This is a genomic window from Bacillus sp. m3-13, from assembly GCF_000175075.1.
In the GTDB taxonomy this organism is placed as follows: domain Bacteria; phylum Bacillota; class Bacilli; order Bacillales; family Bacillaceae_I; genus Sutcliffiella_A; species Sutcliffiella_A horikoshii_C.
The window spans coordinates 115343-230685 of record NZ_ACPC01000009.1; the positions used below are offsets into that span (position 1 = coordinate 115343).

The 115343-nt window shown below is 39.8% G+C and carries 114 protein-coding genes, 7 pseudogenes and 1 riboswitch (2 of these 122 running past the window's edge); of the genes and pseudogenes, 72 read left to right on the forward strand and 49 right to left on the reverse strand.

What is annotated here, in order from left to right:
- The 8 genes and pseudogenes from M313_RS0102760 to M313_RS0102795 form a co-directional block, all read right to left on the reverse strand.
- Positions 1–860, reverse strand: partial view of a LacI family DNA-binding transcriptional regulator gene (locus tag M313_RS0102760; RefSeq protein ID WP_010192232.1) — the 5' portion only. The gene continues 151 nt to the left of window position 1, outside the view; only the first 860 of its 1011 coding nucleotides appear in the window; the start codon lies at positions 858–860; the stop codon falls past the left edge of the window.
- A 168-nt stretch (positions 861–1028) separates the two neighbouring features.
- The gene (locus M313_RS0102765) at positions 1029–3233 is read right to left on the reverse strand and encodes a YhgE/Pip domain-containing protein (RefSeq protein ID WP_010192235.1); all 2205 of its coding nucleotides are present in this window, start codon (positions 3231–3233) and stop codon (positions 1029–1031) included.
- Between the two features lie 73 nt (positions 3234–3306).
- Positions 3307–3880, reverse strand: a pseudogene (locus tag M313_RS22460) (TetR/AcrR family transcriptional regulator).
- A 128-nt stretch (positions 3881–4008) separates the two neighbouring features.
- Positions 4009–5452, reverse strand: a pseudogene (gene hemY, locus M313_RS22465) (protoporphyrinogen oxidase).
- Positions 5453–5477: 25 nt separating this feature from the next.
- Positions 5478–6419, reverse strand: a complete 942-nt coding sequence (gene hemH / locus M313_RS0102780; protein ID WP_010192245.1) for a ferrochelatase — start codon at positions 6417–6419, stop codon at positions 5478–5480.
- 189 nt (positions 6420–6608) lie between these two features.
- Entirely contained in the window at positions 6609–7649 is a 1041-nt protein-coding gene (hemE, locus tag M313_RS0102785) for a uroporphyrinogen decarboxylase (RefSeq protein ID WP_010192246.1), read from the reverse strand.
- 124 nt (positions 7650–7773) lie between these two features.
- The gene (locus M313_RS22470; protein ID WP_010192247.1) at positions 7774–9432 is read right to left on the reverse strand and encodes an ATP-binding protein; all 1659 of its coding nucleotides are present in this window, start codon (positions 9430–9432) and stop codon (positions 7774–7776) included.
- A gap of 67 nt (positions 9433–9499) precedes the next feature.
- Positions 9500–11650: a transglycosylase domain-containing protein gene (locus M313_RS0102795; RefSeq protein WP_392396750.1), complete on the reverse strand. Its 2151-nt coding sequence runs from the start codon at positions 11648–11650 to the stop codon at positions 9500–9502.
- A gap of 208 nt (positions 11651–11858) precedes the next feature.
- Between M313_RS0102795 and M313_RS0102800 the strand changes: the two genes are divergently transcribed.
- On the forward strand, positions 11859–12374 hold the full coding sequence (locus tag M313_RS0102800) for an antibiotic biosynthesis monooxygenase family protein (RefSeq protein ID WP_010192249.1): 516 nt from the start codon (positions 11859–11861) through the stop codon (positions 12372–12374).
- 53 nt (positions 12375–12427) lie between these two features.
- Here M313_RS0102800 and M313_RS0102805 read toward each other — a convergent pair whose 3' ends face one another.
- From M313_RS0102805 to M313_RS22475, 4 genes are all read right to left on the reverse strand, one after another.
- Positions 12428–13072, reverse strand: a complete 645-nt coding sequence (locus tag M313_RS0102805) for a response regulator transcription factor (RefSeq protein ID WP_010192250.1) — start codon at positions 13070–13072, stop codon at positions 12428–12430.
- The gene (locus M313_RS0102810; protein ID WP_010192251.1) at positions 13073–14140 is read right to left on the reverse strand and encodes a sensor histidine kinase; all 1068 of its coding nucleotides are present in this window, start codon (positions 14138–14140) and stop codon (positions 13073–13075) included. It lies immediately after the preceding gene.
- Complete coding sequence (gene liaF / locus M313_RS0102815; protein WP_010192252.1) at positions 14127–14924, reverse strand: cell wall-active antibiotics response protein LiaF; 798 nt, start codon at positions 14922–14924, stop codon at positions 14127–14129. Before liaF ends, M313_RS0102810 begins: the two co-directional genes overlap by 14 nt.
- A gap of 164 nt (positions 14925–15088) precedes the next feature.
- Positions 15089–15766, reverse strand: coding sequence for a phosphatase PAP2 family protein (locus M313_RS22475; protein WP_010192254.1), 678 nt, complete (start codon positions 15764–15766; stop codon positions 15089–15091).
- Between the two features lie 145 nt (positions 15767–15911).
- On the opposite strand from M313_RS22475, the gene M313_RS0102825 reads away from it, so the two are divergent.
- Positions 15912–17117, forward strand: a complete 1206-nt coding sequence (locus M313_RS0102825) for a M20 family metallopeptidase (RefSeq protein ID WP_010192256.1) — start codon at positions 15912–15914, stop codon at positions 17115–17117.
- A 53-nt stretch (positions 17118–17170) separates the two neighbouring features.
- Here M313_RS0102825 and M313_RS0102830 read toward each other — a convergent pair whose 3' ends face one another.
- The 4 genes from M313_RS0102830 to M313_RS0102840 form a co-directional block, all read right to left on the reverse strand.
- Positions 17171–17893: an EcsC family protein gene (locus tag M313_RS0102830; protein ID WP_010192258.1), complete on the reverse strand. Its 723-nt coding sequence runs from the start codon at positions 17891–17893 to the stop codon at positions 17171–17173.
- Between the two features lie 493 nt (positions 17894–18386).
- A complete protein-coding gene (locus M313_RS24445) occupies positions 18387–18839 on the reverse strand; it encodes an ABC transporter permease (protein WP_083800858.1) in 453 nt (150 codons plus the stop codon).
- Positions 18790–19602, reverse strand: a complete 813-nt coding sequence (locus M313_RS22480; protein WP_050780624.1) for an ABC transporter permease — start codon at positions 19600–19602, stop codon at positions 18790–18792. Before M313_RS22480 ends, M313_RS24445 begins: the two co-directional genes overlap by 50 nt.
- Positions 19595–20335: an ABC transporter ATP-binding protein gene (locus M313_RS0102840; RefSeq protein ID WP_010192260.1), complete on the reverse strand. Its 741-nt coding sequence runs from the start codon at positions 20333–20335 to the stop codon at positions 19595–19597. Before M313_RS0102840 ends, M313_RS22480 begins: the two co-directional genes overlap by 8 nt.
- 758 nt (positions 20336–21093) lie before the next feature.
- Between M313_RS0102840 and M313_RS0102845 the strand changes: the two genes are divergently transcribed.
- The gene (locus tag M313_RS0102845; protein ID WP_010192262.1) at positions 21094–21516 is read left to right on the forward strand and encodes an HIT family protein; all 423 of its coding nucleotides are present in this window, start codon (positions 21094–21096) and stop codon (positions 21514–21516) included.
- 44 nt (positions 21517–21560) lie between these two features.
- Here M313_RS0102845 and M313_RS0102850 read toward each other — a convergent pair whose 3' ends face one another.
- On the reverse strand, positions 21561–22439 hold the full coding sequence (locus M313_RS0102850; protein WP_010192265.1) for a hypothetical protein: 879 nt from the start codon (positions 22437–22439) through the stop codon (positions 21561–21563).
- Between the two features lie 103 nt (positions 22440–22542).
- Here M313_RS0102850 and serC point away from each other — a divergent pair, with 103 nt between their 5' ends.
- Both serC and M313_RS0102860 read left to right on the forward strand, forming a co-directional pair.
- On the forward strand, positions 22543–23625 hold the full coding sequence (serC, locus tag M313_RS0102855; protein ID WP_010192267.1) for a 3-phosphoserine/phosphohydroxythreonine transaminase: 1083 nt from the start codon (positions 22543–22545) through the stop codon (positions 23623–23625).
- A 122-nt stretch (positions 23626–23747) separates the two neighbouring features.
- On the forward strand, positions 23748–24272 hold the full coding sequence (locus M313_RS0102860) for a tryptophan transporter (protein WP_010192269.1): 525 nt from the start codon (positions 23748–23750) through the stop codon (positions 24270–24272).
- A gap of 57 nt (positions 24273–24329) precedes the next feature.
- On the opposite strand, the gene yhzF is transcribed toward M313_RS0102860, so the two are convergent.
- Complete coding sequence (gene yhzF, locus M313_RS0102865; protein ID WP_010192270.1) at positions 24330–24521, reverse strand: membrane protein YhzF; 192 nt, start codon at positions 24519–24521, stop codon at positions 24330–24332.
- A gap of 251 nt (positions 24522–24772) precedes the next feature.
- Here yhzF and M313_RS25700 point away from each other — a divergent pair, with 251 nt between their 5' ends.
- The 3 genes from M313_RS25700 to M313_RS0102880 all read left to right on the forward strand — a co-directional run bounded on the left by M313_RS25700 (position 24773) and on the right by M313_RS0102880 (position 25832).
- A complete protein-coding gene (locus tag M313_RS25700; RefSeq protein WP_010192272.1) occupies positions 24773–24916 on the forward strand; it encodes a hypothetical protein in 144 nt (47 codons plus the stop codon).
- Between the two features lie 4 nt (positions 24917–24920).
- Positions 24921–25139 (forward strand): hypothetical protein, encoded by a 219-nt coding sequence (locus M313_RS0102875; RefSeq protein ID WP_010192274.1) that lies wholly within the window; start codon positions 24921–24923, stop codon positions 25137–25139.
- A 93-nt stretch (positions 25140–25232) separates the two neighbouring features.
- On the forward strand, positions 25233–25832 hold the full coding sequence (locus M313_RS0102880; protein ID WP_010192277.1) for an HTH-type transcriptional regulator Hpr: 600 nt from the start codon (positions 25233–25235) through the stop codon (positions 25830–25832).
- On the opposite strand, the gene M313_RS26905 is transcribed toward M313_RS0102880, so the two are convergent.
- Positions 25819–25941 (reverse strand): DUF1878 family protein, encoded by a 123-nt coding sequence (locus M313_RS26905; RefSeq protein WP_503487496.1) that lies wholly within the window; start codon positions 25939–25941, stop codon positions 25819–25821. The two genes, M313_RS0102880 and M313_RS26905, sit on opposite strands and share 14 nt — an antisense overlap.
- Before the next feature lie 43 nt (positions 25942–25984).
- Positions 25985–26149: pseudogene (locus tag M313_RS26910) on the reverse strand (DUF1878 family protein); the annotation flags it as partial.
- Positions 26150–26364: 215 nt separating this feature from the next.
- Here M313_RS26910 and M313_RS0102890 point away from each other — a divergent pair.
- Positions 26365–26919, forward strand: a complete 555-nt coding sequence (locus tag M313_RS0102890) for a DUF3267 domain-containing protein (protein WP_010192280.1) — start codon at positions 26365–26367, stop codon at positions 26917–26919.
- Positions 26920–27069: 150 nt separating this feature from the next.
- Complete coding sequence (locus M313_RS0102895) at positions 27070–27261, forward strand: hypothetical protein (RefSeq protein ID WP_010192281.1); 192 nt, start codon at positions 27070–27072, stop codon at positions 27259–27261.
- 86 nt (positions 27262–27347) lie between these two features.
- Here the strand turns inward: M313_RS0102895 and M313_RS24930 are convergent, their stop codons facing one another.
- Both M313_RS24930 and M313_RS24935 read right to left on the reverse strand, forming a co-directional pair.
- Positions 27348–27434, reverse strand: coding sequence for a YjcZ family sporulation protein (locus tag M313_RS24930; protein WP_082153634.1), 87 nt, complete (start codon positions 27432–27434; stop codon positions 27348–27350).
- A gap of 31 nt (positions 27435–27465) precedes the next feature.
- Positions 27466–27552, reverse strand: a complete 87-nt coding sequence (locus tag M313_RS24935; protein ID WP_063561705.1) for a YjcZ family sporulation protein — start codon at positions 27550–27552, stop codon at positions 27466–27468.
- Between the two features lie 694 nt (positions 27553–28246).
- On the opposite strand from M313_RS24935, the gene M313_RS0102910 reads away from it, so the two are divergent.
- Positions 28247–29059 carry a GNAT family N-acetyltransferase gene (locus M313_RS0102910; RefSeq protein WP_010192283.1) on the forward strand — a complete coding sequence of 271 codons (813 nt, stop codon included), beginning with the start codon at positions 28247–28249 and terminating at the stop codon, positions 29057–29059.
- A gap of 87 nt (positions 29060–29146) precedes the next feature.
- Positions 29147–29887, forward strand: coding sequence for a phosphatase PAP2 family protein (locus M313_RS22490; RefSeq protein WP_010192285.1), 741 nt, complete (start codon positions 29147–29149; stop codon positions 29885–29887).
- 27 nt (positions 29888–29914) lie between these two features.
- Here M313_RS22490 and M313_RS0102920 read toward each other — a convergent pair whose 3' ends face one another.
- Positions 29915–30523, reverse strand: a complete 609-nt coding sequence (locus M313_RS0102920) for a hypothetical protein (protein WP_010192287.1) — start codon at positions 30521–30523, stop codon at positions 29915–29917.
- A 99-nt stretch (positions 30524–30622) separates the two neighbouring features.
- Here M313_RS0102920 and M313_RS0102925 point away from each other — a divergent pair, with 99 nt between their 5' ends.
- The 6 genes from M313_RS0102925 to M313_RS0102950 all read left to right on the forward strand — a co-directional run bounded on the left by M313_RS0102925 (position 30623) and on the right by M313_RS0102950 (position 34509).
- Complete coding sequence (locus M313_RS0102925) at positions 30623–30901, forward strand: hypothetical protein (RefSeq protein ID WP_010192289.1); 279 nt, start codon at positions 30623–30625, stop codon at positions 30899–30901.
- Between the two features lie 77 nt (positions 30902–30978).
- Entirely contained in the window at positions 30979–31191 is a 213-nt protein-coding gene (locus M313_RS0102930) for a hypothetical protein (protein WP_010192291.1), read from the forward strand.
- A gap of 123 nt (positions 31192–31314) precedes the next feature.
- A complete protein-coding gene (locus M313_RS0102935) occupies positions 31315–31542 on the forward strand; it encodes a hypothetical protein (RefSeq protein ID WP_010192293.1) in 228 nt (75 codons plus the stop codon).
- Between the two features lie 266 nt (positions 31543–31808).
- Complete coding sequence (kynU, locus tag M313_RS0102940; protein ID WP_010192295.1) at positions 31809–33080, forward strand: kynureninase; 1272 nt, start codon at positions 31809–31811, stop codon at positions 33078–33080.
- A gap of 12 nt (positions 33081–33092) precedes the next feature.
- Positions 33093–33719, forward strand: coding sequence for an arylformamidase (gene kynB, locus M313_RS0102945; protein ID WP_010192297.1), 627 nt, complete (start codon positions 33093–33095; stop codon positions 33717–33719).
- A 67-nt stretch (positions 33720–33786) separates the two neighbouring features.
- Positions 33787–34509, forward strand: coding sequence for an alpha/beta fold hydrolase (locus M313_RS0102950; protein WP_010192298.1), 723 nt, complete (start codon positions 33787–33789; stop codon positions 34507–34509).
- 31 nt (positions 34510–34540) lie between these two features.
- Here the strand turns inward: M313_RS0102950 and M313_RS0102955 are convergent, their stop codons facing one another.
- The 4 genes from M313_RS0102955 to M313_RS24455 are packed head-to-tail and all read right to left on the reverse strand — an operon-like array spanning position 34541 to position 38225.
- A complete protein-coding gene (locus M313_RS0102955) occupies positions 34541–35677 on the reverse strand; it encodes a Ger(x)C family spore germination protein (RefSeq protein WP_010192299.1) in 1137 nt (378 codons plus the stop codon).
- Positions 35664–36770 carry a GerAB/ArcD/ProY family transporter gene (locus tag M313_RS22495; RefSeq protein ID WP_010192300.1) on the reverse strand — a complete coding sequence of 369 codons (1107 nt, stop codon included), beginning with the start codon at positions 36768–36770 and terminating at the stop codon, positions 35664–35666. Before M313_RS22495 ends, M313_RS0102955 begins: the two co-directional genes overlap by 14 nt.
- A gap of 14 nt (positions 36771–36784) precedes the next feature.
- Positions 36785–37693 (reverse strand): spore germination protein, encoded by a 909-nt coding sequence (locus M313_RS24450; RefSeq protein WP_050780626.1) that lies wholly within the window; start codon positions 37691–37693, stop codon positions 36785–36787.
- Positions 37674–38225, reverse strand: a complete 552-nt coding sequence (locus tag M313_RS24455) for a spore germination protein (RefSeq protein WP_050780627.1) — start codon at positions 38223–38225, stop codon at positions 37674–37676. The genes M313_RS24450 and M313_RS24455 overlap by 20 nt, the downstream gene beginning before the upstream one ends.
- 126 nt (positions 38226–38351) lie before the next feature.
- On the opposite strand from M313_RS24455, the gene M313_RS0102970 reads away from it, so the two are divergent.
- Entirely contained in the window at positions 38352–40643 is a 2292-nt protein-coding gene (locus tag M313_RS0102970) for an ATP-dependent DNA helicase (RefSeq protein ID WP_029326303.1), read from the forward strand.
- A 127-nt stretch (positions 40644–40770) separates the two neighbouring features.
- A complete protein-coding gene (locus M313_RS0102975) occupies positions 40771–40956 on the forward strand; it encodes a hypothetical protein (RefSeq protein ID WP_010192302.1) in 186 nt (61 codons plus the stop codon).
- A gap of 15 nt (positions 40957–40971) precedes the next feature.
- Here the strand turns inward: M313_RS0102975 and M313_RS0102980 are convergent, their stop codons facing one another.
- A complete protein-coding gene (locus tag M313_RS0102980) occupies positions 40972–42108 on the reverse strand; it encodes a mechanosensitive ion channel family protein (RefSeq protein WP_010192303.1) in 1137 nt (378 codons plus the stop codon).
- A gap of 216 nt (positions 42109–42324) precedes the next feature.
- Between M313_RS0102980 and M313_RS25705 the strand changes: the two genes are divergently transcribed.
- The 4 genes from M313_RS25705 (at position 42325) to M313_RS0102995 (ending at position 45375) form a co-directional block, all read left to right on the forward strand.
- Complete coding sequence (locus M313_RS25705; protein WP_010192304.1) at positions 42325–42894, forward strand: ABC transporter permease family protein; 570 nt, start codon at positions 42325–42327, stop codon at positions 42892–42894.
- Entirely contained in the window at positions 42854–43243 is a 390-nt protein-coding gene (locus M313_RS22510; protein ID WP_010192305.1) for an ABC transporter permease subunit, read from the forward strand. The genes M313_RS25705 and M313_RS22510 overlap by 41 nt, the downstream gene beginning before the upstream one ends.
- A 13-nt stretch (positions 43244–43256) precedes the next feature.
- Positions 43257–44147, forward strand: coding sequence for an ABC transporter permease (locus tag M313_RS0102990; protein ID WP_010192306.1), 891 nt, complete (start codon positions 43257–43259; stop codon positions 44145–44147).
- 244 nt (positions 44148–44391) lie between these two features.
- Entirely contained in the window at positions 44392–45375 is a 984-nt protein-coding gene (locus M313_RS0102995; RefSeq protein ID WP_010192308.1) for a YeiH family protein, read from the forward strand.
- Positions 45376–45382: 7 nt separating this feature from the next.
- Here the strand turns inward: M313_RS0102995 and M313_RS0103000 are convergent, their stop codons facing one another.
- The 3 genes from M313_RS0103000 to ku form a co-directional block, all read right to left on the reverse strand.
- Positions 45383–45667, reverse strand: coding sequence for a hypothetical protein (locus M313_RS0103000; protein ID WP_010192310.1), 285 nt, complete (start codon positions 45665–45667; stop codon positions 45383–45385).
- A gap of 64 nt (positions 45668–45731) precedes the next feature.
- Positions 45732–47582 (reverse strand): DNA ligase D, encoded by a 1851-nt coding sequence (locus tag M313_RS0103005; RefSeq protein WP_010192311.1) that lies wholly within the window; start codon positions 47580–47582, stop codon positions 45732–45734.
- A 64-nt stretch (positions 47583–47646) separates the two neighbouring features.
- On the reverse strand, positions 47647–48537 hold the full coding sequence (gene ku, locus M313_RS0103010) for a non-homologous end joining protein Ku (RefSeq protein ID WP_010192313.1): 891 nt from the start codon (positions 48535–48537) through the stop codon (positions 47647–47649).
- Positions 48538–48653: 116 nt separating this feature from the next.
- On the opposite strand from ku, the gene M313_RS0103015 reads away from it, so the two are divergent.
- From M313_RS0103015 to M313_RS0103030, 4 genes and pseudogenes are all read left to right on the forward strand, one after another.
- Positions 48654–49739: an SDR family oxidoreductase gene (locus tag M313_RS0103015; protein WP_010192314.1), complete on the forward strand. Its 1086-nt coding sequence runs from the start codon at positions 48654–48656 to the stop codon at positions 49737–49739.
- A gap of 867 nt (positions 49740–50606) precedes the next feature.
- Positions 50607–51396: pseudogene (sigI, locus tag M313_RS22515) on the forward strand (RNA polymerase sigma factor SigI).
- Positions 51380–51460 carry an anti-sigma factor domain-containing protein gene (locus tag M313_RS26915; RefSeq protein WP_442778096.1) on the forward strand — a complete coding sequence of 27 codons (81 nt, stop codon included), beginning with the start codon at positions 51380–51382 and terminating at the stop codon, positions 51458–51460. The pseudogene sigI and the gene M313_RS26915 overlap by 17 nt, the downstream one beginning before the upstream one ends.
- Positions 51461–51568: 108 nt before the next feature.
- Positions 51569–52507 carry an anti-sigma-I factor RsgI family protein gene (locus M313_RS0103030; protein ID WP_157182403.1) on the forward strand — a complete coding sequence of 313 codons (939 nt, stop codon included), beginning with the start codon at positions 51569–51571 and terminating at the stop codon, positions 52505–52507.
- Positions 52508–52589: 82 nt separating this feature from the next.
- On the opposite strand, the gene M313_RS0103035 is transcribed toward M313_RS0103030, so the two are convergent.
- Positions 52590–52772 (reverse strand): alpha/beta-type small acid-soluble spore protein, encoded by a 183-nt coding sequence (locus M313_RS0103035; protein ID WP_010192324.1) that lies wholly within the window; start codon positions 52770–52772, stop codon positions 52590–52592.
- A 177-nt stretch (positions 52773–52949) separates the two neighbouring features.
- Here M313_RS0103035 and M313_RS0103040 point away from each other — a divergent pair, with 177 nt between their 5' ends.
- Positions 52950–54308, forward strand: a complete 1359-nt coding sequence (locus M313_RS0103040; RefSeq protein WP_010192326.1) for a TrkH family potassium uptake protein — start codon at positions 52950–52952, stop codon at positions 54306–54308.
- A 212-nt stretch (positions 54309–54520) separates the two neighbouring features.
- Here the strand turns inward: M313_RS0103040 and M313_RS0103050 are convergent, their stop codons facing one another.
- Entirely contained in the window at positions 54521–54868 is a 348-nt protein-coding gene (locus tag M313_RS0103050; protein ID WP_010192330.1) for a DUF3905 domain-containing protein, read from the reverse strand.
- 139 nt (positions 54869–55007) lie between these two features.
- Between M313_RS0103050 and ykzP the strand changes: the two genes are divergently transcribed.
- Both ykzP and ykzE read left to right on the forward strand, forming a co-directional pair.
- Positions 55008–55169 (forward strand): protein YkzP, encoded by a 162-nt coding sequence (gene ykzP / locus M313_RS25535; protein ID WP_087942030.1) that lies wholly within the window; start codon positions 55008–55010, stop codon positions 55167–55169.
- 13 nt (positions 55170–55182) lie between these two features.
- Positions 55183–55353: a protein YkzE gene (ykzE, locus tag M313_RS25715; RefSeq protein ID WP_010192338.1), complete on the forward strand. Its 171-nt coding sequence runs from the start codon at positions 55183–55185 to the stop codon at positions 55351–55353.
- Between the two features lie 28 nt (positions 55354–55381).
- Here ykzE and M313_RS0103065 read toward each other — a convergent pair whose 3' ends face one another.
- On the reverse strand, positions 55382–57124 hold the full coding sequence (locus M313_RS0103065) for a B12-binding domain-containing radical SAM protein (protein ID WP_010192339.1): 1743 nt from the start codon (positions 57122–57124) through the stop codon (positions 55382–55384).
- Positions 57125–57513: 389 nt separating this feature from the next.
- Between M313_RS0103065 and M313_RS26920 the strand changes: the two are divergent.
- From M313_RS26920 to M313_RS0103085, 3 genes and pseudogenes are all read left to right on the forward strand, one after another.
- Positions 57514–59666, forward strand: a pseudogene (locus tag M313_RS26920) (PAS domain-containing sensor histidine kinase).
- A gap of 30 nt (positions 59667–59696) precedes the next feature.
- Positions 59697–60185, forward strand: coding sequence for a methylated-DNA--[protein]-cysteine S-methyltransferase (locus tag M313_RS0103075; protein WP_010192344.1), 489 nt, complete (start codon positions 59697–59699; stop codon positions 60183–60185).
- A gap of 323 nt (positions 60186–60508) precedes the next feature.
- Positions 60509–61105: a DUF2087 domain-containing protein gene (locus tag M313_RS0103085; RefSeq protein ID WP_010192346.1), complete on the forward strand. Its 597-nt coding sequence runs from the start codon at positions 60509–60511 to the stop codon at positions 61103–61105.
- 425 nt (positions 61106–61530) lie between these two features.
- Here the strand turns inward: M313_RS0103085 and mtnA are convergent, their stop codons facing one another.
- Together mtnA and mtnK are read right to left on the reverse strand one after the other, a co-directional pair.
- Positions 61531–62580 carry an S-methyl-5-thioribose-1-phosphate isomerase gene (gene mtnA, locus M313_RS0103090; RefSeq protein WP_010192347.1) on the reverse strand — a complete coding sequence of 350 codons (1050 nt, stop codon included), beginning with the start codon at positions 62578–62580 and terminating at the stop codon, positions 61531–61533.
- 3 nt (positions 62581–62583) lie between these two features.
- Complete coding sequence (mtnK, locus tag M313_RS0103095) at positions 62584–63780, reverse strand: S-methyl-5-thioribose kinase (RefSeq protein ID WP_010192348.1); 1197 nt, start codon at positions 63778–63780, stop codon at positions 62584–62586.
- 102 nt (positions 63781–63882) lie between these two features.
- Positions 63883–64042, reverse strand: a riboswitch (SAM riboswitch).
- A gap of 320 nt (positions 64043–64362) precedes the next feature.
- Here mtnK and cspD point away from each other — a divergent pair.
- The gene (gene cspD, locus M313_RS0103100) at positions 64363–64560 is read left to right on the forward strand and encodes a cold-shock protein CspD (RefSeq protein WP_010192350.1); all 198 of its coding nucleotides are present in this window, start codon (positions 64363–64365) and stop codon (positions 64558–64560) included.
- A gap of 901 nt (positions 64561–65461) precedes the next feature.
- Here the strand turns inward: cspD and M313_RS0103110 are convergent.
- The 3 genes from M313_RS0103110 to M313_RS0103120 form a co-directional block, all read right to left on the reverse strand.
- Positions 65462–65917 (reverse strand): DUF2269 family protein, encoded by a 456-nt coding sequence (locus M313_RS0103110; RefSeq protein ID WP_010192355.1) that lies wholly within the window; start codon positions 65915–65917, stop codon positions 65462–65464.
- 76 nt (positions 65918–65993) lie between these two features.
- Positions 65994–67679, reverse strand: coding sequence for an arginine--tRNA ligase (gene argS, locus M313_RS0103115; protein WP_010192357.1), 1686 nt, complete (start codon positions 67677–67679; stop codon positions 65994–65996).
- Between the two features lie 310 nt (positions 67680–67989).
- Positions 67990–68175, reverse strand: coding sequence for an aspartyl-phosphate phosphatase Spo0E family protein (locus M313_RS0103120; protein ID WP_010192359.1), 186 nt, complete (start codon positions 68173–68175; stop codon positions 67990–67992).
- A gap of 349 nt (positions 68176–68524) precedes the next feature.
- Here M313_RS0103120 and M313_RS0103125 point away from each other — a divergent pair, with 349 nt between their 5' ends.
- Positions 68525–68812 carry a hypothetical protein gene (locus M313_RS0103125; RefSeq protein WP_010192361.1) on the forward strand — a complete coding sequence of 96 codons (288 nt, stop codon included), beginning with the start codon at positions 68525–68527 and terminating at the stop codon, positions 68810–68812.
- A gap of 7 nt (positions 68813–68819) precedes the next feature.
- On the opposite strand, the gene M313_RS0103130 is transcribed toward M313_RS0103125, so the two are convergent.
- The 3 genes from M313_RS0103130 to M313_RS24945 all read right to left on the reverse strand — a co-directional run bounded on the left by M313_RS0103130 (position 68820) and on the right by M313_RS24945 (position 70377).
- Positions 68820–69620: an alpha/beta fold hydrolase gene (locus M313_RS0103130; RefSeq protein WP_010192363.1), complete on the reverse strand. Its 801-nt coding sequence runs from the start codon at positions 69618–69620 to the stop codon at positions 68820–68822.
- 4 nt (positions 69621–69624) lie between these two features.
- A complete protein-coding gene (locus M313_RS0103135) occupies positions 69625–70098 on the reverse strand; it encodes a hypothetical protein (protein WP_029326309.1) in 474 nt (157 codons plus the stop codon).
- Between the two features lie 186 nt (positions 70099–70284).
- Complete coding sequence (locus M313_RS24945; protein WP_010192368.1) at positions 70285–70377, reverse strand: YjcZ family sporulation protein; 93 nt, start codon at positions 70375–70377, stop codon at positions 70285–70287.
- 174 nt (positions 70378–70551) lie between these two features.
- On the opposite strand from M313_RS24945, the gene M313_RS0103145 reads away from it, so the two are divergent.
- From M313_RS0103145 to hutG, 12 genes are all read left to right on the forward strand, one after another.
- On the forward strand, positions 70552–71448 hold the full coding sequence (locus M313_RS0103145; RefSeq protein WP_010192370.1) for a manganese catalase family protein: 897 nt from the start codon (positions 70552–70554) through the stop codon (positions 71446–71448).
- 321 nt (positions 71449–71769) lie between these two features.
- Complete coding sequence (locus tag M313_RS0103150) at positions 71770–72795, forward strand: C40 family peptidase (RefSeq protein ID WP_010192372.1); 1026 nt, start codon at positions 71770–71772, stop codon at positions 72793–72795.
- Positions 72796–73631: 836 nt separating this feature from the next.
- Positions 73632–75773 (forward strand): zf-HC2 domain-containing protein, encoded by a 2142-nt coding sequence (locus M313_RS0103160; protein ID WP_010192376.1) that lies wholly within the window; start codon positions 73632–73634, stop codon positions 75771–75773.
- Entirely contained in the window at positions 75773–77827 is a 2055-nt protein-coding gene (locus tag M313_RS24460; protein ID WP_010192377.1) for an RNA polymerase, sigma-24 subunit, ECF subfamily protein, read from the forward strand. Before M313_RS0103160 ends, M313_RS24460 begins: the two co-directional genes overlap by 1 nt.
- Positions 77828–77912: 85 nt before the next feature.
- Positions 77913–78215 (forward strand): ArsR/SmtB family transcription factor, encoded by a 303-nt coding sequence (locus M313_RS0103170; RefSeq protein ID WP_010192379.1) that lies wholly within the window; start codon positions 77913–77915, stop codon positions 78213–78215.
- Positions 78216–78329: 114 nt separating this feature from the next.
- Entirely contained in the window at positions 78330–79115 is a 786-nt protein-coding gene (locus M313_RS0103175) for an SDR family oxidoreductase (protein WP_010192380.1), read from the forward strand.
- A gap of 37 nt (positions 79116–79152) precedes the next feature.
- The gene (locus M313_RS0103180; protein ID WP_157182404.1) at positions 79153–79770 is read left to right on the forward strand and encodes a hypothetical protein; all 618 of its coding nucleotides are present in this window, start codon (positions 79153–79155) and stop codon (positions 79768–79770) included.
- 92 nt (positions 79771–79862) lie between these two features.
- Entirely contained in the window at positions 79863–80303 is a 441-nt protein-coding gene (gene hutP / locus M313_RS0103185) for a histidine utilization transcription antiterminator HutP (RefSeq protein ID WP_010192384.1), read from the forward strand.
- Between the two features lie 135 nt (positions 80304–80438).
- Positions 80439–81938, forward strand: coding sequence for a histidine ammonia-lyase (gene hutH, locus M313_RS0103190; protein WP_029326310.1), 1500 nt, complete (start codon positions 80439–80441; stop codon positions 81936–81938).
- Positions 81939–82058: 120 nt separating this feature from the next.
- Positions 82059–83717, forward strand: a complete 1659-nt coding sequence (hutU, locus tag M313_RS0103195) for a urocanate hydratase (RefSeq protein ID WP_392396749.1) — start codon at positions 82059–82061, stop codon at positions 83715–83717.
- Positions 83718–83720: 3 nt separating this feature from the next.
- On the forward strand, positions 83721–84980 hold the full coding sequence (hutI, locus tag M313_RS0103200; RefSeq protein WP_010192390.1) for an imidazolonepropionase: 1260 nt from the start codon (positions 83721–83723) through the stop codon (positions 84978–84980).
- Positions 84973–85941: a formimidoylglutamase gene (gene hutG, locus M313_RS0103205; protein WP_010192393.1), complete on the forward strand. Its 969-nt coding sequence runs from the start codon at positions 84973–84975 to the stop codon at positions 85939–85941. Before hutI ends, hutG begins: the two co-directional genes overlap by 8 nt.
- Before the next feature lie 47 nt (positions 85942–85988).
- On the opposite strand, the gene M313_RS0103210 is transcribed toward hutG, so the two are convergent.
- A complete protein-coding gene (locus M313_RS0103210; RefSeq protein ID WP_010192395.1) occupies positions 85989–86867 on the reverse strand; it encodes an NAD(P)-dependent oxidoreductase in 879 nt (292 codons plus the stop codon).
- Between the two features lie 283 nt (positions 86868–87150).
- On the opposite strand from M313_RS0103210, the gene M313_RS22535 reads away from it, so the two are divergent.
- The 8 genes from M313_RS22535 to M313_RS0103245 all read left to right on the forward strand — a co-directional run bounded on the left by M313_RS22535 (position 87151) and on the right by M313_RS0103245 (position 96670).
- Entirely contained in the window at positions 87151–88911 is a 1761-nt protein-coding gene (locus M313_RS22535) for a PAS domain S-box protein (protein WP_010192397.1), read from the forward strand.
- On the forward strand, positions 88838–88999 hold the full coding sequence (locus M313_RS26925; protein ID WP_442778097.1) for an ATP-binding protein: 162 nt from the start codon (positions 88838–88840) through the stop codon (positions 88997–88999). Before M313_RS22535 ends, M313_RS26925 begins: the two co-directional genes overlap by 74 nt.
- Before the next feature lie 161 nt (positions 89000–89160).
- Positions 89161–90507, forward strand: a complete 1347-nt coding sequence (locus M313_RS0103220; protein WP_010192402.1) for a sodium-dependent transporter — start codon at positions 89161–89163, stop codon at positions 90505–90507.
- Positions 90508–90768: 261 nt separating this feature from the next.
- On the forward strand, positions 90769–91914 hold the full coding sequence (locus M313_RS0103225) for a S8 family peptidase (RefSeq protein WP_010192403.1): 1146 nt from the start codon (positions 90769–90771) through the stop codon (positions 91912–91914).
- A gap of 96 nt (positions 91915–92010) precedes the next feature.
- Positions 92011–93150 (forward strand): S8 family peptidase, encoded by a 1140-nt coding sequence (locus M313_RS0103230; RefSeq protein ID WP_010192405.1) that lies wholly within the window; start codon positions 92011–92013, stop codon positions 93148–93150.
- Positions 93151–93755: 605 nt separating this feature from the next.
- Entirely contained in the window at positions 93756–94316 is a 561-nt protein-coding gene (locus M313_RS0103235; RefSeq protein WP_326929584.1) for an RNA polymerase sigma factor, read from the forward strand.
- Positions 94288–94626: a hypothetical protein gene (locus M313_RS0103240; protein WP_010192408.1), complete on the forward strand. Its 339-nt coding sequence runs from the start codon at positions 94288–94290 to the stop codon at positions 94624–94626. The genes M313_RS0103235 and M313_RS0103240 overlap by 29 nt, the downstream gene beginning before the upstream one ends.
- Positions 94627–94645: 19 nt before the next feature.
- Complete coding sequence (locus M313_RS0103245; protein WP_162014420.1) at positions 94646–96670, forward strand: carboxypeptidase-like regulatory domain-containing protein; 2025 nt, start codon at positions 94646–94648, stop codon at positions 96668–96670.
- Positions 96671–96725: 55 nt separating this feature from the next.
- Here the strand turns inward: M313_RS0103245 and M313_RS0103250 are convergent, their stop codons facing one another.
- Positions 96726–97880 carry an aminotransferase A gene (locus tag M313_RS0103250; RefSeq protein WP_010192412.1) on the reverse strand — a complete coding sequence of 385 codons (1155 nt, stop codon included), beginning with the start codon at positions 97878–97880 and terminating at the stop codon, positions 96726–96728.
- A gap of 348 nt (positions 97881–98228) precedes the next feature.
- Between M313_RS0103250 and M313_RS0103255 the strand changes: the two genes are divergently transcribed.
- Complete coding sequence (locus M313_RS0103255; RefSeq protein WP_010192413.1) at positions 98229–98450, forward strand: hypothetical protein; 222 nt, start codon at positions 98229–98231, stop codon at positions 98448–98450.
- Positions 98451–98474: 24 nt separating this feature from the next.
- On the opposite strand, the gene M313_RS22540 is transcribed toward M313_RS0103255, so the two are convergent.
- Positions 98475–98711, reverse strand: a complete 237-nt coding sequence (locus M313_RS22540) for an IDEAL domain-containing protein (RefSeq protein ID WP_010192414.1) — start codon at positions 98709–98711, stop codon at positions 98475–98477.
- Between the two features lie 442 nt (positions 98712–99153).
- Between M313_RS22540 and M313_RS22545 the strand changes: the two are divergent.
- A pseudogene (locus M313_RS22545) lies at positions 99154–100450 on the forward strand (NCS2 family permease).
- A 461-nt stretch (positions 100451–100911) separates the two neighbouring features.
- On the opposite strand, the gene M313_RS0103275 reads toward M313_RS22545, so the two are convergent.
- Complete coding sequence (locus tag M313_RS0103275) at positions 100912–101457, reverse strand: PadR family transcriptional regulator (protein ID WP_010192421.1); 546 nt, start codon at positions 101455–101457, stop codon at positions 100912–100914.
- Positions 101458–101864: 407 nt separating this feature from the next.
- Here M313_RS0103275 and M313_RS26265 point away from each other — a divergent pair, with 407 nt between their 5' ends.
- Together M313_RS26265 and M313_RS26270 are read left to right on the forward strand one after the other, a co-directional pair.
- On the forward strand, positions 101865–102122 hold the full coding sequence (locus tag M313_RS26265) for a LytS/YhcK type 5TM receptor domain-containing protein (protein WP_010192423.1): 258 nt from the start codon (positions 101865–101867) through the stop codon (positions 102120–102122).
- A 107-nt stretch (positions 102123–102229) separates the two neighbouring features.
- Positions 102230–103003, forward strand: a complete 774-nt coding sequence (locus M313_RS26270) for an ATP-binding protein (RefSeq protein WP_010192425.1) — start codon at positions 102230–102232, stop codon at positions 103001–103003.
- A gap of 45 nt (positions 103004–103048) precedes the next feature.
- Here the strand turns inward: M313_RS26270 and M313_RS0103290 are convergent, their stop codons facing one another.
- Complete coding sequence (locus M313_RS0103290; RefSeq protein WP_010192426.1) at positions 103049–103471, reverse strand: hypothetical protein; 423 nt, start codon at positions 103469–103471, stop codon at positions 103049–103051.
- Between the two features lie 301 nt (positions 103472–103772).
- On the opposite strand from M313_RS0103290, the gene M313_RS0103300 reads away from it, so the two are divergent.
- From M313_RS0103300 to M313_RS0103325, 6 genes and pseudogenes are all read left to right on the forward strand, one after another.
- Entirely contained in the window at positions 103773–105023 is a 1251-nt protein-coding gene (locus tag M313_RS0103300) for an MFS transporter (protein ID WP_234946538.1), read from the forward strand.
- A 580-nt stretch (positions 105024–105603) separates the two neighbouring features.
- A pseudogene (locus tag M313_RS22555) lies at positions 105604–106051 on the forward strand (redoxin domain-containing protein).
- Positions 106052–106254: 203 nt separating this feature from the next.
- Positions 106255–106548, forward strand: a complete 294-nt coding sequence (locus tag M313_RS22560) for an Hsp20/alpha crystallin family protein (protein WP_010192435.1) — start codon at positions 106255–106257, stop codon at positions 106546–106548.
- 162 nt (positions 106549–106710) lie between these two features.
- Entirely contained in the window at positions 106711–106920 is a 210-nt protein-coding gene (locus M313_RS0103315) for a hypothetical protein (protein ID WP_010192437.1), read from the forward strand.
- A 98-nt stretch (positions 106921–107018) separates the two neighbouring features.
- A complete protein-coding gene (gerPC, locus tag M313_RS0103320) occupies positions 107019–107348 on the forward strand; it encodes a spore germination protein GerPC (protein ID WP_010192438.1) in 330 nt (109 codons plus the stop codon).
- The gene (locus M313_RS0103325; RefSeq protein ID WP_010192439.1) at positions 107345–107644 is read left to right on the forward strand and encodes a hypothetical protein; all 300 of its coding nucleotides are present in this window, start codon (positions 107345–107347) and stop codon (positions 107642–107644) included. The genes gerPC and M313_RS0103325 overlap by 4 nt, the downstream gene beginning before the upstream one ends.
- Here the strand turns inward: M313_RS0103325 and M313_RS0103330 are convergent.
- Both M313_RS0103330 and M313_RS0103335 read right to left on the reverse strand, forming a co-directional pair.
- Entirely contained in the window at positions 107641–107883 is a 243-nt protein-coding gene (locus M313_RS0103330; RefSeq protein WP_010192440.1) for a hypothetical protein, read from the reverse strand. The two genes, M313_RS0103325 and M313_RS0103330, sit on opposite strands and share 4 nt — an antisense overlap.
- A 12-nt stretch (positions 107884–107895) precedes the next feature.
- On the reverse strand, positions 107896–108141 hold the full coding sequence (locus M313_RS0103335; protein WP_010192441.1) for a hypothetical protein: 246 nt from the start codon (positions 108139–108141) through the stop codon (positions 107896–107898).
- 205 nt (positions 108142–108346) lie between these two features.
- Between M313_RS0103335 and M313_RS0103340 the strand changes: the two genes are divergently transcribed.
- From M313_RS0103340 to M313_RS0103370, 6 genes are all read left to right on the forward strand, one after another.
- The gene (locus M313_RS0103340) at positions 108347–109549 is read left to right on the forward strand and encodes a M20 metallopeptidase family protein (protein WP_010192443.1); all 1203 of its coding nucleotides are present in this window, start codon (positions 108347–108349) and stop codon (positions 109547–109549) included.
- 15 nt (positions 109550–109564) lie between these two features.
- Positions 109565–110869 carry an amidohydrolase gene (locus tag M313_RS0103345; protein ID WP_010192445.1) on the forward strand — a complete coding sequence of 435 codons (1305 nt, stop codon included), beginning with the start codon at positions 109565–109567 and terminating at the stop codon, positions 110867–110869.
- A gap of 43 nt (positions 110870–110912) precedes the next feature.
- On the forward strand, positions 110913–112223 hold the full coding sequence (locus tag M313_RS0103350) for a helix-turn-helix domain-containing protein (protein WP_010192447.1): 1311 nt from the start codon (positions 110913–110915) through the stop codon (positions 112221–112223).
- A gap of 153 nt (positions 112224–112376) precedes the next feature.
- The gene (locus M313_RS0103355) at positions 112377–113909 is read left to right on the forward strand and encodes an AbgT family transporter (protein ID WP_010192450.1); all 1533 of its coding nucleotides are present in this window, start codon (positions 112377–112379) and stop codon (positions 113907–113909) included.
- A gap of 99 nt (positions 113910–114008) precedes the next feature.
- Positions 114009–114275, forward strand: coding sequence for an HPr family phosphocarrier protein (locus M313_RS0103360; RefSeq protein ID WP_010192452.1), 267 nt, complete (start codon positions 114009–114011; stop codon positions 114273–114275).
- A gap of 173 nt (positions 114276–114448) precedes the next feature.
- A protein-coding gene (locus tag M313_RS0103370; RefSeq protein WP_010192456.1) for an acyltransferase family protein crosses the window boundary here: on the forward strand, positions 114449–115343 show its 5' portion. Its footprint extends 95 nt past the window's final position; the window shows 895 of its 990 coding nt (coding positions 1–895); it begins with the start codon at positions 114449–114451; its stop codon lies beyond the right edge, outside the window.

Below are 115343 nucleotides of genomic sequence, written 5' to 3' on the forward strand. Positions count from 1 at the left end.
ACGGTTGTGATGGTCGGTTCCACTAGCTCCGTAATAGCCTGATTGTCAAAGCCCACTACTGCAAGATCCTCAGGAATCTTCCAGCCTGAACGCTTTGCCTCTGAAATGATACCCGCTGCCACTTCATCCCCACCTGTGAAAATGGCACTTGGTTTTTCCTTCAACTCCAGAATTTCTTGAAATACCCTTCTCCCATCCTCTATGGTAAAGGCATCACGAAAAGAGAACTCTTCATAAAATTCCACATTGAATTCCGCAAGTGCTTTTTTAAAGCCTGCCTCCCTGCTTTTGGCAACATTGCTTTTATAGCCGCCAGTACAATAGGCAATTTTGCGATGACCAAGTTCCAATAAATGCTTAGTCGATATGTAGCCGCCATATGTCTGATCAAGCCTCACAGACGGTACATCCGCATCTTCTTCAAACTCATTGCACAAAACGATCGGTCCATATTCTAAAAACGGTTCTATTACATTCCAGTCATTTTGTATGGAGGAAAGGATAATCCCGTCCACTTGCTTCGTTTTTAACAAGTTCAAATAATCAAGTTCCTTTTTCTTTGAATACTTTGTCTGACAGATGATGAGCTGGTAGCCGTTTTCGGCCGCAGCCATTTCCATCCGTTCAATCAGTTCACTGAAAAACGGATTCATCACACGAGGTATGAGCAATGCAACCATCTCTGTCTTCTGGCTCCTCAAACTTCTTGCGGATGAATTTGGAACATAACCAAGTTCACTCATTGCATTTGATACAAGTACACGCTTCTTTTCCGATACATACGGGTGGTTATTTATGACACGGGAAACAGTGGTCCTTGATAACCCTGCCAGTTTTGCTACATCTTCTATTGTTGCCACGAGTCTCGCCACCTTAGCTGAAATAATAGGTTAGTAGAATGGTTGAAATCGTTTTCATAACTACTAGTATAAAAGGAAATGTAAGTGTTTTCAATAAAAATTTTACAATTATTCAATTTAAAAATAGGAGACCGCGGTTTTATGCGGCCTCCTAAGCTTAATAATCTATTAACTTAACGCTGATTCTTCAACTGGGGAATGGTATTGCTTTTTAAATTTATAAACAAAGTATCCCCATGTACCTGCAAGCATACTGAACATGAATCCAGCTAATATCCACACATTTTCCCACATGTACCCAAGATCACCGCTCGATATGACTGCTTTGAATCCGGACACTGAATAAGTCATCGGCAATAGTAAATTGAATGGTTGAAGGGCGTTTGGAATTAGTTCTAACGGGAAGGTTCCCGCACTTGTTGTTAATTGTAAAATTAAAATTAGAATGGCAACAAATCGACCTGGATCTCCTAGTGTCGTTACTAAAAACTGAACAAGAGCAATAAAAGTAAAAGAAGTAACTATGCTAAACAAAATAAATAACCACATGCTCTTCACTTCCACACCTAATCCAAAGATCAACACAGCATCAGCTAGTAGTGCTTGCAATATCCCTACAGCTGCGAGAACTGCCACTTTACCTGCGAACCATGCAGTCCCAGAGCGAGGCTCACCAGCCGGATTTCGCATTGGATAAACGATGGATAGCAATAAAGCTCCAACAAACAAACCTAAAGATAAAAAGTAAGGAGCAAAGCCTGTTCCATAGTTAGGAACCCCGTTCTCCACTTCTGATTTAACTTTAACCGGCTCAGACATCATATTAAAGGTTTTGTCAGTCCCCTTAACGTCCCCAGACTTCTCAGAAGCATCTTTCAATTTCCCCTCTAGTTCATCTGTTCCTTCACCAACTTCATACAAACCGGAGGAGATTTTACTTGAACCTTCTGCAAGCTCTTGTGTACCTTGTTGAAATTGTTTGGATCCCCCGTCAAGCTGTTCCATACCAGCTAAGAGCTGATTAGACCCTTCTGCAAGTTTTTTACTGCCTTCATTTGCGTCACCCAATTTCTCACCAAACTGTGTTAGCCCTTGGTTGAATTCAGTTTGGCCATTAAGAAGTTCTGAGGAACCTTCTGAGAGTTGCTTAGATCCATTTGCCAGTTCTGTCAAACCAGTTTGAAAGTTTAAATGGCCATCTGCAAGCTTTCTGCTATTCTCCGCTAAGGAAGAAGTGCCTGCATTCAATTCCAAAGCTCCTTGTTCAAGAGCCATCAGCCCTTGAGAAAATTCGCCACTTCCATTAATCAACTGTTCAAAAGAAGCATTGATTTCTGCTTGCTGTTCTTCACTTGCCTGCTCTATCATTGGTTCAAGTGCTTTTTTCAATTGAATCATTCCTTGATTCAATTGCTCCGCTTTTTCTTGTGCTTGCAAGGCCCCCTCTTCAAGCTTTGAGGTCCCAGCATTTAATTCCTCCGCACCTTCTGCCAAGCCTCCTGCTCCATTCGTGAGTTCTTTTTGAGCAACTTGCAACTGTGACAACCCTTCATTGCTTTTAGCTATACCATCGTTAAGGCTTCCTGCTCCAGCTTGAAGTTGCTCAGATGCTGAGAACAATTTGCCATGACCTTCAAGCAATTGCCCTAAACCATTTGAAAGCTCCTGATTTCCCTCATGGACATCTTTTACACCACCATAAACCTTTCCAACCCCATTTTGGAATACGATCGATTTTTCTGCAGCCTGTTCCAATCCTTTTTTCAGAGCAACAGAACCATCTTGTAACTCATGAACGCCATTGTTCAGTTTGCTAGTCCCATCTGCAGCATCTTTGTATCCGTCGGCCATCTTTTCCAAATTAGCAAACATCGCTTCTGCATAAGTACTTGTCAACTCTTTGGACACTTCTTCTTTTATTTTCTCTACTGCTGTCGATCCAATCTGTGCCGAAAGAAAGTTGTAACTCTCATTTGGAACGAATTTCATTTCCAATGAAGAAGGGTTTTCATCTAAGAGTGTAGTAGCACTATTGGAAAAGTCATCAGGTATTTCAATTACCATATAATACTGCTGTTTTTCCAGTCCTTCATATGCCGCTTCCTTTGATACAAACTCCCATTTAAAACCATCATTCTTCTTCAAATTTTCTTGAAGGTCTTTTCCTATCGTTAATGCCTCCCCTTCATACTCAGCACCTTCATCTAAATTGACCACTGCCACCGGGAGTTCATCTAGTTTTTCGTACGGATCCCAAAAAGCCCACAGGAACATTCCGCTATATAATAACGGAATTAATAGTACCGCAATGACAGGAATGAGGATTTTCTTATTTGTAAGTAATTCCTTCCACTCAACTATTACACTTTTCATTTTTTATTACCTCCATATTACATTATGACCATTTTTGTCATTCAGTCATTTTCATTCAAAAATTTAAGGATCATCAAGTTGATAATCCTTTGATAAAATATAATTCAAATAGATTGGCAATTTCCTCTTTGGACAATGGGGTATGATGCTCTTCCCAATCCACAACTAACGCAACATATAGTTTAAGCATTAAAAAGGCTGTTACTTCCGGGTCACACTTTCTAATTTCCCTTTTTTCAATGGCCTTTTCAATTCTCTCCTTGATAAAAGTAATAATCATTTGCTCTAGACGATTAAGTTCTTGGTTAACTATTTTTGTACCAAGTTCCTTTTCTTCTTGAATCAGTTTGACAGTTAATTGATGTTCATTTCTAAAATCAAGCAAGCTGATAAGGGCCCTGTGAGCATTTTCAAAAAAAGAATTGCTCTGTATTGATGGATTGGTCAGCAACTTCCTGCATTTCTCTTAGAATTCCTGCAACAATTTCACTGAAGAGCTCTTCTTTATTAGAATAAAAGGTATAAATCGTCCCTTTTCCAACGTTTGCAAGCTTGGCGACCTGATCCATGGTGGTAGCTTTATATCCAAATAAAGAGAATGATTTTAAAGCTGCCTCAAGGATGCTTTTGTTTACGATCCATTTGATGGCTCCTTTCAACAAAAATGACTAAATGTCGATATCGGTCAACGAGTTTTATTATAGAGCTAATAAAAAGAAAAATGCAAGAAAAAAAAACGGTTCAGTCGCTTTTATGCTGCAACTGAACCGTTTTTTTATACCTTTATACCTGAGCAACAGGTTTGTTTTTTATTTCTATTTAACACCGCTTTTACAGCTGCTTCACCGGAATCGATACAGTCAGGCAGCCCGACCCCTTCAAAAGAAACTTCCAGCAAGATATACTCCCGGCATCTCTTCTGATAGACGGTCATTCATCTTCTGCAGCATCTTTTTATTGTCCGACAGCATATTGTGGCATTGCTTCTCTCCAACGGGTGACAATTGTAAATTCAGGATCCGCACCGACCTCCATGATTTTTGTTCAGGTCATCAAGTACGACTTTCTTTATTTCCTCATCACTTTGATCAACGATTGCTTCCTCTCCCACTCTACCAACATAACAGCGAAGGATTACTTTCCCTTTTGGTGTGGTATGTGGCCACTTTTTATGGGTCCAGGTACACGCTGTAATCGTATAATCATTGTTTCTCGACACGACAAATCCAGTACCGTCAATGTCTTGTTTTAGTTGCTGATTCATCAAATGCCATCGCAATGGTCGCAACAGAGGTAGAGGACATCTGTTGCAGTGGAGCAAGATAATCCGCTCCAGGAATCAGGCCAGCTGTAGCATGGTGAGGAGTTGAGACGATCACATTATCACATTGGACGGTTTTACCATTACTTAAAGATAGAGAATATTGGTCCTCTGTTTTCTTTATGGAATCAACTTTAACTGCTTTTAAAATAGTCACTTGATCTAGCTTTTCTTCAAGAGCATCCACTAATGTTTGAAGACCGCCGCGCAATGTCTGGAACATGCCTTTTTTCTTTTGGGCAGGTGCAGGCTTTTGTTTTGGCGTTGTTTGTTTCATCCCAAGTATTAAGCTTCGGTACTTTTCTTCCACCTGTTGGAATTGTGGGAAGGTAGCTTGAAGGCTTAAGTTATCGATGTCACCGGCATAAATGCCAGATAGTAACGGTTCAATCAAGTTTTCCACTACTTCATCCCCAAGTCTTCTTCGGAAAAAAGAACCAAGTGACTGGTCTTCCCCACCATTGTTTGAAGCAGGCAGGATAAGGTCTGCTGCTGCACGCATTTTTCCAATCGGGGAAAATAATCCCGTCGTGACAAATGGCGAAAGTTTTGTAGGGATACCCATTACAGCCCCTTCAGGCATAGGATGCAGTTGACCTTTAAGCAGGATGTAAGCTTGACCGGTTGAATTGTGGACTAATTGGTCTTCAAGGCCTACTTCTTTTACCAATCTTCCTGCACTTAGCTTTCTAGCAAGGAAGCTGTCTGGTCCGCGTTCAATAGTATAGCCATCACGTCGTACGGTTTGGATCTTTCCTCCAAGTCGGTTGCTTGCTTCTATCAGGGTAATCTCTATATCAAGGTTTTTCTCTTTTTTTTCCTTTTGAAGATAATAGGCAGCAGCTAGGCCGGTAATGCCTCCACCGATGATGACAACCCTTCTTTTCTCCTCGTTCATGGTTTCATCGCCTTCTTTTCTAGATTTACTGAGATACTTTCTTTAATTGTTCCAATACAACCGTAGCCATTGCATCGATAAATTCAGGTTGTGTATTTGGCATTTCCGGACGGTAGTATTTTGCTCCGATTTCATCTGTGACAATTTTACACTCATAATCATTGTCATATAAGACTTCCAAGTGGTCTGACACAAATCCTACCGGTGTGTATACAAAGGACGTATATCCTTTGTCTTTATGAAGGTCACGGGTGATGTCTTGAACATCAGGCCCTAACCAAGGATCTGGTGTGTTTCCTTCACTTTGCCATGCAATCTCGTAGTTCTTGATTCCTGCAGCTTTTGCAATAAGATCTGCCGTTTCTTGTAGTTGATTTGGATATGGGTCTCCCATTTGAATGATTTTCTCAGGAAGACTGTGTGCGGAAACAATCAGTACTGCTTTTTCACGTTCCTTGTCATCCATTGACCCAAACGTTTCTTTCACTCGATCTACCCAGTACTGGATAAATTTCGGTTCATCATACCAGCTTTCAACAGAAACCATGGATGGGCCACCGATTTTTTCTGCTTCTTCTTGTGCTCGTCCGTTGTATGATTTAACGCTGAAAGTGGAGAAGTGAGGAGCAAGTACAATACTTACCGCTTCTTTGATTCCATCTGCTTTCATTTGCTGAACGGCATCTTCTACGAATGGTTCGATATGTTTTAAGCCAAGGTACACTTTAAATTCGATGTCGTCTTGGATGTTGTTCAGGTGTTCGCCCAGGGCGTTTGCTTGTTGTTCTGTGATGCGTGCAAGTGGAGAGATTCCACCAATGGCATCATATCTGTCGCGCAGGTCTTGCAGCATTTCGTCTGATGGTTTTCTGCCGCGACGGATGTGTGTGTAGTATCTTTCTAGGTCTTCTTCTTTATATGGTGTACCGTATGCCATTACCAACAAGCCCATTGTTTTTTTGGACATATAGTTTACCTCTTTTCTTTTCTGGTCTATTAGAATATTTCATGTACTCCTGTAGATTTTCGTTCCGGATGGTCGCTTATCCAGAGGGCGGTGCTTGAGCCTCCTCGCTGCGCTGTGGGGTCTCAAGTCTACCGCTACCTCCCGCCGGAGTCGACCACCCTGCACTACAATCTACAGGTGAATCAGAACTTATTTATTAGAAGAATAGTCATGTACGAATGTTGCTAAACGTTTTAGTGTGTCTGGGTTTACTTGCGGGAATACTCCGTGGCCAAGGTTGAAGATATAGCCAGGTTGTTGCATTCCTTGGTCAAGTATTGCTTTTGCTTTCTCTTCAATTACTTCCCATGGTGCTAAAAGGATAGCAGGGTCCAAGTTTCCTTGAACAGGTTTTGTGATTCCACGCTCTCTTGCTTCTGAGATCGGCAAGCGCCAGTCAAGACCTACAACGTCAAGCGGAAGGTCGTGCCATTCGTTGGCTAAGTGGCTTGCACCAACACCGAACATAATTAGTGGTACATTTTCTTCTTTTAAAGAAGAGAAGATGCGAGTCATTACTGGTTTAATGAAATAACGGTAGTCTTCTACATTCAATGCTCCAACCCAGCTATCAAAAATTTGAATCGCTTTTGCACCAGCATGGATTTGAGAACGTACATACGTGATAGTCATATCAGCAAGTTTATCCATTAATGCAAACCAAGCTTTTGGTTCTGCATACATGAATGCTTTTGTTTTATTATAGTTTTTAGATGGACCGCCTTCGATCATGTAGGAAGCAAGTGTAAAAGGTGCCCCTGCAAAACCAATTAACGGTACATTCAATTGTTCTTTTGTTAATAGCTTGATTGTATCCAGTACATATGGAACGTCCTGTTCAGGATGGATTTCCCCAAGCTTTTCAACATCTTGCATAGAACGGATTGGGTTATCAATGACAGGTCCAATTCCCGATTTTATCTCCACATCTACACCAATTGCAGGAAGGGGACTCATGATGTCCTTATAAAGAATGGCTGCATCCACGTTATACTGATCAACAGGAAGCTTTGTCACATATGCACAGAGCTCAGGTTGATGGGTAATTTCAAATAGAGAATACTTTTCTTTTATTTTTCTGTATTCCGGTTGAGAACGTCCAGCCTGTCTCATATACCATAATGGGACATGTTCTGTCTTCTCTCCTCTACATGCTCGTAAAAATGTATCGTTAAATGTTGATTGATTCAAAATGATGACCCCTTCCGAATGACTTTTTTCTACTTTTATTTCGTTACACTTCTGTCATGTTACACTATACCTATAAATGTAAGGAAAGTATAGAATGAGGGCATATTGTTCATAAAATAGACGATTATTCCCCCACCTTCACCTTCATATGTGGCAGCAATATCTCCACTGTCGAACCTACCTTCTCCTCGCTCTGTATCGTCAACTGACCACCGTGATTTTCAATAATCTTCATGGAAACCATGAGACCGAGGCCTGTGCCTTGTTCTTTTGTTGTAAAGAATGGTTGTCCCACCTTATTGATTACCTCTTCTGGAATACCATTTCCTTCGTCCTTAATCACAAGGTTCACATAACCGTCCACCACTTGCGTATCAATGGTTATCTTTCCACCGTCTGGCATTGCTTCCATGCCATTTTTTATTAAGTTAATAAGTACTTGTTTAATTTGATTTGGTTCACATTCCAACCATATGTATTCTTCAAAATGAACAACTTCCATGACAACTTGATGGATAAAAGCTTCACTCTCAAGAAAGATACAGACCTCTTGTATGAGCTCTTTTAAATTTTGCCTTTTAATTTTGATAGCCTGTGGTTTTGCAAGCGCCATAAATTCATTTGTAATTTGGTTGATCCGCTCTAATTCCTTATCCATGATGGTGAAAAATTCTTTTTCTCTGCTTTCTTTAGACAGGAGATGAACGAAGCCTTTTAAGACAGTAACAGGGTTTCTAATTTCATGGGCCACTCCTGCTGCAAGTTCACCGATGACAGAAAGCTTTTCCGACTGCATGAGCGCTTCTTCCGTTCTCTTTTTGTCTGTAATGTCCTTCATCAGAAATACAAACGCTATAATTTCTCCCCCGCTATCCTTTACTGGAGTAAGCGTGATGTTTAGGTCTATATGATTTTCTTCCTTTGTTGCCGTAAGCAGTTCAAATGAGAGTTGCTTCTGCTCCTTTAACTTACTGAGAAAAACCCGTAATGAATTGGCAGATGTGAAAGAAAGGAAACTCGTTTCTGTACCGAGTATATCTTTTTCACTCACATGGAACATTTTTTCAAATGAGGCATTTACTTTTAAAATAGTACCATTTAAATCATATACCCCAATGGAATCCGTCGTATTATTGAAATATGCTTCTAAATATTCTTTTGTTGACAGCAGCTCTAAGGAGGTTTGTTTTTCTTTTTTCTCTGCCCTCTCTAACAAGCTTCCTGTCAGCCTGCTCGAAAAGAGAAGAAAGATCGTAACAAATATGGAAAACAGAATAAAATAAATGACATCCACTTTAAGATGATTGGAAAATACAATGTTGCTATAGTCAATATAAAAGAAAGATAAAGTAATGCAGGTCAAGAAACTAGCAATCAATATTGGCAAAATACGATTATATAAAGAGGACATAATTAATGGCATGGATAAAAAATAAAAATTAATGATGTCTTTATCCAGATAGGCAACTACCCAAAAAGGAATAAAGGATGTACATACAGTGACATACATCCCGACCTTTGCAAGCTTAGGACGCAAAACAAAGAAGGCAACTAAAGCACACCCAAATCCTGCAGTGAGTAAAATGGCAGGAATAATCTCCGGAAAAATAAAAAGGTTTGTTAAAATGTCCAAGATTAACAGGGTAACAAATACCACCAACATCAGCTTATTTTTCTGATGAATGATGTGTCTCTGCTCTTGGTTCAATCTTCTCTCATTTATCCAAGCTTCCTTTATATCCGTTGCAAAACGTGCTAAAAATGATCCCAATTGTACATTCATCTCCCGCTTCTCCTCAAACAGTGCATTTCATATTTTCTCTTTATCTTTCTAATCAGGTTGCTTCACCTTATCTAAACGTCGGCTTTAATGCCTTTGTTGGTTTGCCTTCTTTTTTGGTTTGGGTGTTGAATGGAACAACGTAATATTCCGGCACATTGAATATGTTGATATTCTTAACGGAGTATTGATGTTCCCCGGTTACTTCTCCAATTAACTTCTCTTTGTCACCGGAAACGGAATAGATCCTATAGACTATCCGCTCATCCTCCGCTTCACTCCACTCCAAGTCGACTGTAAACAAGCTCAAAGGATGAAATGTCATCGATCCCTTTAATTGAATACTTTCTGGCATAGAAATTGGATTCTCTAAATCAGTTACTCCAACTGGAACGGAAAATTCTCCATTATCAAGACCTGCATCTCGTAATATATCTTTCAACAATCTTGTAGGATACGCGCCTCCTGCTGTTAAATGTTGTTCAGGCGTTGTGGTATCATACCCCATCCACACGGTCCCGATCACATCTTGAGTATACCCGACAAACCAAGTATCTTTGATGGCATTATCTACTCCGGGATAGTTTGTAGTACCAGTCTTTCCGGCAAGCTCACCTTGAATCTCTCCCGCTTGTGCCGAACCGTCCTGCACAACTCCTTCAAGCATTCTTGTCATATTCCACGCTGTTTGCGGACTGAACACTTTCTTTTCGGCTTTCTTGGCCTTGGCGATCACTTCGCCTTTTCTTGTACTGATTTCCTTAATAAAATAAGGTTCCACCATCTTCCCGTTATTGCCAAAGGATCGATAGGCTTTTGTTAGCTCTAAAGGGGTCACCCCTTCTTGCAACCCTCCAAGTGCAATAGCGAGACCGTTATCAGGGATAGCCAGATCTAACTTTTCAAGATAGTTTTTGCTTTTTTTGATTCCCAACTCATTTAATGCCCATACAGCTGGAGCATTCAAAGAATCTTTAATAGCTTCATACATGGTAACTTCATTTTTATATTGATGATGATAGTTTCTTGGCTTGTAAACTTCCTGCCCATCTTTATAAGAAAGCAACTCATCTTTCAGAAGGCTGTAAGGCTCATATTTCCCTTCTTCCAAAGCTGGAGCATAGACAGCCAAAGGTTTGAAGGTAGAACCAGGTTGTCTTTTTATGTTGACCCGGTTGATCCCCTTGGTCACATAATTTCTCCCACCGATAACAGCCACTACGCCACCGTTATGCTGATCCATCATGACAAACGCACCCTCGACCTGATCATTGGTGCCGGGGAAATATTGATCGTCTTGAAAACGTTGAAATGCAGCATCCTGAGCGGCGACATTCATCGGGACCAAAATTTTATAGCCCCCTCTATGCAATTCCTCCGGAGTAAAGCCATATTTGTCTTCAGCTTCTTCCATCACCATATCGATATACGTTAAATAAGCCTGTTTTTCTGGTGATTCCACAACATCCAGGCCCAATGTTTTACCCATTAATCCGACAGCTTCTTCCGCCTCTATATAGCCTTGATCTTCCATAAGGTGCAAGATGAGATCTCGTCTTTTTTTCGCTTCCTCCGGATGATTAATGGGAGAGTATCCGTTAGGCGCCTTAGGAAGTGCTGCCAACAAAGCCCCTTGCTCTACCGTCAAGTCTTCTACATTCTTATTAAAATAAAGTTGTGATGCCGCTTGGACGCCATATGCACCATGCCCAAAATATATTTGATTTAAATACATTTCCAAGATTTCATTCTTCGTGTACCTACGTTCAAGATTTATAGCTATAACAGCTTCTTTTGTTTTTCTGAGCCATGATTTTTCATTAGTCAAGAAAATGTTTTTAGCCAGCTGCTGAGTGAGAGTGCTTCCTCCCTCCACCTTGCTTCTTGCCAGAATATCACGGTAAACGGCTCTTCCAATCGCTCGAACATCAATCCCTCTATGTTCGTAAAAGCGGTTATCTTCTACTGCCACAAACGCCTCTCTGACGTGTGTAGGAATCTTGTTTATCTCTACAATTTCCCTATTTTCAAAAAAAAGCGAGGCTATTTCATTTCCGTTTTCATCCACCATGGTTGTTGTAGAATCCATAATCAATTTCTTTTCATCAATGACATAGTCTCCTAAAAAAATAATAAAGATATAACCTATTAGTCCTATAGAAGCAATACATGCTAAAATAAATGGAAAAAGGAAGTACTTTTTTGACAAGATTGCTTTGATGTTTGGTAGCTTCATTTGGGATAATTTATTTCTCTTAAATCTTTCCAAAGTGGTTTACCTCCTCCTATGTACCGGGAATAATCATCTAGTAAGGTTTAAATTGAAAGGTTATCCACCCTATATTCTACCTTATTCTACATATTTTTTCTCGGGTTTCCCTTATTTTGTAATTATAATGTCGATATTAAACATGAAGGAGAGATAGAAGATGAATTTTTATATGACATTCGGTACCACTGATTATTTAAACGATGTGAAAAATAGTTTGGAAAGTGGAGAAAGCCTGTTGATGTTTGGGGAGGACAATGCGGTTCTTATGCATGAAACGGTTGATCAATCCAGCTTCAAATCAGGAAAGAATTTTGAAGTACTTGATTCCAATGGCGATCTATCAAAAGGGAAGTTTGCCGTATTGAATAATATTCCAGTAACAGATGAAGGACGTCCTGTCTTTGAATATCGTTTCAGCCAAAGAGCAGGATTGATTGAAAATGAACCTGGATTCGCAGCAATCCGCGTACTTCGCCCGGTAGGTTCTGATACTTATGTTATTTTAACACTTTGGGAAGATGTAAAATACTTCAAGCAATGGCAAGAATCCAAAGCTTACGATAAAGCTCATGAAAAACGCGGAACTTCAGAAGGTGTCGATCAGAAACAACAGATTTTCCCCCGCCCTTCCTATGTAACAACTTACTATGCAGAAAAAACTGAACAAGACTAAAACTATAGCACAACAAAACCCGCCCTTCACGAAAGAGCGGGTTTTCTATTGCTTCACTTTTTCTCACGGAGCACTCCATGTCTGTTAGCATAAATCGCCGCTTGCGTTCTGTCAGCAACCTGCAGCTTACCTAAAATATTGCTCACATGCGTTTTCACCGTCTTGATTCCAATAAAAAGTTCCTCACTGATCTCCTGATTCGTCAAACCATCCCCAAGGCACATGAGAACTTCTAATTCCCGGTCTGTTAAATCATCATGCGGCAATTTGGATGGCGACCGGAATCTATTCATCATCTTGCTTGCAACCTTTGGTTCAATGACAGGTTCATTTTGAACAGCTTTTTCAATCGCTTTAATAATATCTTCTGCCCTTGCCGTCTTCAACAGGTAGCTATACGCCCCAGCTTCAATGGCTGGAAAGACCTGTTCATCATCAAAATAGCTGGTTATAATGATGATTTTACAAGCTGGGTGAAATTTTATGATTTCCCTGGTAGCTTCAATCCCCGTACCATTTTCCATCAGTAAGTCCATCAAGATAACATCAGGTTTTTCTTTTTTTGCGAGTTCAATGGCTACCTGTCCGCTAGAACCCTCCCCGACGATTTCTATTCCGGGTTCTGTTATTAAGTAGGCCAATAATCCTTTTCGCACCATATCATGGTCATCGACAACCGCCACTCTAATCCTATCCATTTAGTTTTCCCCCTCTCGTATCGGAATATGGATTTCAATATGAGTTCCTTCCCCTTCTTTAGATCGGATATGGAACTGTCCCCCAATTTCTTCACAACGCTCTCTCATGGTATGAAGACCAAAGGAAGCTTGTTTTTGATGATTTATTTCAAACCCTTTACCGTTGTCACTAATAAATATGTATACATACTGATTTCCCTTTTGATGCATGTCCAACTTAACGATTGTGGCATCAGCATGTCTTAGAATATTGGATATCGCCTCTTGGATAATTCGGAAAAGGTGATCTTCTGTTGCACTAGAAAGAGCCGAAATTTCCTGAATATCTTTTTGAAACTTAATGGGAGTTCGGTCCTCTAACTCTTCCAATAACTTGTTAATCCCAACGCACAGCGTATCATTTGTCAAAGAGACCGGTCTTAAATGAAGAAGCAAGGCTCTCATTTCTCCTTGAGCTTGGGCAGCGATGGATGCGATATCTGTCAGTTGCTTTTTGGCCTCTTGCGGATAGGAGTCAAACATTCGAATGGAAGCCGAAGACATGATGCTTAATGCGAACAGCTGCTGACTTACCGAGTCGTGGAGCTCCCTTGCCAGACGTTGCCTCTCTTCAATAGTTGCAGCATTATGAGCTTTGATTGCCAATTCATTCTTTTCTTCCGCCAGTTTTTGCAACGACCTCACTTGATTCTGAATTTTTATCGCAAGTTGATTGATATCTTCTGCTAATCTACCCAACTCATCTTTTTGCCCAACTGCTATTCTTTCAGAAAATTTCCCTCTACCCAATGTTGCAATGTATGTGGAAATATCCTCCACTCTTTTTTTCATATATCCGCTTTGCTTATAGCCGAAATATAAACTTGTAATGGCCAAAATCACGAACGCCACTACCGTTAACAACATACTCCACTGAACATTGACGACTAAGCCTTCCGGATAGAAAAGGAGAACAACCTGGAGAAACAGGAAAAAAAGGAACGCAGATACAACGGATACCACCATAAAAGAACGAATATACCAAAATCGCAAACTTTCAATTTTTCTCCCCTTATTAGACCCGATCAATTCGAACATCCCCTATTTTCATATCTAGCACAATATTGAGCTTTCTAGAAGCCTCATTGTAATTTTCGGATTCATAGTAAAGTTTGTTCCCTTTCCCTTCTGAAGTGTTCCCCAATATATTCAAGTGCCCAACCTTTACTTTAGCCGACACTTTAATTGGCAGATCTTCCGGAACAAGCATTTTTAAATCCGCGACAACTCCCTTGATTTGGATACATGTTTCTTTGTCTGGTATATAGGCCTTACTAAAGTCAAAATAATAATCGCCAACTACATTCCAAACTGACAATGGCTCTACTGCCCAATTTTGCTTATTCATTTTCATATCGCCGATTGTTATAACACGTTTTGTACTATTTCCTTTCCAATTAACATCTTCATCGGACTCGTCATATGTGTCGAATACATCATTGAACTCCTCATTTTCCTTTGTAAAGCGAATTTTGACTGGCCGCTTATTTACGAACAATTTCATACCAAAGTAAACGATTAAAAGCGGCCACAATTTCCAGAACATATGAAACTGAAATTCGATATAGCCAACACGATCAATTAACAACAAGCCACCAAAAGCAAGGAGAAATAAACTTAAAAAAAGCGCTCGTTTATGAAAAAATAATGTATCTATTAACAATTTCAGCCCGAAAAGTACAATTAGCACCGGATAATAGGTGACAAAATACGCTTTTATTTCCAAGGAAATGACACCTATATTGACAAGCAACAACATAATTCCTATAAAAACAAAGACAATTGCCATGATTTTCTGGTTAAATGTTTTCATCTGATTTCTTAAAGCCCCCCTTCATTTATATTTGACATAGTTTAGATTAAACCCTCTAATATATTTCTATTTTACGTTTTCACTTATTGAAAATCCCCTATCCTCAGCCAGTTTCTTTGTCCGTCTGAAGACTGAAATGTAGATAAAAAAGCAATGAGCCGGAGCTACATTGCTTTCTTCTTTGGACGTAACGATTGAATCCATTCATACAACAATACTCCTAGAATCAAGCATATATATCCTGCTGCATAGCCTGCTAAAACATCGGAAGGATAATGGTAATTTAAAAACACTCTGCTTGTACCAAGAAGCGCGATAAAGATTACCCCAAATATCGCAACCATCATACGCATTCCATTTTGTTTTGTATAGGCCAATGCAAAGTATAATAATAACCCATAGAAAAATAACCCGACCATCGCATGACCACTTGGAAAACTGAGACTTTCCGCTCCTGGGCCTGTCATCGGTCTTTCGCGCCCTGTGAAGTCTTTCAGCCATTTGTTCAGTTCATTGACGATTATGACGCCTCCAACGATTATTCCCATCGCTGCGTAATCTCTTTGTTTCCACCAAATCAGCATGATGGATAGTAACATAATGATAATGACTCCGGTTTTATCCCCAAGCGTCGTAAACAAGTGAAAAAAGCTAATTAGCACATCAACTTCCCATCCATTTACCAAACTGCGAATGGATTCATCAAAACCGATTGTATGTTCATTCATAATTTGTTGAAAGGACCATATAAAAAAGCCACCACATAAAATAAATAGAATCAATCTTCTCCATTTACTAGTTTGTTTTTCTTTGACCAGCCTCTTGCCTAATTCTGCTTCCATGTTTCACGTCTCCTCTTCTTACAACTTCCAATTACTATTTTACTAAATTTATGAAAGTTATGACTATTATTTTTTCGAATAGTCATATAGAATACTATATTAAATAAAAGGATTGAGAATTTATTTTAGAAATGGGGAGAGGCACTTGTTAGATAAGCTGAATGAACTTCTAGAAAGTCGTTACGATGAAATGGTTGAGATTAGACGCTATTTGCACCAATTCCCTGAATTATCTTTTAAAGAATTCCATACGGCCGCTTACATAGCAGAGTTTTATGAAAATCTAGGAATCGCTCACCAAACAAACGTTGGCGGAAACGGTATTGTTGCCAAGATTGCCGGAGCGAAACCAGGGAAAACAATAGCCCTGCGTGCCGATTTCGACGCACTTCCAATTCAGGATGAAAAAGAAGTGACATACAAATCAAAAGTTCCAGGAGTCATGCATGCTTGTGGACATGACGGTCATACCGCGACATTACTTGTACTCGCAAAATGTTTAAATGAACTCAAAGAGGACCTTGAAGGAAATGTCGTTTTGATCCATCAACATGCAGAAGAATATGCACCAGGTGGAGCAGTGGCAATGATCAATGATGGTTGCTTAGAAGGAGTCGATGTCATTTTTGGCACCCATTTATGGGCCGGTACGGAAGTTGGTAAAATTCAATACCGAGTAGGACCTGTGATGGCTGCTGCCGATCGCTTCTCCATTAAAGTCCAAGGTTCCGGTGGCCACGGTGCACAACCGCACAAAACAAAAGATGCTGTTGTCACGGCCTCTCAATTGGTCCTAAACCTTCAACAGATTGTAAGCAGACGCGTAAATCCTGTTGATCCGGCAGTGATATCGGTTGGTACGTTTGTCGCTGAAAACGCCTTTAATATCATTGCAGATTCCGCTTATTTAGAAGGAACAGTGCGAACATTCAATGATGATGTCCGCGATATGATTGAAGCCGAAATAGATGTTGTTGCATCTTCTACATGTGCACTGAACGGTTCTACCTACGAATACAATTTCCACAGAGGGTATCCTGCTGTTGTCAACCATAAAGACGAGACAGAATATCTTGTTAGCGTCGCTGCTGACGTAAAAGAGGTGGAAACTCTGGAAGAAACACCACCCCATATGGGCGGGGAAGATTATTCATACTATTTAAGACACGTGAAGGGAACTTTTTTCTTTACCGGCGCAAAACCTGAAGGGGTAGAAGTGGCATACCCTCACCACCATCCTAAGTTTGATATTAATGAAAAGTCACTACTGATTGCCGCTAAAACACTCGGTGCTGCAACTGTCCTGTATCATCAACATGAAAAAGGGAAACTCATCCCTACTCATCAATAAATGGGTATGAAACCTTAAAAACCGTCAGGCTCTATACTTGAGCCTGACGGTTTTCATATATTGATGCCTTTTTCTTTAAACATTCTTAACCGATAACAGTTTATCGCCGTCGTCCCCAGTTGATCCAGAAAGTTGTAGTTTGCATATGCTCCAACTACCGCTCCAAATCCTGGAATCATCTGCAGCATTTTGATCAAATCAATGTGGTCTCTGTATTCTTGTTGAAATGCCTTCCAATCAAGTTCCTTTGCTTTCTCCTTGTGCTCTTCCCAATTTTCTATATACCTTAACACTTCTTTTCGCCTGGAATCACTTGAGAAGGCCAACTGAAAAATGTATAGGATGAATACTCTCTCTTCATAATTTTTCGTATTGAAACCGTAGATGGCAGCCACTTCAAATAGAAATTTCATTTTAATCGACAAGAGTAAAGGAAAATCCGCCAGACCAAGGAGTATTCCCCCCGCACCTGTGCCTGCCCCCTCCGCTGCCGCTGTCCTTTTATACACATTTAATTTCTCTTGTATCCACTTTTCCTTTTCTTCTAATGTCATGACAACATGTCCTTCGTTCATCTTAGTTGTCATATTGCTCCCTGCTAGTGTCCCTTGGACCATCTTTTTAATGCTCTCTGTCATGATAGTGTGGACTTTCTCTGGTATGATAGCATTCACCTTATTTTGCGCACCCTTAGAAAACCGCTGAAACATCGTGGACTTCTTTGCCACCTGCATTTTCCACCTTCTAGTTTCATCCATTACCTTTTCTTCATACAAAGAAAACACTCCTCACCTTTATCTATCCTTACTTCATATACGAGTTTTAGGTTAAATATGTTTCAACAAAACGAATTTAATTATTTGTGTTACCACCGCTGTTCCTTTCCGCAAATGGCTTCGCTTTCCGCGGGACGGTGCTTTAGCCTCCTCGCTGCGCTGTGGGGTCTCAAGCTACCGTTACTCCCCCGGTGGAGTCTCCACCATTTGCTCCAATCCACAGCTAGAAATAACTAGAACAAAAAATTTATGGTGTTCCGTTAACTCATTTAGAGTTTTTTAAAAAACCTTGGTCAATGGAGTAACCTCGTTGATTGTAGTGGAAGGCGCGTAGACGCCCGCGGGAGGAAGGGACAGGGGAGACCCCGCAGGCGAAGACGAGGAGGCTCCCGGACCGCCCGCAGGCAAGCGAAGCGCCTGGAACGGAAATCAACGGATTATACAATTTCATATCTAAAAAAACACCCAAGCAGCCTTGAGTGTTTTCTACAGGTTATAACGAAGCAATCTTGCGTTTTACCACACCTTGTACATATAAGAAGGCAAAAATGATCCCGCCAACCAACACAACTACTACTTCCACCCATGTCGCTACAAAAACTAATAAAGCAGCAAGGGCAATGGTTTGTGAAATGAGGATAACTGTAATCATTTTAGTAAACGCAAGGATGCGATGCTTTTCTTGAACAGGATAAATCGACAACCAGAGTTTATTGTAGTGATGGCGCCACATCGGAATTAACTGAAAGCCCGTCAAATATAGCACCAGTACAGGCACTAGATATGTCGCATACCCAACAGGAAGTGTCAGAAGCAAAACAGCTCCGATAATCAATAACCTCAGATATAGTCCAAAATAATCGCCCGAACGCAAAAATGTCCGTAAGTATAGATAATCAAATGCTTTGTCTTTCGAGTAAGGATTCCACGACAGAATGACATCCAACCATTTTCTTCTTTTTACTTTTTCCTTTTAGCCCTGGTACATCAACGAAAAGATTGGCTACTCGATAAAAAAGCTGCATCCGTTTGGTTTCGTTTTCTATCAAAAGGTCCCATTTCCAATTCATTTTCTTGGTCGCGTTTTGAAAATAAATCAGCAAAAGCAGCATCATTACCACTACTATACCGATAAACAGCAGACTGGCTTCAGAAAACACGAGATAAAGCAGGCCGAAGTTTAAAGCAAGCCTGACCCACCAATCCACTAGCCTCACCTTTTTATCTGTATAGAAGTTGATGAGCCATGTCATCCACAGGTTCCAGGATTTCATTCCCAATAACAAAAGCAGCACGGATATCAACGTTTGAAGCGTTGCATCTGTCAGTGTAAAGAAAAGCGGAACAGATACACCAAATACTAGTAATAGGAAATAACTTTCTAATAGTATGGAATATAAAAACGACTTTTTGATGTAAGGCTTTAATTTCTCTTCCAATGGAAGTAAAAACACAAGGTCCGGATCCTTAAGAAATGTATGAATGCTCCCCCTTGTCATAAGCAGGGCCAAAACTGTTCCCATGAGTAACGCATACGGAAAATCAGGAGGGACCACCTCTAACCAGTTTTGATAAGCAAGGGCAAGGCCACTTAGCAAAAAAATCATCACGATCACAAGATGGTCATTGAACATATAGCGTAAATATCTTCTCGTATCCTTTATATATTGACTGAATCTGGCTTGCCAGAGCTGATCGACATTAAACATTGCTCTCTTCCTTTGTCAGTTGAATATAGAGGTCATCAAGCGAAGCCCTCGGCATGTTGAACTGTACCCTAAGCTCTTCCAACGTTCCTTTTGCCCGCACTTCCCCTTCATGCAAGATAACGAATGAATCGCAGTATCTTTCTGCTGTCGCGAGGATATGCGTGGACATAAGGATGCCTGCTCCACTCTTTTTCACTTTATCCATCATTTCTAACAAGGAATGGATGGCAAGCGGATCTAAACCGACAAAAGGTTCGTCGACGATATAGAGCTTCGGTTCAATTAGAAAAGCAGCTAAAATCATGACCTTCTGCTTCATTCCTTTTGAAAAATGGGCAGGAAACCATTTGAGACGCTTTTCCATACGAAACTCTTTTAATAACGGGTGCAATCGTTCTTCAAATGTTTCTTTTGATAACCCATACGCCATCGCAGTTAGTTCTAGGTGTTCATACAACGTCAATTCATCATATAAAATTGGGGTTTCAGGAATAAAAGTAAAAGTAGAACGATACTTTGTCGTATCTTCTTGAATGGAAATCCCATTGATTTTAATGAATCCTTTCTTGGGCTCCATCGTTCCGATCACATGCTTAATCGTCGTACTCTTACCCGCACCATTAAGCCCAATCAACCCTACCAACTCGCCAGCCTTCACACCAAACGAAACACCCCTCAACACAGCCTGATTCGTATAACCACCAGTCAACCCACTAATCTCCAATAAACTCACATCAACCTACCCTTTCTGCCAACCATATTATGTATTGAATATAGCTACTACATGGAGGGCGAAAATCCTTTAAGGGTCTGACCCCTTTTCCAAATTTAATCCTCCTGTAACATTAGCGAAATAAAAAAATCATATTTAAATTTTACCATAACATAATTTAAACGAAAGTGCGCATCATATGTAGGGAAGGGGACAGAGGGGCACTTAGACAAGCCTTTGGTTTACTTCTTTGTAGATGAGGTGACTGTCAAAGACAGTGTTGCTTTGTTCTAGATAAGGTTAAACTTTTTCTCTCGTCGTTGTGGGACTTAACCGACTGCAACCACACGATCATCTGTAACGTAACTCCGATTGATAAAGAAATGAGGTGCTTACGGGCGACACTTTACTCTAAAGTCGTAACCTGTGATTGATTCATTCTGAAAATGAGGTGTTCGTTAAAGAGACTTTAAGTCGATAGCCGCGTTACTAAAGTTGTAAAACTCAGTAACAAGGGGATGGTTGTTTTGAACAGGAAAGCTGACAATTAGACACATTTTATAAATCAGATGAGGTGTTTATCAAACACAGTTATTTGAACGTTAAAATGATGTTTGAAGGCTTCTCCTTATTCAGATAGAGAAGCTTGTTGCCTCTCGTCCCTTTCTTCACAAGCAGGAGCTTTTGCTCTTGCTTGTTTATTTTGCCTGCACATCATATTAGGATACTTGTCCAAAACATGGTAAAATAGATAAAACTAAAGTCCAGAGGTGAAACAGATGAGTGATTGCATTTTCTGCAAGATTATTGATGGGGACATCCCTGCTGCCAAGGTTTACGAAGACGAACATGTTCTGGCTTTTCTTGATATCAGCCAGGTAACAAAAGGACATACATTAGTCATTCCGAAAGTACATAAAGAGAACATTTACGAGCTAACACCTGAGATAGCCGAGAACCTTTTTAAAGTGGTTCCAAAGATCGCTAATTCGATTAAAGAGCAGTTTGAACCAATTGGGCTGAACCTTTTAAATAATAATGGAGAAGCTGCCGGTCAATCGGTCTTCCACTATCATCTTCATATTCTCCCTCGCTACGGCAAAGGAGACGGTTTTGGCGCAGTGTGGAAGTCAAATCAGAGTGATTACACCACACAAGATTTGCAAGAGATTGCAACTAAAATTAATCAAGGTATTAAATAACAATCAAAAGACGTGCCCTCCTAAAGGTGCACGTCTTTTTCTATTCAAAACGACCTTTTCATCTCTCCAAGGGACAGGATGGATTCCGCAGCCTTCCAGTCAGGATGATCAAAAGTATAGGTACATTCGGCTTTTAAAAAGTCTTCTACCAAATCACGATAGCTTCTGTCCCATCTTAATAAGTGAATAAATTCTTCCCGTGTTCCTTCATGCTTAACTGCTAGCTTTAACTCGTTTAGCATTTCACTTTGCCATACAGCCTGAAGCGGACTGTGACCGGAAATATCCTTGAATCTGCGCATCTCACCGTTCCATAGTAGGGCGCGTGGCTCATAATAGGCATAGACATTCCCAAAGACTTCTCCAGTGTCCAAACGTACCTTTTTTCCCTCATGGACTCTAAGCTCATATCCTTTTTCAGTGGAATTGATCAACTCCAGCTGTTTTTTATCCATAAACGTCAACCACACCTCTGACACCGCACCTTCCACTGGTGCAATGACTGCAGGCAGTGAACCATAAGGCGCCAAAAATGGTCCATAAACAATATCGGAATCCGTCACCGTAGCTTTTAAGCAAAGCATAAAATCATCTTCTTCTGGGCGCAAACGGAATTTGTATTGTAATTGTGCAATACAAACATTTGAACCATATGCGACAACTGGAACCTTCGAATGAAACCCCTCCTCTTTAAAAAACTCCTCCACTTTTTTTACATGCGTACTTTGAAATGCCAGACTGCCTAGCACATGGTCGACATTAGTAAAGTGAATTAAAAGTTGTTCAACGGGCATCCCTTTTTCCGCCTCGATTCGATGTGCTTTCCCTTTCCAAAATAAAAAAGAAGATGAAGGTCTTGGACCAGGATAAATATCCGGATGATCATATGGACTAACATCAAAAGGCTTATGTTCTTGGTACATGTTAAATTACTCCTAACTTTTTTCGAAATCTTTCATGTATTCTAACACAATCCATGATAGGATATATATTAATATTTTCAGATTACTTTAGGAGGGTAATAGGATGAAGCGTGTATATAATTTTAATGCAGGGCCGGCAGCACTTCCAAAACAAGTGCTGCAACGCGCCCAAGAGGAATTATTGGATTTCCAAGATACTGGTATGTCTGTTATGGAGTTAAGTCACCGGAGTAAAGAATACGAAACGGTCCACCAAAGAGCAGCTACACTTCTACAGGAGCTTTTGCAAATTCCGGATGACTATGACATTCTCTTCATGCAAGGTGGTGCAAGTCTGCAATTCTCAGCCATTCCTTTAAACTTTCTTCCATCAGATAAGATAGCTAATTATTGTCTGTCCGGTTCATGGTCTGAAAAAGCGTTAAAAGAAGCACAAAAAATTGGATCGACTCATATTGCTTCCAAGGCAAAGGAAACAGGGTACTCTACTATACCTTCTCAATTGACACTCTCAACAGATGCAGCTTATTTGCATATTACGAGCAACAACACCATTTTTGGCACACAATGGTGGGAGTTCCCATCCACTCCTACGTACATACCATTAATTGCTGATATGTCGAGTGATATCTTAAGCAGAACAATAAATGTAGAAGATTTCTCCCTTATCTATGCAGGCGCCCAGAAAAACCTTGGTCCGTCTGGTGTTACAGTTGTGATAATAAAGAAGGAACTGTTAGAGCAATGTCCTAGCAATATCCCGACCATGCTGAACTACCAAACACACGCGAAAAATAGATCTCTATACAATACACCTCCAACCTTTTCCATCTATATGCTTTCCCTTGTATTGGAATGGGTGGCAGAACAAGGCGGCGTTGAAGCGATGGAAAGGATTAACAAGGAGAAAGCAGAACTCCTATATGAAACTATTGACCAGAGTGAAGGTTTTTATATTGGCCATGCCGAAAAAAGTGCAAGATCGCACATGAATGTCACATTCAACCTCCCTTCTGACGAGCTTACCTCTAATTTTCTAACTCAGGCAAAAGAGGAAGGTTTTGTAGGTCTTGGAGGTCACAGAATGGTCGGAGGCTGCAGAGCTTCTATTTACAATGCCGTACCATTGGAATCCTGTCAGGCATTAGCGGATTTCATGAAACGATTCCAAGCCAAATATAGGTAAAATCATGCTTTCCTCTTTTCAAAAGGGGGAAACTTTTATATACTAGTATCTATTAATTCGCATTAGACAACGAGTGTACTAATGGAGTTAAAAAGATTAGATTAGTTGAGGAGAGATGAGAAATGAATACAAAGACTTTAGTATCACTAGCTTTATTAGTAGGAATCGGTGCTGTTCTGCACACTGTTGTACCGGGGGTCATTCTCGGTATGAAGCCAGACTTAGCATTAACGATGATGTTTTTAGGTATCATGCTGTTTCCAGAAAAGAAAAATGTATTGTTATTAGGTGTCGTGACAGGATTAATTTCCGCCATGACCACCACTTTTCCAGCCGGTCAGATCCCAAATATCATTGATAAACCGATTACAGCATTTTTGTTCTTCTTCTTGCTTCTTGCATTGAAGAAACTGGACAAACCACTAGTTAAAGCAGGACTTTTAACCGTTATAGGCACCCTCATTTCAGGAGCAATTTTCCTTTTTAGCGCCCTGACACTAGTAGGATTACCAGGCGGAGAATCCTTTGCATTCTTCTTCGTTACAGCCGTATTACCAGCTGTCGCATTGAATGCAACAGTCATGATCATTATCTATCCAATTGTAACGAGCATAGCTAAACGCTCAAATCTAATACCTGCAACATAATTCAGAGGGCAAATTCCGAGTTTGGAATTTGCCCTCTTCTTTTTTTCGATCATTAGTTTAAACAGCCCATGTCATTAATATAGCTAATAAAAACATGACCCCACCAGCACCGCCAATAGTTACAGCCCTCTGTTGCAACACTCTCCTCGGCGGATATACCCCTGCCCGTTGCGCGGCCAAAAAGTAATTTCCACCACCAAACAACATCACGATACTTATGATAAATAACACAGATGTTATAACTGGCACAAAGCCCGCCCCCTTTTTACCATAATTATGCCGTTCCCTCTTTTCTTATGAAACAAGTATACCTAGTTAAAGTTTCGATTAAATATAAACTTGTTATTTGGAAACAATAAGGCATAAGACAGTATCTTCTTAAGAACTCGTCCAGAAAAGTATTCAGCAAAAAAAAAGGATTTTTTTAATAAATGTTGAATTATATAATAATCTTAGGGTATTGAACTATATTTACATAACTTTATAGAGGAGTGATTACTATGAATGGGAAATCATTCATTTACGGAGTTTTAATAGGTGGAACAATTGCCAGTGTCTCCGCTCTGCTTACAACTGCAGAATCTGGAGCATCCAGAAGAGCGAAAATAAAGTCAACTGCTCAATCTATTCAGGCTGACGATTGAAGATTTGAAACAAGAGGCAATTCATATTAAGGACCAAGTAACACAAGCCATGGAAGAGGGAAAAGCAACAGTCGGAAATATTGCAGAAGAGATCAAGGTTTCAGTAGATCTTTGGCAAAATTCAATTAAACCTCATCAAGAATCCATTCAACAAGACATCGCAAACCTGCAGGAAGAATTAGAAAATCTAGAAAAAAAGCTAGCAAAAAACACCGCTGAATAAAAAATTTTAATTTTTTGTAAATTTAGACCTTTATTAATTTTTATTTTATTGTCATAATAGATAGTAATATATTAGAAAAAAGTAGGTGAGTTTGTGAATACACAGAATGGACAGTATTCATTAAAAGAAGCTATGCTCTTCAGCCAACGTGTTGCCCAGCTGAGTAAAGCACTTTGGAAGACCATCGAGAAAGATTGGCAACAATGGATAAAACCATATGACTTAAATATTAACGAGCACCATATTCTATGGATTGCTTATCATTTAAAAGGTGCCAGTATTTCCGAGATTGCCAAGTTTGGAGTAATGCATGTATCCACTGCGTTCAACTTTTCTAAGAAACTGGAAGAGAGAGAACTGCTTCGTTTTTCTAAAAAGGAAAACGATAAGCGAAACACGTATATTGAACTAACGGAAAAAGGCGAACAGATTCTTTTAGAATTGATGGAAACCTATGATCCTAGTAAAAACTCCGTATTCAGCGGGGCTTTGCCGATGCATGACTTATATGGAAAGTTCCCTGAGCTATTGGATATCATGTGCGTGATCCGTAATGTTTACGGGGAAGATTTTATGCAAATATTTGAGCGTTCCTTTAATAATATTGAAGAAGATTTTGTAGAAGTAGACGGGAAGCTTTCCAAAAAAGAGGAAGTGCTTGAAGAAAAAAATGAAAGCGTTACTTCTTCTTAATAAGCTTTTGGAATTCCTCCATCAACGGCACATAATGGCCTTGTGTCCGTAAGGCGGCAATGGTCTCCTCCAAAGGCAGTTCTGGAGGCAGTGCTTGTCTGAATTGTATAAGAAGCGGAGAGAATGTAACAAATCCTTCCGCTTTTTGTTTTTTCCATCTCTTTGCTCAAGTCTTCACATAATTGATATAGAGCCTGCACTTCCCTCCTGCTCAATTTACCTTTTATGATCAAATAATCCCAAGGAAATGTTGAACGGTCCATTTGTTTTATTAAAAGTTCCATGTAGAACTCCAAGGTTGCAAGTCTTTCTTCCACTATACTCAGTCCTCACTGTTGCAAATTCGTATCGCAAGTCTCAAAGGTTTTCCTCACTTTTCTACTTATTTTACAACAATTCCTTACACTTACCAATATTTAGATGGATACATAGAAAAATAAATTACATTCACCTATTGATTTTTTCATTAAAAAAGCTTACATTAATTTAGTAATTTTCATTACGACTAGCAATTACGGTAGGTGACGCAACTATGAACTGTTGGAAATCCATTGATATTTCAAGACAATATGGACTCCATCGTATAACACTTATTTCGTTTATCATCACTTTACTTTCGTTTATTGTATTCTTTCTGTCTTTTAGCTTAATGTTCCATGACACAGCTGTCTCATCTGCCAATTTCGGATGGTTCATCCTTGGCCTTCTGGGAATGTTCACCATGCACAAACTATGTCATGTTCTTCCGCTAATCGCCACAAAAAACCAAGTAAAACTTAAATGGAAATTCAAGTGCTATATGCCTTATATGAAAATAAAAACAAAAAAACCTTTTACAAAAATTCAATCTTATGCTGTTTTACTGGCTCCTTTTGCGATCATTACTTCAGCATGCATCTTTCTTGCACATATTTTCCCAAGCTACTATCATTACTTTTCCATGCTTGCGGCGGTAAATCTTGGACTATGTATTCCAGATTTCCTATATATTAAGCTTATCCAACATGCTCCAAGCAAATGCCAAATTGAAGAATTGGAAAGCGGTTATGATATCTTAATAGTTAATGAGAAAGAAATAGCGTCCTAGAAATTTTTTCATAATTTCAGGATGCTTTTTCATTTTTTTGTAAAAGATTTGGACTATCACAGTATCTTTTTCTCATAAACTTTGGTAAGGTAGAAGGCATAAGTATATATTCCGCAGTTAGTTTAAAGCAAGCCACAAAGGAGGGATCTTATGGCTATCGCATTTCTATTTGTTTGGGTGGCTGTATTTATACTCTTCTACATAAACAAATTAACGAATGCTTTATGCGTTCAGAAGGAAATACCAGAGGATCGTCAGCCGAAAGTTTTCCGAACCATAAATGTACTTATTACCATTCTATTAATTTCTTCTTATGTAGATATCTTGCTAAGCTCCAAATAATAAATCAGCACAAAAAACAACCTTCCATGTAAACATGGAAGGTGTTTTTGTGGAGTAAGGGCATTGCCTAAACTCCAAGGTCTAGCTTAGTATAACCAAGCTGCACCTACGATTACTAACAGGATAAATAATACTACGATTAACGCAAATCCGCCGGAATGTCCACCTGACATTTTAGTTCCTCCTTTTTAATTAAAAATGTATTTAGTACAACCAAGCTGCACCTACGATTACCAACAAGATAAACAATACTACGATTAACGCGAAGCCACCTGCATACGCATTACCCATCTTAGTAACACCTCCTTTATGAGTTGTTACGATATCTTATGCAACAATTTCTTAGGAGGCATAGGCGTTTATCCTGCCTCTAAGGTTTTTTACATGAAATCCTGGGACAACAAAGTGTGTTGATGTTTTCATGATTCCATTTATCATATGTAAAAGGTTAAAAATTGGAATGGACGATTACCCATTTTTTTTAAAAAGCTGCCCTATGAATAATCGCCCTATTCTTTTTAGTAGCTTGGTTAAGCAACGCTGTTCCTTTCCGCAAATGGCTTCGCTTTCCGCGGGACGGTGCCTTGAGCCTCCTCGCTGCGCTGTTGGCCACTGAAAAAGTCTTTGATGTTAGATTATTTTAAGACACCGCTGTTAATTTCCGCAAACGGCTTCGCTTTCCACGGGGCGACCTTGAGCCTCCTCAGGCTACGCCCTGCGGGGTCTCAACATTGTCGCTACTCCCCCGTAGGAGTCTTCGCCTATTGCTCCAATCAACAGCTATAAATTATCCAAAAGATTGGTTACTAGGTTTTTCAGTGGCCTCCTCCGTTGCGGGGTCTCACCTGTCCCTTCCTCCCGCGGGCGTCTCGCGCCTTCCACTCCAATCAACTAGTATAGCATTGAAATTTATCTTCCCTCTTGATAGATTTTTAGGTAAAATATGAGAATATTTTTAAAATATCAAACGGGGAGGGTCAGGATAATGATTAGGAGATTGGCAGAGGCGGATCATGAAAAATGTTTTGATTTTTTAGGTGAACAACCTGCAGAAAATCTGTTTATTATTGGAGACATCGAGGCTTATGGGTATGAAAAAGACTTTCAGAGGCTTTGGGGAGAATTTAATGAAGATGGTGAACTTATAGCGGTTCTTCTTAATTATGAAGAAAATTTTATTCCTTATGCAAAAGGAGCCTTTGATGCTGAAGGTTTTGCAAATATCATGTTGAATGATCCGAAATTTACTATGATGTCAGGTTTAAAGGACGTGACAGCAAGGATTGAACCTTTTGTCATGCACCGGCTAAAAAGGAAAAGACAGACCTATTATGCGAAGTGTACAGCCTTATCAAATGAACTAGCAGCTACTGTTGATACTTCAAAAGTCCTTCAGGCCACTCCACAGGATGCAGAGAGACTTGTCAAATTATTAAATTCGGTTCCGGAGTTCAGTGATTCTATCATTACCGTAGAACGAAAGAAACGTGTGTTAGCGGAAGGGGTTTCTCGCTCCTTCTTCGTGGAGGAAGAAGGGATGATGGTTTCCACTGCCTCGACTACCGCAGAAAATACGGTATCTGCGATGGTAGTGGGTGTGGCAACTCTTGAGAAATTTAAAAAGAAAGGATACGCTACTCAATGCATGGTCAAATTGTGTAATCAACTTCTTCAAGAAGGAAAAGAGCTTTGTTTGTTTTATGACAATCCGAGTGCAGGAGTAATCTATAAGCGGATAGGTTTTCAGGATATCGGATTTTGGATGATGTATTCTTTTCATAGACAAGAGCAAGAGTAGGAACTCCCAACTTTTATTTAACGTTTTACCCAGTCGCTTTAGTGGAATAAGGTAATAGAAAACTTATCACGTAAACGAGGCGATTGGATGAATTTAAAAGAGGAAGCGCGCTATTGGAAGGAACAGATTGATTTTAGTAAGGTATGGGCTCCTGGTCTGCTTATCCTCGCGGGGATAGTTCTCATGATTTCCGCCACGGCTTTGTTCCTTGAATTGGCAGAGGATGTATGGGAACAGGAGAAATTTACATTCGACCATGTCATCATGGATTATTTTCAATCGATAGAAAGCGGAACACTGACTAACATGTTAAGGTTGTTAACGGAAACTGGTTCTGTCTGGTGGATAACCGCTGCGAGTATATTTACGGTGTTATTCCTTTGGTTGAAAAAAAGAGATGTACTCGGCGTGTTGTTTTTCATTCTTTCCATCGGCGGTGGTGGATTATTTATCTTTGGATTGAAATACTTTTTTCAGCGCGAACGGCCAACAATGGCTCCGGAATACGACGGGAATGGATATAGTTTTCCGAGCGGGCATGCGTTGGGTAGTTTTATCTTATACGGTTTCATCATATATTTGATTGGCAGAGAAAAACGCTTCTTTAAAACGAGAATGCTTGCAATTGGACTGTTGGCCACCCTTGTAATCTTAGTAGGTGTTAGCAGGGTCTATCTGCAAGTGCATTATCCAAGTGACATATTGGCAGGCTATGCAGTCGGGTTGATCTGGCTGATATGCTGCATATTTTCAATGGAAATGATGAAGGTTTATCGAGATAAGGATAAGCGGGACCATCTCTCAAATCTTATTTATCATAGAAAATGAAAATGGAACGGTCCCAATTGGGCCGTTCTATTTCATTTGTTCCTCTACTTCTTTATTGAATCTGTCTCTTACTTCATCAACATCAGATGTATCATATTCTTCATGTAACAAAGGTTGGAGTTTCTCCATCACCATAGTTTGTTCGTATAAGTCTCTATCATAATCATGGTTTAATTCTTCAAGGGTCAAACCTAATGCTTCCGCATAGGCTTTATGCTGGGGTACATCACTCTGATCTGGTCCTTCTGCTATCCAATTATCAAGTTCTTCTTCTGTAACGGTCACATTGTATTTATTTTCTGCTACAGACATAAATGTTTCGTAGTACTTCAAATTATACTCTGCCTTCTCCAAGGCCTCCTCTTTGGTGAGGTCTCTTTTATTCATTAACCTCTCATCACCTATTGCACGGATGACCCATTTTTCCAACTTTTTGTCTTCTATTTCCATTTCTTTTGTGCGATCTACGATAAATTCCATAATGAATTTATATTCTTCATATGAAAGCTCACTTCCAGCAAACAATCCGTCCAATGGGCCTGCCTCATTTGCTTCATTTGTCTCTTTTTGTTCCTGACATGCTGTTAACAATGTTAGAGTGCAGACGATAATAAAGATAATACGTTTTTTATTCATCATTTCTCACCTATGGCTTTTTCTTTTATCGTACCAATAAACGGAGAAGAGGGCAAAGCAAAGGGTTAGATAGAGCAAGACAGATTGGGAGTGAGTACTGTGTTAAAATTCATCTCTACTTTTATGCTGGTAGCCATTATTGGTGTTATTGGTTATCATTTTTATGATTATGTCGATGGAGGTTCCTTATTTTCTTCCACGACACTTGCAAGTGTGCAGGAAATAGAGCATCAAGAATTTGAAGATGCGGTTCTATATCAGGAAAACAGAGAAGTTAGCACTTTAGAAGTCTTAGCAGAACAACATAAATATTTAAATGACGTAACTGGTTGGGGAGGGGCGGACACAGTCGATCTCCGCAACTTGAAAAACATCTGACGATTGGAAAGAACTGAAAGCTGCTGTCAATTGGATGAAAAAAGAAAGGCTTTGCCCCATCCAAGGTATGGAATGACATGGAAAATGCCAATGGGCTTATCATGCTTGTGGAAAGAAACGATGACAGAATGGCGTTGAAATACTTACACCGGATTTTTCATGATTTGGATGTTACCCTTAATGAAGTAACAAAAGAAGAAGGCGAAACAAACATCTGGGGTGTAACCCATGCGCTCGGTAACAACCGAGAAATAAGAAGAATAAATAACTACCTAAAAAAGAACTTTTAAGCGGATACTATTTCCGCTTATTTTTTTGCAAAAAATTCAAATAATTTGCTGAAACTTAAAGGGAATTTGTCCGTATCTGTAGAAATAGTAAGTGTTGTGAAAGGAGAGAAGGAGGAATCCGTCGTGAAAATCACAGAATTTATGGGCAATAAAGTATGCACACTGATGATGGAGTCAGAAGGACATAAAGTGAAGATTGAATTTATGTATTCCGAAATGCATCCAGAAATTCTTGACTACAGTTTCCGAATCAATGGTAATCCTTCCTTGCAAACTAGAAATGTTGTAAATGATCTTGCGGAGAAGAAAATGCAGGATTTATTTTATCAATTAACTCAAAATGTCCTCTAGGTGACTCTTTAATAGAGTCTCTTTTTTTTGGAACGTCGCTGTTGATTTCCGCAAAACGGCTTCGCTTTCCGCGGGACGGTGCTTGAGCCTCCTCACTTCGTTGCGGGGTCTCAACCTACCGTTACTCCCCCGCTGGAGTCTTCGCCTTTTGCTCCAATCAACAGCTATACATCACTCTTTCCTTTAAGTTAAAAGTAATAATAAATCATTGTCCCGTTTAACTGAATAGTGAGATAATGTAAGGGATATGCAAAGGGGGATTTGTGATGGCGATTACAGAGGATATGATTGATAGATGGGATGAAGAGGATGGTTTAAAAAAGTATCGGGATGAGTTTTACATAAAAGAAGGTTCCATCTACATGGATGGAAATTCGCTAGGGCTTTTATCTAAAAGGGCAGAGTCTTCCCTTCTAAGCCTATTGGATTCCTGGAAAAACCATGGCATAGATGGTTGGACGAGCGGGGAGGAGCCGTGGTTTTATTTTGCAGAAAAACTTGGAGAATTGAGTGCTCCGCTTGTTGGTGCGAAAAAGGAAGAAGTGATGGTCACGGGTTCTACAACGGGGAATCTTCATCAATTACTTGCAACTTTTTACGAACCAAAAGGAAAACGAACCAAAATTGTAGCAGATGAGTTGAACTTTCCGTCTGATATTTATGCGGTTCAAAGTATTTTGAAACTAAAAGGTTTTAATCCGGATGAGCAGCTTATTAGAGTGAAGAGCAGGGATGGCCATACTATTTGTGAAGAGGATATCATCAACGAGCTAAATGAAGAGGTGGCCATTCTAATCTTGCCAACCGTCCTATATCGCAGCGGTCAGTTGTTTGATATCGAAAAGATTACAAAGGCAGCTCATGAAAAGGGAGTCATCGTTGGGTGGGATGGATGCCACTCTGTTGGTGCCATTCCGCATGAGTTCCACCAATGGGAAGTGGACTTTGCCTATTGGTGCAATTATAAGTACTTAAATGCCGGTCCAGGTGGAGTGGGAGCATTATTTGTCCATGAAAAACACTTTGATAAAACACCTGGGTTAACAGGGTGGTTTGGATCTGACAAGCAAAAGCAATTTGATATGGAACATACGTTTACACCTGCTACTACAAGCGGAGCCTATCAGATTGGAACACCCCATATTTTCAGCATGGCCCCGCTGCTTGGTTCATTAAAGATGTTTGAAGAAATTGGGGTGAAGAAAATCAGGGACAAATCACTCCATCAAACTAGAGTGATGATGGAACTAATACAGCAAGAGTTATCTGGATACGGATTTAAAATGACCAATCCAATGGAGGATGTTTGCCGTGGAGGTCATGTGAGTTTAGAACATCCAGAAGCTGCACGAATTTGTAAATCATTGAAGGAGCTTGGAGTGGTTCCGGATTTCCGTAAGCCGAATATCATCAGGCTAGCTCCTGTTGCTCTGTATTCTACTTATAAAGATGTGTATGAGACCGTACAAATTCTGCGAAATATTATGAATGAAAAACATTATGAAAAATACTCCAATGAACGGGAAGTAGTTGCTTAAGGAGGCAAGACGATGAGAATGTATGATATTTCAAGGCCACTTAGTGAGGATACACCAACTTGGCCGGGGGATACTCCGTTTCACTATCAGGTTAACTGGTCCAAGCAGCATACAGGATCGGTTAATGTCGGCAGCATAAAAATGAGTGTGCATACAGCCACTCATGTAGATGCACCATATCATTTTGATGACAAGGGAAAGCGGTTGGATGAATTGGACCTTTCTGTTTTCAAAGGGCCTGCAGTCGTGGTGGATGTGAGAGGGCATCAAAAAATTGAACGGAAGCATGTAGAAAAGGTTATAGGTCAACATCATGCAAAACGAATTCTCTTTAGAACAGATGCATGGGTGAAGGCAAGAGAGTTCCCTGAACAAATTCCAACACTATCTTTAGAAGTGGTGGAGTTGTTAATGGCAATGGATGTACCTCTAATAGGAGTGGACCTTCCGAGTGTAGATGTCTTAGATAGTAAAGACTTACCTATCCATCATAGCTTGAATCAAGCCAACATTTGCATATTAGAAGGAATTGATTTGCGTGAAATAAACGAAGGAGAATACGAGCTGATTGCCCTACCTTTGAAGATCAAGGGTGCTGATGGGTGTCCAGTGAGAGCAGTACTTATAGAAAATGTTTGATAGAAATTTGCTTTCCATTCTTGGTTTTCATACAATAGACATTAATCTATTATGGTGAGGTACAAAGATGAAAAAATGGCAAAAAACCAGTTTAGTTACCATAGGGATAGTTGTTGGTGTAGCGGCTGCAGCCTGTCTCTTCTTGATTGCAACACCTTATAAATTAATGAATGAAGAAAGTATGGAATCAACAGATGAAGTAATGGTAAAAGAAAATAGTGGTTGGATATCCTTCTTTCCAACGGAAGAGAATGAGGAAGCAGGTATCATCTTTTATCCTGGTGGAAGAGTGGAAGCTGCTGCATATGCTCCATTAGGCAAAATGTTGGCAGAAGAAGGGGTTCCATTTATAATCGCGAAGATGCCTCTGCATCTTGCAGTGCTAAATCCAGATAAAGCGGACAAGATCATTGAGAAGTATGATGATCGAGAATGGGTGATTGCTGGTCATTCTCTCGGGGGGGCAATGGCAGCCAACTATGTGAAAAACAACCCTGATAAGGTCACAGGTCTGATACTGATGGCAGCATATCCTGCAGAAGATGATGATCTAACATCATTCAAAGGTGATGTCATTACTTTTGAAGCCCAGCTTGATGGTGTCATTGATGAGGAAAAATTAACAAAAGCTGATTCCCGTTTGCCATCACAGATGTATACATTCATCATTCAAGGAGGAAATCATTCGCAGTTCGGCGACTATCGTCTTCAAAAAGGAGATAATGAAGCAAGCATCCCAAAAGAGGAACAGTGGGAACGGATCGTACAAGGAATAGTGAGGAGCTTTTAAAGCCCCTCACTATTTTTCTTTACATATGTAACTAATTAATAATTCCTGTGCCTGTTATCTCCACAGTCACATTTGGAACTATTTTGATTGTTGGATACACTTCCCGCCATTTAATATCTTTCCATGTTTTATTGTGATGAATTTTAATTTGCTGACCGATTTTTAATACATCACTATTGGCGTCTTGAATGATCTTAATCACTTCTTCAGACTGTGTGGTTAAATATTGTTCAGCTTTTTCTTCAAGCTCCTTTACTTTTTGTTTACTCACTAAATGATTTTTTGGGTACTCTGCAATAGCACCATTTATTTTTAAATCTATCGTTACTTGTATATCGGTCGGGGTGTCTACAATTGTTTTTATTTTGCTTTTTGCTTTAGAGATACTTAAAGTCATATAACGATTCTGTGGATTTTCCTCTTCTGGATGGACCATCATATTTACTTGCGCAACTTTCGCTTTTTTATTTCCGAGCATAAGTAAAGTAGTAGATTGTTCGGCATCCAGTGTGACCCCGGTATAAGTTCTGTCGCTGATCAATCCCATTCCGACAACTTCAATATCATTCGTTTCAACCTTTTTAATAACAGGCAGGGAGAAGTCTGCACTTGGATCAAACATGGTAGGACAGACAGTTTGGACAGTTTCATTTAAAATAATGGTATTGTTCTCAGCTGTCACCAATAGATCTGAAATGGCTTCTGTTAATAATGTTTCTTTGATTGTCTTCATGTGGATGATATCTTCTGCTTTTCCTTCCACAATGGCAAGCTTTGCACCTAGGGGAGCCTTGGGATCACGATATAAAATATCAAGGATGGAGTAAATATCCTTTTGGGCTAGTTCTTCCCCCATTAAATACACCCTCATTTTGCTTGGTGAAAATTCTCCAGGAATCCGTCTATCTAAATTTAACCTTGTGTCCCTTAGTGTGATTCCCTTACCTTCTACCACTCCAACAGTAGCTTGCCCAGGTTGACCGCCCACACTTAACTTTTCAGATTCACGGATGGCAATATGAGAAATGATTTCATCTCCTTCCCCTGCGTCAAACGCCACTGTAAACACTAATTTCAAGTCTTTTAATAGTCGCTGATCCCAGCAACCTGTCAAAAGTACCAGCGTTAATAATACACAAACTATATTCCAAAGGTTATGACGACTCATGATTTTTCCCCCTCTGCCACTTTTTCTTACCCAAGGCAACCATTAAGAACAATACTGGAAGCAAGAAGACGAAAATAAACACAATATATTGAAATATATTATTGATATCTTCTATTAAAAATTTATTTTGTAAGAAAAAACCTGAAATGAAAATTGGCAGCACAATTACCGGTACAAATGGAGCGTGGGATTGTCTATGAAACAATTCCTTTAAACCCTTGCTTGCTTGATACAAGTAAATGATGAAAGAGTTCGTCATTGGAATTACCCAGATGGACAAGAAAATAAGATCAAGCCTTTCAATCACCTCAAATGAAATAGCCTTTAACATATAGAGCACAGGTTCCGGGACAAGTGTCATCTCTTCAGGGCTGAAAATGATTAAACTCGTAAAAACAAGAAAACTGTAGATGAGCACCGTTGTTATATTAGCAAAGGTAAGTGTTTTGGCTGTTTTTTGTTTGTATTTAATCATAGGGTATATCAATAAAATGAGTTCAAACCCTGTCAGGGCGATTAATACATCCTTAATTGCAAAAAATATATTCTTAAATCCACTCTGACCTATAGGTAAAATGTACGCTATATTTGCATCCCGGTAGACCGTTGCTACAAGCAGGATGAAGAACACAACGACTCCGGTAGATAATCCAAAAAATCTAGCGATGATTAAAATATTGTCTGATGCCAAATAGACAGCAACAATAATGATTAATAAATAGATGATCCAAAAAGGGGTCAGAGGGAGAATCCACTTGTTAATCAATCCTGTTTGTAGAACAGCAACAAGGCCAGCAATCGCTGTGAAATATAGAGTGTATGAGAAAATAAGGAGACTACCTACATACTTCCCGAAAAGATGTCGTAATAATTGAAAAAAGTTCTTCTCAGGAAAGCACCTGGATAATGCTAAAGAAATCATCATCCAGAGTTGAATGACAAAACCTGCCAATAGTGTTGAAATCCACCCATCCCCTTTTGCTGTGCTATGGACAGCAAAAGGTAAGGAAAGTATGCCAACCCCGATTTGGGCCTGGATGATAAGAAAAAACAATTGACCTTGACTGATGCTGACTGCACTGCCCTTTTGCATAGAAAAACTCCTTATTATACCTTCTTTTTCTTCTTTAGTGGCATGGTATCACTTGGTCTCTGCTTTAAAAATGGTAGTGGAACCCTTATTAATGTGTCTTTCATTTCTGTCCATCTTAATGTAGAGAAGGGTGCAAAATAAGGCGTGCCAAAGGACTCAAGCTTACAAAGGTGAATAAGCAGGAACATAAAAAAGAAACTCATTCCGATTAATCCAAACATGGCAGCCATAATCATAAACGGAAAACCCAATAGACGTATGGAAGAGCCCATTTCCGTAATTGGCACGATAAAGGAAGAAATGGCTGTAATTGCAACAACAATAATCATCGTGTTGGATACAAGATTTGCCTCTACTACCGCCGTCCCGATAACCAAACCTCCTACAACCCCGATTGTTTGGGCAATTCTGCTGGGAAGCCTGATCGATGCTTCCCTTAAAATCTCTAAGGTAATTTGCATGCCTAGTGCCTCGATAAGCGGAGGGTACGGAACGTTCTCCAAGGAAGATTTGATAGAGAATACGATTTCCGTCGGCAAAATTTCAAAATGAAAGGATACTATGGCTATGTATAATGCAGGGAGAGCAATTGATATCAAAAATCCCAAAATCCTGAGAAAACGAATAAAGGAACCAAAATACCACCTGCTATTGTAATCATCAGGTGATTGATAAAAGGTAAAAAAAGTGGTTGGAGCAATTAATGCACCAGGGCTGCTCTCCGTCATGATGGCTACCCTTCCATCCATTAAATTGGCAACAGTACGGTCGGCTCTTTCGGTGCTGAGCATGGTGGGGAAAATGGAAGAGTTTTCGCTTACAAATTCCTCAATATAGCCTGGTGACAAAATATAATCGATATAAATTTCTAAAAGTTTTTGTTCTAATAGTGCCACTGTTTTTTTATTTGGCGATATGATCAAGGTAGATTAAGGCAACCTTTGTATGAGAATCATTGCCGATGGAAAAGTATTTTACCTTCAAGTTAGAATTGTGGATGCGTTTTCTAATTAAAGAAATATTAGTAGACAGAGATTCAACAAATCCATCATGTGCTCCACGAATAATGCCTTCCGTCTCAGGTTCTTTCACTTTCCTATCATTTGAAAAGGGTACGTTAAATACATATGCAAGGTCAGAATCCTTGCTAAGAACAATACAACTTCCTTCAAGAAGGCTTTGTGTAATTTCTTTCATACTGTTTGTTTCTTTTACTAGTGGAAGAGGTTGTTTTTCATCCCTGTAATTGATTCTACTTTCTTTAAGGGGGTTTAAAATTCTTTCTTGAACGAGCTTCTTGTCAATGATTGTTTCAATATAAACGATATAAGCTTCCTCATCTTGGAGGTGGAGATACTCCATGATGAAATCCTCAGAATGGACGAACCTCTCTCTTAAATGAAGAAGGTTTTCTTCGAGCTTTGTGGTTAATGTCAGCGGATCGTTTTTCGTCATGGAATTCTTCACCACCTTAAAAAAATCTTTCCATTTACTATATTTTCCTATGACGGTGTAGTAATTATGCATAGTTGAAGAAGTTCTTTTGTTATACTTAAGGGAAAATGAGATTTCAGGGGTTATATGATGAAGAAATTGTCCGTTTCAGTTAGAAAACTTGTAGAATTTGTCATGATGGGCGGAAGCATTGACTCGCGATTTACAGGCTCCAATGTTATGAAAGAGGGCACCAGGACCCATCAACGATTGCAAGCCAGCAGAGGCGAAAATTATGAAAAGGAAGTATATCTTTCCATCGAAATACAAATAGATGACTTTGAGTTGCATATAGAAGGAAGATGTGATGGAGTCTATCGAAATGAAAAGCAAGTCATCATAGAGGAAATAAAAACAACAGCAAGGGACTTGAACTCCGTCACGGAAGAAGATTATAAAACATACTGGGCACAGTTGAAAATGTATGCCTATATTTATTGCCTGAAAAATGGACTAGATCATATAACGGTTCACATGGTATATGCAAAAAGGGAGAACGAGGACGAAAAGACTTTTGAAAAGCATTATGAGTTAAGGGAACTGACTATGTTTGTCGAGGAGATCGCAAAAGAATATCTTAGTTTCCAAAAGCAATTATGGAAGTTGAAACAAGCAAGGATGGAGAGCATTTCCAAACTTAAATTTCCGTATGATTCCTATCGAACCGGACAAAGAGACCTGGCAAAGGCCGTCTATAAAACGATACGTGAAGAAAAGAGAGTATTTGCAAAAGCCGCAACAGGAATCGGTAAAACCATTGCAACTATTTTTCCATCAGTCATCTCCTTGCAGGAGGGAAAACAAGAGAAAATAATGTATCTGACAGCTAAAACAGTCACAAAAATGGTGGCAGAAGATTCATTTAGGCTACTTATTGAAAATGGGTTAGAGATTAAAGTTGTTACAATCACTGCAAAGGAAAAAATCTGTTTTCAAGAAGAGACCATTTGTCAGAAAGAATTCTGTCCTTTTGCAGATGGTTATTATGACCGGCTGAAAGAAGGTATTAAAGATATTCTTGATAACGAGCGGTTGATGGATAGAAAGATCATTGAGTTATATGCAAAGAAACATCAGCTCTGTCCATTTGAGTTTTCGCTTGACCTTGCGATGTTTGCTGATGTAGTGATTTGTGACTATAACTACTTTTTCGATCCAAAAGTGCGGCTTCAACGGTGGGGAGATTTTCATAAGGAGACGATCCTATTAATTGATGAAGCCCATAATCTAGTCGACCGATCTCGGGAGATGTTATCTGCTTCCTTGTCAAAATCAGTTTTCTTACAGGTTTCTAGAGAAATAAAGGGACTGGATCGAGAGGTGTACTTGAAGCTCAAAGCGGTCAATGACACATTGTTGAAATGGAAGAAGGAGTTGCTGAAGACAAACGAGTTTGTGTTTGATGACAAGCCTCCACTACTAATTGAAGTGCTCGAGGAAGCTGTGGAAGCGTGTGAACAGTGGTTATTAAGGAATCCTTCGGGCATGGCACATCAAGAAATATTGGAAGCGTATTTTGCAGGACAAGATTTCTTAAGAATAGCTAAAGTCTATAACGATCTTTATAAAACCATCGTGACAATCTATAAGAGTGAAGTGACGGTTAAGCTTGCTTGTATGGACTCTTCTGCGGCAATTATGGACTCGACAAGCAAGGCGGTTGCCACAGTGTTCTTCTCAGCAACTCTTCATCCGCTAGGCTACTTCCAAACTGTTTTGGGCGGGGAGGAGCATGATTATTATATATCGATTAATACACCATTTCACCAAGACCAGATTAAGGTTTATGCCAAAAACATCTCTACAAAGTATCAAGATAGGCAAAACTCCATTCAACCAATTGCAGAGGCAATCAGGGAGGTGTTTCATTCCGAAAAGGGGAATTTTCTCGTGTTTTTTCCTTCTTATGAGTATTTATCTTTGGTTTTTGAAGCGTATGAGCAGTTCGCTGTGGAAGACTCCATTGAAACTCTTGTACAGCAGCCTGTCATGACAGAAGCAGAACGCGAACAGTTTCTAGATAGATTCAATCCGGACAGGGAAGGGACCTTTCTAGCATTTGCGGTGCTTGGAGGAATTTTCTCTGAAGGAATCGACTTGAAAGGGAACCGTTTGAACGGTGTTGGAATTATTGGGGTAGGCTTGCCCAGACTGTCTCTTGAAAGAAATGTAATGAAGGAGCATTTTCAAAAGCAAGGGCAGAACGGATTTGATTTCGCCTATGTTTATCCAGGTATGAATAAGGTGCAGCAAGCAGGAGGACGGTTAATTCGAAGTGAACAAGATACTGGTTTCCTTCTGCTAGTAGATGATCGTTACTTCTACCCTAAATATCGAGAACTTCTTCCACCTGAGTGGCAAAATTTCAAAAGGAAATAATCTTAAAGAATAATTTACATTAGCTTTATCCTGTATCAATATTTTTTGGGTATATTCTAAGTAATTAGGATAATAAACCAATACCTTACCTTTTAAACTGTAGCCTATGAAAGGGAAGTGAATAATAATGAGCAGGAAACTTCATCAAGCGTTAGAGAAGCAGCGTGAGTATTATATAAACAAACTTCTTCTAATTGGAGTGTATGATTCACTGGTGTTAGATGGGATGACAACAACTGAGTTGAAGACGGAGTACAATTATTTCTTTTATGATGTACCAAGTAAAAAAGTCAGCACAATAAAGAAGGCATAACCCTAAACGTATGGGTTATGCCTTTTCGCCTCTTAGGCTGTATTGTTTTGTTTTTTCTTTTTCTTCTTGAGATTCGATATGGAGCGTTCTTGTCGGGAAGGCTACGATTACGTCTTCTTCCTCCAAGATTTCCATGATTTTAAAATTGATGTCCTCTTTTACTTCTAAATATTCGCCCCACATGACGGATTTGGTAAAGAAATAGAGGAAAATATCCAGGCTGCTGGCTCCAAAACTATCAAATCGGACTAGAATGGTTTCTTGGTCAACCGCATCATGGTTGCGCAACATATTTTCAATTCTTCGAACCACTCTTTCTAAACTGGTGCGGCTTGTATCGTATTGGACGCCAAGTTTAAAGGTGACTTGACGTTTCCCCATTTTGGACCAGTTTGTGATAGGTTCATTTGATAGAGTGGCATTTGGGACGGTAACTACAGCTTGAGCAAAAGTTCTCACTTGTGTGCTGCGGAATGAAATATCCTCTACGACTCCTTCTACACTTGGTGTTTTGATCCAATCTCCCATTGTAAAAGGCTTTTCCGTTACAATGATGAATCCACCTAATAAGTTTTTAATAGACTCTTGTGCGGCTAATGCAAAGGCAAGTCCGCCAAGACCCAGACCAGCTACAATCGCGCCAACATCATATTCCCATACTTCTAGCACAATACTGAATACTAATGCGAGAAGGATAAATCGCAATACCTTCGTTACAAACGGCATAACGATTTTGTCTACTTCAAATTCTAGTCTAGTGGAAAGGTTTGTAAATAGATTAGAAGAATACGGGATGAAATTGAATATCCCCCAACCAAATAAGGCAATAATGGAAGAGCGCATGAGTTTAGTTAATGTTGCTGCTTCAATTATTGTAAATGGGGCTGTTTTCAAGGCAAAGAATATACCTAGTATCACAAAGAACATTCTTACAGGTTTATCAAAGGCTAGTACAATATAAGTGAAAAGATCTGTAGGTGTTTTTTTGGAAACAGCTAATATTCCTTTAAAGAAATACTTAGTAAACAGTTTTCTCCATAAAAGGAACAACAGGAGGATAAGTAGAGAAACTCCCATATCTATCCAGAAATTCATGTCCGTCCAATAGTCGGCAGTCCAGACATTGGTGAACCAATCAATTGTTTTATTCACAGCACAAACCTCCTTAGGGTGGGTGCTTCCATTATTTAAAGGACCCTATCATAAATCACTATATTACTACGAAGTATGGCAGATTTCAACGACTAGCCTAAGTGCGGGAATGATCAGAATAATTAATATTCTTATAGAATTACAAGGTGAATAGTGGTAGTATTTTACTATATTGAAAGTGTTTCGGATTTCGTTGGCTTACTGGAGGAGAAAAACATGGGGGTAGTTTGGAGCATAACAAAGTCATCTCTGTTCTTTTTATTTATTGCAGTTTTACTAATTTTGGCAGTCTTATTCCCTAGACAGCCTGATATTGATGTGCAAGGAAGGGCTCAAACATTGGAATACGGGTATGAATTTTCCTGGGCTGTCTATCATCACAATATTTCTATATTCCTTAAGGATGTTAAAGAGAATAACACTTTAGGGATGACAAGGTATAATAAACCGGCTGAAGAGGAACTATGGCCACATTTAGGTAGAAGTCTAAAAGTAATAGTTGCCGCATGTGCTATTACCATTATTTTTGGAATTCTAAAAGGGATTTTCGACTTTTATGATCGTAATAAGTGGTGGAATGTTTTTGGAAAAGGGTTAACCTGGCTCATCCAATCTATACCCGATTTCTTTTTAATCCTCTGCTTGCAGTGGGTGATTATTTTTCATTTGCCTTTTATTAAATTATTTGGCCATTCCCATTGGTTTAGTTTTTTTGATAGCAGGGGTGTTGGTTGCATTGTACCCTATGCTTTATGTTGCAAGAATCACATCAGCTACGCTTGGTAACGAAAAAGGGAAACCATATATTCAAGTAGCCCGCTCCAAAGGTTTATCCAAAGAAAAAGTGTTATGGAAGCACATGCTTAAAAATAGTCTCTATCCGATCATGTCCAATCTTCCCGCGGTTATGCTCTACTTATTGTCCAATCTTCTAATCGTGGAATGGTTTTTGGATTACAGGGGTGCGGCCTATAGAATGTTTCAAGCACTTGATGTCAAAAGCTCTTTATCGGGGAGTATGCGTTATGTGAATGAATCTGGGCTTATTATCGGCTTCGGTTTAAGCTTTATGGTTATTGTATTTGCCGCGCAAGTCCTTTCCATTCTAATTATGAAGAAACTTGAACCAAGGTAGGTGAAGTGAAGCAATGAAACGTAATTGGACGTTAATTTTAGGAAGCAGCTTTTTCATTATATTGGTCTTAATAACATTAATAGGACCTTACCTTCCTTTTATAGATAATGTGCTAGAATCAAAGCGCATAATTTTCACGGATTCTGGAGTATTAACGGCACCATATGAGCCTTCACGTGATTTTCTTTTAGGTTCGGATAAAGAGGGAAGAGATCTATTAAGCATCATAGTGGTCGGAGCGAGAGAAACTCTAGGGTTAATTTTGGCCGTTGCAGCATTACGCTACGCAATCGCCATCCTATTGGCGGTCTTGTCGGTAAATAAAAAGGGCCCATTCCATTGGATCCTCCAAGGATGGAATCAAATTTTTTCTGCGTTGCCGGTCATATTTTCTGCCATTATCCTTTTGAGCTTACCTATCATCTTTTTTCATGAACACCGCTTTTTCTGGGCAATCGCCATTTTGGCAGCGATTGAAGTGGGGAGGGTCGGGACCATCTTACAAAGTCATTTCCATATGATCAAAAAGACACCTTATGTGGAAGCGGGTATTACTGTCGGCGTCTCTCCGCTCACGCTTTTCACCACGTATTATTTACCTAATGCTTTGCCTGACTTGGTAGTTCAGTTTTTCCTTGATATGGGCAGGATTGCACTGCTGATTGGACAGCTTGGTATTTTTAGTATTTTTATTACGCAGCAGTTTGTGCAATTGAATTATGGCTCAGGAATTATTGAGAATACAAGTTTGAACTGGGCGACGATGCTTGGTCAGGCGAGAGGGGATTTGTTGCGTGCGTTCTGGATTCCGTTTTTTCCAGCACTCGCCCTTGCCTTCACTGTTCTCACGTTCAATGTATTGGGAGAAGGCCTCCGCAAGCACTTCCACCGGTTAGAAGCATAATAATAAGGTTTCTAGCTGTTGATTGGAGCAAAATGCGAAGACTCCGGCGGGGGAGTAGCGACAATGTTGAGACCCCGCAGTGAAACGAGGAGGCTCAAGGTCGCCCCGCGGAAAGCGAAGCAGTTTTGCGTAAATCAACAGCGGTGTCTTATAAATTACTTGGCTTGTCGAAAGTTCTCGACAGGCTTTTTTTTATTCTTTAAAATAGGACAAGTGTGCATTTACCATTGTTAGGGGTTAAATTATGAATAAAACAAACATCTATAAATTCATTCCGGGAATATTACTTATCCTGATTATTACAATAGCAGCAAAACTACTAGGCGGATTTTTCCCGTCTATCGGTGCAGTACTATTCGCCTTACTAATCGGAATCATTATCCGAAACACTTTCGAACTAAATGAAAAGTATAATATAGGAATAGCGATGGTCGTGAAAAAATGGCTTAAGGTAGCGATTATCTTTTTAGGGGCAACCTTAAGTTTTGGCAGTATCCTTGATATTGGCGCTCAATCCATCCTCGTAATCCTTTTAGTAGTAACCGGAGGGATAGCAGTCACATTATTAGTAGGGAAACTGATGAAAATAGATAAAATATTATCCTTATTAATTGGTGTAGGGACTAGTATTTGTGGCGCAACAGCTATTTCGGTGGTGAAAGGTGTAGTGCAAGCAAAGGAAGCAATCGTTGCCTATGCCATTTCTACCATCTTTTTCTTCAATATTTTGGCAACGTTCCTTTATCCTGTTCTTGGTCAGTGGTTACAGTTATCCGTTACGCAAATGGGGATTTGGGCAGGTACATCGATTCATGATACCTCTTCTGTTGTAGCGGTAGGGTACTTGCTTGGAGATGAGGTAGGGGAAGTTGCGACAACAGTAAAGCTTGTTCGTACCCTGTTTATCCTTCCTCTAGTACTTGCCATTTCTTTTATTATGGTTCGCAGAAATGACAGTGCGCAAAGTTTGAAAGGAGCCTTTCCGGTTTTTATCCTAGGCTTTTTATTCATGAGCGGAATGTATTCAACCGGTATTATCTCTGAAGCAATGAGCGGATATATGGGATCTATCGCGAAATTCCTGATTGTCATGGTTATGGCCGGCGTTGGTCTTCAGGTTAGGTGGAAGAGTATTCGCAGTTTAGGAATGAAACCTTTTCTAGCGGGCTTTATCGCTTCTGTATTTGTTGGAGTCACCAGTTTACTGTTCATTCTGTATATTTTGTAACCTCTATTTATGAAATTGCATCCCGTTTATCAAGATAATCTGCGGTCTGTTCCATTAGTTTAGTTCTTAATGAAGCCAAGTAAAATGGAGAAAGCATGGATGTGATATCCTGCCAGGACTCAAGTGTTGGACGGAAAACAATCAGTTTAGAAACATGCAATGTTTGTTTGCCTAAAAACAATCGGTATCTGCGGCTGTCTTCAGGTTCGGTTTCATCTAGAAATTCTATAATGATACTGTCCTCTAATTCAATGATGGGATGGACAACGGCAAAGGCTTGCACAACAATCACCTTTTCCTTTTTTAGTGTCCATCCTTGCCATTATTTCCTACTGTTATACATCTTGTATACTTTGTCAGTGTTCATTAGCTTTGTGCAACCCTTTTAAAGAGGAGAGCACGTTTTCAAATGGTTGGGTTGTTTTACTTGTTGTGTATTCAGAAAAAGGATCGCCAAGCCTTTTTAACCTCTCCTGTACAGAGAAAAGTGTAAATTCTTCTGGCCTTAAATCTTCTTTCACTTCCTTCCAAAACAATGGTGTTGCGACTGTTGGCACATCATTTCCTCTTAATGAATAAGGAGCGATAATTGTTTTGCCTTCCGCGTGCTGCACATAATCCACATACACTCTATTTCCTCTATGTTTTTTTAAACGTTCCACGGTAAAGAGGGCAGGCTCTTTAGACACTAAGAAATGCGCAATGAACTCAGTGAATTGCCTTGTTTCTTGATAGGTGAATTGACCTTCAGGTAAAGGGATGTATACTTGAAGCCCTTTTCTTCCTGACGTTTTAATAAAAGAGTGAAGTCCAAGTTGATCAAAAATTCCCTTCATCATCAATGCTCCTGTTATTGCGATGGAAAAGTGCTCTTTTGATGGAGGGTCAAGATCAAAGACAATTTCACTTGGCTCAGTTGTAAGAACAGTTTGAAAAGGTATATGAAATTCTAATGCAAGCTGATTGCCGAGCCAAATTAAGGTTTCCATATTGTTGCATAAAATAAAGTTAATATCTTGATCAACATGAGTCTCCACAAATGAAGGGGCATAATCAGGACAATTCTTCTGATAAAAACTTTCTCCAGCCATACCATGGGGAAAACGAATGGCTGTGATAGCTCGGTCTTTTAAGAATGGAAGCATGTAAGGAGAGCAATGAGACAGAAAATCGATAAAAGCCTGTTTTGTCACCAATGGTTCTTCCCAAAGCGGTTTGTCTGGGTTGGTGATGGAAACAGAAGCAGGGATAGGCGGTTTCGATAAGTTCTCTTCGGTACATTCTTTTACATCTAAATCAAAGCGGAACCGCTTAAACTCAGGATGTCTGAGCTGACTCTGATATACTTCAAGATAAAATATCTCAACGCAGATCCCTGGCTTTACATAAACAAATTTTCCGTCCTCTTTGTCCCTGTTTTGCTTAATGACTCCTATCAATGCAGCTCTCTCTTCAGACGTAAGACCATGTGAAAATAGTCCAATGTCCACCACTGATTCCCCTTTGAATACACCAATATGGAAATAACCATTATCCTTTTGGTAAGCAGTGATGAAACATGTTACGGTTTTATAGTTTTTTACTTTAATCCAGTCTGTTGAGCGTTTGCCTTTGCTATATGTACTGTAGATTTTTTTAGCAATTAACCCTTCGCCATGCTGCAGTTTGATTTGCGCCCATAACTCCTCAGATTTGGTGTGAAAAGGAACATACTGAAGTCTTGAACTGCTTTTTTCAACAGGAGAAAGGGGTAAACCAATTTGTTCAAAAAGCTGTAAGAGTCTCTTTTTTCGATCGGAAAATTTTGCTGATATTAATGCTTCTCCTCTTACTTCCAGCAAATCAAAGGCTAAAAGTGTAGCAGGGTGCTCTTTAGAAAGCGCGTTGATTTTTTCCTTCGTTTTCGTTCTTCCCCGTTTTTGTATTAATTGAAAATTTCCTTTTAGCGAGGAAGATAAAACAACAAGTTCACAGTCTAATGTTATCGGAAGCATTTGTTTCCAAGCATCGTTAAGGGTTAATCCTCTTAAGAAACGGACGATTTCAGGGAATGTGGAGGAAAGTTCCGTTCCGCCTCTGCTTTGGAGAGAAATGTGGTTGATGTCCAAGGATGCAATGCATCGAAATCCATCATATTTGACTTCATATACCCAATCATTCCCCTGCGGTGGATTTCGATGGAGGGTGGGAAGCATCGGTTTAATCATCCATATTAACTCCTTTCCTAATAAGTCTTAGTCAAGTCTTAGTCAAAAGAAAACATCTAACCAATCAGCTAGATGCTTTCTTTTTTCTTGTTGTCCGCTTTTTTGGCTTGGTACTGGATGTATTCTTTTCAGTAGCGTCTGCCTTTGTCTCTGTCTTTTTCTTAACGCTTTTCCCACTCTGGTCTTTTGTTCGCTCAATACTTGCTTGTAATGCGCTCATTAAATCCACAACATTCGATTTATCTGAATCAGTTGGAGTGGTGGTTCCTTCCTCTTTATTAATTTTTTCTTGGACCAGTCTGAGAACGGCTTCCCTGTAATCATCATGGTATTTTTCAGGGTCAAATTCAGTAGTCAATTGATCAATTAAGGTAATAGCTGTATCCAGCTCTTTTTTATCCACTTCTTTTCTTTCTGGAACGCTAGGAACATCCCCAACATTACGGACCTCGTCGGGATAATGCACCGTTTCCATCACAAGGCAATCCTTATAAACACGGACGATGGCAAGTTGCTGTTTGGAACGAATTGTGATTTCAGCCACACCAATCTTTTTGGAATCCTCTAATGCCTCGCGTAACAAAGAATAGGCCTTACTCCCATTCTCCCCAGGTCCTAAAAAGTACGAGCGGTTAAAGTAGATGGGGTCGATATCTTCTAGCTTTACAAAATCAATGATTTTTACACTTTTGTCTTCATGTTCTTCTTTCAACTGTTTCAGTTCTTCATCAGATAAAATGACATATTTACCTTTCACATACTCATAGCCTTTTACTAAGTCGTCTTGTTCCACTTCTTTTTCACAGTTTGGACAGACTTTCTCGTATTTAATGGGGCTGTGGCATTCCTTATGCAATGTTCTTAGCTTAATGTCTTTGTCTTCTGTTGCAGAATACATTTTTATCGGGATATTGACCAACCCGAAGCTGATGGAACCTTTCCACATTGTGTGCATGCTATATCACCTAAGTTATCTTAATATTTTGACAAAAGCACTTTTCAGGTGCTCAGATGTAGTTTATCCTTATTGTAAAGGATAAGTATGATAAATATTGGAAGGGGTGTTTAACTATGAATGGATATTTCTTTACTGGATTTCCAGGGTTCATTTGCCAAGAGCTTGTGCGTGAATTGTTGTTAACAAAAAACGTGAAAAATGTATTTTTATTAGTACTTCCAACTCAAAAAAGTGTTTCCGCGCCCATCATCCAAACTTATCAACAACAATTCCCACAAACATCGTTTCATCTTATTGAAGGGGATATCACTCAACCCAATTTAAACATGAGTAGGGAAGATCAAGACCGTGTACAAAAAAATACGAACTATGTCTATCATCTTGCTGCGATTTATGATTTAGCGGTAAAAAAGGAAATTGCCTATCAAGTAAATGTCAGCGGAACAAAGCAAGTGGTGGAGTGGTTAAAGATGTTGCCGAATCTAAAGAGGTTTATCTATTTCAGTACGGCTTATGTGGCTGGAAAGAGGGAAGGAAAGCTGCTGGAAACGGAATTGATACATCAGGCTTCTTTCAAAAATCATTATGAAGAAACGAAATATTTGGCGGAAATAATAGTGGATAAGGAAAAAGAACTTTTACCAATCACCATTATTCGGCCTGGAATTGTAAAGGGGCATAGTCTTACAGGGGAAACAACCAAATTTGATGGTCCTTATCTAATGTTGAACTTTCTCCATTCTCTTCGTTTTTTGCCCTTAATCCCACATTTGGGTAAAGGTGAGGCAGAATTTAATGTTGTTCCGATCGATTATATTGTAAAAAGCACATGCTATCTGACCCATTCGGATCGAGCGCTAGGAAAGACACTACACTTAACCAATCCTGAGCCTATTCCAATAAGGGAAGCATATACAGTTCTAATGGAAAAATTCCTTAAAAAGGCGCCAACTGGATCTATTCCTCTTTCATTGGCAAAAACATTTCTTCGTGTACCAACAGCTAGAAAGTGGCTGAAAGTAGAACGGGAGGCTCTGGACTATTTTACATGGAAAGGCAGCTTTGATTGCATTGAAGCAAGAAGAATCCTTGATGACGCGGATATAAACTGCCCCACATTTCATACAACAGCCGATATGATGGTAAAGTACTATAACGAGCATAAATACGATCAGATGAAGCACATCCATATATCGTAAACCACCGTAATTGAAAGAGAGTATAAAATGCGGTTGATTTCCGTTCCAGGCGCTTTGCTTGCCTGCGGGCGGTCCGTGAGCCTCCTCACAACGCTACAGGGGTCTCGCCTGTCCCTTCCTCCCGCGGGCGTCTGCGCGCCTTCCACTCCAATCAACAAGGTGGCTTCATTCACAGAGGATTTATAAAAAAGGGATCTAACCGAGTTAACTGAGTAAGTATTAACGTATCGTCTACCTAACTTCCAGCTGTGGATTGGAGCAAAAGGCGGAGACTCCAGCGGGGGAGTAACGGTAGCTTGAGACCCCGCAGGCTTGCCGAGGAGGCTCAAGCACCGTCCCGCGGAAAGCGAAGCCATTTGCGGAAAGGAACAGCGACGTTTAACCAAATTCAAAAAGGACCAAGCGGTTTTGCCTGGTTCTTTTTATATGTAATCATACCGAAACGAAAGAACTAATCGAGAATAAATTGTAGGTATTTCGAAGTATTCTAAAATTATTTTTTGTCTCTCCCCCGAAAAGATTGAAACATTCACGTAACATTTAAGTGACTAGTCGATGATTATTGACCAAGCCAATAAAGGAGGACATGAAATAAAGCTATAAAAACGACAAAATAGACATTTTACACAACTTTTTTTTGAAAGAAAAAAACCTCTGAATTTTCGGGCAATGGAATAATGTTGCTTATATTAACTTATTTTTACAATCAGAACAGTCTTAACAGGTTTTTACATTGACATTTTATAGATAAAAGTACACCTTTATATATAGACAGGTGACTTTTTCTATAGAAAAAGCCTCCTTCTTAATACATGCTTATGCAATCATTTATTTATATAATTTGTTAAAAGATAAGCAGGAGGAGAGGTGAAGCCGGTGCTGAGCCTACTTTTTAAATTTCGGCAAACGACGCACAAAGACTCTTGAAGATGAAGTGCTGGAAATCCAAGCTGGCAATATTCAACTACAAAACAATCTGATTAATAAATATAAACCTTTTATCGCTAAAGCAGTGTCATCCGTGTGTAAAAGGTATATAAGTGAAACGGATGACGAATTCAGTATCGGGTTGATTGCCTTTTAATGAAGCGATTGAAAAATAATTCCAAAGACAAAGGCAGCTCCTTGATTTCCTTTTGCAGATCTGATCATTAAACGCAGGGTTATCGACTATATAAGAAAAGAGAGTAAAAACTCTACCGTTACGATGTCTGAACAGGAAGTCGACCAAGACGATTATTCTTCTAACAAAATAGAAGCAACATTATCTGTGGAAGAATTCAATAAACAGATCGATCAAGAGCACCGAAGAGAAGAGATCAATTACTATCAAACGGTATTAAATGAGTTTGGCCTTTAGCTTTGCAGATCTTTTGGAATGCTCACCTAAGCATTCGGATGCAAGACAGAACGCTATAGAGGTTGCACATACTCTCGTACAAAACCAAAGACCTGAAGAACCATCTGTTCGAAAAGAAAAATGCTGCCAATGAAGCAGTTAGAAGGCTTGGTGGAAGTGAGTAGAAAAACAATAGAACGCAACCGGAAATACATTATTGCCGTTTCCATTATATTATCGGGGGATTATATATATTTGAAAGATTATTTAAAAGGGGCGATTACGAGTGAAAAAAGGGATTGTGCTCGAAGTTCATGATGAACATGTCACCATTCTGACCCCTGAGGGTGAGTTTTTGAAATCGAGAAAACAAAAGGGGTAAGTAGCTTTAGGGGAGGAAATCGTTTTTTTTCCTTTGCATAGGGCAGAGACCGCCAAAAAAGGGAAATGGGCTTCGGCTTTAGGCGGAAAGTGGGCCATAATCAGTGTAATGACTGCAATAATTTTGGCTTTGACTCTGTATCCTAGATATGCAAGTAACCAAGTGTATGCGTATGTCTCCGTTGACGTCAATCCAAGTATTGAACTGGGCATAAACAAAGATATGAAGGTTATCTCCATGGATGCTTACAATAAAGAAGGCGAGGATATCCTCAAGCAATTGAAAAATTGGGAGAATCAGGATATCACAAGCGTGTCGTCAAAAATATTTGATATTTTCCGTCAAAAAGGATTTCTTACTGAAAACAGTGAAGTGCTGATAGCTTCGGTATTAGCTAACGAAACAAATTCTGGATGGAAAACGTTGATGCAGAATAAAATTACGTCTATCTCGGAAAAAGTCCAACAAGATAAGGTCAGTATCACCACTTTGGAAACAACCATAGAAGAGCGTTCGGATGCTTTAAAACAAGGGATTTCCCCTGGGAAATACATTCAGAAAGAACAAGAAACGGAATTGGTTGACAGTGAAGATACTTCCAAGACAGAGCCTGCACCCACTATGCCTTTAAACCAAAAGCCACTTGAAATAAAGCACACCAATGCAAAAGAAGAGAAAAGTGGTCCGCCAAGCTTTGTAGAAATAAAGAAGAGCGAGAAAGAAGCGGAAAAAATTGAGTCTAAGGAATGGCAGGAGCAGCAAAAAATAGATAAAAAAGAACGCCAAGAGGATTGGAAGCAAGAAAAGAAAGAATGGAAAATAGAGCGAAAAGAAAACCGAGAAGATAAGAAACAGCAGAGAGAAGAAAGCCGGGCGGATTGGAAACAAGACAACAGGGGAAAAAAGGGGAAAGACAACGGAAATAATAGATCGGACAAAGAAAAGAAGGGCCCTCCTTCTCATGCCAAGCCAAATGGTAAACATGAACATGGTGATTCTAACAAAGGGAAAAAGAATCATGATGATAAAAGAGGAAACAACAGATAACTTTTATTGACAGAATAATATACATCCAGAGCCTACATAAGAGGAACCCAGAGTATTTTACTCTGGGTTCTATCCATTCCTATTAATTCATCTGTGATTGTGCTTGTGCTACTAGGCGTTTAGTGATTTCTCCACCAACAGAACCATTGGAGCGTGCAGCAGTGTCAGAACCAAGGGACACACCAAATTCTTGTGCAATTTCGTATTTGATTTGGTCAAGAGCCTGCTCAATTCCAGGTACGAGTAATTTATTGCTACGTGCCATTCTTATCACTCCTTTTTGTGTTCAGCTTTTCATTTGGAAGCTGTAAAGTTAGTATGAGATATTCTTTCTAATCAATACTGGAAAGTATTAGACAAATACTGTAATATAAGTGGGGATTAATATTGTTCGTTCTCCAATAAGAAGTAAAACATTTTATTTGTAAGTGAAAGGGTATTTATGATTAAATTCAAAAGTTTTCTTAGCAAGAAAGTACATAGTTTGTCCCCTGCACAGCTCATTGTCAGCTTTTATTTTATTGCTGTAGTAATTGCCGTAAGTCTCCTTAGTCTGCCTGTAGCAAGGTATGAGGGTGTGGACTGGAGCTTTATCAATGCACTTTTTACGGCGGTCAGCGCCGTAAGTGTTACCGGTTTGACTGTCCTAAATACAGCCGAAACATTCACAGTGCCCGGCGTATTTATATTGGCGTTTGTCCTGCAATTTGGTGGAGTAGGAGTAATGGCGGTAGGAACCTTTATCTGGCTTATCTTAGGGCGTAAAATTGGCCTTAAAGAGAGAAGATTGATGATGATTGATCAGAATCAATCCAACCTCTCAGGTATTGTAAAGCTTATTAAGCAAATTCTTGTTCTAATTCTCACTATTGAATTGTTGGGTGCATTGATTTTAGGTGCATATTTTCTGTCCTATTATGATACGTGGCAGGAAGCATTCTTTCATGGATTCTTTGCCTCCGTCAGTGCGACTACCAATGGCGGATTCGATATAACCGGTCAATCACTCATCCCTTTTGCTAATGATTATTTCGTACAATTCATCGTAATGCTCTTGATTACAGCTGGTGCGATCGGCTTTCCAGTCTTAGTAGAAGTGAAAGAATTTATTTTGCATAAAAATGGAAGATTTCGTTTTTCTTTATTTACCAAAATTACAAGTATCACGTTTGTATGTTTGATCACGTTAGGTGCACTAGCTATTATAATATTGGAGTCTAACGCTTACTTTAAGGATATGAGTTGGCACGAATCTTTGTTTTATGCGTTATTCCAGTCTGTTACGACAAGAAGTGGCGGGCTTGCTACAATGGATGTAAGTGAATTTGGCATTTCTACTCTTCTGGTAATGTGTGGTCTCATGTTCATCGGTGCCTCCCCAAGTTCTGTTGGTGGTGGTATCAGAACGACGACATTCGCCTTGAATATTTTGTTCTTATTCCATTTTGCACGGGGGCATAAAAACATTAAAATATTTGGAAGAGAAATACATGAAGAAGATATTATTAAATCGCTGGTTGTACTTCTTCTTGCTATACTCATTTGCTCCTCTGCAGTGATTGTACTGAGCGTCACAGAAGAATTTGCTTTGATACAAATCTTGTTTGAAGTATGTTCTGCTTTTGGAACTACAGGGCTTTCTATGGGAATTACACCTGATTTATCTTCAATAGGGAAGCTTATCATTATCTGCTTGATGTTCATCGGACGAGTGGGACTGTTGACATTTCTGTTTATCCTTGAAAGTAAACAAAAGCCACCGAAGTACCACTATCCAGTGGAACGAGTCATTATTGGATAACCTGGAAAAAGAGACCTGAATGGGTCTCTTTTTTTGAAAGAAGGGAGGGTATCGAATACAGTTGATTTCCGTTCCAGGCGCTTCGCTTGCCTGCGGGCGGTCCGTGAGCTTCCTCAGGCTTCGCCTCTTCCGGGGTCTCACCTGCCCCTTCATCCCGCGGGCGTCTGCGCGCCTTCCACTCCAATCAACTAGGTGGCCTCGTTTTTTTATAACTAGTCTCTGTCATAACTAACATCTTTATCTGGGTGGGTAAACGGGAAGCCTTGGGGTTTTTTGGATTTTTCGACGAGCTCGCGATTTTCAGCAGAGTTCCATCCAATATCATTGGTTGGATGTACCCATTGGTCACCAGCCATGATGGCAGGGTCAATGTCATCGCTCCAGTTATTTAAAGGCGAATCTTCTGAATTATATTTGCTGTCCCCAATGACTACTCCATGTTCATTTATAAATGGCGGTTCCATTTTCATATTAGAGCCTTTGAAGGATGGGGAGTTGATTTGATGCGGCATTGTTTCTTCCATATATGGGACTTCCACGGACTTATCTTTTTCTGACATTCCTATCACCTCCGGGGTATATTTAGGTTTAGCATTTCATTAAAATAAATAACTATGTACGAAGTAAAGTTACCGGGTAGTTTTGAATGAGATACGAATGCGGAAAATAACAAAGGGGCAATCTAAGTACACGGGGGTGATGGCATTGGCAAAGAGAAAAGTTGCTCATGATGCAGCAAAAAACAATAATAAAACTCCAAAGGAAAGCTTACCTGATACGGAATTCTCTGCTGAATATCAAAAAGAAGATATGATACGTGGAGCAAACCGTAATTCTAAACATGGCAGACAAGGTAAATAAGGAGGCATTTTAGATGGATGCAAAAAAGAAAAAGCAAAAGCAGGCACATAGTTCCGAGCATGCCATTTCTCAAGACAGTTTAAACGAGGAATTTGGTCCTGAATTTGGGGATCCAAATGCAGCGAAAGCCTTTGAAAATGCTATAGAATCTAATAAAAATAAGAATAATAAGAAAAACTGCTAGCTGAACTCAGCTAGCAGTTTTTTTCGCTTTAGAATTTATAGGGTAAATTTCTGCTTTTGTTTAAGTTTTGGTTGAAATAGACTAATACATAGCTTTCCTCTTCCATGATTTCACCATTATTAAGGTAATGTGCGAGATCGAATTGAAGGCTTTCAATGATCGTATGTTTATATAGTTCTTTTTCGTTTAAGTTATGCGCAGAAAATTGGTCACCCAATACCGCAGGGTTTTCAATTACTTGCTTGTAAATATAGGTTCTATCTTCTTTTTCAATACGATCCTGCCACCAAGGTTTACGAGGCTTAAATTTCTGATGACGCAGGTAATCGTATTTCATCATGCTTTCCATTACAGACATTGCTTGCGGTTTTTCTTCATGTAAAAAGGAATACAGGCGCTTGTAAAGGTCTTCAAGTTGATGCCCGATTCTTGCCCAACCTTGTTTATCCCAATATGCGCCGAAATCTTGGAAGAAGTCGAAAGGTGTTTCAAACACATGGGTAACCAGGTGCTCAACCGTGGCGTCCATTCGATGATCGTTCCAGAACTTTTCAAGAACGTCTTCCACTTGCTTGATTCGGATGATGTCATCAAAGCTTAAAATATTATTTCCGAGAATTTCATATGGAGCATGATCCATATAAATGTAAGCATGATCGTTCGAGCGAATCCTTAATCCTGTCCCGCGTAACATTTTCAAGAAGCCAAGTTGCAGCTCTTCAGGACGAAGGGCAAATACATCATTAAAGGTTTTCTTGAATGAGTGATAATCTTCTTCCGGCAATCCGGCAATCAAATCTAAATGTTGATCAATCTTTCCGCCTTCTTTTACCATTGTGACAGTGCGCGATAATTTGGCGAAGTTCTGTTTACGCATCACAAGTTCATTTGTGGAGTCGTTGGTCGACTGCACGCCGATTTCAAAACGGAACAGTCCTGCAGGAGCTTCCTGGTTCAAAAATTCGATAACTTCAGGCCTCATGATGTCCGCGGTAATTTCAAATTGGAAAACGGTGCCCGGAAGATGCTCATCAATTAAGAAGCGGAACATTTCCACAGCATAGCTTCGACTGATATTAAAGGTGCGGTCCACGAATTTAATGGTCTTAGCTCCATTGTTCATCAGGAAGCGAATATCTTCTTTTACTTTTTCACGATCAAAATAACGAACTCCTACTTCAATGGATGATAGGCAGAACTGACAGCTGAAAGGACAGCCCCTGCTTGTCTCGAAGTATGTCACCCTTTTGCCAAGTTGAGTGAGGTCTTCGTCAAATCGATATGGTGAAGGAAGTTCCTTTAAATCCACTTTGTTTCGTTGAGGGGAGATTTTTTTGTTCTCTCCATCCCTGTATGCAAGTCCGCTGATGGACTCGAAGTTTTGTTTACCTTGTAGCTCTTGAAGCAATTGCTTGAAAGTGATTTCTCCTTCGCCGAGTACGATGAAATCAACGTCCGTTAAACGGTCAAGCCATTCACTCACATCATAGGTCACCTCAGGACCACCAAGGACGAGGATAAGTTCCGGGTTGATTTTCTTCAACATGCTCATGACCTTGATCGTTTCTTCTATGTTCCAAATATAGCAACTGAATCCTATAACATCCGGTTTCTTTTGGATGAGGTCAGATACTATATTCATGACAGGGTCTTTAATCGTATATTCTACTAAGTCGATTTTAAATTCCGGCTCTGCATAAGCTTTCAAATAGCGAATAGCAAGATTGGTATGAATATATTTCGCGTTTAATGTTGTAGCAATTATTTTCATTATAAATCCATCAAACTCCTAGTGAAAAATTCTATAACTAATATAGTTTATCACAATTAAATATAGTGAGTAACGATTTCATGCCTTTTTTCTAGGGCTAGTAAATCTTTCCTCTTTACCATTATCAACAGGAAATCTGGAATTATTACAAAATGATTTCTGAAATGACTTTTTTATTGTTTTAAATGTAGAACAAAGGAATTCAGGTGGGGGATGTAGAAGATTACAGAGTGGTTGATAAAAAATTTATTACTGGTTACTTGGCCGTTGTCGATAAACAATAATCTTTGAGAAAAGAATCTAAATATATGATAAGTGGGGGAAGGTCATGATCCAACACATGGTGAAGGAAGAAACCAGGAAGTTGGAGGCAGAAATAGAAACGCTAACTGCCAAGCTTCAAAAGCTGGAAAAAAGAAAACAGGTTTCTGCAACTTACATTTGAACATGCCAATGATGCCATAATCTTATTCAATGAAAATGTCGAATTTTTTCAAGTGAACCAGAAGGCGTGTGAACTTTTCGAATTACCAAAAGAGGAATTGTTACAACGCAAGTTACATGATTTCCTAGAGTTAATGCCTAAAGAGGAAGTAGAGTATCAGGAAGCACAGTTAAATGAATTAGGAGAGCTGAAAAATGAATTAATTGTCCGTTTAGATAACGGGTCAATTAAATTCGTGGAATATTCTGCTGTCCGCAACCCGGATGAAAGTGGATTAGATATATGCATCATTCGTGACATTACCACTAAAAAACAATTAGAAAGAGAATCTAGCAAAAGCAAACAAATGTATCATGATGTTATAAATAGAGCAGTGGATGGAATTGTGGTGTTTGACAGAGATGGCTTGTTTATCGATGTAAACCCTGCGTTCTGTTCCAATTTCGCCATGCCCAAAATAGACCTATTACAATCAAAGCTAGATGATTTTGTGGAAGACGGATTTCAATATAAGATGACAAAAATATGGCATCTTTTAGATAACCATGGTCGGGTTAGGGGAGAATTGCCGGTAGTTCTCCATACAGGTGAGCGTAAGACCTTTGAGGTCACCATTACTGCGAATATTTATGATGATTACTATTTAGCAATAATGAGAGATGTAAACGGAAAAAAGGAATATGGAGCTGCAGCTGAAAAAAAGCGAAGAGCGATTCAGGGAAATGTTTCAACACGCATTAGACGCGATTGTATTGGTAGATAATAACGGCCAAAATAAAACGGGCAAATCCTGCGGCAAGTAGAGCTTTCGAATTACCTCTTGATGATTTGGTACGCGCGAAGCTTCATGAATTTGTTCCTAAAAATGATAAAAAGGTCTTTTCCATTGTAAAACAGTTTGGGGCAAGAGGTGAAATAAGAGAAGAACTTGAGTTTCATATGCCAAACGGACAGAAGAAGCTATTAGAGTTCACCGCGAATAAAGGAATAATCGATGGTTTTAACATGATAATATTTAGAAACGTCAGTGAACGAAGAAAAATGGAGAAAGACTTGAGGGAAAGCGAACAGAAATTTAGAAAGATTTTCAATAATGCCATGGATGGCATACTTTTATGGGATAACAAATGTAATATTATAGATGCAAACCCCAATGCCAGCAAAATTTTGGGTCTATCAAAAGAAGAATTAATGAACAATTCCCTTCATTGGTATATTCAACATGATCAGTTGAAAGTAATTCAGTCACAGTGGGAAGAGTGTCCTGAAAGCGAAGAGTTAAGTGGAGAGGTTTGCTTGGAAGGGGAACGTGGGGCTAAAATCATTGAATACTCTGCCAAGAAAAACGTCATTGAAGGATTGCATATGACAATTTTCCGTAATATAACGGAAAAAAGGGAAATGGAAAATCAACTTAGGAAGTCAGATACCCTGACCGTCGTTGGAGAGTTGGCCGCGGGAATTGCCCATGAAATAAGGAACCCGATGACAGCGTTAAAAGGATTTATACAACTCTTACAAAATAGCATGGGAGAAGACCAATATGCCATGTATTTTGATGTCATCACCTCTGAACTAAAGAGAATTGAATCCATTATTACCGAATTCCTCGTATTGGCAAAGCCACAGGCTATTTCATATCAGAGAAAAAATGCGACAGTCATCATGAAGGAAACATTGGATCTGTTAAGTGCCCAAGCATCGTTAGAGAACGTTCAATTTATTACATCCATTGAAGAAGGGTTACCGGACATTTATTGTGAACCAAATCAACTAAAACAAGTATTTATTAATATACTGAAAAATGCCATTGAAGTTATGCCTAAGGGAGGAACTGTATCAGTTGCCCTTGAAAAAATAGAAGGAGAGCAGGTACTGATTTCCATTAGGGATGAAGGAACTGGAATTCCAGAAGATAAGCTGAAAAAGCTTGGAGAACCTTTCTATACGACAAAGGAACGTGGAACAGGGCTTGGGCTTATGGTAAGCTATAAAATTGTAGAAGAACACAATGGGACCATAGAAGTCAGCAGTAAGCTTGGCAAAGGTACTACCTTCCATATAAAATTGCCGATCGGGTCACCTACCGTCCGTTAAATTCGGACAGAAGAAAGAGGGTATCTAGATATGTATCAATACAGCAGCACCCCAACTCCAATAGGTACTATATATGTTATTTGTCATGAAGATTATTTAGTTAAAATTGAATTTGATAATGAATTCCTTCAAAAGGATCAGGAAGGTAATTTATACAATTACACACCTAACGATCCATTATGTGAATCGGCTATATCCCAACTTCAAGAATATTTTGCAGGTAAGCGCTCTGAATTTGAATTACCAATTCAAATGGAAGGAACAACTTTTCAAAAGGAAGTTTGGAAGGCATTGAGCAACATCCAATATGGAGAAGTGAAATGTTACCAAGACATTGCCAAAGAAATTAACCGACCGTTGGCAGTCAGGGCGATCGGACAAGCGAACCGAAGAAATCCGCTGCCTATTGTGATACCTTGCCATCGGGTCATTGGGAAGAATAAAGAACTAGTAGGTTATGCTGGAGATAAAATTGGGATGAAAGAAGAATTGTTAAAATTAGAAGGCATTTTAGTATAGAGCAGAAAAGAATAGAATGTTGAAGCTTTGTGCGATAGTGTTTATGCTGTCGTACTTTTTTTTGCTCAAAAAGTTGTAAGCATGTATCACTTTTTCATTTTCTTCATATAATTTACTAAAACTAAAAAAGTTGCTCAAGGGCAAAACTGGAGATGCCCAAAATGGGGAAAAATAATAAAATCATCTTTTATACAGAAGTATTAACCAAACTAAACGTTATCAGTGCGGAAGAAAAAGGATCCATCTTAAAGAAAGATAAGAAAAAAGGTTGATTTCACCATCTAATTAGATTACTATCTAATTAGATGATTATCTAATCTAAGGTGAAGGAGTGGATTATCCTGCAACTGGATAAACTCGTCAACTATTATAAAGTCATGGGCGATACAACCAGAATCAAATTGCTGGTCTTGTTATCAACCGAAGAACCGCTAAGTGGACAAGAATTAGCAGAAAGATTAGGGGTAAAACCACCGACGATTTCCCATCATATTGCTAAGCTAAAAGAAATAAGTGCCGTGTATGAAAGAAGGGAAAAAAACACTGTCTTCTATTACTTAAATCAAAAGGCATTAAGACAACATAGTGAAGGTCTTTTTATCGTGTTAGAAAGAAGCGGAAAAGGGGAGAGGACGATGGAAGAGCAAAAAGAGAGAGAACAAATCTTGCAAAATTTCCTTGCTAAAGATGGAAAATTAAAAACCATTCCTGCGCAAAGGAAGAAAAAATTGATTATCTTTGAACATATCCTCAAAGACTTGGAGATGGGGAAGAAATACAGTGAAAAGGAAATCAATGAACATATTAAACAATTCCATGAAGACTATGCGACGATACGCAGGGAATTCATTATTAACCATTACATGTACAGAGAAGCAGGAATATACGAACTAAACCCAACAGAAATGTGGGCGAAATAAGAACAAGGGGTCATTTAAAACTATTAAACTTTAGTTGGTTAATCGCCGCTGTTACTTTCCGCAAATGGCTGCGCTTTCCGCGGGGCGACCTTGAGCCTCCTCGGCAAGCCTGCGGGGTCTCAACAATGTAGCTACTCCCCCGTAGGAGTCTACGCCATTTGCTTCAATCCACAGCTAAATTATTTGGTGAAATAAGGCCACCTTGTTGATTTCTGTGGAAGGGGCGAAGACTCCTCGAAAATGCTAACGCATTTTCTTCGTGCGATGAATTGCTGTCGAAGTCTTCCTTGTCCTATGGGAGGAAGGGACAGGGAAGACCCCGCAGGGCATTAGCCAAGGAGGCTTCCGGACCGCCCATGGAAAGCGAAGCGCCTGGAACAGAAATCAACAGTAAGTGTAATTTTAATGAAATTAAATATTATCTATTAAACTTTAAAAAGTGCAGGGATAGCTTTTGTGTAGTCGCCTCTGATAATGCCTTTTTCGGTAATGATGGCGGTAATCAGTTCATTTGGCGTTACGTCAAATGCCGGGTTGAACACGGAAATTCCATCAGGTGCTATTTGTTTCCCTCCGAGGTGGGTAACTTCTTCTGGGCTTCTTTCCTCAATCTCGATTTCCTCCCCAGTTTGCTTCGATAAATCGAAAGTGGATAAAGGGGCAGCTACATAAAACGGAATGTCAAAAGCTTTAGCTAAGATGGCAAGTCCATAGGTGCCAATTTTATTTGCAGTGTCCCCGTTTGCGGTGATTCTGTCAGCTCCGACGATGACAGCCGAAATCTCCTTGGTCTTAATGGTGTGGGCTGCCATGTTATCCGTAATTAACGTTACATCTACACCGGATTGCTGGAGCTCCCAGGCAGTTAGTCGGGAGCCTTGCAGAACGGGTCTTGTTTCACAGGCAAAAACACTTAAAGGGAAATTCTTTTCTTTTGCCAAATGAAATGGAGCTAATGCTGTGCCATAACGAGCCGTTGCAATAGAACCTGCATTACAGATGGTCAGCAGTTTATCATTTTTTTGGAACAAGGAAAGTGCATGCTCTCCGATAAGTCTGCATGTTGCTTCATCCTCTAGCTGGATTTGAATCGCTTCATGGACCAGATTTGTTTTTGCTTCGTTTATGGAAGAAGCTTGCAAAGACACTTGGATAAGACGGTCGATTGCCCAAAAAAGGTTGACGGCTGTAGGGCGAGAAGTTGCCAAGTAGTCCCGGTCCTTTCTCAACAGACTTTGAAACTCAGCTAAACTAGCAGTATTATAGGAATTAGCAGCGAGTACAAGCCCGTATGCTGAAGTGATGCCAATTGCAGGCGCACCTCTTACTTTAAGGGTGACAATGGCATCAAAGACATCATGAATGGTATGCAAATCGATGAATACCGTTTCTTGAGGCAATTTCTGTTGATCTAATAATTGAATATAAGAATCTTTCCATTCTACAGAGAGCGGTAGATTAGTAGTAATTGACATAAATTATTCATTCCCTTTTATTTCATTCTTAAGAAGTGATTCTACATCATGAATGTTACGGATGTTTGCTGCATTTTTAATGAGTGTTTGCCCTAATAACAAAGCTTGTTGTTTTACGGAAATTTTTCGCTTATAAGGTTGGATCGTATCAAGGTCAGCTACATGCGCTAAACCAATGGTTCGGCGAATGACCTCACATCCGGCAAAGCCAATTGCATCTGTAAAGACTTTTTTCAGGAAAAAATCTAAATATCCTGGTGTTTGAGTGAAGTGTTCTACGCTTTCCGTCTTCCATAAATCAGAGAAAGTAAAAGTGAATCCTTCCCAGACTTGATACAAGTGGGAAATGATGCTAGCCCTTTGACTGTCGTCTCGTGTGATTGCTTGTAAGAGGATATTGGCAAAGAACTGTCCAACATCAAAGCCAATTGGTCCGAAAAATGCAAATTCAGGGTCTATTACTTTCGTATCTATTTCACTAGCAAAGATGCTTCCGGTGTGTAGGTCTCCATGAAGAAGTGCTTCTCCGTTTGTCAAAAATGTGTATTTCAACTTTGCTACTTCAAGCTTTAATTCTGCATCATTCCAAATTTCCTCAACCGAACCAAGCAGCTCAGGCTCGTAAACATTCGTTTCACTTTCATAAAAAGGATCTGTAAATACTAGATCTTCTGTTATCTTACAAAGCTCTGGATTTGTAAAAGCCTGTTGGAGTTTTTTCTTGTCCTGTTGATTCAATCCAAAATCAGAAGTGTAAAAAAGTGTTTTCGCTAAATATTCCCCAATATGCTTAGAAAGAAGCGGAAAGTTCTTGCCCTCTAGAAAACCATTTCGGACGATTTCCAAATGGGAGAGGTCTTCCATGATCGTAATCGCTAATGCCTCGTTTGTATAATAAACTTTCGGAATAAGATTAGGTACCAAAGTGGCTGCGTTTTTCAAATAATTTCCTTCTATTGTTGCCCTGTGCAAGGTCAACGGCCAGCTTTCACCGACAACCTTTGCATAAGGCAATGCCTGTTTAATAATAATACCTGTGTTATTTTCGTCCCTAATGTGAAAGACAAGGTTTAAATTTCCATCACCGATTTCACGGCAATGCAAGAGTGCACCTTCTTTGAAGAATTCAAGATCTTGCGCTAGTGTAATTGCGGTCGATTCTGTTAACGGCTCATATTCTGTAGTTGCTGTAATTGTCATATTTATTACCCCCGTGTCAAAATATTTATGATAAGCGGGGCGATTATTCAAAAATAAAAGCCCCTTTCCATAAGAAAGAGGCTTGAAGAGTAGACTTCTCCCCTCTTATCTGCCAGAAATAACTTCTGCTGGAATTAGCACCGTGCCTTATGAACAAATTTGTTCGGCGTCCACAAAAGTGTCACGCCCTGTCTCACAACAGTATTACGGTCGGTTGCTGGGTTTCATCGGGCCAAATCCCTCCACCTGCTCTTGATAAGAGATCACAATCATTAAATTGTGAATGTATGAAATTGTGTGAAAATTATTGCTTGATGAAAATAATAACAAGACGCTGGGAAAATTGTCAATAAGTTTTTTGAAAAATCTTTGTTGCGGTCAATATCAGATTATTAAAATAATTAAATGTAATTGTATGAATTGTTTGGTTAAAACCTTGAAAAATTACTAGGCACCTGTTATTATTAAACTATTATTTTTGTTCGGGAAATATGGAAAGTCAGAAACATGGTTTCGTCTTGAAATGTTTGAAAGAGCAAGAATAGTAATATTTACGTGGGTTAACCACAAGGAGGAACAAACATGTTACAAGGTAAAGTAAAATGGTTCAATGCAGAAAAAGGTTTCGGATTCATCGAAGTTGAAGGTCAAGACGACGTATTCGTACACTTCTCCGCAATCCAAGGCGAAGGTTTCAAAACTTTAGAAGAAGGTCAAGAAGTTTCTTTCGAAATCGTTGAAGGTGCTCGTGGACCTCAAGCTGCTAACGTTACAAAATAATGCTAGCCAAATAGAAAAGGACTCCATTGCGGAGTCCTTTTTGTTTTAGGAGAATATACAATACAGTCGATTTCCGTTCCAGGCGCTTCGCTTGCCTGCGGGCGGCCCGTGAGCCTACTCGGCTGCGCCTGTGGGGTCTCACCTGTCGCTTGCCTGCGGGCGGCCCGTGAGCCTACTCGGCTGCGCCTGTGGGGTCTCACCTGTCCCTTCCTCCCGCGGGCGTCTGCGCGCCTTCTACTACAATCAACAAGGTGACCTCATTCATCAAAGGGGTTATGAAACAGCACATAACCGAGTTAACTGAATCAAGCATTAACGTTACATTTACGCAATTTCCAGCTGTGGATTGGAGCAAATGGCGTAGACTCCAGCGGGGGAGTAAAGGTAGATTGAGACCCCTGAAGCGTTGTTAGGAGGCTCAAGCACCGTCCCGCGGAAAGCGAAGTCATTTGCGGAAAGGAACAGCGGCTAGTTGAAAAATGCTGTATTATCATAATATTGTCTCTTTTTTACAAAAAAATGGTTCGGACATTTTTCTTATTTCTTCGGTCAAATAAACGATTTGGAATTGGGGAGGGTTTGGACATAATATTTGAGGGTTGGTCAACTTTTAGGGGGTGTTTGGACAATTGAATTTTAGGTTCGGTCAATTTCAGCAAAACTTCGGTCAACTATTGAAATTCTTCGGTCAACTTTTCGAAATCTTCGGTCAAAACCTAAAAATCTTCGGACATTTGGAACTGAACAGGCATCACCGACCATTATTCAACTATAAATGCCACCCAAAACCTGTATCAGTACCAACCTGCAGTTCAATTCGCTTAATCAATATAGGCCAACACCTCCACCTAATAAAGCCAAATAACGATATCTTTCAGCTGCAAAGGAGATGACCTATAGATCAAGATGGTTTGATGATCATCAAGATAAAAATGAGAAACCCTAGAATGCAGACTAACCAGTAGAGATTACTAATCTTGTGGAGAGTGGCGTCCTGCTGGGCCGGAAGTTGAGTAGAGGCTCTGTTTTCAGGGTGCAGCAGCCAACGCTGAAGTTCACTAAGGGCAGGAGAGATAAATCCGATCACAATGACTTGAATGGAAAGATAAATAACAAGGGAACCAAAAAGCCAAACTTGGAGAATAGAACCATAGTTGCCAAAGAGAACTAGCAGTATGCCAGTGATTACGGCAAGTGTTCCACCAATTTTAGGGAAGTAGTCAAGTTTGTGTTGTAATAGGATATTGTGTCGAAGATCTGAAATGGTCTGATGCTTTCTTAGAAGTATATTTCCGAAAAATGTGGGACCAATTCCGATGACGGCAACCAAGACATGAATCAGTACAAGCCATTTCATAGGCATCCCCCCAATGCTTTTGATACTTCAATATATGAGGGGAATGCCGGATTCATGTTCTTAATACCGATATCTGTTACATTTCTTGAGGAGCCTGAATTCCGAGTAAACGGAGGGACTCTTTAATGACGATTGCAGTAGCGGACACAAGCGCAAGTCTGGCACCTTTTTCTGCGTCTTCTTCAAGGAATTTTACATTGCCATACCAACTGTTAAAAGCTTGGCACACATCCACAATATGCTTTGCAACCAACGAGGGATCGTAGGCCATGTTTGAATTTGCAATTACTTCTGGATATTCTTGCAGAAGTTTTGTCAGTTCCCATGAATAGTTATCACCTAATCCTTTGTCAATGACCTCACCAGTCCACTTGCCTTTTTTCAAGATGGAGTTAGCACGAGCATAAGTGTATTGAACATAAGGTCCAGTTTCTCCTTCAAACTTCAACATATCTTCGAGGGAAAATTCAACAGAATTCACACGGTAGTTTTTTAAGTCATGAAAAATGACGGCACCGACACCAACCTGACGGGCCACTTCCTCTTTATCAGGAAGATCAGGGTTTTTGGATTCAATATTTCTTTCGGCAAGTTGAATTGCTTCTTTCAAGACTTCTTCTAATAACACGACCTTACCTTTTCGAGTGGACATTTTCTTGCCGTCCTTTAATAAAAGACCAAATGGGATATGGTGCATTTCTGCTGCCCAATCAAAATTGGCTTTTTTTAACACTTCTTTCACTTGCTGAAAATGAATGGATTGCTCCTGTCCCACGACATATAGAGCCTTTGAAAATTGATACACCTTCTTTCTATATAGTGCTGCAGCGAGATCACGAGTTGCATAAAGGGTAGCACCATCCGATTTTTTTATAAGGCATGGTGGAAGCGAAGGGTCATCAAGTTCCACTACTTGCGCACCATCTGACTCTTTTAACAAGTCTTGTTCTTCTAACATTTGAACCACTTGGTCCATTTTATCGTTATAAAACGCTTCTCCTTGATAAGAATCAAATGTGACCCCAAGAAGTGCGTAAATTTTATTAAATTCTTTTAAGGATTCTTCCCTGAACCATTTCCATAAAGATACTGCTTCCTCATTTCCTTCTTCCAGCTGCTTAAACCATCTACGCCCTTCATCATTTAAATCTGTATTTACTGCTGCTTCTTCGTGAAATTTGACATAAAGCTTTAACAGTTCAGGTATCGGATTCCGGCGGATTTTTTCTTCTTTTCCCCATTTTAGATAAGCAGCAATCAGCTTCCCGAATTGTGTGCCCCAGTCTCCTAAGTAGTTAATCCGTACGGTTTCAAATCCGGACTTTTCCAGGATGTTAGCGATGGCATTCCCGATCACTGTCGAGCGTAGATGCCCCATGGAAAAAGGTTTAGCGATATTGGGCGAGGACAAATCTAAGACGATGGTTTCTTTGTTTTTGAGATGAATCGTGCCATAGTTTTCTTTTTCTTTCAGAATTATGTAAACAACCTTTTGTTGGATCATGTCCTTTCTGAAAAAAATATTAACATAAGGACCTACTGCCTCTGTTTTTTCAATCATGGCGTTTCTTAGTTGTGTTGCAATGTCTGCAGCTAGGAGGGGCGGGGCGGTTCTTTTCATTTTCGCTAATTCGAAACACGGGAAGGACAGGTCACCGTGTTGGGCATGTTTCGGTTTTTCTAAAAGTTGTGTAATTTTATCTAGTTGTAGTTCAGGGATCACACTATGCAGTGTTTCTGCTGCAAGAGCTGTCAGTTTCATTTAGATCATCTCCTAGTAAAATAAATATAAAAAGCCCGCCTCTTCAAGTTGTTGAAGAGACGAGCTTGTTGTCATGTGCCCGCGGTACCACTCTAATTGCTTTTCACATATTTATCAGAAAAGCCGCTTATCATCGTTAAAGGGGATGTGCCCATTTCATTTCAAAAGTGCGCTTCATTCTATAGACTTGCATCAGGCTTTCACCGACCCTGATTCGCTTTATTTGCCATCTATAGACTACTCTCTTTTTCATCAATGAATAATTTATAAAAGTTTGATGTAATTATACACAATTTTTAAAATGATGTAACTATTTTTTATCTAGTTTTGGTTGATTATGTTGGTGTTCTTCATGGTGTGGAGGAATAAAGACATTTAACATTTCATCAAGCTCTTGACTTAGCCTAACGGTTTCTACAGATGTCAGTCCAGTTTTAAACGCTGTTTGCATCATTTGGCTTCGTTTTTTCTCAACGGCAAGTTCTACGAGTCTCATCCTTATCACTCCTTCTTCACAATTTCTTATATTATAGTCGAAAAATCTTTGTAAGAAAATAGGTTATGTGTAAAAAGTAGGTATTATCCTGAAAAACTTCGGAAATCGAAAAGTTGTATTTTCTTTACTACTTTTATTTCACGGTTTTAGTTTTTTTTCCCACAGATATTTGGCTTTATAAGAGAGGATTAGGTCGAACTTTTTGTGAGTGTGACTTGTTTTGTCGAAGAGAAGGAATTTCGCAATTATCACAGAATAATATAGTCAAAGGTTGGATTAGGAGTTAACGCATGCTTTATCGCTTTCTCACATAATTATTAACAAAATGATTCTATAGGAGGAGTGCGTCATGAATACGAAAGTGGAAGCAGTGGAAAAGATGAATGTCTATGCAAATGAATTGGTGAAAATGATTGTCAAAGACGGAAAATCCCTCCAAGACGAAAAGCTTCGTATTGCTTTTGAAAATGTTGTGCGGGCGATGGTAGATATGACAAATATCCAATTAGACAAAGAAAAAGATGCAAGTGATACGCTGAAAACCACGTTAAGCCGCATGAAAATTGCTCACAATTGCATGCAGCCAAACTCCCCTGTTTCTACTAAAAATAAAAACACACCATTTACAATCAAATAATTCTAGTCTAGGGAGTTGATTGACTCCCTTTTGTTTGTTTTTGTTTTTGAATAAATTGTTTTGTAATCGCATTAAGGACCGTTGAATGTTTGGTTGGGATTTGGTGTTTAGCTCCACTTACATAGATAACCCTAGTATTGTGATGGCGGGTGATGAATTTATACTGATAATGATGAACATAATAATCCTTTTGTCCATATACGAGAAGGATGGGGCAAGCAATAGACTGCAGCTTCTTGGTGCAATTGTAATTTAGACCTTCTACATACATTTGATAAAGTGTGTCTGCATCTGTTTTTAACATATAATCCGCCATGTCCTTTTTAAACTCCTTGGAATAAGAGTGTGCATATGCGATTACATTTGCTATTGGCTTCATCATATTCATTTTGGATGCCATTATGCCCAGTAGAAACTCGCTTCCTAATAATACCGAGTTGACTTCTGAAAATGCCCCAATTAATAATAGCCCTTCCACTAAGTTCGGGTATCTTAATGCAGTTTCCATAGCAATGGAGGCTCCATTGGAATAGCCGCATATGAATACTTTGTCTATATCTAACTGGTTACATACATCGTGTAGATCCCTAGCCATAATGGGAAAGTTGATAGGGGCACTCCCTTTCTCACTGTTTCCGTTAGCTCGTAAGTCTATATATAGGAGTCGGAAATCTTTGGACAAGGGTAGTTGCTGTTTAAACGTGATATGGCCCATGCCAGGTGGATGGATAAATAAAATGGTAGTAGGTCCTTTTCCAATTAATCGGTAGAAAATCCTTACATTATCCCTTGTGCGAACATACCCCATATTCTCACCCTCCTTGAACTTGTTTATTGGTGAAAAACAATAATATTCTCCGCACCAGAAAACCAACAATTAGACCAGGTATAACAAATAACATAGGCGTCCAAACAGGTCCTACAATTACACCCAATAGCTTTATTTTTCCCGATAGCATCAGGCCAACTGTAACAAAATAAGCACAGCTAACGAAGGGAAGAAAGGAATAAGGTGATCTTCCACCACCCGCATCTTTAAAAGCATCCCACATCGCAAAAAAATACAAGCAAGGATAAAACATGAGCCACAAGTAATTTGCTTCTGTTATTGCCCTATCCATTTCTCCATTAAAACTGTACAGGATAATGGAATTGAAATTAGCTTGAACATTAATTAAAAACTCCAAGAAGATAAAGGTGAGTCCTTTAATATATCTTTTGTTGAGTAATTGGCCAAATCCAGGAAGCGCAATGCTCCATAGTAAACGCTCAAGGGGATTGTTCATATATGAAAGGCCTTGTATTAGTATGTATGTCCATATGTTGATCGCATTTTTCTTGCATAGATAGATTCCTCCAGCCATTACTCTCTCCTTAGCTTGACCTATCACTTCTGAATTATGTTTATTACACGTATATTCCTCATGAAAAAAACGCAGGGATATTGGCTCCTGCGTTTTAGCTCTATAGGGTTAATATATATAAGCCGCTCCGATGATGATAAGAAGAATAAATAAGATAATGAAAAGTGTGAAGCCTGCTCCACAACCTGCGTCTTTGCCCATTTATACATCTCTCCTTTTGACGTTGATAACATACCTTATGTTGCAAACACCCATAGTGTATAGGCGAATGTCCTGTATCTATGATAAATGCCTCTTGTTTGGTTATAGGACAATTCCCAGAAATCATACAAGTAAATAGAGCCTTTTTGATTGGATAGAGGAGGGTGAGAGAAGATGTTCTGTCGTACAAATCGATTGCTGATCCCGTTGCCTAAACCGAAAAATCCAGATCCCAATGGTGCAGCGGCTGTTCAAGAACTGCTTGGCGGGAAATTTGGTGAAATGTCTACACTCAATAACTATATGTTTCAATCCATTAATTTTCGCAATAAAAAGAAGTTAAAACCATTCTTCGATTTGGTGGCAAGTATTACAGCAGAGGAGCTTGGTCATGTTGAGCTGGTAACCACAACAATTAACCTGATGCTTGAGGGTGTTACATATCCTGCTCCACCGGATGCAACGCCGCTAAGAGACACCAAAGATTTCCGCAACACCTATCAATATATCGCCAATGCTCAAACGGCTCTCCCTGGAGATTCAATGGGCAGGGCATGGACCGGTGATAATGTCTTCAACAGTGGCAACTTGGTGTTGGATCTATTGCATAACTTTTTTCTGGAATGCGGAGCAAGAACCCATAAGATGAGGGTATATCAGATGACAGACAATCCAGTGGCCAGAGAAATGATCGGCTACCTCCTCGTTCGGGGTGGGGTGCATGTGGTAGCATATGCGAAAGCCTTGGAGATAGCAACAGGAGTAGACATTACAAAGCTTGTTCCGATACCGAGCTTGGAAAATAAGGCGTTTGAAACGACTAGAAAATTTGAAGCAGAAGGAGCACATAGAAAGCTATACACCTTCAGTCCGACTGATTATAAGGATGTAGCTATGATCTGGAAGGGAAGTCATCCTGAAGATGGAGGAAAGCTTGAAGTCATACAAGGCTCTCCACCTGGTGCACCAATGCCGGACCTCCAAAGTGTCCCTGAAGAATTTGCACCAGGAATATCCCAAGAAGACTTCATGGAAATCGCCAAAAGACTCCAACGCTCTGCTGGGATTTAGTTAAAAATTGTATTATTGAAAATAAGCGGATTTTTAGCTGTTGATTGGAGCAAAAGGCGTAGACTCCTGCGGGGGAGTAGCGGCATTGTTGAGACCCCGCAACGAAGTGAGGAGGCTCAAGGTCGCCCCGCGGAAAGCGAAGCCATTTGCGGAAATCAACAGCGGTGTTTTATATGACCATGCTTGTAGAGACTTTCGTTCTACAAGCTTTTTGTCGTTTTTAAGATAAATGTGAAGAAAATTCTATATTATTGTTGAAAAATTCGTGCTACTATACAACTATACATAGAAAAAGTGACCAAAGAGGAGAATCGAACAAAAATGAAAAAGAAAGTAATGGCAGGTGCTCTTGTAACTTCCATCATGTTTTCTGGACAAGCTTATGCTTCTGATTATGTTGTGAAATCTGGTGATTCCTTATGGAAGATAGCTAACAATAATCAAGTTTCTGTTAGTAATATCAAATCTTGGAACAACCTTAATAGCGATCTTATTTATCCAGGTCAAAAGTTACTATTACAAGCAGGCGGTGCCACATCTCAACCAGCACCAGCACCAGCTCCGAGCCAACCTACTTCTATTACGTACACGATTAAAGCCGGAGATTCTTTGTCCATCATTGCAAGGAAACATCAAACAACTATAGCCAATCTTTTGAAACTAAATCCTTCCATTAAGGACGTTAACAGAATCTATATAGGCCAGAAAATAAACGTGGCAGCACCAAGTAGCACGGCACCGAGTCAACCTGTCGCACCTGCTCCTAGTCCAAGCAAACCTGCGCCTAAAGCTAGTACTTACATTATCAAGAGTGGGGAAAACCTTTCATCTGTTGCGAACAGACATGGTGTAACACTTAATGCCTTGTTGTCTGCCAACCCTTCCATACAAAATGCAAACCGTATTTACGTTGGACAAGTTATTAATATCCCAGGAGATGTAACTGCTACTCCTGGTAATGATGCTTCATGGGAGGCAAAAGCGGATGCAATTATTGAAACAGGGAAAAAATATTTAGGAGCAAAATACTTGTATGGCGCTTCCACAAACCGCACCGATGCATTTGATTGTTCTTCTTATACGGTAAAAGTATTTGCTCAAAACGGAATCAACCTACCAAGAACTTCTGCGCAACAAGCGAATGTAGGAAACGAAATACCATTGAGTGATATCCGTAAAGGGGACTTGGTATTTTTTGATACAGATGGAGATGGGATCATCAACCACGTTTCCATCGTGACGGATTCAAACACGCTTCTTCATGCTGCTACTAGTACAGGGGTTGCTTTCTCTTCTTATAATACTTATTGGAAACCGAGAGCGGTGAAAGCGGTTCGTGTTCTTTAAGTTTTACAAAATGTTAATATAACCATCAAACCAGTTTAACAAAGTATGAATATAATGAATCTTGTAAGGTTGTTTCACACTTTTAGCAGAAAGCTGTTGCTTTGTCTAACATGTCATGAATTACTCCCCTTTTTCATAATGAATAGATGCAACGGAACAACCTTTACCCTTTATCATTAAAATAGGCTACTTTCCCAAACTTGATGCCAGGAAAAAAGAGATGAATCGGATGCATCTCTTTTTTTCGTTGGCTTTTTTTTAGAGATAAGAAAGTATATGATTCGGTTGATTTCCGTTCCTGGCGCTTCGCTTGCCTGCGGGCGGTCCGTGAGCCTCTAGGAAAGCGAAGCCATTTGCGGAAACCCACAGCGGAGCACAACCAAGCAACCAAAAAGGACCGGGCAGTTTTGCCTGGTTTTTCTTATCTCCTCCTCAAGACTTAGTATCGTTCGGTATAAAGCTGGAAATGACTGTAGGTAAAAGAATGAAAGAAAACCATTCTGCAGTATGTTATCGAAAACAGCGTCAAAATCTATACTAAGAGTGAGAACAAAACAAAGGAATGATGGAGGATGAAAACAATGTTAACATTACTATTCGGAAGAAAAAATGAGGATTTGGCGAAAAGACAGGAAGCGTCGATGGATGAAAAAAGATTAGAGATATACCTAAAAAGTGATATTGTTCGAAGATTCTAGTGAAGCTGCTGAAAATTGGTGGCTTCTTTTTTTATGAACATTAATCAAATAATACATTCATTTTTCTGAAAATAAACCATGTAAATGGTATAATTGTCGATATAAGACAAAAGATTCATAAAAAGGGTGAAAAAGGATTTGAATGAAGAAAGTCAAGAAATAAAAGAGATATTGTCTGGCAACAAAGATAAATACTCTCATATAATTGATCGCAGTAAGGACAAGCTTTTTGCAGTAGCATATCATATGTCTGCAACGGAATCAGAAGCAGAAAAACTAATAGAACAAGGTTTTCTTGAGGTTTATCAAAACCTAGAAAAATACGAAGAATCAATCTTTTTTTCTGATTGGCTTTACGAACGATTCATTCCCCTATTAGGTAAGAAGAGAGTAAAGGATAATACTAAACAGGCCAAAATGCCATTTCATAATCCACATTATATCGAGATGGAAGAAGCGCTTCATTCCTTGGCACCTGAAGCTAAGTTTCAATTGCTTCTAATTAAGCTGATGGATTTTACACCTGCTAAACTTTCGGGATTTATCGGAAAAAGCAAGGAGGAAATAGAAAAGAACTATTCAGCCTCCTTAAAACAAATCCGCCGTTGCACTTTATCAAGTGAAATCCATGAAGAAGGCGAAGACTGCCATAGTGAGGAAGAGCTTTCTTTGTATTTTGATGGAAAGCTAAGCGATGAAGCGGAACAGAAGATGAATGATCATTTAGAGTTCTGTCCGGATTGCAGAGAAGTATTACATTTGCTTAAACAAGAAGAAGCTACGTTAGAGAAGGTGTTGGACTACCCAAAACTTAATGAATCATTTAACGATCAAGTATTGAGTAAGCTTGACCCTTATGTACCGGCAAAACCAAAGCATCGAACGTGGAAATATCAACTTAGTGTTGTAGGAATATTAGGCGCAATCTTCTTATTCAGTGTCGTTATTTTACCAACCCTTAAGCCGCTTGCATCCATGGTTTCCACTTATATGGAGCATGGAACCATTTATAATGTCTGGACGGAAGGTACATATGCAGTTACTGATGAAGGTATAACTTTAGAGATTACAGATGTGGAAATCGATTCTCTGTATATGGCTGTCTACTATGAGATTAGTAGAGTAGGTGATGAGCCACCTAAAAAATTTCCAGTTGAAGATGTGGATTTTTATAGCTCGAAGCCATTAAGAATTGTAGATGAAGCTGGTAGCCATTACCCCGTTGATGCAACGATACCAGATCATCTTCGGCATGCAAGGAGTCTTGCTGAAGAGGAAGGGGAGGAAAAAGAAAGGCCCTACTATCTTTTGAAAATGCCTGATAAGCTACCTGACGAGTTTAACCTTGAAATAAATTTCGCTAGGCTCCAGGGACAATATGGAAAATGGAACATAGAAATTCCGATAAGATATGACAAGGTAGAAGACACAGCTGTGACGGTTAAATTGGATAAAACGATAAACATTGACGATAAAGCAGTCGTTGATATAATGGATGCTACCTATAGTAAAAACGGCAGCAGAATAAGGTATAAAGTCAACCATACAAAAGAAGAGGAAGCTAGATTAAGGAAGCTCTTGAAGGAACATGATCAGGAATATAGGATGGAAGAAATACTTCAGGGTCGTCATGTTGGACTTCATGTTACAACGGAAGAAGAGCATCTTGTCTTGCCTAATTACTTTCACTTTATGGTTTATGAACCCAATGAACCGGTAGAATTATATTTTTCGAATTATTACATTGGTAATGAGCAACAACAACAAATGGGCAACCATCAAATACAGGGGAAAATAGAAAATCCTGAGGAAGAACTTTATATAAAAATGTTTGGGGCCTCTTTTCAAGAGCCAACATTTTTCTCTCTGGAAGTACCACTTAAAGAGACAGAAACGACTCCTTTAGAGAGCGAATTCAGTAATTATAAGTTATTGGATTACAGTCTAACCCCTGAAAAGGATGGGGAAGGAAATATCACTAAGTATGCGCTCATCATTAATGGGGAGAATCAACAGGAGGGAGCACGTGGAGATATTGGCTGGAGCGTGTCGGATCAATCTGGTAATTACATTCCAACAGAAGGCTGGTATCATTACGAAGACATGCAAAAGGAAGGTAAGAAAAAGTTGCTGCATGTTGATATCGTCCCACATAACAATGTTTTTCCTGAAACTTTGGTGATAAAAGCGGACTATATTTATACCCATTACGATGAAAAAGAGTGGGAAAAGTTCCCTCTGTTTACTCAAGAGGAAAAAAATGATAGTGAGTCAGAGTAATGGAAGAAAGAATATATGTGGGAAAAGTACTAGCAGGTGACTTGGCAGCTTTTGAACCAATCATTGAAAAATATAAAGACAGTGTTTACAGAATGGGATATTGGTTATCAGGTAGTCAGAAAGTAGCTGAAAGAGTTACCAATGAGTGCTTTATAAAAGCGTTTAAAAACCTATCAACCTATCAGGAAAAGGAACTGTTCTCGTTTTGGTTGTATCAGGAGGTATTACCTCTCCTGAAAGAGTTGCCCATATTGGAGAATGGTAAGGGCTTTGGAAACTGGCTTTCTGACAATCCACATTATATGCAATTGCAGGAAGAGATACTTTCTTTACGAAAGGAAACGAGGGTTCCATTGTTGTTTTCCTATTTACTCATTGAGTTAACGGATGAACGGAAAGCGGCTCTCTCCGAAAATAGCTTGAGAGAATTCACTGGGTATCTATTGGAAGCGAAAAAAATAATTCGGCAGAACTTTGTTTCCCAAAGTGAGAAGCCTACTGATTCATGTTTGAGAGTGGAGGAACTAATTGCCTATCAGGATGAATTACTGGGGAGTCCGGAAGAGATCCGTATGGACGACCACTTGGAATTTTGTCCGGGATGCAGAGAGTTGCTTCAACTAATAGAGCGGGAAGAGAGCATGTTACAGCAGGTGCTTCAATCTCCGTCACTGGAAGTAGATTTTAATGAAAAGGTATTACAACAGTTAACCCCATATTCGGTCATAAAACCAAAACAACGAACGATGGTTTATCAGTTAGGCGTAATTGGTGTAATGATTGCCTTGATTGTCGGTGGGTTTGTTGTTCTGCCGACTGTTACCCCTTGGACCAAAATGGCAAGTAATTATCTAATGTACGGCAGTTTCTATAATGTATGGGCAAAGGGTACTTATACAGCAGAAGACAATGATATTACGGTAGAAATAACAAACGTGCATGTTGATCCTTTACATATGGTGGTTCACTATGAAGTATCCAGTGAAGAAAAGGGAGCAGGCGGTGGTGGAGTTGACAGGTTTACCGTTTATGCCAAGGATGAAGATGGTAAAACGTATGCGATGGAGGCTGCATCCGCAAAGGATAGTCTTATGGTAGAAAACGGAGCTAGCCAGGAAAGTTTAGTTGACGCGAATTTTTATGTGAGAGCACTGAACGAAGCAGCACTGCCGGAAAACTTCACTCTAATCATTGAATATCATATGTTGAATAGCAGGGGCGGAGATTGGAAGATTGAGCTTCCGATAGAATATGATAAAGCAATGGAAGATATTGAATTGCTGGAATTAAATGAAATACTAGTTGTTGATGAAAAAATTGAAGTGGAAATCCTTACTTTAGAGAAGGGCAAGTATGGTACCAGACTGAAATATGATGTAAGGCTGAAGGAAGAGGAAATCGAAAGAATAGAGACAAACCTGAAACTCACAAATCAGAAATATGATGAACATTTTTTAATGAGTTATCATGATGTGTTTGCCTCTGTGGTATTGGTCAACAATACAAATGAGTACCTGGTTCCAATCGGTTATCCTTCTTTAAATAATGTGAGCTCCATAAATCAAATTGATTTTTCAAATATTTACACTGATCAGGACTTAATGGAAATCAAACGTGTAGCTAAAGCGGATGAAAAGCTTTTTGCAGAAATTAAGACCATCTTTTATTTTGAACCGGGGGTTTATTCACTTACCGTTCCACTGGAGGAAACAACGAAGCAACCATTGAATATTGATTTAGATGGATACACAATGGACGAGCTGTCTGTAAACAGGCAAGAAGGGGAACTAACGAATGTGCTTATTACAGGGAAGCGAACTCAAAATTATAAAAAACGTAACTTTCAATGGGAGTTTTTTGATGATAACGGGCAAAGGATGAATGTGTATAATATCCCTGATTATGATTGGTATGATCGACAATCAGTAAACGAAAAAGTGGAATTGATTAATGTGGAAGTGGATCCTGAAGAATCACAATTAATGATACAAGCTAGTCAAATATCGAATGATTATTTTTTTGGAAAAAAGGAATATAGAATTCCACTAAATTAGTGGATTGGCGTTTGCATGTCCCAATTGCAGTACTTTCTTGGTATAATGGAAATCAGATGAAGTGGACGATGAAGGAGTATTTTATATGAATGAAAAAGCGATTCAAACATTTCGCGATTGTATCCCATTATTCCAAGTACTGGCGGATGAAGCAAGACAGGATATTATTCTGCTATTGGCTGAAAAAGAAGCATTAACTGTAACTGAGATCGCAGAAACGTCCAGGCTTTCCAGGCCGGCCATTTCCCACCACTTGAAAATTTTACGTGATAATAAACTTGTGGAAATCGAGCAAAAAGGAACTCAACGTATTTATTCTCTGAGTTTGGAGCCATCTGTTGCCATGCTTAAAGATTTAATTGGAATTGTGGAGAGTGAGTGTTTATAGTTTGTAGTGGAGGCAGCCATGAGAGTGTGGCTGTTTTTTCTTAGGTTTCGTTCGTTACAAGTCAAATTGTAAACGTTATAATAAAAGTAGTAGAAAAGAAAGGGCGTGTTGTTGGTGGAAATGAATCTTAAAGGAAAAACGGCTTTAATTTTGGCTTCTAGCCAAGGTCTTGGAAAGGCAATTGCCTCTTCTCTCATTGATGAAGGAGTCAATGTGGTTCTGGCGAGCAGAAACGAGGAAAAATTAGCTAATGTGCAGCGTGAACTAATGGATAATGAAGGTGGGAGGGCTTCTTATATCCAAACAGACATTACTGACCCTACTCAAATTAAAAGTGCCGTAAATCATGCGGTGGATACATATGGTCGACTTGATATTTTGGTAAATAACGCCGGGGGTCCTCCTGCCGGTTCATTTGAACAGATAACCGATGAGCAGTGGAAGCAGGCTTTTGAATTAAATCTATTAAGCTATATTAGAACCATCAGGGAAGCACTTCCCCACCTTAAGAAAAACGGAGGGAAAATCATCAATATCGCTTCATCCTCCATCAAGGAACCAATTCCTGGCTTACTTCTATCCAATACGTTCCGCACAGGCATCGTTGGATTGACTAAGACATTAGCAGGTGAGCTTGCTGGAGATAATATCTTGATCAATACGGTAGCACCTGGAAGAATTGCTACAGACAGAGTGGCGTTTTTGGATGAAGTCAATGCCAAGAAACAGGGTATCACCAAAACGGAGATGGAAGAGAAAGTCAAGGCTGGGATACCGCTTGGTCGTTACGGTAAGCCAGAGGAATTTGCGAAAGTGGTAACATTTTTAGTATCAGATGCAAACAGCTATATGACTGGCAGCTCGTTCTTGGTGGATGGCGGGATGGTCAAATCTATTTAGAAAAATGGTTATAGATAGAGAGAAGGGAAGCTAGGGATTGATGAAAAATTTACTGCTTTTAATACTCGGAGGCTTTGCAATAGGCATTTTTCTAGGAGTGTTAAATGTTCAATTTAACTTCTGGATTTTTGTTGTCCTGCTGGTTTTAGCATTTATTGCCTTATCATACAGGGACGTTAAATATATGTTTTTATCCCGGGATGTGGAGAAAATAGAGAAGTATTTAGAAAAAAAGCGTCATGAGCCGTACTATGGGTTTGTTTTAGAATTGGCCCATGGAAACTTGACTGGTGCCAAGAAAGAGTTGGAGGAGCTTGAACGAAAGTGGAAGGGGAAAAAGACAGCAGTTTTTTGGGCTCAGTATTATTTAAGAGTCGGCAATTACACAAAGGCAAAAGAGCAAGTTGTAAGAGTCGATCAGCAGGAAATTAAGACGTATATCACAGCTGGGATTGCAGTGGCAGAAAAAGATTATAAGAAGGCGGAAGAGCTAAAAGGTGAAGTGAGAAAAGATTGGATGAAGTTTGCCATCGAAACGGAACTTGCTCTAAGCCGTAAAAACTATGTACTTGCAAAAGAAAAGAAGGAGCAGGCTTTAGCGTCCACAAAAGGTTTGCAATATTACATGATGTCCAAGGAGTTTCAAGAAATATAAAAGGAGAAACTCCTTGACAGGAAGGCACGGACAAATTTACACTTGAGGTAGACATTAGTTATTAGAAAATTTTCAGTATTGAGGTAATGCATATGGTACTAGCGATAGATCGACGAATTGGCAAATATGCAATACTTCTCGCGATGAACGGCGACCAAGAGGAATTTCCGGTGGTAACACCGCCACAATGGAAAAGCTGTATGGGGAAAGTTGGTTCCATGGATTCGCAAAAAGTGGTAGCAGCCATTGAAACTGCTGCCAAGCGGGAAGGTATCATCAAATCCGATGGATACAGGGAAACACATGCACTATATCATGCCATCATGGATGCGCTTAGTGGAGTGACACGCGGTCAAGTGCAGCTTGGTTCTGTCATGAGGACCGTAGGATTGCGTTTTTCCGTTGTAAGGGGAAATCCTTATGAGGACCTAGAAGAAGGTGACTGGATTGCAGTTGCACTTTATGGGACGATTGGGGCTCCTGTCAGGGGATCGGAGCATGAAACAATCGGTCTCGGAATAAATCACATTTAAATATTTTGCCCATAGTTGCTGATAAATAGGGGGCTGTACTTTGATCATATTACATGGTCGAAGTATGGCCTCTTTTTGTGTGGGAAAAGGGGGAAATCGTCTATGGAGAAACAGCGGGAAAAGGGGAGAGTCGCAATGATTACATTAAACGGCGAATCGTTGACGCTTGAAAAATTGAATGGAATTTTATTTGAAGATAATCAGGTGGAAGCGTGCAAGGACGCAATGGTGAAGGTGGTCGCTAGTCGGGCAGCGGTGGAGAATATTGTGCATAAAGGGGAAGTGGTTTACGGAATTACAACGGGGTTTGGGAAGTTCAGCGATGTTTTGATTCCATTTGAAGAGACGGCAGACTTGCAACGGAATCTCATTCACTCTCATGCATGTGGAGTGGGTGAAGCATTTGATGAGGTGATAGGGCGTGCGATGTTGATATTACGTGCAAATGCTCTTTTGAAAGGTTATTCTGGTGTCCGTCCTATCGTCATTGAACGGCTTTTACAATATGTAAATGAGAGAATACATCCTGTTGTTCCGCAGCAAGGTTCGCTAGGAGCAAGCGGAGATCTTGCGCCGTTGTCACATTTGGTCCTGACCTTGCTTGGTGAGGGTGAAGTTTTTTATGAGGGAAAAAGGCGAGATACGGCAAGTGTGCTAGCTGAAAAAGGAATTACCCCGATCGAATTGAAAGCGAAAGAAGGTCTTGCCTTAATAAATGGCACACAGGCAATGACGGCTGTAGGGGTAGTCGCATACCTAGAGGCGGAAAAGATGGCTTTCCAAGCGGAGTCGATTGCAGCGATGACCTTTGAAGGACTAGAGGGAATTGTGGATGCGTTGGACCATGATGTTCACAGGGTTCGAGGGTACAAGGAGCAAGTGGAAGTTGCGGAGCGGTTTCGGAAGTTGTTGGATGGAAGCAAGCTTGTGACAAGGCAGGGAGAAAAGCGTGTGCAGGATGCCTATTCACTAAGGTGCATTCCGCAAGTGCATGGAGCATCCTGGCAGGTATTAGGTTATGTAAAAGAAAAGCTGGAAATAGAAATCAATGCGGCGACAGATAATCCATTGATTTTTGATGATGGAGGCAAAGTGATTTCTGGAGGTAACTTCCATGGCCAGCCTATTGCCTTTGCGATGGATTTTCTGAAGCTTGGGGTGGCGGAGCTTGCTAATATTTCTGAACGCAGGATTGAACGGTTGGTTAATCCACAGTTGAATGACCTGCCTCCTTTCTTAAGTCCGAAGCCAGGACTGCAGTCAGGTGCCATGATCATGCAGTATTGTGCCGCATCGCTAGTTTCAGAGAATAAGACGTTGGCACATCCGGCAAGTGTGGACTCCATACCTTCCTCAGCCAACCAAGAGGATCATGTGAGCATGGGTACAATTGGCGCAAGGCATGCTTATCAGATTGTCGCCAATGTGCGCAGGGTGCTTGCCATCGAATGGATGTGTGCGATGCAAGCCCTTGAATTCCGTGGAGTCTTCCTATCCGCACCACTCATGCAAAAATGGTACCAAGAAGGACGCACCATCGTCCCAAGCATCACCGAAGACCGCATCTTCTCCAAAGACATCGAAGCACTGTCTGCATGGATGAAAGATGAGGGCAGCGTTCTATGTAGAGCGTGAAATTCCTAGGGGGGTCTGACCCCCCTCAGAAATTTAATACTCCCGCAACAATCCTGTAACATTATCAAAAACCAAAATATATGAATCTATCAAAGGGGATGAATGGATATGGAAAAGGAAATGGTGAAGGTTATTCGTGCTCCTAGGGGCAGTGAGTTGAATACGAAGGGATGGGTGCAGGAGGCTGCATTGCGCATGTTGATGAACAATTTAGACCCGGAAGTGGCAGAAATTCCGGAAGAGCTTGTAGTGTATGGTGGAATCGGCAAAGCGGCGAGAAACTGGGAGAGCTTTGATGCCATTGTGGAATCGCTTAAAAACTTGGAAGATGATGAAACATTACTTGTTCAATCAGGCAAGCCGGTTGCTGTGTTCCGCAGTCATGCTGATGCGCCGCGTGTATTGCTGGCAAACTCCAATCTTGTGCCAAAGTGGGCAAATTGGGACCATTTTCATGAGCTAGATCAAAAAGGACTCATGATGTATGGCCAAATGACAGCTGGTTCTTGGATATATATCGGTACTCAAGGAATCCTACAAGGAACATATGAAACTTTTGCGGAAGCGGCCAAGCAATCATTTAACAATACGCTAAAGGGCACGATTACTGTAACCGCTGGACTAGGTGGCATGGGAGGTGCACAGCCGCTTGCCGTTACGATGAACGGTGGGGTGTGTATCGCCATTGAAGTGGATGAACATCGTATTGACCGCCGCATTGAAACGAGATATTGCGATGTGAAGGTCAAAACAGTGGAGGAAGCCATTCAAAAAGCGGAAGAGTATAAGAAACTAGGAAAACCTTTATCTATTGGCCTTTTAGGAAATGCAGCAGAGATCCTTCCCCAACTAGTAGAAAGAGGATTTACACCAGATCTTTTAACGGATCAAACCTCTGCTCATGATCCATTGAATGGTTATATTCCAATTAGAATGACTTTAGAAGAGGCTGCAAAACGAAGAAAAGAAGAACCGGCACAATATGTAAAACTTGCAAAAGAAAGCATGGCAGAGCATGTGAAAGCAATGCTTGATCTGCAACAAAAAGGCGCGATCACTTTTGATTACGGCAACAATATCCGCCAAGTTGCACTGGACGAGGGAGTGGAAAAAGCTTTTGACTTCCCAGGATTTGTACCGGCATTCATTCGTCCGCAATTTTGTGAAGGGAAAGGACCTTTCCGTTGGGTGGCATTGTCTGGTGATCCGGAAGATATTTATAAAACAGACGAAGTAATTTTAAGAGAGTTTTCCGATAACAAGCATCTTTGCAATTGGATCAAGATGGCAAGAGAAAAAGTAGCGTTCCAAGGGTTGCCTTCAAGAATCTGCTGGCTCGGTTATGGCGAGCGTGCCCGTTTCGGCAAAATCATCAACGAAATGGTTGCAAATGGCGAGCTGTCTGCACCAATCGTCATTGGGCGAGATCATTTGGATTGCGGATCTGTGGCATCCCCAAATCGTGAGACAGAAGCAATGCTCGATGGCAGTGATGCGGTAGCAGATTGGCCGATATTGAATGCCCTCATCAATGGAGTAAATGGTGCGAGCTGGGTGTCTGTTCACCACGGTGGCGGTGTAGGCATGGGATACTCCCTTCATGCAGGTATGGTTATCGTGGCCGATGGAACGGAAGCAGCAGGAAAGCGATTGGAGAGAGTGCTGACTTCAGACCCCGGAATGGGTGTTGTTAGGCACGCGGATGCAGGCTATGATCTTGCAAAAAAAGTGGCCAAAGAAAAAGGCGTGCACATTCCTTTGCTAAAGGAGCGTGAGTAAACCATGCAATTGGATATTTTACTGACCAACTGCGGTCAACTGCTCACAATGGATCATGAATCAGATTTGGTGAAAGGTGAGCAGATGAAAGTTCTTCCGCTTATAGAAGATGGAGCAATTGGCTGGAAGGATGGAGTAATTACGTTCATAGGTACCACGGATGAGGCAAAAGGATTACAATGTAATAATTTAATAGATTGCAAAGGAAAGCTTGTGACACCTGGACTTGTTGACCCTCATACCCACCTTGTTTTTGGTGGGTCCAGGGAACATGAGATTGCGCTTAAACAACAAGGTGTTCCTTATTTAGAAATTTTAAAACAAGGTGGAGGCATCCATTCGACTGTTAAAGCGACACAAGAGGCGGGTTTTGAGGAACTTTTAGAAAAAGCTGAGTTTCATTTAAAACGGATTCTCAGTTATGGAGTAACTGCAGTCGAGGCAAAAAGTGGCTACGGATTGAACCGAGAAACAGAACTTAAACAATTAAAAGTAGTCAAGGAACTTCAGAAAAAATATTCCATGAACATGGCATCGACTTTTCTGGGTGCCCATGCCATTCCAAAGGATTTTGAGGCAGATGCAGATCGTTTCTTAGAAGAAATGACAGGTTTATTTTCTACGCTAAAAGAAGAAAATCTGGCAGAGTTTGTCGACATTTTCTGTGAAGAAGGTGTTTTTACAATAGAACAATCGAAGAGGTATTTAACACAAGCAAAAGAAGCGGGATTTGCTGTGAAAATCCATGCTGATGAGATTGTTTCTTTAGGTGGAACAGAACTTGCTATAGAACTTGGGGCTGCATCTGCTGACCATCTCATTGCAGCGTCGGATGAAGCGGTCAACATGTTCGGTGCTTCCGATACGATTGCGGTTCTTTTACCTGGAACGACCTTTTATCTAAATAAAGATACGTATGCAAATGCGCGCGGAATGATTGACGGTGGAGGAGCGGTGACGCTTGCAACGGATTTTAATCCGGGAAGTTCGCCGACAGAGAACATCCAATTTATTATGAACCTGGCAATGTTAAAGTTGAAAATGACATGTGAAGAGATATGGAATGCGGTAACCGTCAACTCAGCAAAAGCAATCCATAAAGAAGAGGTTGCCGGAAGACTTCAAATCGGCCGTCAAGCAGATGTAGTCATCTGGGACGCGCCAAACTATCAGTACATCCCGTACCATTACGGTGTCAATCATGTTCACAGTGTGTTTTTAAAAGGGAAGGAAGTGGCAAAAGGGGGAGCTTTTCTTGAGTAAACCGACATTTTTGCAAACCTCAGGGGCTCCTCCCTTTGTAGACAGACATTATCCAAAGGCAACAGAACTGCTGCAACTTTGGGATGGGGAGAAGAAACTCGATGGGACGACCATGATCGGTGTCCCTCTTTCCAAACCTTCCATCAGTCATTCCGGAGCAAGTTTTACTCCAGGTGTTGTCAGGAAGCTGATGCAATCTTATTCTACTTATGCGGTGGAAGGAGAGGTGGACTTAAGAGATTCGGCCGTACTTATGGATGCTGGAGATATTCATATGCATGCAACAGATATTAAGGAATCTTACCGCAGGATTGAAGAGACCGTAACTACTATTTTAGGGAAAAATAAAGAGTGCATTCCGCTATTTATCGGTGGCGATCATTCTATCTCCTATTCGACATTGAAGGCAATGAATGAAGTCAAATCTGGTAATATCGGGGTCATTCAATTTGATGCCCATCATGACTTAAGGAATACTGAAGACGGCGGTCCAACGAATGGAACCCCATTCCGAAGGCTCCTTGAGGCTGGAGTGTTAAAAGGTGAGAATCTTGTTCAAGTGGGAATTAGAAACTACTCGAACAGTTCCTATTATCATCAATATGCTATGGAAAATGGAATCAAAGTTTATACCATGGCTGATGTTAAGAAGACTGGGATTGTGGAAGTTATCCGCGAGACTGTCGAATATTTAAAAGATAAGGTGGAGCATATTTACCTTTCTATCGATATTGATGTTTTAGATCAAGCATATGCACCTGGTTGTCCTGCTATCGGACCTGGTGGAATGACAAGTGAACAGCTCCTTGAAGCTATCCACTTGTTAGGGAAAGAGGAATCTGTTTGCGGGTTGGACATTGTCGAAATAGATCCAACGATTGATTTCCGTGACATGACGAGTAGGGTGGCCGTGCATTGTCTATTGGAATTTCTAAGAGGTAGAAGTTTGCTTAACAGGTGATGATAAAATAAAGGCAACTACAGCTTGATTGTAGTCGCCTTTTGGATTTATTTAGTTTGGAAAAGCTTATAAAGTGCTTGCGTCCCGCTATTTTCTTCTCCACTTGCAGAAAGCTTCACATACATTTCACGAGCCAAGGAAAGACCTGGAACTTCAAGTCCCATTTTGTCTGCTTCATCAAGGGCGATTTCCATGTCTTTGATAAAGTGTTTGACGAAAAAGCCTGGCTCATAGTTTCCTGCAATAATGCGAGGAGCAAGATTAGATAGAGACCAGCTTCCGGCCGCCCCGCTTGAAATACTTCTTAGGACATCTTCAGGATCAAGTCCTGCTGTCTCTGCGTAAGCCAAAGCTTCACAAACACCAATCATGTTCGTGGCAATAGCAATCTGGTTGCACATTTTCGTGTGCTGTCCGGCTCCTGCCTCACCTTGGTGGATGACATTTGTACCTAACGCTTGGAAAATAGGCTGGCATGCTGCAAAAGCTTCTTTGTCCCCGCCGACCATGATAGTGAGGCGAGCTTCCCTGGCGCCGATATCGCCACCAGAAACAGGTGCATCCAAGCTATGTAAGCCGCGTTCCTTCGCTTGCAGATATATTTGTTTGGCTAATGTCGGAGTGGAGGTGGTCATATCAATCAGGTATGCACCTTTCTCGGCATTACGTAAGATACCGTTGTCACCTAAATAAATCTCTTCTACATCTTTAGGATAACCAACCATGGTGATCACAACATCGGCACCGCGAGCTGCCTCACCAGCACTTGCCTTCCACACCGCCCCGCGCGAAACCAACCCTTCAGCCTTCTCTCGCGTCCGCGTAAACACACTAACCTCAAACCCATGATCCAACAAATGCCCCGCCATACTACTACCCATCACTCCAGTACCAACAAAAGCAACCTTATGTAATTCTCTGTTCATGTGTAAATACCTCCTGGGGTCTGACCCCTTTTTGTTCTTTTTTTTTCTAGTTTTTTATTCCCCTATTATACAGGTTTCTTTGGGGTGTTGGTAGATTTGTAGGTGGTGGGGTGGGGATCTATTATTTTGGGAGGAATGAAGTGGGGGAATTAGTTATAATATTTAGAAAAATAAAGAAATTTGTAGTATAATAGGAGAAATTGATAGTTTAGGACGATTTGTCTTTTAAAAGGATGTTGAACGATAATAAGATCACGATAGATTACGAAGGGAGGAACGTGTAATGAGTACCCCTGACTCTTTATTAAAAAAGGAGAATACAAAATCTGTTGAATCCATTTCTAAGGTCCAGCTTATCATTGTCGTTTCCGATGTAGGGGATATACAATATGTCTCTTCTACATGTGAAGCGTTATTAGGATATGCCAGGGCAGATCTGATAGATACGAGGTTAGAGAACTGGATTAATTCGGAAGACCTATATTTAATAGAGAGCTTAATCTACCAACCCTCCCATCAAACTCACTGTTATTTTCGTATGAAAAGGAAGGATGGGACTCTTGTTTGGATGGAAGCGGTACTGTCTGAAGTCAAATCATCTACAGGGGAAGAAAAAGAAATCGTATTAATGCTTTCCCGTACATCGGATTATCAGAATTCCACTAATCAAGAAAGAGGAACGACCATCGCTATGCCCACTAGCCAAAAGAGAAAAAATGAGGACCTCCAAACAGATGAAGATTATTCTGCTTATGACCTTATTGAGTACCTGCCAAACGGAGTATTCATTTTTGTTGATGGGATAATTAAGTATGTGAATGAAGCAGGTACGTCCATGCTTGGGGCATGCCATAAAGAACAAATTCTTGAAACCTCTGTTTATGAATACATAGAAGAAAATTATCATGAAATTGTGGAGAAAAGAATCAAGTCGGTTCAACAAGGATACCGAGTGGGGCAAATGGAACAACGGTGGAAGAGGTTTGACGGACGGGCAATAGATGTGGAGATTACTTCTAATCATACTACTTTCAAGGGAAAACCAGCTTCTTTTGTCATGCTGGTGGATATTTCGCACAGGAAGAGCTTTCATAAAATTTTGCAAAACAGTCGAGAACGTTTTCGAAAGCTTGTGCAGAATTCTATTGATACAATCGGCGTGATTTGCGAAGAAAAATGGACGTTTATTAATGAGTCCGGATTAAAAATGCTTGAAGTCGATAATTATGGGGAGATATTTGGGAAAAGCATATATGACAATCTCCCGAAAGATGATTTCGAAAAGATATGGCAAGAAGTGCATGAACAACATAATGGAACGAAATTGCCGACATTTGAACAAGAATGGAAGACGATGAAAGGAAATGCCATCCATACCGAGCTCGTTGGAATCCCCACGACATATTTAGGGAAAGACGCCATGCAAGTCATTATCCGTGACATAACAGAGCGGAAGCAAGCTGAAGCGTTAATGCTGCAATCGGAAAAGCTTACTGTCGCAGGTCAATTGGCAGCCGGAATAGCGCATGAAATCCGTAATCCTCTTACAGCTATCAAAGGCTTTTTCAAACTTCTAGAAAGGGAGATGGAAGAAAAGAAAGAGTACTTCGACATTATTGAGTCGGAGCTAAGCAGAATCGAGCTTATCCTAAGTGAGTTACTGTTGCTCGCAAAACCGCATCAAGTATATGTGCATCCGGTTTCCGTTCATTCCCTGCTTAAAGATGTAACGACGCTTTTAGAAACGCAGGCAATCATGAACAATGTATGGTTTGATTTAAAATTGAAGGCAAATTCACCAACCATAAAATGCGATGAAAATCAGATGAAACAGGTGTTTATTAATTTAATCAAAAATGGGATAGAAGCAATGCCGAGTGGAGGAACAATCTATATTGATACAGAGGAATCGGGTGATGAAGTAGTGGTTACGCTTCGTGATGAGGGGACGGGGCATCTCAGAAGATATCATCAAGAGGCTCGGGGAACCATTTTTCACAACCAAAACAACGGGAACCGGCTTGGGGTTAATGATTACATTTAATATTATTAAAAATCACCATGGAACGGTAAACGTAACAAGTGAAGTGAATAAAGGAACCCAGATAGAAGTTCGATTTCAAAAGGCGTGAAATTTTACAATAACTAAGGTAAAGGAATATCCTGTGCTGAAAGTGAGAAACCTTACAATGTATAAGGAAAGACTAGGTTGTACTTTACAGAAAATTCCCTATACATTTTTAAAAAAGGATAGTATTATAGGAGACTAATCTTGAAATAGGAGTTTTAGTATATGAAACAGCATGAGCAATGGACGTCAAAGATTGGCTTTATTTTAGCAGCTGCAGGGTCCGCTATCGGTCTTGGGGCGATATGGAAGTTTCCGTATATGGCGGGGACAAATGGTGGAGGAATATTCTTTTTGTTGTTTATTCTTTTCACGCTCATTATTGCTACACCCATGTTACTGGCTGAGTTTATAATTGGCAGGAGTACACAAAAGGATGCGATTACAGCGTATAAGACTTTGGCTAAAGGGTCTAAATGGCATTATATCGGAATTCTTGGAGTAGTTGCCTCCTTTATTTTATTGTCCTTTTACAGTGTGGTAGGAGGATGGATTGTTACATACTTAGGTAAAAGCTTAACAGGGGGACTTTCTCAATTTTCACTTGAGGAATACGGAGGACTTTTTGAACAGACAATAGCCAATCCAACTCAAGTGTTAATCGCCCAGTTTATTTTTCTTGCCATTACCATTTGGGTGGTACAGGCTGGAGTGCAAAGTGGAATCGAAAAAGCCAGTAAAGTTTTAATGCCATTATTATTTATTATTTTTATGGTGTTGTTGGTTAGGTCGCTGACACTAGAAGGTGCATCAGAAGGGATACTTTACTTTTTGCAACCGGATATTTCTCTAATCACTCCCAACACATTTTTGATGGCGCTAGGACAGGCATTGTTTTCATTAAGTGTTGGTATATCCATCATGGTGACCTATAGTTCTTATCTGGAAAAGGGAGAAAATCTTGTTCGATCTGCCGGATCTGTAGTTTGGTTGAATATCATTATCTCTCTTTTATCTGGTTTAGTTATTTTTCCGGCTGTATTTGCTTTAGGGTTGCAGCCTGATGAAGGTCCTGGTCTCGTATTTGTCGTATTACCGGCAGTTTTTGATCAGTTGCCACTTGGCGGAATCTTCTTGACTATGTTCTTAGTCTTGTTATTATTTGCGACTTTGACCTCAGCCTTTTCTATATTAGAGATTATTGTTGCAGTTATCGTAAAAGACAACCAAGAGAAAAGAAGAAAGATTGCCATTATCGGAGGAATGATTATTTTCGTTTTAGGGATACCTTCAGCATTGTCATTTGGTGTTCTATCTGGAATAACCATTGGAGAACTTATCATATTTGATGTAGCTGATTTTCTCGTGAGTAATATTGCCTTACCTGTAGGTGCATTCTTCATTTCCATTTTTGTTGGATATCGAATACCGAAGAATATCTTGGAAGATGAATTTTTCCAAGGATCTACCGTGAAGAAAGGATTATTCCAAGTTTGGTACTATCTGATCAGATATGTGATCCCGGTAGGAATACTTCTTGTCTTTTTACAGTCATTTGGACTTTTCGGTTAGAAAAAAATTAAAATATCTTTTAAGACACACTCGACTTTCTTGGTCGGTGTGTTTTTTTTCATTCCACCTACAATTTACAGGGGAAACAAGGAAGTTATGACAGATATTCCTATTGGGAAAATAACTCTCGTTTTTCTCCTTTAAGAGCGACTTCTGCCTAGTGTTTTCCCAATATGAAAACTAGCTGTCAGGTGATAAACTGTCCTTAATAGTTCTCAATAGTGAGAATTATTAAAAAACTTTATTCAAGGAGTGAGTTTATTGAAAAAGTGGACGAAAGGTTTATCGGTCATACTTATCGCAATACTTGCTTTCTCTTTAGCTTTTGGATCTGCACAAGCAGCAGCTTCTGGTCCGAGTGCTAATGCCAAGAAAGAGTACTTAGTGGGATTTGCTAAAGGAAACAAAGCGAATGCTCAGTCTTCCAAAAATTTAATTACAGCTGCTGGTGGCGATATTCAACATACATTCCAGTACATGGATGTAGTGGAAGTGAGCTTGCCTGAAAAAGCGGCTGAAGCATTAGCGAAAAATCCTAACATTGCATTTGTAGAGGTAAACGCAGAAGTTCAAGCTACTGCACAAACAGTTCCTTGGGGAATTCCTCACATTAAAGCAGACAAAGCGCACGCTTCAGGTGTAACAGGAAGTGGAGTGAAAGTTGCGGTCCTTGATACAGGAATTGATGCAAACCATGCGGATTTGAATGTTAAAGGTGGAGCAAGCTTTGTTTCTGGTGAACCAAATGCCCTTCAAGATGGAAACGGGCACGGAACACACGTAGCAGGAACGGTTGCTGCATTGAATAATACGACAGGAGTGCTTGGTGTAGCTTATAATGCGGATCTTTATGCAGTTAAAGTTCTTAGTGCTTCCGGAAGCGGTACATTAAGTGGAATCGCACAAGGAATTGAGTGGTCCATTGCTAATGATATGGACGTTATCAATATGAGCCTTGGTGGTAGTACCGGTTCCACAGCACTTCAGCAAGCTTGTGACAATGCATATGCAAGTGGAATTGTAGTGGTTGCAGCTGCTGGAAACTCCGGTTCTAAAGGTAAGAGAAACACAATGGGTTACCCTGCTAGATACAGTTCTGTAATTGCAGTTGGTGCGGTCGACAGCAGTAACAACCGTGCATCTTTCTCAAGTGTTGGAAGTGAGCTTGAAGTAATGGCTCCAGGTGTAAGTATCCTTAGCACGACTCCTGGAAACAACTACTCTTCCTTCAATGGTACGTCTATGGCTTCTCCACATGTTGCAGGAGCAGCTGCATTAATCAAAGCAAAATATCCTAGCATGACGAATGTACAAATTCGTGAAAAACTAAAAAATACTGCCACTAACCTTGGCGATGCGTTCTATTATGGACATGGTGTAATTAACGTTGAAAGTGCTTTGCAATAACTAAGTTGTCCCCCCTTTGAATAGAAGCACCAGGATCAACTCTTAAATAGAGAAGACACTGGTGCTTTATAAATTTTTTATAGGAGAGTGAGCTTTATGAATAGGTCTTTAAGAAAATTAGTTACCTTATTTTTAGCCGTAGCAATGGTTCTATCCTTCTCATTCACGCCATCAGACGCAGGTGCACAAGGCAAGCCGTTAATGAAAGAATATCTGATTGGTTTAAAAAGTGGTCCGTCTGTAGCCAAAGCGGACAAGTTAGTATCCACTCTCGGCGGTTCGGTGGAGCATCAGTTTAAACATATGAATGTGTTACATATCACGTTGCCGGAAGTGGCTGCCGCAGCACTTGAGAAAAACCCGTTAGTAGAATATGTGGAAGAAAATGTGGAAATGCACACAACAGCACAAACGGTTCCTTATGGGGTACCTCATATTAAAGCGGATGTGGCACATGCCCAAGGTGTTACAGGGTCTGGCGTAAAAGTGGCAGTTCTTGATACAGGAATTGATGCAAGCCATGAGGACTTGAATGTAGTAGGCGGGGCAAGCTTTGTTTCCGAAGAACCGGATGCTCTGACAGACGGCAATGGCCATGGTACTCACGTGGCAGGAACGATCGCAGCAGTAAATAATAATACGGGAGTACTTGGTGTCGCTTATGATGTAGATCTTTATGCGGTAAAAGTATTAAGTGCTGGCGGAAGCGGGACACTTGCAGGAATCGCTCAAGGAATTGAATGGGCGATAGATAATGATATGGATGTTATCAATATGAGTTTAGGTGGCAGCACAGGTTCAAGTACGTTGAAGCAGGCAAGCGACAATGCCTATAACAGTGGTATCGTTGTAGTGGCTGCAGCTGGTAACAGCGGTTCTTTCTTTGGCTTAATAAACACAATCGGATATCCTGCAAGATATGATTCCGTTATCGCTGTTGGTGCGGTAGATTCTAATAATAACCGCGCTTCCTTCTCAAGTGTGGGAAGTCAACTTGAAGTGTTGGCTCCTGGAGTTTCTATCAACAGTACATTGCCGGGCAATCAATATGGCGAATTGAATGGAACATCCATGGCATCTCCTCATGTGGCAGGTGCTGCGGCATTATTACTGGCGCAAAATCCAAACCTAACAAATGTAGAAGTTCGCGAAAGGTTACGCAGTACGGCAACCAACTTAGGATCGTCCTTCAACTACGGGTACGGTGTCATTAACCTCGAAGCGGCTTTGCAATAATCTAACAAACCATTAAACTAAGACCCTCCCTTTTTCATAAGGTAGGGCCTTTTCTTTTTTTACGAATAGGAGTGTGAAAAATCCGGTTGATTTCTGTTCCAGGCGCTTCGCTTGCCTGCGAGCGGTCCGTAAGCCTCCTCCCTCCGTTGTGGGGTCTTACCTGTCCCTTCCTCCCGCTGGCGTCTACGCGCCTTCCACTACAATCAACCAAGTGACTTCATTCACATATGGGTTTTTAGGGGATTTCTAACCGCATTAACTGAAAAAGCATTAGCGTATTATTCTCGTAATTCATAGCTGTTGATTGGAGCAAAAGGCGAAGACTCCTGCGGGGGAGGAGCGACATTGTTGAGACCCCGCAGGGCGTAGCCCGAGGAGGCTCAAGGTCGCCCCGCGGAAAGCGAAGCCGTTTGCGGAAATCAACAGCGGTGTTTACCGAAAACTTATCCTTATAAAAATCCACCCAGACTCCCCCGCTTTATGCTACGGTAATATATATCTACCAAAAAAACATTTTTTTACGAAAAGTTGAAACTATTTCTTTTTAACCTGCATCTTAAGTATATACCTCAAAAGAAAAGGGGGGTGAGTGAGCTTTGCACCTAGTGAAACGATTAAAAAATAAAGAGGAATCAGCCCTTAAAGAATTGATGAACCTTTTTGGGGACTATCTTCTACGAACGGCATATTTATTGGTAAAAGATAAACATCTTGCGGAAGAAATGGTACAGGATACTTTCATCACAGCCTATCAAAAAATTCATCAATTAGATGAAGAAGAAAAATTAAAAAGCTGGCTCACCTCCATTACTGTTAACCGTTGTAAAATGCAAAAGCGTAAATGGAGCTTTAAGCGCATCCTATTAAACTTTGAATTTGCTGAACGAGTTACAGAGGACGAACAGATAGAAGGTCCGGAAGCTCAATTATTACTTGATTTTCAGAATCAATCTTTAAGTGAATCGATACAAAAGTTGGATTATAAATACAGAGAAGTAATCATTCTTTATTATTTCAATGAACTAAAAATAAGCGAAATCGCAGTATTGTTAGCTATTGCAGAAAGTACAGTGAAAACAAGGTTAAAACGAGGACGCTCTAATTTAAAGGACATTTTCGAGAAAGGGGAGGATGAAAGTGCAACACAAAGAAAAACAAGCGGTTAAAGAAAGACTTGATCATGAGATAAAGGACTTCCATTTTACCGGATGTGAAAAAGTTATACAAAAAACGCATCCGAAAAGTTTTGCTCAAAAACTTTCATCCTTCTGGAATAAGGAAATTGAGTTGCCTGTTCTTCCAATGGTAGTGACCGCTACCTTAATTTTCTCAACTATCTCACTAAAGGATGACCTAAATAGTAAGGTCACCACAACGCAGGCCGAACGTGAAATAATTCAGATAGCAGGATACACCTATTGGAAGGATGACTATGAAAGAGCGGTGAAGGAACATGAAAATAAAGGTGAAAATTAAACATATAGTGTTAACTCTGATGTCATTTGTTTTATTTCTTCCACTATTCTTCTATTTAATACAACCCCAGTACACCATATATATGGCTAAACAACAGATGGCAAACGGGGAGCAGATTGGAAAAGAGAGAATACAAGAGCTGCTAGACAATGGAAAAATTTTTTCTGAGCAGAGATTCGCACTTATCCGGGACTACTTGATTGAGGGTGCTTATACCTTGAAATATGATGTATATGTCGGCAAGACCTTAACTCATTGGTCTGATCCTCGTCAGGTAAAAGTGAAATTCTCTTTTGAAGAACGACTTCCTTATCTGTTGGAGTATGTGGAAGAAGGACCGACTGATGGATATATGGAGGCAGCGGCTGGTGAAGTAGCGGATTATTACAACCAGAAAGGCGAATGGGAAAAAGGGGATAGAGTGCTGCAAACTGCTTTAGATAGGGGAAATAAAACATATTTCAGATCGGAATTGGCAACCAAACAAATCGATTTGGCAGCTAAAAATGGACAATATGAACTTGCCTTAAATTATATAGAAGATTTCAATGCAAATGTTTCTGAAGATGACACCTATACAAAAGCAAAAGTAGATAGGATTAAAAATGGGTTAAACTCAGAGACAGTTAATACTGTTAGAGGAAGAGTACTTGTCAACTCCTATGTTAAAACACCTATGGAAGGTGTGGGGGTATTTCTCCGTGATAAAAACAATTTGCATTACAGCATTGGAGCAGATGAACAATACCAAACCGTTACCGATGAAAACGGAGAATATGTCTTCAAGAATGTTCCACCCGGCAGTTATCAGCTTGGATTTGGATTTACCTTTGAACAGATAGATGGTTTTGCTGTATCCATGCCTTCTAACCCCTGGATTGAAGTGGAAGACAAAGATGTTGTTGCACAAGATTCACAAATTAATCCATTGATTGAAATCCATCAGCCGGTAAATTCTGTGGAAATTACAGATAACCAACTTCATTTCTCTTGGAAACCTGTGGAAGGGGCGGAATACTACAATATCAGTGTAGGCAGGGAAGTTGAGGGAGGCTCCGTATCCCATGGGTTAAAAAGTGGAATTCAAAGCACTGAACTTACTGTTCCCGTAGAAGATCTTTACTTTTCGCAAGGAGGCATTCAGTTTACGGAAGAAAGTGATGGGAAGGGGATTGATTATTCCTCTGTACTTGGTTTCGCAGATCCTAGAGGTCGTTTTTTCTGGAATGTGGAAGCGTATAATGAAAAAGGTGATTTAATCACGCAAAGCCAAGGTTACAGATTAGGAGACGATACATTTGGAAACCTGCCGACTTTTTATTTGAAGAACAGAGAATTATCAAAAGCAGATAAAGTTTTATTAAAGAATAAGCCGGAAGAAGCATTGGAAATGTATAAGCGAAATTATGCTGAGGATTCAGATGACCTGCATAGTTTGCTAATGATAAGCAAAATCATCGGTGTTGAGGAGACGGTGTTGAATAAATCCTCAAAAGATTTGGCAATTCCTTACTTAGAGGAGTTGGCGGAAAAATCTCCTAATGAGATACTATTTCTTGATATTCTCCAATACTATTATGAGAAAGAGGATTGGCAAAACTACGAAAAATGGTATGGAAAGTTTGAAGCTATTAAAGGAGATATTTTATATGAATATATTGAGGGAATTCACGCAATGGCCCTATTGAAACAAGAAAAGTATGAAGAGGCAAAATTACAGTTTCAACTGGTAATGGAGCAGGGATATCGCCATGAATACATCGGCGATTGGCTAGCATTAGAACTGTTTTTAGGTGCTCCTTTTGATTATGTAGCAGAATTGGGGCAAGAACATCCAGAGCAAGGGATTTATGATGTGATGGTTGATTGGGAGCATTTAATTAAAAATCTCCAAAGTGAAGAAGGGCAGTTTGATGGATATAGGGAAGAACTTGAAGAGGTAATCGGATGGCACTTTAAGGAGGAAAATGAAAGACTGGAAGATTGGTTGAACACGACAACTAAGGTAGAATTGAAGCGGTTTATTAAACATCTGAGAAAATAAAAGGGAAAAGGAACGACTACTTGTGCATAGAGTCGTTCCTTTTTTTCTTGTTCGCTTATAAGTTTTTTAAAAAACGTTCCATACGGTCCATTGCTTCTTGAAGTGTTTGCATGTCATAGGCATAGGAAAGTCTTACATATCCTTCTCCTAGGTCAGAGAAGGCACTACCTGGTACAACCGCGACGCCTGCTTCCTCTACAAGTTTTAGCGCAAAATCAAACGATTTCATCTTATACTTCTCAATGGAAGGGAACAGGTAAAATGCGCCATTTGGCTTCACTACCTCAAGCCCCATATCCAGAAGGCGTCCATACACATAGTTCATTCTCTCTTGATACTGTACTTTCATATCCTCTGCATCATTAATTCCTGTAGTTAAAGCCTGCAATGCGGCGTATTGAGAGACGGAACTTGCGCAGGAAACGTTGTACTGATGCACCTTTAACATCTGTTTCATCACATATTCAGGACCAAATACAAGACCTATTCTCCAACCTGTCATGGAATGGGATTTGGATACACCATTGATGACGATAGTTTTCTCTCGCATGCCGGGGAGGGTGGCAATAGATTGATGCTTGCCCTCAAAAACAAGTTCACTATATATTTCATCTGACAAAATAAAAATATCCTTGTCTTGCAACAGGTCTGCTATTTTTCTTAATTCCGTTTCTGGTAATGCTGCACCAGTTGGGTTAGATGGATAAGGTAGAATGATACAACGCGTTTTATCGGTAATGTATTTTTCTATTAAGTCTGCTGTTAATTGAAAACCAGTCTCGCGCGTATCAATATGAACAGGTATTGCCCCGCAAAGTTTTATAATAGGTTCGTAACCTGGATAGACTGGCCCAGGTAAGATCACTTCCGTTTCCGGTTCTAAAATGGTACGAAATGCAATATCGATCCCTTGACTGGCCCCAATGGAAACAATCACCTCTGTCTCAGGGTCATAATCCATCATGTATTTCTTCTTAACAAAATCAGTGGCAGCCTTCCTAAGTTCAGGGATGCCAGCATTTGGGGTATACACGGTTTTATTCATTTCGATGGCAGCTTTTCCTGCTTCTTTAACATGAGTGGGGGTGGGGAAATCGGGTTGTCCAATTGTAAGGGAAAGTACATCATCATATTTTGCTACAAGGTTGAAAAATTTGCGAATTCCTGAGATTTCAATATCTTTTACATTCGAATTGATTAGATGCTCCATATAAATTGCCCCTTTATGTATTCAAGCTTTTTAAGTTAGTTTAACTGACTTTTATCCCCTTGTCCAAGAGATTATTGTAGTAAAATGTATAGGTAGGAAGAGGGATTCCTTGATACCTAGAAAGAGAAGGGAAACGTTTGTTTGGTCCATAGCGTACTAGGGAAGTCCTATAAAAATAAGAAGCTAGTAGGATAGGAAAAAACTTACATAACCATTATAATAATTATAAACACAGAATATTCACATAATTTTTTAGTTGCCGTCTCCATTGCTTTGGATGCACTCCTTTCACCTTTGTATTACTGGGATTTGGTGTCTGTTGGATTCCGTCTGAAAGGGGATTGTGTAATGGATATTGTGCTACAAATCTGGGTTACGTTGTTGGAAAGGTATGCAGAGGAGTTGTTTTTTCAGGATTCATCATCAGGGGTCTTTTCGTTTATGATTATTGGGGTGCTCGCTTACTTGTACAAGCAGGAAAAAGAGACAAAGAAACAATGTTCTTGCTGCCATACAGAGGCGAAAACAAAAGAGAAAAAGCTCCCCGAAAAGCAAGAAGAAGCGGAATGAAGTTTCCGCTTCTTTTTTTGCTTTTTACTGTAAGTGAGAGAACTCATCTAATAGAGCATTATATTCGTTTGAAAGTGTTTTAAATTTTTGACGGTCGCCTTCACCTAATGCTAGATCTATTTCGTTCATCAGCCTGTTTTTATGGAATTGAAAGACAGAAGAGTCGACAATGATTTGAGCGACTTTCTCCTCTCTGGTCATATCAAAGCTTTTGAAGTTGGAAACAGATTGTTCAGGTTGAAAAGAAAAATGCTTATTCATAATTTCTACCCCCTGTGTGGAATTTTGGAATGCGTATTAATGGGTGAATCATGAAAAGGATGGAATATATGCTTGCTCATCCTTTTTCCTATTATCTGATATTTTGTCCTGTTTGTGAAGTATAATTTTTAGAAAATTTAGATATATCAGAAAAAATAGTGGAAACTTTGTAAATGAGTGACAGTTGATTAAATGATTTTGTTTGGTTACTTATTTTTGAATATACCCAAAATAGTAATAGGGAAAACAATTAGAGAGTATTATCCTTAAAAAAGTTGAAGAAAGGATAGTTATCTATTGAAATCAACTTGAAATCAATGGTGATTCGGAAAAATAATAAAGTATTGGCCGAGAATTTTTAATTTCCTCTTGAAATATCAGTAGAAAACGAATATTATTAGTAAGGTTTCAATAATACATTCGTTTTTGGAGGATTTTTAAGTTGGAAAACTATTTTAATTTTAAAAAGTTTAATACGTCAATTAAACAAGAGGTATTAGCGGGGATTACGACTTTCCTTACGATGGTTTATATAATTTTTGTTGAATCCGGCTATTCTTTCAGCAGCAGGTATTCCATTTGAACAAGTGTTTATGGCAACAATCATTGCCGCTGTGATTGGGACGGTAACCATGGGACTATTTGCAAAGTATCCAATAGCGGTTGCTCCGGGGATGGGCCTTAATGCATATTTCACAAGTGTTGTAGCTACTCAGGGACTTACCTATCAAGCAGTGTTGGGAACGGTGTTTTTAGCTGGACTAGTTATCATTATTTTAAGTTTGACCAATTTAAGAAAAGCGCTTATTGAAGCGATACCTGCGCCATTAAAGTATGGGATTACAGCGGGTATTGGCTTATTCATAGCGTTTCTTGGATTAAAGATGGCAGGTATTGTAGTTCCGAGTGAAGCAACGATGATTACACTTGGAGATCTCACAAGTCCTGTTACGGCGCTTGCTATCGGAGGACTGTTCGTCACCCTCATTCTTATGGCAAAACGGGTATCCGGTGCCCTGTTTTATGGTATGGTTTTGACGGCAATCGCAGGCTATTTCTTTAATATGCTTTCATTTAACGGCATTGTGGATATGCCTCCTGCACCTCAGTTCATCCATATTGGAGATGCACTTAGTGGTGTAGTAACAAACGGTTTATATACAGTGGTATTTGCATTCATTTTAGTTACTATTTTTGATTCTACTGGGACGCTTGTAGGGGTGTCAGAACAAGCTGGATTTATGAAGGATGGTAAATTGGCAAGAACGAAGCCTGCGACACTTTCTGATGCGATAGCAACGACAGCTGGTGCAGCCCTTGGGACAAGTCCTTCTTGTGCTTATATTGAATCTTCTGCCGGGGTTGCTGCAGGTGGCAGAACAGGATTGACTTCTATTGTGGTAGCTGGATTGTTTCTTTTATCGATGTTCTTTTCCCCGGCAATTTCCGCTATATCCAGTTTACCGGCAATCACTGCACCGATATTAATTATTGTCGGTTGTTTTATGATGGAAGGTCTGGCAAAGATACAATGGAGAAATTTTGATGAAGCGTTTCCTGCTTTCGCCATTATTTTGACGATGCCGTTAACTTCAAGCATCGCAACAGGGATAGCGGTTGGTTTTATTACGTATCCGATTATGAAAGCTGTAAATGGAAAGTGGAAAGATGTTCATCCGCTCATTTATGTATTTGCAGTTATATTCTTAATACAAATGATTTATTTTCCGGCACATTAAAGATTATTAAACGACGCACCCAACTTTTCGGGTGCGTCGTTTTTTATTTGAATGTAGGAAAGTATAAATTCCAGTTGATTTCCGTTCCAGGCGCTTCGCTTGCCTGCGGGCGGTCCGTGAGCCTCCTCACTCCGTTGCGGGGTCTCACCTGTCCCTTCCTCCCGCGGGCGTCTGCGCGCCTTCCACTCCAATCAACAAGATGTTTTCATTAACCTTAAGGTCAAATAAGTTTTCTAACCGAGTTACTGAAAAGCCAATAACCAATCTCTAAATTAATATCTAGCTGTGGATTGGAGCTAATGGCGTAGACTCCTACGGGGGAGTAGCGGCAATGTTGAGACCCCGCAGGCTTGCCGAGGAGGCTCAAGGTCGCCCCGCGGAAAGCGAAGCCGATTGCGGAAAGGAACAGCGGACTAATCAAACAACTTATAAATAAAAGGGGAGAGAGGACCCGCTCTTTCTTAGCCTTCTTGATTAAATAACCCTTCATCGGCATCTTCCTGAAGTCTTTGTAGCCATTTTAATTCTACTTGGCAGAGTTCATGGGCGTTTTCCATAATGGCTTGTGACCCTTTTGGGGCATGGATACCATATTGATTATATACCCTTTCTAGCATTTCAAGTTGCATCTTTGTATGGGAGATTCTCGCAGATAAGGCCTCTCTAATCAGGTTTTCATCCCCAAGATGTATAAATGCAAGGGCAGTGTACATTGGATGAAAGTGCGTGCTTTCTGCTTGTAGCTGCTTTTTCAGTAACTGTTGAAAAGCTTCTTTTCCATCACGAGTGATACTATATATGGTCTTATCAGGACGAGTCTGGTCTGTTACCACTTGCTTGACCTTAATAAGTTTTTTGTTAAGAAGCTGCTCTACGGCATAGTAGAGAGAGCCTTTTGCCATTTTAATATATTGTTCCATGTTACGGTCATGCATCACTTGTTGGATTTCATATGGATGCTTGTCTCCTTCCATGAGAAGACCAAGTATTACAAGTTTTATTGCCAAATTCGATCACACCTTTGTATGTAAAGAGTGGTTTGTCTTTTATTATAAAGGAAAGATGAGATGTCGGATACTAATAATAGGTTTAGCGAAATATTCAAACGCAAATTGAAATCCGATTATTCAGGTGAGTTTTTTGGAAAGTGTCATGTATTTCTAGACGAACTCATACAAGAAGCCTATAATGGATGGGGTGCTAAATTATAAAATTTAACACTTTACCCATTAAATTGAGTCGGGTGGGTAATATAAGTAATGTTGTTATTAATTGGAGGATTTGTTGTGAATGATTTATCTAATTAAACCGCTAATTGTTAATATAACCATCATCTTTTCATTGATGTTCAATGCGAATTTATTTTTTCCCTTCAGCAAAAGAAAACCCCTGAATTTTAAACAGTCAACCATACTTGGACTGTTTAGTGCATTTTCTTGCAAAGTTGTGTATGCTTTACCCCATTGAAACACTGGAAGATACCAATTTTGACTTTAGGATGATCCCTATCCTAATTGTTACGTTGTATGGAGGCTGGTATCCTGGCCTGCTTTGTACAGCTATAGTCGTAATGCTGCGATACTTGATTGGTGGAGAGTATGTTTACGTTGGCATTGCGGTTTCCATTCTTGCTTTAGGAATAGGTGTCTTTGTTCCGTTCTGGCTTTCTTAAGAGCGCCAATAAAGTATTATATGGAGTTATTGTCATATCCTTTTATTATTTGGTATATATTTTCATTTTGTTTAGTACAGTATCTTTTTTAGATATTAATTTTTATATTGTTTATTTTCTTTGCATTCAGCTTAACTTTTACGGCTTTGATATTTACGGTAGAAAAATTAATCATTGCTAATCAACAGTTTGATGAAACTTTGTATCTTGATAAACTTTCAACAGTCAGTCAAATGGCAGCAGCATTTGCTCACGAAATCAGAAACCCCATTACAACTGTCAGAGGCTTTATTCAATTTATTAACTCCGACACCAAAGACGAAAATTTAAAGCAATTTGCTCCACTCATTCTTGATGAATTGGATCGGACCAATAAGATTATCACGAATTATCTGACTGTGGCACGGCCGACAAACTTCACTTTATCTTATATAGATGTTAATAAAGCCCTGCAAGACTCTGTAGAGTTGCTCAGACCATTCGGGTCATACCGCAATGTTTCCATAGACCTTAACTTAGAGGGGGAGCATTATATCTACAGTGATGAACAACATTTAAAGCAGGTATTAATGAACATCATTAAAAATGGAATTGAGGCAGTGGATGAAGAGCAAGGTGGATATGTGAAAATCGTGAAAAAGCCTGCAGATGAAAGAGGGCAGGTTGAAATCACCTTTGTGGATAATGGAATAGGAATGAGCGAGGAGCAATTAGAGAAACTCGGGTTACCTTATTATACGACAAAAACAAAAGGTACAGGATTAGGAAGCATGATAACAAACAGATTGATTCATGAAATGAAAGGTAAAATCCATTATGAAAGCAAGGTTCATAACGGCACATCCGTCACAGTTATATTACCTATTGTTATCAAAAACTAAGTAAACAAAAGAGGCTGATGTTGAAAATCAACGCCAGCCTCTTTTCTATTTTTTCCATAAAGAAACTTCACCAGTATTTCGATTGACCTTGTACCATCCGCGTGATAATTTTTCCGGTTGATTATTAAAATGTACAAGATCAGATACATGAAATAAGTAAAATTCCCCATCAATGCCCTCGTAAGCAACATCTGTACTATCATGCCTGGTAAGCTCCAAATACTTCATTAGACTTGATCTCGCTTCTTGTCTAGAGATTTTCCTTTGATCATTATCGCCATTTGTGTTGTCTACGTTTATCAATGCTTCATTCCGTGAATCTCTTATCAGTTCATCATTGGACATCAATCCAGGTTGTTTTCTTTCTTCTGTTATCGTTGGTCCCTTTGCACTTTCTTCATCCCTTTGATTAGCACACCCACAGGAAAGAACAAATACTAATGGAATAATTAACAGTTTTTGATGCATGCATGACACCCTCCTTCATATCTTTCACATGTCGATTATTGATAGTATGAAGTAGGAAGAAAGATTTCATGCAAGTTAGCGTTTTTAGCAGAAATGAACAGCATATAATGGGAAAAGATAGACAGCGTGTAAATATTACGTAAAAAATCATGTAGAAAGGAGGAGTGGGGGGGTTATTAGAGAATAGTCTTCTTATCACATTAATTGATGGAGGAAGTTTTAATGGCAAATTTGGAACCGAAAGTAGAAAACGGAAGCAATCAAGAAAAACCAAAAATCTCCATGGGCCTTATATTTTTCCCTGCCTATTATTTCTTGGGCTCTTTATGATTTTGCCAATACTATTTTTTCATCCAATATCATTACGATTTTTTTCCCTTTTTATTTACAGGAAGTGATAGGGACAAATGAAAGAATGGATCAAATTGCAAGTACATTTCTATCATATGCAAACGCAACGGCCAGTTTTTTTCTGGTTTTGTTTTCTCCTTTATTCGGGGTAATGATTGACCGGACAGGAAAAAGGAAAAAATTCATCATTCCTTTTACCTTAATAGCCGTTTTTTCCACTATCTTCATGGGTGTTTTTGCATCTCTTCAAACTTCCCAAACAATGTTTGGATTACCGGTTAGTTTCATATTAGTGCTCCTATTGTTTGTGGTAGCAAAGTTCTTCTTTCATTCCTCCCTCATCTTTTATGACACGATGCTTCCAGACCTGGGGACTAAAAAGGAATTGCCGTTAATATCAGGGTTTGGTATCGCAGTAGGGTATATGGGGACATTGCTCGGGCTCACGGTATACCTATATGTGGGGGATAGTGATTTTCATCGGGCTTTTATCCCGACCGGAGTACTATTTCTTTTATTTTCTTTGCCTTTGTTCTTCATTTTTAAGGAAAAGCCTAAGGAAGTTCAAGAGAAAAAATCATTTTTCAGTGGCTATAAAGAGATCTATCAGACGTTTAAAGAGATGCGTTTGTATCGACCTGTTTTTCTCTTTATGATTGCGTATTTCTTTATCAATGATGCCATTGCTACGGCGATTGCGATGATGGCTATCTATGCAAGGGCAATAGGAGGCTTTTCAGCAACTGAATTTATATTGCTTTATTTAGTTTCTACTGTTTCGAGTATTATCGGGTCATTTATCTATGGTTATATCTCAAGAAGTATCGGATCAAAACTTGCGGTAGCATCCGTAGCTGGGCTCTTGATAGTGGCATTATGTTTTGCTGTCTTTGCCATCGATCCTTGGATGCTTTGGCTTGCAGGAAGTTTATTTGGAGTCGCTCTTGGAGCAACATGGGTAACGTCTAGAACGTTTATCATAGAGCTGACACCAGAAGGAAAAAGAGGGCAGTTCTTCGGACTCTTCGCCTTCTCAGGTAAAGTTTCCTCCATTGTCGGACCGCTGCTATACGGAACCATCACACTCGTGCTTGCCGGCTACGGAAACCTAGCAAGCCGTACAGCCCTTGGCTCCCTAATCATCCTAGCCTTCATCGGGCTAATCATAACCTTGAGAGTACCATACAAAAAAGAAGCGTAAGTAAGCTTCTTTTTTTTTATAAATAAGAGAGTATAAAATCCGGTTGATTTCCGTTCCAGGCGCTTCGCTTGCCTGCGGGCGGTCCGTGAGCCTCCTCACTTCGTTGCGGGGTCTCACCTGTCCCTTCCTCCCGCGGGCGTCTTCGCGCCTTCCACTGCAATCAACAAGATGACTTCATTAACTTTTAGGATTTCCTAAGAGGTATGGTATTTCCCTGAGTTAACTGAATAAGTAATAACGTTTCGTTCTAGTGATCTAGAGCTGTTGATTGGAGCAAAAGGCGAAGACTCCTGAGGGAGATAGTGCTAGGTGGAGACCCCGCAGGCGGAGCCGAGGAGGCTCCAGCAGCGCTCCTAGGAAAGCGAAGCCATTTGCGGAAATCAACAACGGAGCTTAACCAATTATTTTTAAAGGGCAGGGCACTTTTGCTTGGTTCTTTTAGTATTCTATTTTAATTATCTATTTATAATAAATATAATCTAGTTGACAGCAAATAATGATATGAATATAATATAAAATGTATTAAATAATAATAATTATAAAAAGATAATCCATATAAAAATAAAAGGGAGAGAGTAGAATGAAATTAAGAGAGCAAATGCCTGAACTAACAGGGGCAACAGAATGGATCAACGAAGAAGTTACAATGGACGAGCTAAAAGGAAAAGCAACCCCTTATCCACTTCTGGTCAGTAAGCTGCCACCTTTGTAAGGAAGCAATGCCTGAAATCAATGAACTGCGTGACGAATATGACGACGACTTGAATGTAATCGCAGTACACATGCCACGTTCAGAAGATGACCTTGATATCGGCGTAATTCGTTCCATGGCAATGGGCCATGACATCACACAACCGATTTTTGTGGATAGTGAACATAAACTAACAGAAGCATTCGAAAACAAATACGTACCAGCTTACTATGTATTTGACGAGGAAGGAAAACTCCGCCATTTCCAAGCAGGCGGAAGCGGAATGAAAATGCTAAAAAAACGCATCAACCGCGTTTTAGGTATAGAAGAAAAATAATGATTAATTAAAACTTTAGTTGATCGTAGTGGAAGGCGTGAAGACTCCTGCGGTCCGCTCGCGGAAAGCGAAGCGCCTGAAACGAAGATCAACAGTCTAAGAGAAACCATAAATACGGTTTCTCTTTTTTTTGAATAAAAGCATGAACTTCCCACATATACATAGCTATAGAGTTATCGAGAATTTAAATGGGGAGGAGGCTGATGAAAAAAAAGCATACAAACCCATGGGAAACAATGAACGATAAAATAGACGAAGTATTGGGAGATAAGTTTTGGAAAGACATGCTTCCTGTCATACCAAAACGTATCCCTCTTATCGATATCATGGAAACCGAAGACAAAGGACTAATAATAATGGAACTTCCCGGATTGAAATCTGCTGAAGACATCCAAATCTCCGTCAGAAACAATCAATTATTCATTAAAGGCAGCATTCCATACCCCTACCCCCATTCCAAGAGAAAACTTGCTCCAAGGAGAAAGATTTTTCGGTGACTTTCATCGTGTTGTTCAAATCCCCTTTTCGTTTGTTACCAGAGAAATTGACTGCACAATACAAACAAGGTTTACTAACGCTCATATTTCAAAAAAAATGCACAAGATGTATCAGTTGAGATAGATTTTATTGAATAATATATTTTGTAAGGAGGGGGCAGCTTGAAGTTTGAGGTGAAGGATTTTAAAGTAGATATTCTGATGAACTCATCCTCTTTAAATAAAGGGAAAAATAGTAAGTTGGAATACGAAGTCAACACAAAAGGAAAAATCAAGGTTTTGGAATACTTTCAGGTGAAAGGAAACTCAATCCGACAATCAAGTAATACAGTAAAAAGCCAAAGTGGCGGCAACGAACAAACTTCATCCTAAATGGTTGTGATTATTTATGTCTAACAATGATGAAATGGAAAGAAGGATTCGAGACTTAGAAGTGAAAAATTGAGCAACTTACCACACGGTTTAATAAGATGAATGATACAAAACAGCAGGTTGTCCACTATCATATCAAAACATTGGAAATTCAAAATGCTCAAATTGATAAACTAAACTATCATCTAGATAGTATCGGTATCGAACAGCTTAGCGGGACGTTAAATATAGGGAATAATTTTGACACTAAACAGCAAACTCCCGTAAAGGAACCTCAAACAAATAAAGAATTTAACGAAAAAAATAGACCATCCTATCGTCCTTTAAAAAAACAAAAAAATAAAAGCGAGGAAAGCCGGCACATAAGTGTGACAAATAGAAAAAACGGATTTTCCGTAAAAATCAATGGGAAGGAGGAGATTGGATGAGCGATTATTCGCCTAATTTCTTCATAGGAAGCATCCGGATTGGAGTGGTGGAAAGTGCTTCTTGCATTAACATGGGGAACAATTACCCTTCCCAGTTTCAAAGTCATAAAAAGCATAACCAAGGGGTAGGAAACATAAGTGGCGATGAAAATGATATTCATGGAACGAAAAGCCAGGTTAGTGACTCTTCCTTTATTGATATGTTTGAGCAATCAGAAGATCAAGAATTGCCGCAATGGCTGCAGAGTGTAATAAAAGAAAAGGAGGGCATGCATGCCAAAGAGAAAACCGATTAATTGCTAGATTTATTCTGTACCGGCATATCCACCACATCAGGATCATGGACGATATTTACATTGGAATCGGAATCATTATATTCTCCTGCCACCACGCCAAACCCCATATTCGTTTTTTGGTAGGTCCTCCAATTGGCCTGCATGTTTTCTCCTGTAAATATCCCGGAACAATTCATAATGGACATAACTTCAATCTTATCAAGCAGTATGTGAATTTGCGACGAATGCTTTCTTTTCAAACTAACGCCCCCTTAGAATTGTGCGGTCGGTTGCGGGTTGTTGATTTCTGGATTCGCAATGGAAGTATCAACACCGTCTGCATCAAATACTACATTACAAATATTCGTAACTGCTACTGCTCCTATTTCAATTCCATTCCCCATGTTGATTTTCCCCTGAGTGCTCCAATCCGGTTGGTTGTTCTGACCTGTGGAAACGGCAGAACTCTGGCTGATGCTGTTGACATTTATTTGATTAAAGATGATGGAAACTGGCAATTTGAACCCTCCAATCCGTGGCATTTCGGACTTCTTTAATGTAAGGTATTCTTTTAAAACGCATAACGTGAAGAAAGTGATGAATTAACAGAAAATAAAAAATGTTTGTTGAAAATAAAAAACAGTATGATAGTATGTAATTACGGCATAATTAAGGAATGTTTCCTTTAATGGATAATACAACTTGAAAGGACGTGTTACATAGATGGATATAACGATACCAACTATGGATAAACTCTTGCTTAAACAGCTAATTGAGTTCAGAAGAGATGTACATCAGTTTCCTGAAATCAGCGGCGAAGAATATGAAACCTCTAAAAAAATACAAACGCAACTTAGTAAACATGACATCCCTTTTCAAACAGGTTTTGCCAAGACAGGTGTTCTTGGAATAATTAAAGGTGCAAAACCGGGTCCTACAGTTGCATTAAGGGCGGATATTGATGCTCTGCCTATTACGGAGAAAACGGACCTGCCATTTGCTTCTCTTAAACCAGGAAGCATGCATGCCTGTGGACATGATGCCCACACGACGATGCTTTTAGGCGCAGGGATTTTATTAAATCAACATAAACATGACCTGACTGGAACGGTGCTTTTGGTCTTTCAACCTGCAGAAGAAGCTTCACCAAATGGTGGTGCGAAACCGATGATGGATGACGGAGTGTTTGATGAATATGTTCCGGATGTTATTTTTGGACAACATGTTTGGCCCGATCTACCTGTAGGCCAGATTGGTATTCGGTCTAAAGAAATGATGGGGGCAACAGATCGATTTAAAGTGGTGATAAATGGTTCCGGTGGTCATGCCAGCATGCCGCATCAAACAAACGACGCTATCATTGCAGCTAACCATGTGGTGACCATGCTACAAACCATCGTTAGCAGAAATGTGAACCCTATTGATGCAGCCGTTGTAACGGTCGGAAGAATAGAAGGCGGATACAGATATAATGTGATAGCAGATACTGTAACGCTGGAAGGTTCCATCCGCACCTATAAAGAAGAAACAAAACAAAGGGTGAAAAAGAGATTCCATGAAGTAGTGGAGCATGCTGCAAAAGCAATGGGTGCAACTGCAGATATTGAATATATTGATGGATATGAAGCAACCATTAATACACCTGAATGGGCAGAAGTTGTAAAAGAAACAGCCAACAAATTACTGGGATCTGAAAATGCAACTCCAACTGTCGATCCGTCACTTGGAGGAGAAGACTTTTCCAGATTTCTTAACAGGTATCCAGGAGCCTTCTTCTGGCTGGGTTCAGCTGTAGAAGGGAGAGAAGTTCAAAAACCTCTCCATGACCCTAAATTTGAATTCAATGAAAAAGCCCTGCCAATAGGTGTGAACATGCTCGTTGAGGTCACATTAAACGCACTGGAAAAAATCCAACATAAAAACTAGGAGGCGGATATTAATATGGCAATAGACGTTTCAGATTTTGTTTCTTCCATATCGGATTCTTTGATCTCTTGGCGCAGACATTTACACAAGTTTCCCGAACTGGGTTGGACCGAATATGAGACAACCTACCTTATAGCGAAAGAGCTTGATAAGCTTGGCTATCTTCTATCCTTAGGTAAGGATGCCTTAGTGTCCGAAGAGAGAATGGGCGTTCCAACTCCTGATGTTCTTCGTAACGCTGAAAATAAAGCTATCCAAAACGGTGTACCTGTAGAATGGATATCAAAAATGGAGGGTGGTCATACTGGTGTAGTTGCCAGACTTGATACTGGGAGGCCTGGGAAGCATATAGCGCTTCGTTTTGATATTGATGCATTGCCAATAACGGAGAATAAAGAGTCGTCAAATGGTCACTTTCCCACTTCAAATAAATTTTCATCACAATCTCCTAACGTGATGCACGCATGCGGTCATGATGGACATGCGGCAATAGGACTCGGTATAGCCACTTTTCTTTCAACCTATCAAGAAAAGTTATCAGGAACCTATACTCTCCTCTTTCAACCTGCAGAAGAGGGAAGCAGAGGGGCAAAATCAATGGTCGCAAAAGGTTGGTTGGATGATGTAGATGTATTCTTAAGTGGGCACATCGGGATCGCTCCGATGCAAATTGGTGAGGTAGTTGCTTCTGCACATGGATTTCTAGCTACATCTAAACTTGATGTTTTATTCAACGGGAAGTCTGCACACGCAGGTGTGGAGCCCCAAGAAGGTAGAAATGCCTTGCTTGCTGCAGCCTCAGCATCCATACACCTTCATGCTATCCCAAGGCACTCAGGAGGAGAAACAAGAATAAACGTTGGCACACTTCAAGCAGGTAGCGGTAGAAATGTCATTCCGGATCATGCGGCAATGTCATTGGAAACGCGCGGGGAAACAAGCATCCTCAATCAATATATGGAGGATGAAGCTACTAAGATCATTCAACATTCCGCTGCAATCTATGGTGTAGATTGTGACATCCAGTTAGTAGGTAAAGGAATAGAAGCTTCCTCAGAGCAAGGATGGAAAGAGTTCTTGGATGATGCAACAAAGAGCAGCAAGCGGGTGAAGAAGGTAACAGAAACCTTACCACTTAAGGCATCAGAGGATGCAGCATATATGCTCAATCATGTAAGAGACCGGGGAGGGAAAGCCACTTATTTTATCTTCGGTACACCACTTGCGGCTGGCCATCATCATCCACTATTTGATTATGATGAAAAGGTTCTTGACGTGGCACTTGACGTATACATCTCCTCTATTCTATCTTTATCCTAGAATAGAAAAGTGTGGTATATCTGCTTTATTATGAGGTGAAGAAGTGAAAGTTAAAATAGGTATAATCGGTCCAAGTGATTCCACCGAGAGAATCATGTTAGTAGGAAAAGAATTTAAGAATGTTGAATTGTTTTCTTTTCCATATACAGCACTAGAAGAAATCGATTTAATCATCAATAACAACAGGGGATCAGTCGATCAATGGATGTTTTCTGGTCAAGTTCCCTTCACATATGCAATTTCTCGGGATTTGTTGAAAAAGAATGAGGGTGGATTCGCTGAACTTTATGGCTCTAGTTTTCTTGGAACCCTTTTAGAAGCTCAAGTGAAGGAAGGAAAGATCCTCAAAACAGTTAGCCTTGATACAATCAGGCAAGACAGAATTGAGATGAACAAAAACTTTTTCTCCCTTCAAGCAATCAACTTCCACTCCTATTCCTATGAGGGGATTGTAGCCGTAGAAGACTTGGTTTCATTTCATCAAGAACTATATGAAAAGAAAGAAACCGAGGTTGCCTTTACTTGTATACAGGCAGTCTATAGAAAACTTAGGAAACTAAACATCCCTTGCTTTCGGGTAATACCGTCCGACCTTGCCATATTGTCTAGCTTGGAAATATTGATTGAACGGGCACATTCATTGCGATATAGAAAATCGCAGATTGCCATTCTAGGAATTGAAGTCATTCATACCAAAGCTTCGCTTGAAGAAATGCACTACTCTCATAAAATGAAAATTAAGGAGCTTGAGTTAAAAAGATTAATGCTCCGATTTGCAGAAGAGGTAAATGGTTCTTTTGTACAATTTGGTGACGGACTTTTCTTTCTCTTCACAACAAGAGGGGAGCTTGAGTGGCATATTGAAGGAGAGTCATTACTTCAATTGGTGGAAGATATCAAAGTGCAAAGTGGACTGAAAGTAAGGTTAGGACTGGGATTTGGTGAGACGGTACTGGCAGCAGAAGAAAATGTAAGGCAGGCGTTTCACCATGCTCGAGAACAGGATTCCTCTACACTAGTTTGTGTTAACGAAGACCGTGAAGTCACTGAATTCTTTGGCTCGTCCGACAAGCTTTCTTTTCAATCGCGCTCACTTGGGGAAGAGTGGGAAGAAAAGCTCAAAGATCTTACTATTAGTCCGACGATTGTTTCTAGAATAAAGTCATTGGCACATTACTATCAAAAAGATGTCGTCACATCACAAGACCTGGCAAGTTGGCTGAAAAGTACGGAAAGAAATGCAAGGAGAATACTTACTGAAATGGAACGGTCGGGCCTTATTAAAGTCTCCGGAGAAGAACAATCTGGACATCGTGGCAGACCGAGAAAAATATACAAACTATCTTTTTTGTGAGTGAAGGGGAAATCGTAGTTAGATTTCCCATTCTCAAAAACGGATGAAATAACTGAAAATTTATTATATTATAAATGGAACGAATGTTGCGATTGGAATTTATCAGTTATTTTCGGAATAAAAAAGGAACTATACCTAAAAGGAGTGAAAAAAATGAGTCAACTACAAACACAGCAAGAAAAATCTACCTCCATGCTTGATAGATTCTTAGGAGGCGTGGAACGATTAGGGAATAAACTGCCAGATCCTTTTATGCTATTTGTCTATTTATCTCTTTTTATCATTGGAATTTCCTTTGCAGTTAATCAGTTTGGAGTAACGGTTGAACATCCCGGAACGGGGGAAGAACTGGCTATTAAGAGCTTATTGTCAGGGGAAGGAATTGAATTCATTCTTACCTCGATGCTTACCAACTTCACTGGTTTTGCACCTTTAGGTCTAGTGCTGGCAATGATGCTTGGAATAGGGCTTGCTGATAAAGTGGGATTGATTGAAGCAGGGATCAAGAAGACCATATTAAATGCACCAAAAGCTTTGATTACCTATGCGGTCGTTGGTACTGGTATTCTAGGAAATCTTGCATCAGATGCAGCGTTTGTTATAGTACCGCCCCTTGCTGCCATGATCTTTTATACTGTTGGCAGGCACCCTCTTGCAGGGCTTGCAGCAGGTTTCGCTGGTGTTGGTGCCGGGTTTACAGCAAATGTCATAGTTGCTGGAACAGATGCATTATTATCTGGTATTGCGACAGAAGCCATAAAACCTTTTGACGAGTCGTTAATCGTCACACCTGTAGACAATTATTATTTTATGGTGGTCTCTGTATTCATTCTTGCGGTGGTAGGGGCCTTAATTACAGAAAAAATTATCGAACCGCGTCTTGGAACGTATAAAGGGAAAGTTGACAAAGAACTGGAAGAACCAAATCCCCTTGAAAGCAAAGGGTTAAGAAATGCTGTTCTGGCTGGACTTACATATTTAGTGTTGCTGGCAGTTGCAGTCTTCTGGCCTGAATCCATATTAAGAAATGAAGATGGTGGACTTGTGCCTTCCCTATTCCTTACTGCAATCGTACCACTCACCCTATTCTTTTTTATCGTGGTAGGGGTTGCTTACGGAGTAACAGTAGGGAAAATTAAAAATACTGCAGATGTGCCAAAATTGATGACAGAATCTATGAAAGATATGGCAGGATATATTGTCCTTATTTTTGCAGCAGCACAGTTTATCGCATACTTTAACTGGTCGAACCTTGGAATATGGATTGCTGTTAATGGAGCGGGATTCTTAGAAAGCATGAACTTGACAGGAATTCCAGGGATTATTGGTTTTGTTCTACTTGCGGCCGTATTGAACTTGATCATTTTCAGTGGATCTGCACAATGGGCTTTGATGGCACCAATATTTATCCCTATGTTTTGGATGCTGGATTATCACCCTGCATTCATTCAGGCGGCATTCCGTATTGCGGATTCCTCCACCAATATTATTACACCATTGAATCCGTATATTATCGTCGTCTTGGCGTTTATGAAGGATTATGATAAAAAAGCAGGACTGGGGACTTTAATAGCTTTAATGTTGCCATACAGTCTTATTTTCTTAGGTGTCTGGATCATATTACTGGTTATTTTTGCACTAGGTGGCATCCCAATTGGGCCAGGTGTAGAAATGATGATTAAATAAGTTTAGGAGTAGGCAAAAGTACTATTTTACGAAAATTATTCATGAAGTCTTTTACCCTCACATACCATATATAAATTTGGTTATGTGGGGGATTTTTATATGGTATCGAAGCAAATAACGGTCGCACTCGAATACGGACTTCATTCCAAACCAGCTCACTACTTTGTTGAAAAAGCAAGTAGTTTTGTTTCAGACATACGTGTAGTAAGACATAATAAGGTTATTGATGCAAAGAGTTACCTTGGTTTATTATCTCTTGGAATTTCTAATGGCAGTGTCGTGACAGTGAAAGCAGAAGGTTCTGATGAAAAGGAAGCAGTAGAATGGCTGACCAGGTTTTTAAAAGGGGAAGAAGTGTTGTACTGAGGATAGCAGGTGGATGCATGAGTCCATCTGTTTTTTGATTTTGAAAGGAAATTTTTACATTCCTCCAACGGACAAGTTCATGTTATACTCTTCGAATGAATATATGTCCATGTTTATGTATGGCATAAATGTGGGTAAATACCTTCGTATAACTGGAAATGGAGGAGAACACCATGAAAACTCGCGATTCCTTCTTTGATAATGCGAAGTTTATCTTAATTTTTCTTGTTGTATTTGGGCATATCATTTCTCCATATCGTGCAAATGATGAATGGCTTGTGTCCATCTACCATTTTATCTTTATTTTTCATATGCCCGCATTTATTCTATTAGCAGGCCATTTTAGTACCAACTTTCATAAAAAAGGCTATTATGTAAAAATTATTACGAGATTATTAGTGCCATATTTAATTTTACAGACAATCTACACGCTGTTTTACAGTCAGCTTTATGCAGATCCATCTATGACCTTGGAATACTTCACCCCAAGATGGGCGATGTGGTTCTTATTGAGTATGATTGCCTGGAAACTGATGTTGCCATTGTTTGGAAAATTACAGGCCAGATACAGTATTCCGTTGGCAATACTTTTAGGTGTCGTAATTGGATATGTAGATATCCCAGAAAGATTCTTAAGCTTGGATCGAACGTTTTATTTCTTCCCATTCTTTTTGATAGGGTATTATTTAACCAAAACAGACCTATTTGAGAAGTTGAAAAACGGTGCGTATCGAGTACATGCTTCTGCATTTCTTGTCATGCTGTTTGCAGCGATTTACTTTTTGTTAGGTGGAATTGATGGAGCAAGTATCCTTTATGGGACCTACACCTTCTCTTCTGTGACCGATATGTTGATGCGAATTGGCATATATGCAGGCAGCATGCTTGTAACCATTGCATTTTTCGCACTCGTGCCAAAAGATAAGTATATCTTTACTGGTATTGGAAGAAGATCGTTTTATGTGTATATCCTACACGGCTTTATCATTAAGTGGTTCTTTGAAACGAGCTTTGGTCAAGCCGTCAACTCGCCAGCAGGGTATATGTTGCTTCTGTTATTGAGTATTC

Bases quoted from the DNA above. Each gene is read 5' to 3' on its own strand.
- M313_RS0102930 (WP_010192291.1), top strand. From the start codon at position 30,979: ATGGAAAATGCCAATGGGCTTATCATGCTTGTGGAAAGAAACGATGAC.
- M313_RS0103075 (WP_010192344.1), top strand. From the start codon at position 59,697: ATGTATCAATACAGCAGCACCCCAACTCCAATAGGTACTATATATGTT.
- M313_RS0103030 (WP_157182403.1), top strand. From the start codon at position 51,569: ATGACTGCAATAATTTTGGCTTTGACTCTGTATCCTAGATATGCAAGT.
- M313_RS0103145 (WP_010192370.1), top strand. From the start codon at position 70,552: ATGTTCTGTCGTACAAATCGATTGCTGATCCCGTTGCCTAAACCGAAA.
- M313_RS0103250 (WP_010192412.1), bottom strand. From the start codon at position 97,880: ATGGAGCATCTAATCAATTCGAATGTAAAAGATATTGAAATCTCAGGA.
- ykzE (WP_010192338.1), top strand. From the start codon at position 55,183: ATGGATGCAAAAAAGAAAAAGCAAAAGCAGGCACATAGTTCCGAGCAT.
- M313_RS0103150 (WP_010192372.1), top strand. From the start codon at position 71,770: ATGAAAAAGAAAGTAATGGCAGGTGCTCTTGTAACTTCCATCATGTTT.
- M313_RS0102850 (WP_010192265.1), bottom strand. From the start codon at position 22,439: ATGTACCAAGAACATAAGCCTTTTGATGTTAGTCCATATGATCATCCG.
- M313_RS0102805 (WP_010192250.1), bottom strand. From the start codon at position 13,072: ATGGATAGGATTAGAGTGGCGGTTGTCGATGACCATGATATGGTGCGA.
- kynB (WP_010192297.1), top strand. From the start codon at position 33,093: ATGAGAATGTATGATATTTCAAGGCCACTTAGTGAGGATACACCAACT.
- M313_RS22560 (WP_010192435.1), top strand. From the start codon at position 106,255: ATGAAAAAAAAGCATACAAACCCATGGGAAACAATGAACGATAAAATA.
- M313_RS0103135 (WP_029326309.1), bottom strand. From the start codon at position 70,098: ATGAACAATCCCCTTGAGCGTTTACTATGGAGCATTGCGCTTCCTGGA.
- M313_RS25700 (WP_010192272.1), top strand. From the start codon at position 24,773: ATGAATGGGAAATCATTCATTTACGGAGTTTTAATAGGTGGAACAATT.
- M313_RS0102800 (WP_010192249.1), top strand. From the start codon at position 11,859: ATGAATTTTTATATGACATTCGGTACCACTGATTATTTAAACGATGTG.
- ku (WP_010192313.1), bottom strand. From the start codon at position 48,537: ATGCACACAATGTGGAAAGGTTCCATCAGCTTCGGGTTGGTCAATATC.
- M313_RS0102765 (WP_010192235.1), bottom strand. From the start codon at position 3,233: ATGAAAAGTGTAATAGTTGAGTGGAAGGAATTACTTACAAATAAGAAA.
- M313_RS0103125 (WP_010192361.1), top strand. From the start codon at position 68,525: ATGAATACGAAAGTGGAAGCAGTGGAAAAGATGAATGTCTATGCAAAT.
- M313_RS0102995 (WP_010192308.1), top strand. From the start codon at position 44,392: ATGAATAAAACAAACATCTATAAATTCATTCCGGGAATATTACTTATC.
- M313_RS0103245 (WP_162014420.1), top strand. From the start codon at position 94,646: ATGTCATTTGTTTTATTTCTTCCACTATTCTTCTATTTAATACAACCC.
- M313_RS22475 (WP_010192254.1), bottom strand. From the start codon at position 15,766: ATGGAAGCAGAATTAGGCAAGAGGCTGGTCAAAGAAAAACAAACTAGT.
- M313_RS0102975 (WP_010192302.1), top strand. From the start codon at position 40,771: ATGAGCAGGAAACTTCATCAAGCGTTAGAGAAGCAGCGTGAGTATTAT.
- M313_RS0102860 (WP_010192269.1), top strand. From the start codon at position 23,748: ATGAATACAAAGACTTTAGTATCACTAGCTTTATTAGTAGGAATCGGT.
- M313_RS0102990 (WP_010192306.1), top strand. From the start codon at position 43,257: ATGAAACGTAATTGGACGTTAATTTTAGGAAGCAGCTTTTTCATTATA.
- M313_RS0103015 (WP_010192314.1), top strand. From the start codon at position 48,654: ATGAATGGATATTTCTTTACTGGATTTCCAGGGTTCATTTGCCAAGAG.
- M313_RS0103130 (WP_010192363.1), bottom strand. From the start codon at position 69,620: ATGGGGTATGTTCGCACAAGGGATAATGTAAGGATTTTCTACCGATTA.
- liaF (WP_010192252.1), bottom strand. From the start codon at position 14,924: ATGAAAACATTTAACCAGAAAATCATGGCAATTGTCTTTGTTTTTATA.
- M313_RS0102890 (WP_010192280.1), top strand. From the start codon at position 26,365: ATGAACTGTTGGAAATCCATTGATATTTCAAGACAATATGGACTCCAT.
- M313_RS22510 (WP_010192305.1), top strand. From the start codon at position 42,854: ATGCTTTATGTTGCAAGAATCACATCAGCTACGCTTGGTAACGAAAAA.
- M313_RS22490 (WP_010192285.1), top strand. From the start codon at position 29,147: ATGAATTTAAAAGAGGAAGCGCGCTATTGGAAGGAACAGATTGATTTT.
- cspD (WP_010192350.1), top strand. From the start codon at position 64,363: ATGTTACAAGGTAAAGTAAAATGGTTCAATGCAGAAAAAGGTTTCGGA.
- M313_RS0102955 (WP_010192299.1), bottom strand. From the start codon at position 35,677: ATGAGTCGTCATAACCTTTGGAATATAGTTTGTGTATTATTAACGCTG.
- M313_RS0103120 (WP_010192359.1), bottom strand. From the start codon at position 68,175: ATGAGACTCGTAGAACTTGCCGTTGAGAAAAAACGAAGCCAAATGATG.
- M313_RS0103255 (WP_010192413.1), top strand. From the start codon at position 98,229: ATGGATATTGTGCTACAAATCTGGGTTACGTTGTTGGAAAGGTATGCA.
- M313_RS24455 (WP_050780627.1), bottom strand. From the start codon at position 38,225: ATGACGAAAAACGATCCGCTGACATTAACCACAAAGCTCGAAGAAAAC.
- M313_RS0103345 (WP_010192445.1), top strand. From the start codon at position 109,565: ATGGCAATAGACGTTTCAGATTTTGTTTCTTCCATATCGGATTCTTTG.
- M313_RS0103325 (WP_010192439.1), top strand. From the start codon at position 107,345: ATGAGCGATTATTCGCCTAATTTCTTCATAGGAAGCATCCGGATTGGA.
- M313_RS0103220 (WP_010192402.1), top strand. From the start codon at position 89,161: ATGAAACAGCATGAGCAATGGACGTCAAAGATTGGCTTTATTTTAGCA.
- M313_RS0103355 (WP_010192450.1), top strand. From the start codon at position 112,377: ATGAGTCAACTACAAACACAGCAAGAAAAATCTACCTCCATGCTTGAT.
- M313_RS0103230 (WP_010192405.1), top strand. From the start codon at position 92,011: ATGAATAGGTCTTTAAGAAAATTAGTTACCTTATTTTTAGCCGTAGCA.
- kynU (WP_010192295.1), top strand. From the start codon at position 31,809: ATGGCGATTACAGAGGATATGATTGATAGATGGGATGAAGAGGATGGT.
- M313_RS24930 (WP_082153634.1), bottom strand. From the start codon at position 27,434: ATGTCAGGTGGACATTCCGGCGGATTTGCGTTAATCGTAGTATTATTT.
- M313_RS0103005 (WP_010192311.1), bottom strand. From the start codon at position 47,582: ATGATTAAACCGATGCTTCCCACCCTCCATCGAAATCCACCGCAGGGG.
- M313_RS22495 (WP_010192300.1), bottom strand. From the start codon at position 36,770: ATGCAAAAGGGCAGTGCAGTCAGCATCAGTCAAGGTCAATTGTTTTTT.
- serC (WP_010192267.1), top strand. From the start codon at position 22,543: ATGAAGCGTGTATATAATTTTAATGCAGGGCCGGCAGCACTTCCAAAA.
- M313_RS24935 (WP_063561705.1), bottom strand. From the start codon at position 27,552: ATGGGTAATGCGTATGCAGGTGGCTTCGCGTTAATCGTAGTATTGTTT.
- M313_RS0103050 (WP_010192330.1), bottom strand. From the start codon at position 54,868: ATGTCAGAAAAAGATAAGTCCGTGGAAGTCCCATATATGGAAGAAACA.
- hutH (WP_029326310.1), top strand. From the start codon at position 80,439: ATGATTACATTAAACGGCGAATCGTTGACGCTTGAAAAATTGAATGGA.
- M313_RS0103040 (WP_010192326.1), top strand. From the start codon at position 52,950: ATGATTAAATTCAAAAGTTTTCTTAGCAAGAAAGTACATAGTTTGTCC.
- M313_RS0103170 (WP_010192379.1), top strand. From the start codon at position 77,913: ATGAATGAAAAAGCGATTCAAACATTTCGCGATTGTATCCCATTATTC.
- M313_RS0103210 (WP_010192395.1), bottom strand. From the start codon at position 86,867: ATGAACAGAGAATTACATAAGGTTGCTTTTGTTGGTACTGGAGTGATG.
- M313_RS0103110 (WP_010192355.1), bottom strand. From the start codon at position 65,917: ATGAAATGGCTTGTACTGATTCATGTCTTGGTTGCCGTCATCGGAATT.
- M313_RS22470 (WP_010192247.1), bottom strand. From the start codon at position 9,432: ATGAATGTACAATTGGGATCATTTTTAGCACGTTTTGCAACGGATATA.
- M313_RS25705 (WP_010192304.1), top strand. From the start codon at position 42,325: ATGGGGGTAGTTTGGAGCATAACAAAGTCATCTCTGTTCTTTTTATTT.
- M313_RS22540 (WP_010192414.1), bottom strand. From the start codon at position 98,711: ATGAATAAGCATTTTTCTTTTCAACCTGAACAATCTGTTTCCAACTTC.
- ykzP (WP_087942030.1), top strand. From the start codon at position 55,008: ATGGCATTGGCAAAGAGAAAAGTTGCTCATGATGCAGCAAAAAACAAT.
- M313_RS24945 (WP_010192368.1), bottom strand. From the start codon at position 70,377: ATGGGCAAAGACGCAGGTTGTGGAGCAGGCTTCACACTTTTCATTATC.
- M313_RS0103035 (WP_010192324.1), bottom strand. From the start codon at position 52,772: ATGGCACGTAGCAATAAATTACTCGTACCTGGAATTGAGCAGGCTCTT.
- M313_RS0102920 (WP_010192287.1), bottom strand. From the start codon at position 30,523: ATGAATAAAAAACGTATTATCTTTATTATCGTCTGCACTCTAACATTG.
- argS (WP_010192357.1), bottom strand. From the start codon at position 67,679: ATGAAACTGACAGCTCTTGCAGCAGAAACACTGCATAGTGTGATCCCT.
- M313_RS0102950 (WP_010192298.1), top strand. From the start codon at position 33,787: ATGAAAAAATGGCAAAAAACCAGTTTAGTTACCATAGGGATAGTTGTT.
- M313_RS24460 (WP_010192377.1), top strand. From the start codon at position 75,773: ATGGAAGAAAGAATATATGTGGGAAAAGTACTAGCAGGTGACTTGGCA.
- M313_RS0102845 (WP_010192262.1), top strand. From the start codon at position 21,094: ATGAGTGATTGCATTTTCTGCAAGATTATTGATGGGGACATCCCTGCT.
- hutP (WP_010192384.1), top strand. From the start codon at position 79,863: ATGGTACTAGCGATAGATCGACGAATTGGCAAATATGCAATACTTCTC.
- mtnK (WP_010192348.1), bottom strand. From the start codon at position 63,780: ATGACAATTACAGCAACTACAGAATATGAGCCGTTAACAGAATCGACC.
- M313_RS0103065 (WP_010192339.1), bottom strand. From the start codon at position 57,124: ATGAAAATAATTGCTACAACATTAAACGCGAAATATATTCATACCAAT.
- M313_RS22480 (WP_050780624.1), bottom strand. From the start codon at position 19,602: ATGTTTAATGTCGATCAGCTCTGGCAAGCCAGATTCAGTCAATATATA.
- M313_RS0103360 (WP_010192452.1), top strand. From the start codon at position 114,009: ATGGTATCGAAGCAAATAACGGTCGCACTCGAATACGGACTTCATTCC.
- M313_RS0103340 (WP_010192443.1), top strand. From the start codon at position 108,347: ATGGATATAACGATACCAACTATGGATAAACTCTTGCTTAAACAGCTA.
- hemH (WP_010192245.1), bottom strand. From the start codon at position 6,419: ATGTCCAAAAAAACAATGGGCTTGTTGGTAATGGCATACGGTACACCA.
- mtnA (WP_010192347.1), bottom strand. From the start codon at position 62,580: ATGTCAATTACTACTAATCTACCGCTCTCTGTAGAATGGAAAGATTCT.
- hutU (WP_392396749.1), top strand. From the start codon at position 82,059: ATGGTGAAGGTTATTCGTGCTCCTAGGGGCAGTGAGTTGAATACGAAG.
- M313_RS0102895 (WP_010192281.1), top strand. From the start codon at position 27,070: ATGGCTATCGCATTTCTATTTGTTTGGGTGGCTGTATTTATACTCTTC.
- M313_RS22535 (WP_010192397.1), top strand. From the start codon at position 87,151: ATGAGTACCCCTGACTCTTTATTAAAAAAGGAGAATACAAAATCTGTT.
- gerPC (WP_010192438.1), top strand. From the start codon at position 107,019: ATGAATGATACAAAACAGCAGGTTGTCCACTATCATATCAAAACATTG.
- M313_RS0102970 (WP_029326303.1), top strand. From the start codon at position 38,352: ATGATGAAGAAATTGTCCGTTTCAGTTAGAAAACTTGTAGAATTTGTC.
- M313_RS0102910 (WP_010192283.1), top strand. From the start codon at position 28,247: ATGATTAGGAGATTGGCAGAGGCGGATCATGAAAAATGTTTTGATTTT.
- hutI (WP_010192390.1), top strand. From the start codon at position 83,721: ATGCAATTGGATATTTTACTGACCAACTGCGGTCAACTGCTCACAATG.
- M313_RS0103290 (WP_010192426.1), bottom strand. From the start codon at position 103,471: ATGCATCAAAAACTGTTAATTATTCCATTAGTATTTGTTCTTTCCTGT.